This is a genomic window from Streptomyces sp. NPDC093591 (genome assembly GCF_044764885.1).
In the GTDB taxonomy this organism is placed as follows: Bacteria; Actinomycetota; Actinomycetes; order Streptomycetales; family Streptomycetaceae; genus Streptomyces.
The window spans coordinates 457,074-572,416 of sequence record NZ_JBIWIY010000002.1 but is presented as its reverse complement, the minus strand read 5'-3'; the positions used below and the strand labels follow the sequence as shown (position 1 = coordinate 572,416).

The 115,343-nt window shown below is 68.7% G+C and carries 86 protein-coding genes and 2 pseudogenes (2 of these 88 cut by a window edge); 29 read left to right on the top strand and 59 right to left on the bottom strand.

Translation table 11 applies throughout. The annotated features are described in order from the left end of the window. The 5 genes and pseudogenes from ACIREI_RS05875 to ACIREI_RS05855 all read left to right on the top strand — a co-directional run. Positions 1-3,109: the 3' portion of a sacsin N-terminal ATP-binding-like domain-containing protein gene (locus ACIREI_RS05875; protein WP_403327746.1), read on the top strand. Its footprint begins 2,192 nt before the window's first position; 3,109 of the gene's 5,301 nt are visible here — the last part of the coding sequence; its start codon lies beyond the left edge, outside the window; it ends in the stop codon at positions 3,107-3,109. 34 nt (positions 3,110-3,143) lie between these two features. Next, positions 3,144-3,443: pseudogene (locus ACIREI_RS05870) on the top strand (transposase); the annotation flags it as partial. After that, positions 3,437-3,541: pseudogene (locus ACIREI_RS05865) on the top strand (transposase); the annotation flags it as partial. The pseudogenes ACIREI_RS05870 and ACIREI_RS05865, both read left to right, overlap by 7 nt. 462 nt (positions 3,542-4,003) lie before the next feature. After that, on the top strand, positions 4,004-4,942 hold the full coding sequence (locus ACIREI_RS05860; RefSeq protein ID WP_403327744.1) for a serine protein kinase RIO: 939 nt from the start codon (positions 4,004-4,006) through the stop codon (positions 4,940-4,942). 372 nt (positions 4,943-5,314) lie between these two features. Further along, complete coding sequence (locus ACIREI_RS05855; protein WP_403327742.1) at positions 5,315-6,595, top strand: hypothetical protein; 1,281 nt, start codon at positions 5,315-5,317, stop codon at positions 6,593-6,595. Positions 6,596-6,605: 10 nt separating this feature from the next. Here ACIREI_RS05855 and ACIREI_RS05850 read toward each other — a convergent pair whose 3' ends face one another. From ACIREI_RS05850 to ACIREI_RS05835, 4 genes are all read right to left on the bottom strand, one after another. After that, a complete protein-coding gene (locus ACIREI_RS05850; RefSeq protein ID WP_403327741.1) occupies positions 6,606-7,691 on the bottom strand; it encodes an IS630 family transposase in 1,086 nt (361 codons plus the stop codon). A 284-nt stretch (positions 7,692-7,975) separates the two neighbouring features. Further along, positions 7,976-8,152, bottom strand: a complete 177-nt coding sequence (locus ACIREI_RS05845) for a hypothetical protein (protein WP_403327739.1) — start codon at positions 8,150-8,152, stop codon at positions 7,976-7,978. Positions 8,153-8,400: 248 nt separating this feature from the next. Next, positions 8,401-8,625, bottom strand: coding sequence for a hypothetical protein (locus ACIREI_RS05840; protein ID WP_403327737.1), 225 nt, complete (start codon positions 8,623-8,625; stop codon positions 8,401-8,403). A 36-nt stretch (positions 8,626-8,661) separates the two neighbouring features. Then, a complete protein-coding gene (locus ACIREI_RS05835) occupies positions 8,662-8,934 on the bottom strand; it encodes a DUF317 domain-containing protein (protein WP_403327735.1) in 273 nt (90 codons plus the stop codon). Between the two features lie 348 nt (positions 8,935-9,282). Between ACIREI_RS05835 and ACIREI_RS05830 the strand changes: the two genes are divergently transcribed. Both ACIREI_RS05830 and ACIREI_RS05825 read left to right on the top strand, forming a co-directional pair. Then, positions 9,283-9,417, top strand: a complete 135-nt coding sequence (locus tag ACIREI_RS05830) for a hypothetical protein (protein WP_403327734.1) — start codon at positions 9,283-9,285, stop codon at positions 9,415-9,417. A gap of 309 nt (positions 9,418-9,726) precedes the next feature. Beyond that, entirely contained in the window at positions 9,727-10,275 is a 549-nt protein-coding gene (locus tag ACIREI_RS05825; RefSeq protein WP_403327732.1) for a hypothetical protein, read from the top strand. A 21-nt stretch (positions 10,276-10,296) separates the two neighbouring features. Here ACIREI_RS05825 and ACIREI_RS05820 read toward each other — a convergent pair whose 3' ends face one another. The 23 genes from ACIREI_RS05820 to ACIREI_RS05710 all read right to left on the bottom strand — a co-directional run bounded on the left by ACIREI_RS05820 (position 10,297) and on the right by ACIREI_RS05710 (position 30,795). Continuing rightward, positions 10,297-11,151: a DUF317 domain-containing protein gene (locus tag ACIREI_RS05820; protein ID WP_403327730.1), complete on the bottom strand. Its 855-nt coding sequence runs from the start codon at positions 11,149-11,151 to the stop codon at positions 10,297-10,299. Between the two features lie 98 nt (positions 11,152-11,249). Next, positions 11,250-12,044, bottom strand: coding sequence for a winged helix-turn-helix transcriptional regulator (locus ACIREI_RS05815; protein WP_403327728.1), 795 nt, complete (start codon positions 12,042-12,044; stop codon positions 11,250-11,252). Positions 12,045-12,074: 30 nt separating this feature from the next. Continuing rightward, positions 12,075-12,560, bottom strand: coding sequence for a type II toxin-antitoxin system RelE/ParE family toxin (locus tag ACIREI_RS05810; protein WP_403327726.1), 486 nt, complete (start codon positions 12,558-12,560; stop codon positions 12,075-12,077). Next, positions 12,557-13,363, bottom strand: a complete 807-nt coding sequence (locus ACIREI_RS05805; RefSeq protein WP_403327724.1) for a hypothetical protein — start codon at positions 13,361-13,363, stop codon at positions 12,557-12,559. Before ACIREI_RS05805 ends, ACIREI_RS05810 begins: the two co-directional genes overlap by 4 nt. A gap of 1 nt (position 13,364) precedes the next feature. Continuing rightward, positions 13,365-13,964 carry a DUF4913 domain-containing protein gene (locus tag ACIREI_RS05800; protein WP_403327722.1) on the bottom strand — a complete coding sequence of 200 codons (600 nt, stop codon included), beginning with the start codon at positions 13,962-13,964 and terminating at the stop codon, positions 13,365-13,367. A 95-nt stretch (positions 13,965-14,059) separates the two neighbouring features. Continuing rightward, a complete protein-coding gene (locus ACIREI_RS05795) occupies positions 14,060-14,983 on the bottom strand; it encodes a DNA cytosine methyltransferase (protein ID WP_403328057.1) in 924 nt (307 codons plus the stop codon). After that, on the bottom strand, positions 14,976-15,266 hold the full coding sequence (locus ACIREI_RS05790; RefSeq protein ID WP_403327720.1) for a DNA cytosine methyltransferase: 291 nt from the start codon (positions 15,264-15,266) through the stop codon (positions 14,976-14,978). Before ACIREI_RS05790 ends, ACIREI_RS05795 begins: the two co-directional genes overlap by 8 nt. Continuing rightward, entirely contained in the window at positions 15,256-15,858 is a 603-nt protein-coding gene (locus ACIREI_RS05785) for a hypothetical protein (protein WP_403327718.1), read from the bottom strand. The genes ACIREI_RS05790 and ACIREI_RS05785 overlap by 11 nt, the downstream gene beginning before the upstream one ends. Beyond that, positions 15,855-17,039, bottom strand: coding sequence for a DnaB-like helicase N-terminal domain-containing protein (locus tag ACIREI_RS05780; protein WP_403327716.1), 1,185 nt, complete (start codon positions 17,037-17,039; stop codon positions 15,855-15,857). Before ACIREI_RS05780 ends, ACIREI_RS05785 begins: the two co-directional genes overlap by 4 nt. Continuing rightward, a complete protein-coding gene (locus ACIREI_RS05775) occupies positions 17,036-17,272 on the bottom strand; it encodes a hypothetical protein (protein WP_403327714.1) in 237 nt (78 codons plus the stop codon). Before ACIREI_RS05775 ends, ACIREI_RS05780 begins: the two co-directional genes overlap by 4 nt. Before the next feature lie 102 nt (positions 17,273-17,374). Then, the gene (locus ACIREI_RS05770) at positions 17,375-19,168 is read right to left on the bottom strand and encodes a type IV secretory system conjugative DNA transfer family protein (RefSeq protein WP_403327712.1); all 1,794 of its coding nucleotides are present in this window, start codon (positions 19,166-19,168) and stop codon (positions 17,375-17,377) included. A gap of 127 nt (positions 19,169-19,295) precedes the next feature. Next, the gene (locus ACIREI_RS05765; protein ID WP_403327710.1) at positions 19,296-20,126 is read right to left on the bottom strand and encodes a hypothetical protein; all 831 of its coding nucleotides are present in this window, start codon (positions 20,124-20,126) and stop codon (positions 19,296-19,298) included. Further along, positions 20,020-20,517: a hypothetical protein gene (locus tag ACIREI_RS05760; protein ID WP_403327708.1), complete on the bottom strand. Its 498-nt coding sequence runs from the start codon at positions 20,515-20,517 to the stop codon at positions 20,020-20,022. Before ACIREI_RS05760 ends, ACIREI_RS05765 begins: the two co-directional genes overlap by 107 nt. A 32-nt stretch (positions 20,518-20,549) precedes the next feature. Further along, complete coding sequence (locus ACIREI_RS05755; RefSeq protein WP_403327706.1) at positions 20,550-21,320, bottom strand: hypothetical protein; 771 nt, start codon at positions 21,318-21,320, stop codon at positions 20,550-20,552. A 29-nt stretch (positions 21,321-21,349) separates the two neighbouring features. After that, a complete protein-coding gene (locus ACIREI_RS05750; protein WP_403327704.1) occupies positions 21,350-22,069 on the bottom strand; it encodes a hypothetical protein in 720 nt (239 codons plus the stop codon). An 85-nt stretch (positions 22,070-22,154) separates the two neighbouring features. Further along, positions 22,155-23,222 (bottom strand): hypothetical protein, encoded by a 1,068-nt coding sequence (locus ACIREI_RS05745; protein ID WP_403327703.1) that lies wholly within the window; start codon positions 23,220-23,222, stop codon positions 22,155-22,157. Between the two features lie 330 nt (positions 23,223-23,552). Continuing rightward, positions 23,553-25,067 carry an ATP-binding protein gene (locus ACIREI_RS05740; protein ID WP_403327701.1) on the bottom strand — a complete coding sequence of 505 codons (1,515 nt, stop codon included), beginning with the start codon at positions 25,065-25,067 and terminating at the stop codon, positions 23,553-23,555. Positions 25,068-25,087: 20 nt separating this feature from the next. Then, positions 25,088-25,543: a DUF6238 family protein gene (locus ACIREI_RS05735; protein ID WP_403327699.1), complete on the bottom strand. Its 456-nt coding sequence runs from the start codon at positions 25,541-25,543 to the stop codon at positions 25,088-25,090. A gap of 47 nt (positions 25,544-25,590) precedes the next feature. Beyond that, positions 25,591-27,060, bottom strand: a complete 1,470-nt coding sequence (locus ACIREI_RS05730) for an SCO6880 family protein (protein ID WP_403327697.1) — start codon at positions 27,058-27,060, stop codon at positions 25,591-25,593. A gap of 102 nt (positions 27,061-27,162) precedes the next feature. Then, positions 27,163-28,545, bottom strand: coding sequence for an ATP-binding protein (locus ACIREI_RS05725; RefSeq protein WP_403327695.1), 1,383 nt, complete (start codon positions 28,543-28,545; stop codon positions 27,163-27,165). Positions 28,546-28,575: 30 nt separating this feature from the next. Further along, entirely contained in the window at positions 28,576-29,262 is a 687-nt protein-coding gene (locus ACIREI_RS05720) for a hypothetical protein (RefSeq protein WP_403327693.1), read from the bottom strand. Beyond that, on the bottom strand, positions 29,262-29,561 hold the full coding sequence (locus ACIREI_RS05715; RefSeq protein ID WP_048581604.1) for a DUF6112 family protein: 300 nt from the start codon (positions 29,559-29,561) through the stop codon (positions 29,262-29,264). The genes ACIREI_RS05720 and ACIREI_RS05715 overlap by 1 nt, the downstream gene beginning before the upstream one ends. Before the next feature lie 94 nt (positions 29,562-29,655). Continuing rightward, positions 29,656-30,795, bottom strand: a complete 1,140-nt coding sequence (locus ACIREI_RS05710; RefSeq protein WP_403327691.1) for a C40 family peptidase — start codon at positions 30,793-30,795, stop codon at positions 29,656-29,658. A gap of 631 nt (positions 30,796-31,426) precedes the next feature. On the opposite strand from ACIREI_RS05710, the gene ACIREI_RS05705 reads away from it, so the two are divergent. Next, the gene (locus ACIREI_RS05705; protein ID WP_403327689.1) at positions 31,427-32,191 is read left to right on the top strand and encodes a DNA-methyltransferase; all 765 of its coding nucleotides are present in this window, start codon (positions 31,427-31,429) and stop codon (positions 32,189-32,191) included. 438 nt (positions 32,192-32,629) lie between these two features. Here ACIREI_RS05705 and ACIREI_RS05700 read toward each other — a convergent pair whose 3' ends face one another. Both ACIREI_RS05700 and ACIREI_RS05695 read right to left on the bottom strand, forming a co-directional pair. Then, positions 32,630-36,022 (bottom strand): UvrD-helicase domain-containing protein, encoded by a 3,393-nt coding sequence (locus tag ACIREI_RS05700; RefSeq protein WP_403327687.1) that lies wholly within the window; start codon positions 36,020-36,022, stop codon positions 32,630-32,632. 9 nt (positions 36,023-36,031) lie between these two features. Beyond that, positions 36,032-39,157, bottom strand: a complete 3,126-nt coding sequence (locus ACIREI_RS05695; protein WP_403327685.1) for a PD-(D/E)XK nuclease family protein — start codon at positions 39,155-39,157, stop codon at positions 36,032-36,034. 447 nt (positions 39,158-39,604) lie between these two features. On the opposite strand from ACIREI_RS05695, the gene ACIREI_RS05690 reads away from it, so the two are divergent. After that, positions 39,605-44,689 (top strand): DUF3320 domain-containing protein, encoded by a 5,085-nt coding sequence (locus ACIREI_RS05690; protein ID WP_403327683.1) that lies wholly within the window; start codon positions 39,605-39,607, stop codon positions 44,687-44,689. A 483-nt stretch (positions 44,690-45,172) separates the two neighbouring features. On the opposite strand, the gene ACIREI_RS05685 is transcribed toward ACIREI_RS05690, so the two are convergent. Then, positions 45,173-45,418, bottom strand: coding sequence for a hypothetical protein (locus tag ACIREI_RS05685; RefSeq protein ID WP_403327681.1), 246 nt, complete (start codon positions 45,416-45,418; stop codon positions 45,173-45,175). Between the two features lie 529 nt (positions 45,419-45,947). On the opposite strand from ACIREI_RS05685, the gene ACIREI_RS05680 reads away from it, so the two are divergent. After that, positions 45,948-47,186: an IS256 family transposase gene (locus ACIREI_RS05680; protein ID WP_403327679.1), complete on the top strand. Its 1,239-nt coding sequence runs from the start codon at positions 45,948-45,950 to the stop codon at positions 47,184-47,186. Positions 47,187-48,288: 1,102 nt separating this feature from the next. Here the strand turns inward: ACIREI_RS05680 and ACIREI_RS05675 are convergent. After that, entirely contained in the window at positions 48,289-51,159 is a 2,871-nt protein-coding gene (locus tag ACIREI_RS05675) for a hypothetical protein (protein ID WP_403327677.1), read from the bottom strand. Between the two features lie 225 nt (positions 51,160-51,384). Further along, entirely contained in the window at positions 51,385-52,329 is a 945-nt protein-coding gene (locus ACIREI_RS05670; protein WP_403327675.1) for a DUF5655 domain-containing protein, read from the bottom strand. A 341-nt stretch (positions 52,330-52,670) separates the two neighbouring features. On the opposite strand from ACIREI_RS05670, the gene ACIREI_RS05665 reads away from it, so the two are divergent. The 5 genes from ACIREI_RS05665 (at position 52,671) to ACIREI_RS05645 (ending at position 71,443) form a co-directional block, all read left to right on the top strand. Then, positions 52,671-53,837: a protein kinase gene (locus ACIREI_RS05665; protein WP_403327673.1), complete on the top strand. Its 1,167-nt coding sequence runs from the start codon at positions 52,671-52,673 to the stop codon at positions 53,835-53,837. Between the two features lie 95 nt (positions 53,838-53,932). Further along, positions 53,933-57,109: a DEAD/DEAH box helicase gene (locus ACIREI_RS05660; protein WP_403327671.1), complete on the top strand. Its 3,177-nt coding sequence runs from the start codon at positions 53,933-53,935 to the stop codon at positions 57,107-57,109. Further along, the gene (locus ACIREI_RS05655) at positions 57,106-62,409 is read left to right on the top strand and encodes a hypothetical protein (RefSeq protein ID WP_403327669.1); all 5,304 of its coding nucleotides are present in this window, start codon (positions 57,106-57,108) and stop codon (positions 62,407-62,409) included. Before ACIREI_RS05660 ends, ACIREI_RS05655 begins: the two co-directional genes overlap by 4 nt. Continuing rightward, a complete protein-coding gene (locus ACIREI_RS05650; RefSeq protein ID WP_403327667.1) occupies positions 62,406-69,137 on the top strand; it encodes a DEAD/DEAH box helicase in 6,732 nt (2,243 codons plus the stop codon). The genes ACIREI_RS05655 and ACIREI_RS05650 overlap by 4 nt, the downstream gene beginning before the upstream one ends. Next, positions 69,134-71,443 carry a UvrD-helicase domain-containing protein gene (locus ACIREI_RS05645; protein ID WP_403327665.1) on the top strand — a complete coding sequence of 770 codons (2,310 nt, stop codon included), beginning with the start codon at positions 69,134-69,136 and terminating at the stop codon, positions 71,441-71,443. Before ACIREI_RS05650 ends, ACIREI_RS05645 begins: the two co-directional genes overlap by 4 nt. Positions 71,444-71,644: 201 nt before the next feature. Here the strand turns inward: ACIREI_RS05645 and ACIREI_RS05640 are convergent, their stop codons facing one another. The 5 genes from ACIREI_RS05640 to ACIREI_RS05620 are packed head-to-tail and all read right to left on the bottom strand — an operon-like array spanning position 71,645 to position 75,426. Next, a complete protein-coding gene (locus ACIREI_RS05640) occupies positions 71,645-72,613 on the bottom strand; it encodes an S-4TM family putative pore-forming effector (RefSeq protein WP_403327663.1) in 969 nt (322 codons plus the stop codon). Next, the gene (locus ACIREI_RS05635; RefSeq protein ID WP_403327661.1) at positions 72,610-73,476 is read right to left on the bottom strand and encodes a CBASS oligonucleotide cyclase; all 867 of its coding nucleotides are present in this window, start codon (positions 73,474-73,476) and stop codon (positions 72,610-72,612) included. The genes ACIREI_RS05640 and ACIREI_RS05635 overlap by 4 nt, the downstream gene beginning before the upstream one ends. A gap of 24 nt (positions 73,477-73,500) precedes the next feature. After that, positions 73,501-74,004: a hypothetical protein gene (locus ACIREI_RS05630; protein WP_403327659.1), complete on the bottom strand. Its 504-nt coding sequence runs from the start codon at positions 74,002-74,004 to the stop codon at positions 73,501-73,503. Next, a complete protein-coding gene (locus ACIREI_RS05625; RefSeq protein WP_403327657.1) occupies positions 74,001-74,447 on the bottom strand; it encodes a hypothetical protein in 447 nt (148 codons plus the stop codon). The genes ACIREI_RS05630 and ACIREI_RS05625 overlap by 4 nt, the downstream gene beginning before the upstream one ends. 19 nt (positions 74,448-74,466) lie before the next feature. Continuing rightward, complete coding sequence (locus ACIREI_RS05620; RefSeq protein ID WP_403327655.1) at positions 74,467-75,426, bottom strand: AAA family ATPase; 960 nt, start codon at positions 75,424-75,426, stop codon at positions 74,467-74,469. A gap of 191 nt (positions 75,427-75,617) precedes the next feature. Here ACIREI_RS05620 and ACIREI_RS05615 point away from each other — a divergent pair, with 191 nt between their 5' ends. Further along, positions 75,618-76,733 (top strand): helix-turn-helix domain-containing protein, encoded by a 1,116-nt coding sequence (locus tag ACIREI_RS05615; protein WP_403327654.1) that lies wholly within the window; start codon positions 75,618-75,620, stop codon positions 76,731-76,733. Between the two features lie 180 nt (positions 76,734-76,913). On the opposite strand, the gene ACIREI_RS05610 is transcribed toward ACIREI_RS05615, so the two are convergent. Both ACIREI_RS05610 and ACIREI_RS05605 read right to left on the bottom strand, forming a co-directional pair. Then, positions 76,914-77,195, bottom strand: a complete 282-nt coding sequence (locus ACIREI_RS05610; RefSeq protein ID WP_403327652.1) for a hypothetical protein — start codon at positions 77,193-77,195, stop codon at positions 76,914-76,916. A gap of 99 nt (positions 77,196-77,294) precedes the next feature. Next, a complete protein-coding gene (locus ACIREI_RS05605) occupies positions 77,295-78,368 on the bottom strand; it encodes a hypothetical protein (RefSeq protein WP_403327650.1) in 1,074 nt (357 codons plus the stop codon). Positions 78,369-78,519: 151 nt separating this feature from the next. On the opposite strand from ACIREI_RS05605, the gene ACIREI_RS05600 reads away from it, so the two are divergent. The 3 genes from ACIREI_RS05600 to ACIREI_RS05590 all read left to right on the top strand — a co-directional run bounded on the left by ACIREI_RS05600 (position 78,520) and on the right by ACIREI_RS05590 (position 82,743). Then, positions 78,520-78,900, top strand: a complete 381-nt coding sequence (locus ACIREI_RS05600; protein WP_403327648.1) for a helix-turn-helix domain-containing protein — start codon at positions 78,520-78,522, stop codon at positions 78,898-78,900. Positions 78,901-79,323: 423 nt separating this feature from the next. Then, entirely contained in the window at positions 79,324-80,289 is a 966-nt protein-coding gene (locus tag ACIREI_RS05595; protein WP_403327646.1) for a tyrosine-type recombinase/integrase, read from the top strand. Positions 80,290-80,853: 564 nt separating this feature from the next. Then, a complete protein-coding gene (locus ACIREI_RS05590; protein ID WP_403328054.1) occupies positions 80,854-82,743 on the top strand; it encodes a DNA/RNA helicase domain-containing protein in 1,890 nt (629 codons plus the stop codon). 378 nt (positions 82,744-83,121) lie between these two features. Here ACIREI_RS05590 and ACIREI_RS05585 read toward each other — a convergent pair whose 3' ends face one another. Both ACIREI_RS05585 and ACIREI_RS05580 read right to left on the bottom strand, forming a co-directional pair. Continuing rightward, the gene (locus ACIREI_RS05585; RefSeq protein WP_403327645.1) at positions 83,122-83,790 is read right to left on the bottom strand and encodes a response regulator; all 669 of its coding nucleotides are present in this window, start codon (positions 83,788-83,790) and stop codon (positions 83,122-83,124) included. A gap of 15 nt (positions 83,791-83,805) precedes the next feature. Next, the gene (locus tag ACIREI_RS05580) at positions 83,806-85,551 is read right to left on the bottom strand and encodes a sensor histidine kinase (protein WP_403327643.1); all 1,746 of its coding nucleotides are present in this window, start codon (positions 85,549-85,551) and stop codon (positions 83,806-83,808) included. A 135-nt stretch (positions 85,552-85,686) separates the two neighbouring features. Here ACIREI_RS05580 and ACIREI_RS05575 point away from each other — a divergent pair, with 135 nt between their 5' ends. Beyond that, on the top strand, positions 85,687-86,640 hold the full coding sequence (locus tag ACIREI_RS05575) for an ATP-binding cassette domain-containing protein (RefSeq protein WP_403327641.1): 954 nt from the start codon (positions 85,687-85,689) through the stop codon (positions 86,638-86,640). Positions 86,641-86,646: 6 nt separating this feature from the next. Next, positions 86,647-87,444, top strand: coding sequence for an ABC transporter permease (locus tag ACIREI_RS05570; RefSeq protein WP_403327639.1), 798 nt, complete (start codon positions 86,647-86,649; stop codon positions 87,442-87,444). Positions 87,445-87,531: 87 nt separating this feature from the next. Here the strand turns inward: ACIREI_RS05570 and ACIREI_RS05565 are convergent, their stop codons facing one another. From ACIREI_RS05565 to ACIREI_RS05500, 14 genes are all read right to left on the bottom strand, one after another. Next, positions 87,532-88,287 carry a hypothetical protein gene (locus tag ACIREI_RS05565; RefSeq protein ID WP_403327637.1) on the bottom strand — a complete coding sequence of 252 codons (756 nt, stop codon included), beginning with the start codon at positions 88,285-88,287 and terminating at the stop codon, positions 87,532-87,534. Between the two features lie 24 nt (positions 88,288-88,311). Then, entirely contained in the window at positions 88,312-88,827 is a 516-nt protein-coding gene (locus ACIREI_RS05560) for a hypothetical protein (RefSeq protein ID WP_403327635.1), read from the bottom strand. Beyond that, positions 88,800-90,083, bottom strand: a complete 1,284-nt coding sequence (locus ACIREI_RS05555; protein WP_403327633.1) for an MCE family protein — start codon at positions 90,081-90,083, stop codon at positions 88,800-88,802. The genes ACIREI_RS05560 and ACIREI_RS05555 overlap by 28 nt, the downstream gene beginning before the upstream one ends. Next, entirely contained in the window at positions 90,080-91,369 is a 1,290-nt protein-coding gene (locus ACIREI_RS05550; RefSeq protein ID WP_403327631.1) for an MCE family protein, read from the bottom strand. The genes ACIREI_RS05555 and ACIREI_RS05550 overlap by 4 nt, the downstream gene beginning before the upstream one ends. Then, positions 91,366-92,502: an MCE family protein gene (locus ACIREI_RS05545; protein WP_403327629.1), complete on the bottom strand. Its 1,137-nt coding sequence runs from the start codon at positions 92,500-92,502 to the stop codon at positions 91,366-91,368. Before ACIREI_RS05545 ends, ACIREI_RS05550 begins: the two co-directional genes overlap by 4 nt. Next, the gene (locus ACIREI_RS05540) at positions 92,499-93,590 is read right to left on the bottom strand and encodes an MCE family protein (RefSeq protein ID WP_403327627.1); all 1,092 of its coding nucleotides are present in this window, start codon (positions 93,588-93,590) and stop codon (positions 92,499-92,501) included. The genes ACIREI_RS05545 and ACIREI_RS05540 overlap by 4 nt, the downstream gene beginning before the upstream one ends. Further along, a complete protein-coding gene (locus ACIREI_RS05535; RefSeq protein ID WP_403327625.1) occupies positions 93,587-94,648 on the bottom strand; it encodes an MCE family protein in 1,062 nt (353 codons plus the stop codon). The genes ACIREI_RS05540 and ACIREI_RS05535 overlap by 4 nt, the downstream gene beginning before the upstream one ends. Continuing rightward, positions 94,645-95,895, bottom strand: a complete 1,251-nt coding sequence (locus tag ACIREI_RS05530; RefSeq protein ID WP_403327623.1) for an MCE family protein — start codon at positions 95,893-95,895, stop codon at positions 94,645-94,647. Before ACIREI_RS05530 ends, ACIREI_RS05535 begins: the two co-directional genes overlap by 4 nt. An 8-nt stretch (positions 95,896-95,903) precedes the next feature. After that, positions 95,904-96,728, bottom strand: coding sequence for an MlaE family ABC transporter permease (locus ACIREI_RS05525; RefSeq protein ID WP_403327621.1), 825 nt, complete (start codon positions 96,726-96,728; stop codon positions 95,904-95,906). Positions 96,729-96,731: 3 nt separating this feature from the next. Continuing rightward, on the bottom strand, positions 96,732-97,502 hold the full coding sequence (locus ACIREI_RS05520; protein WP_302001183.1) for an ABC transporter permease: 771 nt from the start codon (positions 97,500-97,502) through the stop codon (positions 96,732-96,734). Further along, a complete protein-coding gene (locus tag ACIREI_RS05515; protein ID WP_403327619.1) occupies positions 97,499-98,449 on the bottom strand; it encodes an ABC transporter ATP-binding protein in 951 nt (316 codons plus the stop codon). The genes ACIREI_RS05520 and ACIREI_RS05515 overlap by 4 nt, the downstream gene beginning before the upstream one ends. 442 nt (positions 98,450-98,891) lie before the next feature. After that, the gene (locus ACIREI_RS05510; protein WP_403327617.1) at positions 98,892-99,947 is read right to left on the bottom strand and encodes a sigma-70 family RNA polymerase sigma factor; all 1,056 of its coding nucleotides are present in this window, start codon (positions 99,945-99,947) and stop codon (positions 98,892-98,894) included. A 54-nt stretch (positions 99,948-100,001) separates the two neighbouring features. Next, positions 100,002-101,024 (bottom strand): lytic transglycosylase domain-containing protein, encoded by a 1,023-nt coding sequence (locus tag ACIREI_RS05505; protein WP_403328053.1) that lies wholly within the window; start codon positions 101,022-101,024, stop codon positions 100,002-100,004. Between the two features lie 142 nt (positions 101,025-101,166). Then, positions 101,167-102,153, bottom strand: a complete 987-nt coding sequence (locus ACIREI_RS05500) for a hypothetical protein (RefSeq protein WP_403327615.1) — start codon at positions 102,151-102,153, stop codon at positions 101,167-101,169. 303 nt (positions 102,154-102,456) lie between these two features. Between ACIREI_RS05500 and ACIREI_RS05495 the strand changes: the two genes are divergently transcribed. The 4 genes from ACIREI_RS05495 (at position 102,457) to ACIREI_RS05480 (ending at position 108,358) form a co-directional block, all read left to right on the top strand. Next, a complete protein-coding gene (locus ACIREI_RS05495; protein ID WP_403327613.1) occupies positions 102,457-103,977 on the top strand; it encodes an esterase/lipase family protein in 1,521 nt (506 codons plus the stop codon). A gap of 59 nt (positions 103,978-104,036) precedes the next feature. Beyond that, positions 104,037-104,744: a response regulator transcription factor gene (locus ACIREI_RS05490; protein WP_403327611.1), complete on the top strand. Its 708-nt coding sequence runs from the start codon at positions 104,037-104,039 to the stop codon at positions 104,742-104,744. Between the two features lie 135 nt (positions 104,745-104,879). Next, complete coding sequence (locus tag ACIREI_RS05485) at positions 104,880-106,670, top strand: flavin-containing monooxygenase (protein ID WP_403327609.1); 1,791 nt, start codon at positions 104,880-104,882, stop codon at positions 106,668-106,670. Between the two features lie 8 nt (positions 106,671-106,678). Beyond that, positions 106,679-108,358 carry a hypothetical protein gene (locus ACIREI_RS05480; protein ID WP_403327607.1) on the top strand — a complete coding sequence of 560 codons (1,680 nt, stop codon included), beginning with the start codon at positions 106,679-106,681 and terminating at the stop codon, positions 108,356-108,358. Here ACIREI_RS05480 and ACIREI_RS05475 read toward each other — a convergent pair. Next, complete coding sequence (locus tag ACIREI_RS05475) at positions 108,355-108,729, bottom strand: MazG-like family protein (protein WP_403327605.1); 375 nt, start codon at positions 108,727-108,729, stop codon at positions 108,355-108,357. The two genes, ACIREI_RS05480 and ACIREI_RS05475, sit on opposite strands and share 4 nt — an antisense overlap. A gap of 218 nt (positions 108,730-108,947) precedes the next feature. Beyond that, complete coding sequence (locus ACIREI_RS05470) at positions 108,948-109,514, bottom strand: DoxX family membrane protein (RefSeq protein ID WP_403327603.1); 567 nt, start codon at positions 109,512-109,514, stop codon at positions 108,948-108,950. Positions 109,515-109,647: 133 nt separating this feature from the next. On the opposite strand from ACIREI_RS05470, the gene ACIREI_RS05465 reads away from it, so the two are divergent. Then, entirely contained in the window at positions 109,648-109,974 is a 327-nt protein-coding gene (locus tag ACIREI_RS05465) for a nuclear transport factor 2 family protein (RefSeq protein ID WP_403327601.1), read from the top strand. A gap of 66 nt (positions 109,975-110,040) precedes the next feature. Continuing rightward, positions 110,041-111,027 (top strand): aldo/keto reductase, encoded by a 987-nt coding sequence (locus ACIREI_RS05460; protein ID WP_403327599.1) that lies wholly within the window; start codon positions 110,041-110,043, stop codon positions 111,025-111,027. Between the two features lie 264 nt (positions 111,028-111,291). On the opposite strand, the gene ACIREI_RS05455 is transcribed toward ACIREI_RS05460, so the two are convergent. Continuing rightward, positions 111,292-112,068: an SDR family oxidoreductase gene (locus ACIREI_RS05455; protein ID WP_403327597.1), complete on the bottom strand. Its 777-nt coding sequence runs from the start codon at positions 112,066-112,068 to the stop codon at positions 111,292-111,294. 134 nt (positions 112,069-112,202) lie between these two features. Here ACIREI_RS05455 and ACIREI_RS05450 point away from each other — a divergent pair, with 134 nt between their 5' ends. Next, positions 112,203-113,843: an alkaline phosphatase D family protein gene (locus tag ACIREI_RS05450; protein WP_403327595.1), complete on the top strand. Its 1,641-nt coding sequence runs from the start codon at positions 112,203-112,205 to the stop codon at positions 113,841-113,843. On the opposite strand, the gene ACIREI_RS05445 is transcribed toward ACIREI_RS05450, so the two are convergent. After that, positions 113,830-114,873, bottom strand: a complete 1,044-nt coding sequence (locus ACIREI_RS05445; RefSeq protein ID WP_403327593.1) for a Gfo/Idh/MocA family protein — start codon at positions 114,871-114,873, stop codon at positions 113,830-113,832. The two genes, ACIREI_RS05450 and ACIREI_RS05445, sit on opposite strands and share 14 nt — an antisense overlap. Positions 114,874-114,961: 88 nt before the next feature. On the opposite strand from ACIREI_RS05445, the gene ACIREI_RS05440 reads away from it, so the two are divergent. Then, positions 114,962-115,343, top strand: the 5' end (the start) of a protein-coding gene (locus ACIREI_RS05440; RefSeq protein WP_403327592.1) for a multidrug effflux MFS transporter. It continues 950 nt past the right edge of the window; the window shows 382 of its 1,332 coding nt (coding positions 1-382); the start codon lies at positions 114,962-114,964; the stop codon falls past the right edge of the window.

Here is a 115,343-nt window from a genome sequence, read left to right as displayed (position 1 = left end):
GCACTGGATCAGCGGCCCCGACGACTGGCCCGCTCCGGTGCGGGACCGGGAGGTGTACCTCGAATTCCTCACGGCCGTCGGCGTGGTCGACGGACTGCGGCTGTCCGTTGTCGGCGACCGCCTGGGAGCCCAGCAGGGAAACGATCTGGCACCCCGTGGCCTGGCCCTGCGGTTCGGCCTCGGCGACGACGTGGGGCCTGTGTGGACGGCGGACGTACGGTCCCGGTGGACCAAGTTCGCCCACCCGTGGACGCCCTACGCGTTCCAGCGGCCACTGGCCCATCTCCCGGGAGCGACCGAGGTGGCGGGCCTCGGCCCCACCGCACGGCGGGAGTTTGCCGAACTGCTCATCCTGGGGTTCCGCACCTGGGGCGACGAGGTGTTCGACGTCACCGTTTACCGGCCCGAGCACCCGCACAAGAGGGACGAGCACTCGTGGCCCACACCGTTCGCGTCCTTCCTGCGGCGTACGCCCTGGCTTCCGGTGGAGGACGCCGAGTCGGACGGGCCGGTCTTCGTCACGCCCGGCGAGGCGTGGTTCAGCACTGACGGGGAACTGCCCGGGTTCGTCCCCGCGTTGCCGCTGCAGTCCCGGCGGCTTCTCACCGACAAGGCCGCGGCCGCGAGGCTCCGCCGGTGCGGGCTGCGGAGCTGGGAGGACCCTCGGCACGCCGGAGCGGCCGTCAAGCACCTCGGCGAGATCCTCCACCGGGGAGACGTGCCGACGCACCTCAGCGTCTCCTTCAAGAAGCACTACGGGCGGGCGTGGTCGCACCTCGCGCAGAACACCCGCTGGCCGTGGCTCACCGGCGAGGAGGTACGGCTCGTGGTCAGTCGCAGCAACGCCCTCGGCACCTTCGTACCGACGGCCGAGGACATGCCCGTGCACGTCTGCGACGAGCAGGCGCCGCTGAAGGAGGCACTCGTCGAACTGGCGGGCCATCCCGTCCTGGTCGCCGGACCGGAGAGCGGGGACGCCATCGTGGAGATGGCCGACGCGCACGGCATCCGCACCCTGCGCACGTCGGCGACCGATGTGCAGATCCGCCACCGCGACGGCGAACCGATCACCCCCACCGGACACGCCGACACGCTCATCGACGGCAGGGAATGGCTCGTCACGGTGGTGGCCCTGGCCGTGGAACTGAAGTCCGGGGCGTTCCTACGCCGCAGCGAGCGCGGTGTGCGGGCCCTGCTGGAGCGGCTGCGCACCGTGCGTGTCGTCCGGGCCGACGAGGTGGAGGTCGTCATCTCGGGCGTGCTCACCGAACCACCGCCCACCACCCGCGCTCTGCCGCTGCAGGACGCCGAACATCCCATGGTCGTCGTCTGGCGCACCGAAGAGGGCTGGGATGAACTGCAGGCGTGCACGTCCGCGCTCGCCCAACTGCTGGGCAGGCCGGGGCTGCAGGACGCGCTGGAGCTGGTCCTGGTCAAGCTGGAACGGCAGCTCGACACCCATGATCCGGAAAGGATCGACGACCGCACCCTGGCGATGGCACTGGACACGACCGAGGCCAAGGTCGCCGAGATCAGACGCAATCTCATGGGAGACGTGCACGACACGGTACGACTGCTGCGCCCGGCCCTGTGCTGTCTCCTCGGCTCCGCATGGGACGAGGAGAGCGCGCGGGCGCTCAACCGCGCGGCAGGCGAGGACGAACTCGTCCAGATCGTCGGTCGGTACACCGTCTCGCTGCCCATGCCCGCCGCCGAACTCGTCGCCCTCGCCCGCTCCTGCACCACACCGGCCGAACTCCGTGATGAACTGGGCCTGGACTTCCAGCGGTTCAACGAGGCGCTCACCACGCTCGGCCCCGGCTATACCCCCTACTCCCACCCCGATCTCCACGAGCAGGCCTTCGGCGACTTCGTACGCCGCCACGCCGGCACCCTGGTGGACCGGCTGCGGGAACGGTACGTGGCGGCGGCCCGCGACGGCGCGGACCTCTCCGCGTACGCCGGAGCCCGTCGACTCCACGACCTGCTGCCGGACCCCGACTGGCTGCCCCGGTTCGTCACCCCGCCCGAGGACGAGATGCGGGCCAGGGCACAGGCCTGGCTGCGCTCGCACGGCGCCGACGACGATCTCGGCCGAACCACCGATCTCCCGCCCGTCGACCAGCTCCGCGAACTCAACACCGCCGCACTGGACCCCCTGGTTCCGGCGCTGGCCCGGCTGGTGTCCGCCTGGTGCCGCCGGCACGGAGCACCCGTACCGACCGGCTGGCAGGGCGCGCCCCTGCTGGAGGCGCGGACCTTCCTCGACGGCTCCGGGCTAAGCGACCTCATCGAGCTGAGCGAGGGACAACTGCTCGACGTGGTGCGGCGCGGTGTGGGCTGGCCGACCGGCATGCCACTCACCGCCGACGCGGGGCTCCTCGGCCTCACCCCCGCCGACCTGGCGCCCCGGACCGGACCGGCGCAGGGCACCGCCGGATCACGCGGGGCAGGCCCGGCCACGATCATGATCGGCGAGAAGGAGGTCGCCGTGGGACGCGACCACTTCTCCGCCATCGCGGACCTGGCCTCCAGGACCGTCGACGAGGCCTTCCTGGCTCAGTCCGGCAAGGTACGCCTGGACATGGTCGCGCCGGTGCCCCAGCCCAGGCGGGGCGGGAGTTCCGGCACGTCGCGGGTGGTCGTGGCCCGTCTGCACCAGGTGAGTGAGGACCAGCGGTCGGCCATCGGTCTGGTCGGGGAGGTCGCGGCACGGGCCTGGCTCCAGCGCCATTACCCCGAGGTGCGCTGGCGGTCGGGGTACGCCGCGGTCATCAACGGCGACCGGGAGGCATCGGATAGCCTGGGGTACGACTTCGAAGTCGCCTGGCGTGACACCACACGGCTTTACGAGGTGAAGGCGCTGAGCGAACCCGTCGGCGAGCGCGTGGAGTTCGAGCTCGGACCGTCCGAGGTGGATGCCGCGCGCACCCACGCGCGTGGCGGTCGGTACCGGATCCTGCTGATCACCGCCGCCCTGGACCCGGAGCACCGTCAGGTGTTCGAACTACCCAACCCGTTCTCGGCAGCCGGTCGCGAGCGGTTCCGGATCGTGGGCAAGGGGCTGCGCTATCAGTGCTCGCCGCTGCGGAACAGCCGACGGCCGTGAGCTGAAGCGCACGATGTCCCGAGTGCCGGGGAGCGGCCGGTCTCGCGGCGGGGTGACCTCCAAGATTCACCTGGCCGCCGACCGGCGCTGTCGGCCGATGGCGATCGTCCTGACCGCCGGGCAGGCCGCCGACAGCCCTCAGTTCATCCCGGTACGGAACAACGTGCGGGTCCGTCTGCCGGTCGGCCATCCCCGCACCCGGCCCACCGCCGTGGCGGGGCGACAAGGCCTACCGCTCCGGCGCCAACCGCGCCCACCCGCGCAAAAACGCCGCATCAAGGCGGTCATCACGGAGAAGAAGGACCAGGCCGCCAACCGCAACAAGACGACTGCTATCTGCGCGGGTTGATGCTGGATGGGCGACGCAAGTCGATCCAGGCGATGGCTGCTTGGCTCCCGGATGGCAACGAGCAGAACCTGCAGCAGGAAGTCGAGGTCAAAGCGCGACAGGTCCTGGGTAGCGCGCACACCGAGGACGGTCCGGCCGTGCAGCCGTTCGGTGCGGAAGGAGTAGCCGTCCCAGACGTCTTAGTGCAGCACGTCGATGCCGCCGTTGCCGCCCTGCGGGAAGTACGGGTCTCCCACCCCCCTCGCACCGGGCGTCGGGGCCCGCTCGGTCACCGCGGCTCCGGCGGCAACGACCAGGCCAGCGTCAGCCCAAGCAGGGGCGGGACGAGCCCGGTACGGAGGATCACTCCGGAAACCTACGGCACCGCAGGGCCCCTCGACGCGGGCCCACTTTATTCGGTTGCCGCTCCCCGCGTCCGCCCCTCACCATGGGCGAGACACCGGGAGCTGCCCGGTGCTCCACGAGAGGAGGCACGACCGTGACTACGACTGTCCTCGGCCTGCCCGCAGACCGACTCCCTCTCGCCTCATGGAGCACCTCCAGCGATGTCTCACGACGATCACTCGCAGCACTCTCAGCACCCGGCAGTTCCTGACGACTTCATCACCGACCCCTGTCGCCACGTCCCGCCGCCGGACGGCCTGAGCGACATCGACGACCGGTTCGTCTTCGACTTCCATTCCTACGACGACCTCGAGGACGGCCAGCGCTGGTCGACCTGGCTCAGCGTCGAACCCCTCTGCCGAGGCCCCGAGCCGCTACCGGACTGGGTGGTGACCTCGCAGGGCGCGATCGACACCGAGCTCGGCGTCCTGAAGACAGGCAAAGAGGCCGACGTCCACCTCGTCGAGCGCGCCGACCCGCATGACCCCGCCGCCGGCGTGGTCATGGCAGCGAAGCGGTACCGCTCTCCCGAGCACCGGACCTTCCACCGCGCCGCGTCCTACACCGAGGGCCGCTCGATGAAGCGCTCACGTGACGAGCGGGCCATCAAGCGGAAGAGCACCTTCGGCCGACAGGTCGCGGCCGGCGAGTGGGCGGCCTCCGAGTGGGGTGCACTGGTGCGGCTCTGGAACCTCGGGCTGCCGGTTCCCTACCCGGTCCAGATCGACGGCACCGAGATCCTGATGGAGTGGATCACCGCCGTCGACGAGGACGGCGCCGTCGCGACCGCGCCCCGGCTCGCCCAGACCCGACCCTCACCCGAACTGCTGGCGGCCTACTTCGAGCAACTCACCGATGCGCTCGCGACGATGGTGCAGAGCGGCCTCGTACACGCCGACCTCTCGGCGTACAACATCCTGGCGGCGGGCGAGCGGCTGGTCATCATCGACCTGCCACAAATCGTCGACCTGGTCGGCAACCTCAACGGGATGACCTTCCTCCAGCGCGACTGCGCCAACATCTGCGGCTGGTTCCGCTCGCGGGGCCTCGAGGTCGACGAGCACACGCTGTTCGCGGAGCTGATGGCGCACGCCTTCTGAACCGGGCGGGCTAGTGCTTTTGACCGATTAGGTTCACCGGCTTGGTCAGGCTGCGGCAGCCGAGAGGGCGTCCACCCCAACGGATGCCCTTCTCGCTCACGCCACGTTGCGTTGCAGGGGTCACCATTTCGCGCCCCTCCAGTGGCCGCCCGTCAGGGGATAGGCGAACCCGCCTGGCCGGTGTTTGCACAGGTCAGCGGGTGCCCCTCCGAAAGCTCAAGAGATTTCGGGAATTCGGGCAGGGAGAGAGCAGCAGCCACAAGGGTGTGGCGGGGCGTGAGGTGGTGATGCTGATTCGTTTGCCCGAAATATGTCGGGGCCCAGCCCTACAATCGGCCGGGGCGTCGAGTTCGGTCGAGGGGGCTACACGAAGTGTCGCTGAGCGATGAGTCCGAAGAGATCGTCGTCCGTGTAGCGGAGGATCGAGCCGTCGTGATCGGTGCCCCCTCCGAGATGAAGCGTTCACGTTGGGGGCGCTGGGTTGCCGACCTCACCTCCGGCGAATGGGCAGCTCTCGTGCGGACACTGGACCCTGCCGTCCGGTCCTTCATTGAGTCTCAGCGTCTGACCGCCCGTCTGGTCGAACTCGACCAGACCTCTCGCGAGGTGATGAGGGTCGGCAAGGTGATCACCGAGGGAGGGGGCTGGATCCAGAGCGCTATCCGTAACGACCGAGGCCGAGTGACGCGTCTGATGCGTATCCGTCCCGCCACGGGTGTCGCCGCCATGTCAGGTGGGGCGGCCATCTTGGGTGCCATCGCGGCTCAAGCTCAAACGGCCGAGATGACCCGGGATATCAAGGCCATTCGGCAGGGGCTGGACGAGATCCGCGAGCACCTGCAGACCGACCAGACCGGTGCTGTCGAGAATGCCGTCGAGCAGGTCGAGGATCTGGTCGCGCGGCTACGTGCTCACGGCGAGCGCGGCGTCGAGGCGAGCGACTTCTCGGTCGCAAGGAACAGCCTGGGTGATGCGAGGCACAAGTGCCTTCACCATCTCCAGGATGTGGTCTCGAGGCTGGAGAACGCCGAGCAGAGGTCCCCACGCAAGGCGGAGAAGAGCCTGAGTGAGGAGGCGGTGGAAGAGGCGATGCTGTACCTCGACCTGATGGCGAAGTGCTACGCGGCCACGGTCCAGTTCGGACTCGCCGAGATCGCCTTCGAGTATCACAAGAAGAAGCCTGACGTGGCCAGGACCCTGGCCGAGCGCATCACTCAGTCCACCGCGGAGCTCCGTACTGAGATCGAAGACGTCCATGGCCGGCTCGGCCGGCTTGACGAGAGCATCCGTGCCCAGTTCCGGCCCGCGTCGAAGAACATGAACGTGCCGTCGTCGGTGGCAGACGCAGTGATCGCGACAACCGCGTCTGCCACCGCGAAAGAGCTGGCAGGAAAGTCCGTGACCCTGGGTCGACTTCGTGGAACGTCGATCTCGCTCCCCGCGACTGCTGTCGCCGTTGGTGCCGGCGCACTGCTCCTCGCCATTGGAGGCGTCCACGCTGTGGCTCAGCCCCGTGCGATGAGGAAGCTGGACGAACGCCTGGGACAGCTCGCGGAAGCCAGCGGCAGAAGCTCCCAAACCCTCCACCAGGCGGCACCGAGCCTTGAAATGCTCCGAACCCTGACCGAAGAGCTTGCCGGACCCGACAAGTGAGTTCACCGGACTAGTGACCTGGTCCGGAGATGCGTGAGCAGTAACGGCAGATGCGGTCGATGATCTGGTCGGCGGTCTTGGTCCACTTGAACGGCCTGGCATTGCTGTTCCAGATCTTGATCCAGTCCTCGAGCGCGGTCTTCAGTTCGTCCAGGGAGCAGAACACACCGCGCTCCAGGCAACGCCGTTCCAGCTCGGCGAACCACCGTTCGACCTGGTTGATCCACGACGAGTAGGTCGGGGTGAAGTGCAGGTGGAAGCGGGGATGATCCACCAGCCACCGATGAACGACCGGCGCCTTATGAGCCGAGAGGTTGTCGCAGATCACGTGGACCGCCAGCCGGGGGTCGGTCTGGCGGTCGATCTCGTCGAGGAAATCCCGGAAGTCGACCGCGCGGTGCTGCGCGGACAGCTTGCCGATCACCTTCCCGGTGGCCGTGTTCAGCGCGGCGAACAGATCCACGGTGCCGTGCCGGACATAGTCGAAGCTGCGCCGCTCCGGCGTGCCCGGGACCATCGGCAGCACCGGCGCGGTCCGCTGAAGGGCCTGGATCTGCGGCTTTTCATCCACCGCGAACACCGCCGCGTTCGCCGGCGGGGCCAGATACAGCCCCACCACGTCCCGGATCTTGTCGATCAGCAGCGGATCCGGGGAGATCTTGAAATCCTCTGTCCGCCACGGCTGCAGGCCGAACGCCCGCCAGATGCGGTGCACACTGGTCGGCGAGATCCCCACCCGCTTGGCCAGCTCCCGTTTCGACCAGTGCGTGGCTCCTTCGGGAACCTCTTCCAGGGTGCGCACCACCACCTCCTCCACCTGGGCGTCGGTGATGGTCCGCGGCACCCCGGGACGCGGCTCATCGGCCAGGCCGTCCAGCCGGTCCCGCAGGAACCTCGCCCGCCACATGTTCACCGTGGAGCGGGCCACCCCCAACTTCCGTGCCACAGCACTGTTCGACTGCCCCGTGGCGCACTCAAGGACGATCCGCGCCCGCTTGGCCAAACCCTGAGCGGTCTTACGGCGGTTCGCCCATCCCTCCAGCGTCCTCCGCTCGCCCTCAGAGAGCACGAGCGGGTCTAACCGCGGTCCAGGCACACACCACCATCAGACCGCAGAACTCAAGACCGGGACACTAGGAACCTTCGGCCTGCTGCCAGAGGCGGAAGCCCCGGGCCTGTTCCGCGCGTCTGCGGAACTCCGCGGCCCGCCTCATGCGGTTCGTGACGCGGCCCTTGGAATTTCCGCACGCACTACAGGCAGTGCTAGCCCACTCAGGGGCAAGAAGCACTCGGTCGTCCGAGACAGGACTGCGATGTCCCAATGCCACTAGGGCTGCCCCATCTTGGGGCAGCCCTCGGAAGTTCGCGGCGGGCGGATGGTCAACCGGTCGCCAGGTGGTTGGCGAGGTGGAGAGCGTCGGTGGCGATGGACAGCGCGGTGTGAAGCCCAATGACCTCGTGAAGGGTGGGGCGTACGACGGCGGTCCAGTCGCCGTGGAGGTCCGGCCAGCTGGCGAGGAGGACCTCTGCCGAGGCCAGACGGAGGTGAGCGGTCACATCCATTCCGTCTCCGAGGCTGGGCCCCCAGCTGAGCAGGATGGAGCCGGGATGGAGACGCTCGGGCTCCACGTCGGTTATCCACACTGTGTGGATCGGCTGGGTGGGATGAGGAGGCACGCAGCGCAGGAGTGCGCCGCGCACCGACGGTGGCATGGGGTGATGGACCAGATCACTGAGAAGGAGATGTTGCGAGGAGTCGGAGGAGTTGATCGGCGAAGCAGCGGGACGTGTCCGCGGGGGGCAGGTCATACGTCGGCCCAGTCCAACTGGTTGCGGACGGCCGGCGGCAGTACGCCCTCCTGGCCGTTTTCAGCGATGTAGACGGCTCCACTCGATCCGGTGATCTCCACGATGCGGCCGATGCGGTGGGCGTAGGGCCAGTCGGGATTGATGGCGAGGCACACGGGCAGGTCGGGGTCGAAGGTCTGGAGCTGATGAACCAGTTGGCCAACGGTGATCGCGTAGGGCAAAACAGCCTCCTGAGCGATGAGAGTGCGGAGCGGGTGTCACACGCAGGTGCAGTAACGGGTGGGGAGGGCGATCAGAGCAGCGAGGAATCCGGCGACGGCCTGTGCCGGGGTATCCGGTCCGAAGGTCTGGCGCCAGGCCCTGGTGCCGTCGTTATCCGTGACGTGGATGTGCCACAGCTCACCGCGTGCTGCCTCCCGGCTTTCGGGGAGGAAGCCCACGTACACGCGTCGGTCGGGGCCGGAGCAGTGGATGTTGCAGTCCAGGTCGGTGACGACGTCCCATCCCTGGTCCTTGAGAAGGTCGGTCACGGGTCGGGCGCAGTGGCATTCGAGGAGCCACTCACGCTCGCCGAGGGTGGGCGGAGGAGGTTCTGCGAGAGGCCGGAGCGTGGTTGTGGCGGTGAGCGTCACGAACAGAGAACCCTTCGTTGACCTGCGGTTTTTCCGGGCTCCCGTACGTTGACATGGTCTTGGGCGGTGTCTCCAGTCGTTGCCCGCGGTGTGCGTCTGCCGTGGGCGAACTGGGCGCGGATGCGACGGGTGATGTCCGACTAGGGCGGAATGAATCGGCCATTCCGGCAGCTGTTGCTGGGGCGGCCGTTCGCAAAGCCAGGGCGGCGACTAGGGAGGGCTGGTTTGGGCAGCGAGGAAGCTCACATGCGTGACGAGGTGGCCGACGATATCGAGGCGGCGGCGTTGGGCCGATCCCGGATGGCTGATGGGCGGCGGGTCGTGCTCAGCCTCGAGGAGTTGGTGCGGCTGGTGGACGCCGAGGCTGACGGATCGGTGTGAGGGAGTGGGCACGCGTAGCCTCTCAAGGAAGGGGCCGACGTCAGGGTGAGCTGCGGCCGCTATGGACTGAAGCCTTATCGACTCCTCAATGCGCGTTCCCACCGCCTCATCCGTGGTGCCGCGGCATGCTGCACAGTTATGGAACAGGTGGTCACGATGGCAGCGGCGGTTCTTGCAGCCGCAACAAGCGTGTACACAGCGGTCCTTCAACGGCGCTCCCTTCGTGAGAGTGTCGCCGCGCAGTCCGAGGCCGCACGACGCGAGAGAGCTCGCGAGATACGGCATGCGGCCTACGAGACATTCCTTCACGTGGTGGACGAGGTGGATGATGCGGCGGAGCACCTCTACGAGGAGGACGACGGGCAGGCCTTTCGCTCCGCAGTCCTCAAACTCAAGAAGGTGTCGGCGAGCATTGAGTTGGCTGGCCCTCCGGAAATGGTCCGCTATGCCGACGAGGTGAATGAGTCCTGCGGTGGCACATACGGAATGAGTGTTGCTGAGGCTCCTCAGCAACGGGCTTGGCGACGCCTTCGCGAACTCCGCAACAGTGAGACCCACTTGGTGAACGGCTCGTCAGGCCAGGCGACAACTGCTGAGGCCGCTCTCGTCGCCCTCATCCAGGCAGCCGAAGGTGACGACGACACCGTCACGCTCAACGCACGAACCAATGCAGCCGCCGCCCTCAACGAGTTGGATGGGTTGACCTTCGAGGACAAGGAGGAGTTGCTTCTCGATGCGATGAATCCCGACCGCCGGGACCTGACCCAAGACCGGGAACAACTGCGTGCTCGGCTTGCAACAGCCCGGTCCCGCTTCTACGAAGCCGCACGACCTTACCTCGGCACTCACGACGGCTGACGTCACACCGGAAGGAGTGCGTTAGCGCTGCCGTCGGGACCCGGTGCGTGCGGGGAGTGGATTGGGTGTGGCCGGGCGTGGTGGTACGGACATCGCCAGGCTGTTCGCGCTGCGGGCGAGTGCCGCTGCGGCCGGCGGGCCGAGCCCGGCCGTCTCCACGTGGGTCACTGAGACGAGTGAGCGGTGACGGTCGGGGATGTGGTCCAGGGCGCGCCGCACCGGGGTGGGGTCCGTGAACGCGGCAGTGGAAGCCGCAATGAGGTGCTGCGGGGTGTACCGGCTGAAGAAGGTCCGCCAGCTCGGCGCGTACACGCGGTCGGTGCCGGCGGACATCCGCCACGTCGACTTCTCGGGCGTGAGCAACTCGTCGTACTCGTGGAGCCAGCCGACGCGCATCTGATAGGCGGCGTGGCCGTCGGGGGAGACCGTGCGGAACGGCCGGGAGCCCTGCACCGGCTCCCACCCGTGCTGCGCGGTCAGGGAGGCGGGGCTGATGCCCGTGTGGTGCTGGCCGCCGCTGAGGTAGTCGGCGAAGTTGTTGTGCAGGCCGTCGACGAGGGTCTTGGTGAACGCGGCCACGATCTCGTGGGGCGTGTTCCGGTCGAACGTGGTGATCCAGTCGGGGACGCCGAGCGGGTCCTCGGCGTAGGAGATGGTCCACCCGCCGTAGAAGCTCTCTACGGCGTTGGCGACGCGTACGCGCTGGCACGGACTGGTGTAGTAGGTGTCGGTGCCGAAGGCGATGGCCTTGGTCCAACCGTGGGCGAGGTCAAGGGCGTTGAAGATACTGCGGCTGTCGCCAGGGCCGGCGAGGTAGCCGGGGCTGACCAGGACATCCGAAATCGGGTCGAGGGCGAGGGGATCCGGGCTGGGCATGAGACGGCCTCCGGGCGGCGGGGCACGGGCGGCTGAGCGGCTCGTGTTGGAGCATGAGGGGGTGGTCGCGCGGCGAAGTCTGGGGGCGGGCACTCGGGTCACCTGGTTCGGGACGGGTGGGAGAGTGCGGTGACGTACGCCGGGACGTGCGGCTCGGGGGCGGAGACGTGCGAGAACAGCTCGGAAGCAGCCGCAGGACTGCGGCGCACGGCGGCGCTCGCCCGTACGGCCTGCTGAGCTGTCGCACCGTGCTGGTCCGGGCGAGCCGCTGCTGGGAGTGCCTTGCGGGCGAACTCGGCGAGTTCGGCGTACACGGGGGTGAGTCCGCGGGCCGCGGACGTCAGGGTGTACTCGGAGCCTCGGCCGGAGAAGGGGCTCGTGCGGGTGAGGAGCCGGTCGTTCTGCAGCTGCGTGATGCGGTAGTGGAACGAGCCGGTGGCGAGTGCGGCCTCGTTTCGCAGCGCGCCGTTGGGAAGGGGGCCGTACTGCGCGAGGGCATGGAGGAGGGGGATCGCGCCTTTCCCACGCAGTCGGCCGAGTGCGTCTTCTACGCGCTCCGCCTCCGCGAGCGACGCCACGTCGTCAGCGAGGTGGGTACGGTGCCAGGCCGAGATCGCACGGTGGACGGACCGCGCATCGCGGCCGAGCGGTGTGAGGTCGTACACCCCGAACTGAGGCCGGTCCAGGAGACCGCTCGTCTGCATGCGGCGCACGATCTGGGCCATGGCATGGACACCTATCCACGGAAGCGCGGAGTTGATGTCGGCAAGGCGCATGGGGCCGTGGTGCTGGATGGTCTGCAGGGTCCAGGTGGTCCAACGGGGCGAGAGGCGGGCGACGGCCTGGTCCACGAGTTCGGTGTGACGGGTGGGTGAGGGAGAGAGGCTGGGCACGTGAGGTCTCCAAAGGGTGGTTGAGCGCCGTCAGCGGGACCGCGTGGCTCGTTCCGACGTGGTGCGGTTCGTGGCAGTGGTCCTCGCCGCAGGCTGCTGGGTACCGGTGACTGGTCGCACGCTGCGGTGGCGAGGAGAGCGGGCCGTAGCGGCTTGGGCACGTCGGTCGTGCGGGTTCGCAGCGGTGGCCGCCCGCTCGCGCTCCAGCCGAAAGGCCGCGGCGCGGTAAGCGGCATGGTCCTGGCGCTCACCGACCGCGAGCAGGTAGATCTCCCGTTTGTGCTGGGAAGAGGCGGGAGCATCCCGGTACTGGATGACCAGGCGCCAGCGGGTTTCCGGGTCGACGTAGACCTTGTGACAGCCGGCCAGTTCGCGCTGGAGGGCGGCGCCGCGTTCGTTGCCGTGGACCAGGTGCTGCAGTTCCAGCAGGGCCAGGTCGCGGATCTTCTCCGGGACGGCGCGCAGATCGGCCAGTGCCTCGGGATGGGCGGCGAAGGCGTACCGCGCCCGGCTCATCGCGTGCTCCTGCGGGAGCGCGTCGCAGCAGGTTCCGCTGATCGTGGTGGGGAGACGGGTGCGGGAGCCACGGCGAGGCCGTTGCCGCCGATCGTGGAGCGAACGCGGGCGGCTGCGGCCCGGCGGCCGAAGGCGCCCGGTGAGGCAGGTGCCAGGGGGAGCGGCGAGTCCCGCTCCACGACCCACGTGTCCGCTTCCTCGGCGCTGGGGAAGACACCCTCCCGCACGGTGTAGGTGTGCATGTCTTTGGTCGTCTCTTCGAGGAAGAGCCGATACGGCGCGTCCGCCGAGTCGGGGTGGCTGTCGTAGACGAGGGTGCGGACCTCGACGCCGACGTCGAAGGAGGACGGGTTGTCGGTGTAGTGGTCGAGGACCTCGTACCGGTTGCCGGGGTTGGTCCGGAGCAGGTCCTCAAGGCGGGCCGTGACCGCGTCGGCCGGGCGGGGCCCGTGGTGGGGGGATCCCTCGGCGGCTTCCTGCGGGCAGCCCCGGCCGATCAGCCAGCGCTGCGCCAGCGGAACGACCGGGTGGCGCTCGGACGCGAAGTCGAAGGTGCGCTGCTCGATGTCGCGGGTGATGTGCAGCGTGATGTACTCCGCCGTCCCGGGCATGTCCCAGATCGCGGACCGGTCGTACAGCAGCAGGTAGCTGTCCCGGCCGTCGGCGCTGTGGTGCTCGGCGAAAGGAACGAACAGATCGTCTGAGAGCGTGACGGAGAAGAAGTCGTCCTCGATCTGCGCGGTGGCGGCCTGGAAGCCGTCGAGCCGGTAGTCCGGCGCAGGGGGTTCGTACGCGTGGGCCATCTCAGACTCCGGCGGGCTCGGGCGAGGCCAGCAGCCGGTGGTGGGGGCGGGCCGCACTGGTGGTGCAGGCGCCGAACGGGCCGTCCGCGGTGCGTAGTTGGAGCAGGGCCGGGTCGAGGTGGTCGCGGTGCCAGGTGGAGGGACCGGTGAGGCCGGCCTGGACGTCGGTGAGTTGCTGCCAGGCGAGCCAGAGGGCGTGCAGCCGGGCCACGGCCTCGGGGTGCTCCTGCCACTGCCGGCACCACGGGCGGCCGGTGGTGATCTCCCGTCCGTAGACCGGCAGGAGCAGGTTGTGCACCCAGTTGGTCAGCGCGGCCAGCTCTTCGGCGTATGCCTTGGTGCCGAGCGCCAGGATGAAGACGGAGGCCGGGCCGTCGTTGGTATTGCCTTCGGCTGGTGCGGAGGCCGACGCCGGGCTTTCAGGGTGAACGGGATCGGCCGGTTCGCTGTCGTCCTCGGACGGCTGGTCGTCGGTGAGCCGGGCGAGAGTCTCGCCCTGCTTGCGGCTCTCGGCGACGAGCCGGGTGACCGTGGCGACGAGGTCGTCCAGGTCGTGGTCCGGTATGCGCACCGGCTCGCTCTCGTGGGCGGATTCGGACATGGCTACCCCTGGTGCAAGTTCTGGTGGGTGGGATGTCGAGGTTCCGGAGAAACGGGGGTTTGGCCCGGCCGGGAAACGGGTGTAGAAGGCGCAGGTCAGCGCGGCGCGCGATGGCGGCATCCGGTCCTCGGTGGGGCCAGGTTCTGCACGGCGCGGGCGGCCTGCTGGGGAACAACTCCGTTGCCCAGAGCGGTCAGTTGGGCGGGGCGCCCCAGTCCGGGTGTGTCGGTCACCCAGCCGGGAGGAAGACCTTGCATCCACTCCACGAACCGCGCACTGAGGCGACCGGCGTCGTCGGTTGGCCGCGGTGCGGGACGGGTGGCGTGTTCCCAGCGGGTGATCGCGGCGGCGTACGGCCCCCAGATCTCGGCCCGTCCTGCTGGTGCGCCGGATCCCCGAACAGCGGCGTTGCGTGCGTGCGCGGGGTCCTGCTGGCAGCGCCCTTCCGCTGCCCTGTCGTTCGTGTGGGCGTGGCATCCGGGGTGGGACGCAGGCGTGCTGCCGCCGAGGGCAAGGTCAAGTCGCCGTTGCCGTGGCGCTGGTTGGGTGAGCCCTTGGTGCCGTCGGAGGCCTTCGGGGTGGGCAGGAGCCACTCGATCTCGTCCGCCAAGTTCGGGCCGTGGCCGCCCTGCTTGCGTTTCGCCGGGTGCTGGCTGCCCCCGTTGGCCCCGAGGTTGCTGGTCGGGGTCTTGAGCAGCGGTGATCCGTCCGGATGGCCAGGCGGCGAGGAAGATCCGCTCTCGGCGGTGCGGGGCTCCGACGTCGGAGGCACGAAGCACACACCAGCGCGCATCGAACCGGATGTCGGCCAGGGAGCCGAGTACGGCACCGAGTGCGCGCACAGCAGGCTGGCCTGCGGTGTCTCCCAGACACCACGGGCAGAGTTCCACGTTGCCAGGGGAACCGGCGGGCGAGGTGAGGAGCCCTCGGACATTCTCGATCACCACCAGGCAGGGGTTGAGGGCTTCGATGGCACGGACGACGTGGTGCCACAGGCCGGACCGGGTGCCATCAGCCAGTCCGGCGCGGCGGCCGGCGACGGAGACGTCTTTGGCAGGGGAAGCCGGCCGTCATGACACACACCTCCGGGACATTGGCCCAGTTCACGGCCGTGATGTCGCCGAGATTGGGCACGGTGGGCCAGTGGCGGGCCAGGATCCGGGCGGCACCTGGATCGATCTCGGCGTGCCAGGCGAGCGAGCCTCCGAGGGCGGCCTGGACACCGAGGTCCAGGCCGCCGTAGCCGGAGCACAGGCTCCCGATCAACGGTGGCGTCCCCACCGAGGTCAGGTCAGCGGCCATGGCGGGGTGCCGGAGTGTAGGCGAGACGGACGGGACCAGGGGCCGGCGCCTCCGTGGGCAGGCGGTAGATCGAGTTCGTCGGCCGTGCCGAACGACTCAGCGCTGCAAGCACGCGCGGTGGCGTGCCGTCCAGCCGGTCTGCCGCGCCCCGCAAGGTGTCGCTCACCTCTTGGAGATCGTCGCGTACGAGCTCCATCCGCTCCTGGACGACATGGAACGCCGCCGCACGCGCGTCGCGCAGATCCGCCGACTCGGGGGCCTCGGCGAAGCGGCGCAGGAAACCGAACTGGGCATACGCCTCGGTGTAGTTCTCCATCGCGCGTCCCGCGGGCACCGCCGCCGAGGTGTACGCGTCGATGACCGGTCCGAAGTCGAGCCCGGGGTCGTCGTCGACGGCCCGGAACAGGACCTCGTCCGACAGGTCCTTGACCAGCCCTGTCAGCGTGGTCAGTTGTCGGGATGCGGTGACGAGATCGAGGAGATCGCTCGCGGCTTGGGGGATGGTGATCTGAACGCGCAGCTGGTCGAACTCCCGGGCAACGGCGTACAGCTCGTCCTTCTCCAGGCCGGCGCGGCCAATGTGGTCTGTCATGACTGGCTCCGGCGGGTGGCACGGTCGGGAGTAGGGGCATGCGGGGCCGCGGTGGCCGTCGGAGCCGAGGCGGCGGTGGCGCGGGGGCGGCTACGGGAACGGGCCGCGTCGACGCGGGCCTCAGGCGGTGCAACGGCTGGCACACTGCCCGGGCGCGGTGGTGCGGGCTCGGTGCCGGACGCGACCTGTAGGCGACGCCGGACCTCGTCGAGCGGGCCCAGGGCGTGCAGGGCGTACCCGATCAGCCGTCCCGGGGCCAGGGACTCGTCGTCGGCCAGCGCGCGCACCTGACGGGCGGAGGCCGCGGCCGTGCGGACGAGTGAGGCCTGGACGACCTGCTCGCCGAAATACTCGGCCACCCCGGAGAGGGACAGCGGATCGCAGATCCGCAGAACGCGTTCGGCGTCGAGCGTCCCGTCGGACAGAGCCCCCCGGCGCTGCGTTTCCCACAGCACGGTCAGCTGATCGATGGGCTCGCCGCGGTGATGCAGTGCGCCCAGAGCGCGGTAGATCTGCTGATGGCCGATGTCCGCGAAGTCGCCGGGATGCAACCAGCCGACAACGTCGAGCAACTGCTCGGGCCGGGCGCTGATACAGCCGAGAAGAAGCTCCTCGTCGGCGAGAACCTGTTCGTCGACGGGCTGCGCCTGCGGGGAGGGTGACGTGTTCGGCGACGGGGGCTGCACCGGCCGTGGCTCGGTGCCCCACCGGTGGGCGAGATCGGCGAGCACGTCGGCCAACACCTGGGCGTGGTGGACCGTCTCCTCGACTCCACCGCGGACGGCGTCGGCACGCGCGGCCTGGTGGAGTCGGATGGCGTGCTGGGTGACGCTGCGATGGATGGCGCCATCCAGGACCATCCGCCCGTAGACGGGGGCATGGGTGGCGCGCGGGCATGCGGAGATCAAGGAATGGGCGTATGACGCGGTGAGCCCACGCGTCCAGGTGCCGGCCTCCTGCACGGTGTCCGTCACCCAGGAGAGCGGGATCGGGTCTCCGCTCTTCCCCGTTGTGGCCGGGTGGCCGTCGGCGCGGAGCTTGACCATCGCGGCGTAGAGGGCGGCGTGCGCCGGACGGTAGAAGTGTTCGGGCCGCAGCCAGGGCGAGAGATGGTCGAGCTGGCCGGGGTCGAGGAAGACCGAGCCGAGGACGGCCTGCTCGGCTTGGATGAGCGGCGTCACCGCTGGTCCTCACCTACGGCCGTGCGCTCGGTGCGCAGGTTCGCGACGGCGCCGTCGGCGGCGGCCATGTCGGCGGCGAAGCGGTCCAGTTCGCCGGTGAAGACCGGGTCCGAGGCGGGCACGGTGCCCGTCGGCGTGACCAGCCACCAGTGGCCGCCGTGGCGTACGGCGGGAGTACCGGCAAGCCGCGCGGACGGGCGGATGGACGTCCAGGTTGGTACGGGGTGGGACACAGGAGACACCTCAAGAAGAACAAGGGGAGGCGAGCCGCGGCTCAGGGACGCGATGGGCCGTACGTCCGCGTCTCGTGCGCGCGTCGTGCCGGGCCGGGGCGGTCATGCCGCCGGGCCGAAGTCGTCGCGGTGCAACTGCTTGGCCAGCGCGCGCTCGGTGATGGCCGCGGTCGCCTGGGCGGAGGCGGCGCCGAGTCGGTCGGCCTCCGGTTCGCGGTACCAGGGCTTGAGGTCCAGAAGGGCGGGGCGGACCCCGGTGGCCAGCAGAAGCGCGGAACCCTTGGGCAGGGCTCGGATCGCGTCGGCCGGCAGCACGCGCTCCTGGCGCATCGACACCGACGTGGACTTACCCGACTCGCTGGTGGACACGGAGACGGTGCGTACTTCGTGGTCGCCGACGAGGCGGGAGAGTTTGTCCGCGAAGTCGGCGTCGTCGATGCCGGAGCCGACCAGCTTGATCGTCGCGGCGGACCACAGGGCGTCCATGCCGGCCTCGCCCCAGACCCGTACGCCCTGGCGGTAGGACTGCAGGATCGTGATCGGGATGACGCCCCGGGACCCGAGGTGGGAGTAGAGGTCCGGGAGGTCCGCGATCTTGCAGACGTTGGCGGCCTCGTCGAGGATCGCGAGCAGCGGGGCATCGAGGCGCCCGCCGTCGCGTTCGGCCTGGATGACGGCCGCGCGCATCACCGCGTCGGCGGCTGCGGCGATGATCGCCGAGGCGGAGCCGCCGCCGTCCTTCGACAGCAGGAACAAGGTGTCCTTGCTGGTCGCGAACGCCTCCGGCTTGAACTCCCGTACCTTCTCCAGGGCGCTGGGAGGGGTGACCCAGGCGGCGATGCCCGGGTCGAGGAGGCAGCTGGCGTACTGCCGGGCGGTCTCGAAGATGCCGTCGCGGGTCTCGACGGCTCCGGCCACGGTGCCCTGGAGCTGGGCGGCGACAGCGTCGAGGCCGGCGTCCTGCAGGAGGTCGATGGGGGTGCGGTCGGCAGGGGAGGCGAGCCAGGCCAGCACGTCGGTGATCGGCCGGTGGTCGCGGGCTGCGGCGAGGAACAGCGCGGTGAGGGTGTTGGCGGCGGCGGTGGACCAGAAGTCGCCCGCGCTGGACTCGTCCACCGAGGCGGTCACGAAGTGCCCGGCCAGCCGCCGGGCTCCGGCGAGATCGTGGGCGTCGGCGAGGATGTCCCACCACATGGTCTGCGGGGCGTGGGCGATCTGCTGCGGGTCCAGCGTCCACACCGTGCCCATGCGGGAGCGCTCGTCGAGGGTCGCCGTGAAGGCATCGCGGGCCGCCTTGTTCGAGGTCAGCAGCACCGGGCCGGGGGCGCGCAGAATCGCGGGGATCGCCAGACCCGAGGTCTTCCCGGAGCGGGGCGCCATGATCGCGAGGAGCACGTCCTCCCAGGAGGAGCGGACCTCGGTGCCGCCCGGCTTCAGCGTGCCGAGCAAAACGCCGCGGTCGTCCGGGGCGACGGCCTTGGGCTTGGTGCCCTTCAGGCTGGGCCGCAGGTCGATGGCCTTCGCGGCGATCTTCTTGGGGAGCAGGTCGGCCAGGTCCCGCTGATCGGCCAGCCCGTTCGGGTCCCGGCGAAAGCGCAGCCATAGTCGGGTGCCGAGGACGGCTGCCCCGGCGAGTGTGGCGGCGGGCAGCAGGTAGCAGCCGGTGAGGACGGCGGGCCGTGCGAGATGCGGCCAGACGCGTTCGGGGTGCAGGAGCGCGTCGGTCGGCTGGAAAGCGGCCCACGGGTCCGAGCCGCCCACGGCGTTGGCGAGATTGCCGAACAGCCAGGCCAGCGAGCCTCCCGCCATGCCGAGACCGGCGATGCCGATCAGGAGGTAAAGGAGGAAGTCGGTGCCGGTGGTGGTCGAGGGCGTGCTGGTTCGCGGAGATGGCAAGGCGGGATCCAGAGGGGTGCGGACCTACGGGTGGCGGCGGGGCGGCGAATGGCTCTGGTGATCACGAGCGGGCTCCAGGCGGTTGTCGCGGTGAGCAGGGGAGTTGGACGGAGCGGTGGGGGAGCGGTCAGCGAGCCCGGCCCGGCCGGGGCGTGTCGGGCGGCGTGACGGAGGGCTCCTCGGACGCCGCGGGCGTGGCTCCGGTGCGCGGGCGCGGGGCCGTCGCGTAGTAGCTGGCGACGCCTTCCTGCCAGCTCCGCTTCGGGGGCGGTTCGAGCCTCTGCATCTCGTGGCCGGCATCGCGCACGTCCTCGGCGAGAGAGGTGAGCGTGGCAGCGGCGTCCTCGCAGCGGTGGGACAGAGCCCAGCCGTCATCGGTGTCGGCGACGTTGGCCTGCACGGCCGCGGCCTCGAAGAACTGACCGAGGCGGACGAGGATGCCGTCGTCCGGGTCCACGACGTGCTCGATGAGGTCGGCTGCTCCCGCGTATGTCTCGGTTCCGTTCAGCTGGTCGGTCAGGGACAGGATCTGCTGCCCGTAGACGCGCGTGCCGAGGGGATCGGTGGGCGTGGTGATCCGGGTGACGTCCAGGCCGGGATCGAGTTCGACCTCGTAGCCGACCGCAGCGAGCATCCGGGCGGCATAGCTGGCCATCTGGTTCTCGCGCTCCTCGCCCATGTCCCAGGGCAGGCGGTACCAGAAGGACAGCGGGGTGGTCTCGATGACGAACCCGGCACGCTTGAGAAGGGTGACGGCCAGCTCGTCCCCGCCCTCGGCGATGACGTTGCCGGTCGGCTCGCGGGTGATGACGACATCGGGCGTGGTGGACAGGGAGGCCTCCGCAGGCAGGTCAGAAGTGCGGGTTCTCGGTGGGCCGGTCGCCCCCGGTTGCGGCTGCCAGCAGCTCGGGCAGGTCGGCGGGGTCGGTATCGCGCTGGTCCAGCCACCACCCGGCACGGGTCAGGGGCCGCGCGGCGTCCTCGATGGCGGCCCACTCCGCCTCGCTGGTGGTGCCTTCGAGCACCAGGGCCGTGTACGCGGCGGACATGAGCTGGTGGCGGCAGCGCGTGCCCCAGGCGATGGCCCGGTCGGTGCCCTCCAGCGGAGGCATCCGGTACCGCGTTGACCATTCCTCCGCCTCGGCCTGCTCGGCGGCTCGCTTCTTCGCCAGCCACTCGGCCTTGGACTCGGTGTCCTCACCTTGGGTGGCGCGCCAGCAGTCGGTGCAGTCGCGCTCGGCGAGCCAGCGGGCGTAACCGGCACGCCGGTCAGCTGGACGGTCGGAGAGATCGACCTGAGTGGTGTCTCCACAGGCGTGGTTGATGGTCCAGATCTTCTTGACGGCCATGAGCCGGACTCCTTGTGCGATTGAGAGGAAGGTCAGCGCGTACGACGAGGGTTGGACGGGGGAGCTGGCGAACGGGCTGTTTCGTCCTGGGAAGTGGACTGGGCGGCCGGGCGGTTCGGGGAGGATGCGAGAGCGGCGCGGGCGCGGGCGGTGTGCGTGACGGACGGGATCTCGTGCCGGGGGAGCAGCGGTACGTCGGCCAGGGGCGGGGCGTTGTCCGGCGTCACGTCCGGCATGACCGCCAGGTCGAGCTGGGCGGTGACGAGCTGGTCGCCGAGGAAAGCGACGTGGTGGGCGATGGTGCGCAGGTGCTGGCCCAGCTCGCGGCCGTTGGCGGTGTCGAGCCGATCGCACCAGGCGGCGGCCGTGTCGATGAACTCCTCCAAGTCGCCTACGACGCCGTGGTGTTCGTCGAGGATCTGTTCAAGGACGTCGGCGACATCGGCCGAGCGGCGCAGCTCGTGCAGTTCTCCGGTCAGGGCGGTCAGTGACTGTCCGGGCAGTGCCTGGCGTCCGGGCACCCCGTCCGGCGCGGGGATCGGGGGCGGCAGCATGATGCCTGGGTCGGCGGCGACCGAGAGGCCGACGTCCTGGAACTCGCGGCTAGCGCGGGCCACGGCCCGCACCGCCGTGTTGTGCGGGGTGTCGCCGGGCAGGAAGTAGAGATCGAGGGCGTTGTTGTACCGGAAGTGGTGCTTGCCCAGCACTTCGTCGAGGAACGGGCGGTCGTCTGCCACAGCAGCGGCCACACCGAGGTCCGGGTGGACACCGAAGGCGACGTCGGGCTCGAGGTGCAGTTTCATGCTGAAGACTTCCTTTCGGTGTGGATGACCTAGCGGGCGCGGACCGGCTGCCGAGCGGCCGGGTCCGGGCGGTAGGTGACTGTGACGTCGGGCCGCTGCGGTACCGAAGTGCTGGCGCGAGCCGGGGAGATGGCGGTGGCGGCTTGGGCTCGGCGCTGCCAGGTCGCGGGAGTCGGATCGGGACGTCCGTTGCCGCGGATGTAGGAGAACGCGTCGAACGCGAGGGCCGTGCTGTCCAGTCGCGTCTCGACGTACCGCAGATCGCCTTCGCCGTGCAGCAACACGCCCTCACCTGTGCGCATGTCGGTTCCGACCGCGCGCAGCGTGCCCTCGGGATCGCGAACCTGGTCGTGTACGACGATCCGGGCGGCCCGGATGTCGGCAGCGAGCGCGTGCGAAGCGGTGAAGGCCGCCGCCTCCTCGCCGCCCAGGGCCTCCTGCACGGGGCTGTCCCACAGCCCGTCGAAGAGGCCTCGGCCAGGGGTGGGCCGGGTGGCGGGCTTGAGGTCGTACGCGGCGTCTGAGGTGACGCTGTACTGCGCGGCGCGCAGCGACTGGACGGCTTGCTGCCCGCGCCGCGTCAGGTCGCGGTTCGGCTCGGTCAGGGCGTACAGGCGGCTGCCGGGCAGCCGCTCGAAACCGACCCGCCGCAGCATGTGATCGGCGACGTGGTTGTCATGTGACATCGCGGCCACGACGCCGTACTGAGCGTGGTGGGCGACGGTGATATGCGGGCGTGTTTCCGCCACGAGAGGTGCACCTCGCAGAGGTCGGGGCCGTGCGGAGGACGAGGATGTGGGCCGAAGCCGGATTTGGCGGGGCCGGGAATCTGCGCTAGCGCGATCGACGCACGCGGTCCTGCGTGAGGAGGCCGGGCGGCGCCGCAGGGGCGGACACCGCTGTCGTCGCGACGCTCCGGCGGATCGCGTGCGGGGACCGGGCGCGGGCGGCCTGGACCTGCGTGGACTGCTGTGACCTGTGCGGACGGCCGTGCAGGGCCCGCTCGGCTCGTGCCATCTCGACGAGTGCGCCGCCGTTCTCCATCCAGGTCAGGGAGTAGTGCCAGCCCTCGGCATTGCGCTCGACGACGGCGTTTGTGAACACGGCCTCGGCGCGAGGGTGATCCGGCAGCAGCGCACCGGTGACGGCTTCGAAGTCGGCCTGAACGCGTGCGCCGCCCTCCAGGGCCTCGCGCAGCACCCGAAGCCGGTACGGCCACCGCCCATCCGCACGATCCTCCGGATCCAGGAACGGGAGCATCGCCTCGGCGTGGGCGACCAAGGCAGGGCCGTGGTCGAGGAAGGGAGCGAACAGAGCCCACATCTCCGCATCCCGTTGTTGCTGGCGCAGGTCGTAGCGCTCGTCGAGGGGCCAGTGGTCGGCGTCGCACAGGCTGTCGGAGACCGCGTCCCACTCGGCAAGCACCCGCTCGCCGGCATTTACCGCCAGGGCGACGTGTTGAACGCGTGCTTCACGTACGGCCTGCTCGTAGCGGGGAAGTAGCCGGTTGGCCACCGCCGCCGCCGCGCGCACCGGGTCCGCGTCGACGACGATGCCGTTGGGAGCGTTCACCCGGTCCGTGACATCGCTGCCGCTCGGCTGCAAGGCGGCGATCAGAAACTCACGTTTGCGCCGCGGGCGGTCGACGACGACCAACTCGCAACCGGTGTCGCTGGTGAGCACGGCGTCCCGGGACAGCACGAACTGATCGAAGGCCCAGTGCACATGCCCGAGGTCCCAGACCCGCTGCGCGAGTGGGAACTGATCGGCGTACGCGGTGTGCTCATGGGCGACGACGGTCCATGAGCCGGGCAGTCGAGCGGCGAGTCCCTGGGCAAACGCCGCAAGGTCCGCACGGTCGTTGGGCTTGCGGGCTGCGGAGGCGACCTGGCGCTCTGACACCGACGCGGCGAAACGAGATACGGGGAGGTTGCCACCGTGCGTGGTCGGTGCCCGGTCAGCCATTACGGAGGCCTGTTTCGTTGGGCGGTGGAGCCTGGCGGCCATCGAGCCGCCGGGATTCGTCAAGGGCCGCGAACGGGCCTGTGGCCAGGGGTATATGGCTGCGAGAGGCGTTGGCCGCGCTGGCGCGGAGGTAGTGCTGGACGAGCCGATGCGCCAAGCGGCGGATCGTGTTCTGCTGAGGCATGAAGGCGGACTTCCTAAGGACGCTCGGGGCGGGAACACTTGGGGGCCGGGACGTGGCACCGGCCCCTCGAACGGTGGGATTGATCAAGGACGAGTGATCGCGGCCATCCGGGCGTCCGTGTCAAACAGCTCGCGCTCCCGCGGATGCAAGAGATGTTGAGTAATGAACGATCGGCCTGCCACCTTCCACAGACCACGCCCCTTGGTGAGAGCGGAGACGGCCTGGGTCTCGACCCCGGTCAGCCCCAACAGCGAAGCGGCAGACGCGAGTTGGTCGGCTTCTTGGCGGTAGATGATCCGGGTGGAGCAGTCGGTGAGCAGGCCCTCGGCCAGGGCCCGGCCCCGGGAGCCGGCATCACCTGCGGCCAGCAGGTCGCTGAGGCGGTGGATGACCATCAGGTTGGCGATGCCCAGGCCGCGGGAGAGCTTCCACTGGCTCTGCATCCGCTCCAGCAGCGCGACGTGCCGCATGACGCGCCAGGCCTCGTCGTAGATCACCCAGCGCCGTCCTCCGGCGGGGTCGGCGAGGGCGGACTCCATCCAGGCGGAGGCGCAGGTCATCGCCAGGACGAGCGCGGTGTCATCGCCCGCGCCGCCGAGGCGCGACAGGTCGATGGACAGCATCGGCGCACTGGGGTCGAACGTCACGGTGCTCGGCGCGTCGAACATCCCGGCCAGATCGCCGTGCACGAGTCGGCGCAGAGCGTGGGCCAGGTCCTCGGCGGCATGGCCGAGACGGCCGGACAACTCGCCGAGCGCGGCATCGAGCCGCTCGGGGGAGCCGAGGACATAGGCGACCTCGCCCAGCAGCGGCGTGGTGCCGTTGGCCTCGGCGTGGGCGACGACCTGGTCGAGCGCCACATCAAGGGCGGTGTGCTCCATGGGATGCAGTTCGCGCCCCAGGACCGTCTTCGCGAGCGAGCCGAGCAGCAGTAGCCGTCGCTTGCGGACCTCGCCCCTCCAGTCCTCCTCGCTGACGCCGTATGGCCGGGCGGGTGCGTCCAGGGGGTTCAGGCGCCCGGGCAGACCGGGGCCGAGCGCGATGGTCTGCCCGCCCAGCTCCTGGGCGACGACGGTCCACTCGCCCTTCGGGTCGCAGGGTACGTAGATCCGGTATCCGAAGGCCACGGCGCGCACCGCGAGGGACTTGGCCAGGGCGGACTTGCCCATGCCGATGATCCCGGCCAGCAGGATGTTCGGATTGGTGAAGCCGTCGAGGCGCCCGTAGAGGGCGAATGGGTCGTAGGTGAAGGCCGCCTCCGCGTGGACGTCACGGCCGATGTAGATCCCCTGCGCACCCAGGCCGCCCTCCGCGAGGAAGGGATAGGCCCCGGACGCGGTGGCCGTCGTCATCCGGTGGGCGGGGAGCTTGAGACGGCCGCCTCGGGCGGAGGCCGGGCCGGGACGGCCAGCGGCCGGGTAGGTGGCCCGCAGTTCGGGGTCGTGACCGGGCGCGGTCGGGCGGGCTGCGGGGCGCGCGGCGTGCCGGGCCTGATCCCGGGCGGCGGCGAACTGATGGCGGGCGGCGCGCGCCGTGCGGCGGTCGCTCTTGCGCGGGACGAACAGCGGGCTGGCACTGGCACGGGTACGAGTGGCCATGGGGGTGGTGCTCCTGGCGGTCAGTGGCGGGTGAGGCCGGTGAAGGGGTCGCGCAGATCAGCTGGGGTGTGGTCACGGCGGACGCGGGTGGCGGTGGCCAGGTGGCGCTGGCACACGGTGAGTTCGGGCGCTCCCTCGGGCAGCCGGGCCCGGCACGCCTCCCGGGTGGGGAGGCGGCCGGAGCCGGGGTGAGGGGCTGCGTGGAAGGCGGCGTGGAGGTGCTCGGCTGCCTGCCACAGCCGGATCCGGCAAGCCCGGAGGTGGTCGCCCTCGGCCCTGGCCACCGGTGAGGTGCGGGCGGTGTGGGCGTCGAGCAGCCCGTACAGCGCGACGATGTGGGCGTGCAGGGAGTCGAGTTCGGCACGGCCGGCGGCGACCGGAGCGACCGGCATGTTGATCGCTTGGTGGAAGTCGAGCGCGGCGGTGGCGAATGGGACGAAGTCCGGAGCCAGTTCGGGGAGGGGCTCGGTCGGCATGGGGGTGCCCTTCGGTAGAGCGCGAGATGGTGGTGCGGTTGCGTGCGCTACGGGCGGGCGAGGGGCAGGGCGGCGTTGGTGAAGGCCTCGGCCTGCTGCCAGGTCAGGAGGCGCAGGTCGACGAGGGCGGCGACGGCGGCCGTCTCGATCGCGGCGCAGGCGGCGTTGAGCTGCTCGTCGGTGTCGGCGCTCACGGTGAGCAGGCCGGTGAGGGCGACGTCGGCGTGACCGGCGATCAGCTGGCGCTCGCGCTGCTTGATGTCGGCGTACTCGACCGAGTCCTCCTCGGAATCGACCTGCCCCTTGCGCTGCCGCTCGGCGGCGTCCGCGATCACGGTGGCCTTGCGACGCTGTACGTCCTTGAGCGCGGAGTCCAGTCCCTTGGGCTCGTACGTTAGCGAGAGGGTGCGGCGCACCCCGGAGGTGAACAGGAGCTGGTGCAGGAAGCCGGGTGAGGTCTCGATGCGGGGCCAGTTCTCGATCCAGAACGTGGCGTGGTGGGCCGAGTCGGTCTTGATCCGGTCGGCCTTCTCGACCAGGACGACGGGGCCTGCGGCAGCGGGCTCGGCCTGCGGGCGGCCCGAGGCCGACCACTGGTCCAAGGCGGCCGACGCCTTCGGCTCGTACGCGGTACGGATCACGGCTGCGATCTTGGCTGCGTCCAGCCAGCCGCTGGGCGTCAGACCGGCAGTGCGGGCGGCCTGGTCGAAGGTGGCGGTGAGCTGGGCCAGGACGGCGAAGCCACCGGTGAGCCCGCCTCCGGCCTGGTTGATCAGACGGCGGGCCGCCTTGAGATCGAGGGCGAGCGCGACGTACGCCTCGTGCGGGGCCGCGGCGGGGCCGGCGGCGGCCAGCAGGTCGCTGTAGATGGGGCCGGCGAGGTGGGTCGCCTCATTGCCGTGCTCGTGCCAGTAGCGGTTGAGCGCGTCGCCGGAATCAGGCACCGTGCGCTCCAGGACCTGGACCCGGGCGATGTGCCCGGTGCGCGCCAGAGCCGCCAGCGTCCGCCCCCAGCCTGCGACGTTGCTGGCCTGGGTGGCCGGATCGAGCAGCGCGAACGCACGCGAGGAGACCTTCACCACCGCGGTGAGCGTGCCGTGGTGCGGATCGTGCACCGCGCCGAAACGGCCTTGCGGGGCGGTGACCACCCGCAAGGACGCCGCCGTGCCCGGGAGATGCAGCAGGCCCTCGCGACGCGGCCGAGTGGACGGCCGGGCGAGCCAGACCAACTGGCCCCGGAAGCGGCGCAGCGCGTACCGAGCGGCGATGGGTGCCCAGTCGGCGAGGGACCGTCCGCGATGGCGGACGAACACCGCTGCCAGAATTCCCGCCCACAGCGGTATGAGCTTGAGCGCCCCAGGGACGCCGGAGGTGAGCAACACCGCGAGCAGCAGCAGGCCGGTGACGGTGACGACGATCAGCTGAGGGGCAGACAGGCCGAGCAGTACGCCGCGCCGCGAGCGATGCGGGAACTTCACGGTGGCCGGGCCGTCAGGCTGAGAGGTGTCGGAAAGCATGGCGAAGCCGTCCTTGGAACGTGGAGAGCAAGAAAGAAGAGAGGGGAGACGGGGCGGGCGGCGCCGGAGGCGACCGTTGCCGCCCGCCCCGTCAGGCGAGGGCTACGAGCCTGATCCAGCCGGCGGCTCGGGATAGACCCACCGCTGCGGCGTGGCACCGCCCTGCGCAGACGGCCCGCCCACCGGCCCGGGACGCTGTGGTGCCGGCGGATCCAGGTGCGTGACCCGCGGCTGGGCCACCGCCGCGCCCTGGGGCGTCGGCCCGGAGGAGACCGGTGCCGCGTCGGCCGCCGTGCCCTGGCCGGGACGCTGGATCAGCGGCTGCCCGCGGTCACCGTCGGTGGGAGGCCGGCGGATCAGTGCCCGGCCCTTGTCGCCGGTGGCGTTCGGGTCCTCGCCGAAGCGGAAGTGGGTCTGCTTCGGCTTGTCGCCGTCGGCGGATCCGCCGGTCGGGTCGATGCCGGAGGCGACACCGCCCCAGCCCTGGCCCGGAACCTTCGACGGGCCCTGCGGAGCACGCATGCCGGTGCCGGCCTGCATCGCGAGCTGGCCCGCGGTCTTCGCCGCACCGGCGGCCACCGCCACCCCCGCGACGCCCGTACGGTGCAGGTCGTCATGGCCGGAGCCGTCGGCCGCCCAGTGCACGAACTTGTACGTCGCGTACGGGCACAGCATCACCAGAACCATGACGACGACGCCCGCCAGAACGTCCGACAGCGCGCTGATCCCGTCCGAGGCGTCACTCTTGCCCATGGCCGAGACGCCCAGCAGGAACACGATCGTCATCAGCAACTTCGAGACGATCAGAGTCGCGGTGGCCTCGATCCAGCCGCGACGCCAGCGCCGGGCCACTTCCCAGCCGCCCCCGGCCCCGGCGAACACGGCGAGCGTGACCAGGACCAGGATGCCGACCTTCCGGGCGACCATCACCGCCCAGTACAGGAAGGCACCCACCGCGCTGCCGAGCGCGGCGATGGCTGGGAGAGTCCAGCCCAGGGCGTACATGGGCCCCAGGTTGTTGACCGCGATGATGCGGCGAACGGCGTCGTCGATGGAGGTGTTGGCCGCCTTGAACAGGCCGGCGCTGAGGGCGTCGACGACGGTGATCGCCACGGTGGTACAGGCGATGGCGGCGAACGCGAACAGGACACCGGCCACCGTGCCGCTGACCGCTTGGGCCAGGGCACGTTCGTCCCGGCGCCAGGCGGCGCGGGCGAGCTGCAGGCAGAACGTGCCGACGGTCAGAATGAGGCCGATCGGCAGCAGCAACTCGTAGTTGCTCCTGAACCACTCGGCATTCAGGTCGATGGCCGTCGTCCTGTCGACGGCCTTCGACGCCAGCTCGGCGGCGGCCTGGGCCATCTCGCCCATCGACTTGGCGATCCAGGCGCCGATGCCATCGGTGACGGCCTCGCCCGTCGATCCGACGACACCGCCGATGGTGTTGCACATCGTCTGCATCAGAGGCAGGTCACAAGCCCCCATGAGGGCACCTCCTTTCGGGAGCGGCGGCGATCACGGCGCGACGCTCGGCAGCACGCCGACGAGGGCGCAGTCGTGGTGGGGACGGCACTGGACGGCGAGCGTCGTGGAGCGCGACTCGGCTCCGGCGCCCGAGCCCTTCCAGGCGATGGCCTGCTTGCCGGTGACCGTGACGGCGTAGACGTACGCCTCGGTGATCGCGCCGGGGTCCTGGGCCAGGGCGGTCTTGAACGCCTGTGGGTAGTGGCCCTCGCCGATCGTGGCGCTGGCGTGCTGGCGGTTGTCGTGCATCCGCGCCCACAGCACCGGGCTGGGGATCTGGTTGGTGACGGACGCCCAGTCGGCGTACTTCTTCTCGTCGGTCATCCACTGCTTGAGCCCGGCCACATGCTCGGCCCGGGAGAAGGAGCGGGTGTCGTACGACCACAAGGCCTTGGTCGCCGCCTTGGCGAACACGATCGGATCACTCGTCTTCGGCGGTGACGCCACGGCCTTCGGCTTGCCGGACGTGGCCTCCGGCGAGGCCGACTCCGCGGCGGGCGTCCCCGCCGGAGCGGGGGCTGTGGTGGCTGCGGGCTCCGGGCGCGTCAGGTACGCGAGCAGTCCGGAGACCGCCAGCAGTACGGCGAGCACGATGCCGCCGAGAGTGATGCGGCGCAGGACCGAGGAGGGCGCCCCGTGGGCGCGCTCCTGAGCGGCGCGGGAACGTTTCTTCGGCATCAGTGAACCTGCGTCCCCATCGCCGAGAAGAACGCGACGATGCCGTTGGCCGCACCGAGCAGCAGCGCGCAGCCGGCCGCCACGACGGTGCCCTTCTTGCCGTTGGCCTCCGCCTGGTGGCCGCCGCTGTGGTGGCCCCAGGCCCAGACGAGGGCGGAGATGGCCAGGGCGCCGACGACCGCGATGATGCTGTAGAGGTTGATCGAGGAGACGACGTTCTTCAGCACGCTGAGGCCGGGAAGCCCGCCCTCCTTCGGTGTGATGCCGGGGTTGTACGCCAGGTAGTGGGCGTGCTGCATGAGCTTCAAGTGGAACTCCAGTGCGATTTCGGGCGCGCGAGGGCCCGGACAGGCGAAGCGGGCGAAGGGGAGGGAAGAGAGAGGAAGAGGCCGGTCAGACGACTCGGCGGGCGGCGACGATGTCGCCACGCCAGCTGGCGAGAGTCGAGATCTTGACCACGTCACCGGTCTTCGGCGCCTGCAGGACCAGGCCCTGACCGATGAACATGCCGACGTGTTCCGGCGCTGCGGCCGTGCCGCGGGTGAAGAGGAGAACGCCCGGCTTGAGGGCGTCGACGCTGACCGCCTTGCCCTCCTTGACCTGCGTGTACGTGGTCCGGGAGAGCGAGACCCCGCCGGCCTTGTACGACGCCTGCATCAGGGACGAGCAGTCACAGCGGCCCATCGGATCCTGGCCGTGCGGGGCGGTACACGAGCCACCCCACTGGTACGGCGTGCCGAGCTGGCCAAGCCCCCAGCGGATCGCCGTACGAACCGACTTGGGTGCGTCCGAGGGGATCTTGTAGCCGGCAGGCACGGACCCTGCGGGGATCGAGCCGAACTCGGTTCCGTCCGAATCCGTTCCGCAGGTGGCAGCGGCCGGGGCGTCCGCCTGCTCGGATGTGCCGTCGGTGTCGCTGTCACTTCCGGAACTGTCCTTCTGTGAGAGCGACTTGGCGATGGCCTTCTGCAGGGCCGTGGCCAGTGGCTCCCACTTGGCGTACGCCTCGGGATAGCCGCTCTTCTGGACGGCCTGCGCGGCTTGGGTGACGGTCATCGACTGCCAGCCCGAGACCTTGACCAGTGCCTCGTAGAACTTCGTCGAGGCGTGCACCGGATCGCGAATCTCTGTAGCCGTACCCCAGCCCTGACTGGGACGTTGCTGGAAGAGACCGAGGGAGTCCCGATCGCCGTAGTCGAGGTTCCGCAGCCCCGACTCCTGCAGAGCGGTGGCCAAGGCGACGATCTGCCCTCGCGTCGGCACCTTCAACGCGACGCCAGTCGCCTGGATCGCCTCGGCGTTCGGTATCTGCCCCTCGGGATCATCCAACCCCGAAACGGACACGGACCCTTTACCGTCGCCCTTGAGGATGGACTTCACCTGCTTCGCGACTGCCGCGCTGTCCACAGCCTGTGTACCGTCCACGGGACAGGACTGGGCGCTGTTGGAACAAGCGAGGGCGACAGCAACCGGGGCTATCAACAAGGTCGGGCTGAGTGCCACGGCGCCGGCTATGGCAATGACCTTCTTCACGGGCGCGGTCCGCGCGTCGAACGGTGGGACGGAGAACTTGGTCCCGGGGAGGGCCGCGCCTGGGCATGCTGCATTAGCAGCTCCTTACTCGTAGACAGCGCGGCACAGGCGTTCTCGTCGAAAGGCCACCAGCACCGCGCCGGTTATGAATTCGCAATCCCTGGGGGGAAGCAGAGGCCCCGGGCCGGGAGCTGCTAACTCCCGGCCCCTGGACCCCCTACTGGGAAGCGGCAGCCAGCCGCGCTCGTAATCTCACCCGCCACATAGGAAGTCCTCTTCGCCGTTCAGGAAGCCGGTCGGTGGGGTGCCGAGAACGCGGTTCCCTTGGATGGAACAGCACGCATCAGCACAGCTCAGCAGGGGTGAAACCGGGTCCCCTCCTGCGAACACGGCGAGACTGTAGGGATGAAATGCGGCCGCACCAAACGGCCCGTGCCTCGGTCGGTTTCGGGTTCCTGAGCGGAGGGCTGACTCATTGGGTGCGGCCGGAATTCGGGGTTAACCTCCGGCGCATAGCTCGCGCTCATAGCTGCTTCTGCAGTTGCGCGGCGCACCCTATGACGACGTGCGTAGCCCTCCGTGAGCGGAGAAATGCGCGCATGCCCGCCTCCCCGAAAGAGAGAACCGCGCAATGCCGTACACCCTGTACCGAGGCGACGCGCTGACCGCCCTCGCCGGAATCCCCGACAACAGCGTGGACGCCGTGATCACCGACCCGCCCTACAACAGCGGCGGCCGAACGAGCAGCGAACGGACGGGCCGTTCCGCGCGCGCGAAGTACACGTCGGCCGACGCCGAGCACGACCTGGCCAACTTCCCCGGAGAGAACCGAGACCAGCGCTCGTACGGCTTCTGGCTGACCCTCCTGCTGACCGAGTCCTATCGCGCGACGGTCGAGTCCGGCAGCGCGCTCGTCTTCACGGACTGGCGGCAGTTGCCGACGACGACGGACGCGCTCCAGGCCGCCGGGTGGACTTGGCGCGGGATCGCGTCATGGCACAAGCCTGTCTCCCGGCCGCAGAAGGGGCGGCTCAAGCAGTCATGCGAATACATCGTGTGGGGAACCAAGGGGCCCGTCGACGCCAACCGCAACCCTGTCTACCTGCCCGGTCTCTACACGGCGAGCCAGCCCCGGAAGGGTCGGGTACACATCACCCAGAAGCCCGTGGAAGTGATGCAGGAGCTGGTCAAGATCTGCCCGCCGGGCGGAACGGTGCTGGACCCCTTCACCGGCTCCGGGACGACCGGCGTTGCCGCCCTGAGGGAGGGTCGCCAGTTCATTGGCGTCGAGCTCTCCGAGCACTACGCCGACATCGCCGAACAGCGACTGTTGCAGGCGATGCAACAGACTCGCACTCGTGAGGACTTCGTTCTTGCAGGTCCCGGCGGTGAATGACAGAGCGTCAGGGCAATCCCCCAGGTGCTGTGCCTCGGGGGTTGCCCTGAGGATGCGTTGACCTCAACAATGTTGCATTCCATGCAACGGAGGTTGAGGTGTCGGACTCGGGTGACTTAGCTGGTTCCGCCTGCCTGGAGCTGGTCGAGGGCGTGGCCTTACTGGATCCGGCGTTGGCGGTGTTCGACGCGATGCTGTCGGGGTGGGCCCTCAGCAGCGAGCCCGGTTCCGGCAGGAGACCCAGACGATCGCTCCGCGGATCGCGCTGGTAGGTCGGTTCGCCGTGTTCTCGGGCCAGTACCCGCGGGAGTGGCAGCCTGCCGAGGCTGAGGCGTTCATCAGCAACCTGCGCTCTGCGGCGGGTCGGCCGGTCGCAGTGTCGACCGCCCGTGGCTACGAGGTGGTGCTCATCGCAGCACAAACACCCGCTGTCCAGGATCAGGGGGGCACTTCACAACCGGCTTCCACCATCGTGCGGATCTGCCGCACGGCCTCATCGAGATCTTCCACTTGGCGTTCGACTGCGCCGTCAATGGACAGGAAGACGAGGACGCATCGAGCCACGTGCTCACCGGTGGCGGCCTGGATGGCCGCCGCGTAGGCAGCCATCTGTGGACGGTAGAAGGCTACTCGTCGGCCGAGCGCATGCGGGGGTACGGTGTCGGTCTTGTAGTCGACGACGACAAGGCCGTCGTCGTCGCGATACATCAGGTCGACGATGCCTTCGAGTACTCGGTCGCCGATGGCCGTGCCGACGTATGTCTCGCGCCAGTGCGGACGAGAGGCGGCGCGCTGGACCACGTTCGACTGCAGCGCCGTCCGCGCCAGCTGCGACACAATGTCCGCATGCTCTTCCACGCCTTCGGCGAGAACTTGCTCTGCGACGGCGTCGTCCAGTCCCTCGCCGGTGCGCAGATTCATCGTTTGGAGCACCGCGTGGACCGCGCGGCCGATGGCGGTGCCATACCGACCCTTGCACCACGGTGGCAGTTCCAGGTCGCGAGCCTCCTTGACCAGCCCGGGAGCGGCTGAAACACCGAGTCGGTCGGTCGTAGCGGGGTGCGGTACCGAAGTTCCTAGTGATCCTTCAAATTGAGAGGCGCTTACGACAGCCGGACGAGCTGCTCGCTCGCGGACGCTGGATATGGCCTCATGCCACTGGTCGAAGGGCGGCGGGAGAGCAACCCGGCGGGGGAGACTAACGAGATCTACGCCGGCGGTGTCCGGTGGCGCGGTCAAGAGCGTCTGCTCAGGTGCGTCGGCGCATGCGTCGGCAAGGAGCTCCGCGTGGGTGAGCTTGCGATCTCCGCGTGAAGGCTTCGATGCCGGTGCTTTGCGGTGCAGTGACACGATGAGGTGGTCGCGTGCACGAGTACAGGCAACATAGAGCAGACGAAGCTGTTCGTGATGGTCCATCTGCTCGTCGACCGGCTTGGCAGCGTCGAACTCACTGGTTTGCAGGGCTTCGCGCAGCTTGAGCTCACAGCCGCCGCCGTGCGGCCAGAGCACCTCGACGCCGCTACGCTTGCCGCCGCGTTGGCTGCACATCCCCGACAGGATCACAACCGGGAACTCCAGGCCCTTCGCAGCGTGGACCGTCATGATGCGTATCGCGTCGGTGTCGGTTTCCGGCAGCAGAGCCTCAGTGACACGTACGGTCTCGGAGCCTTGCCGCTCCGCCCATGCAAGGTAATTGCGCAATGCTCCATGTTCGGCCTCGGACCATGCGCGGGCGTGGTCGATGACGAAGCGCAGGCGTCGCCAAATGTCGCGGGCCCGGGGGGTGTCGGCGGCGAGTTCCAACATCCGCCGCTCCTCGACGAGTCGCCCGAGTATCTCGCTGGGTGTGCGCCACGTCCGGTCGTTATGGAGACGCTGCAGGTACGCCACGGCCTCTCGGACCGGGTGGGTCGCGGGGATGGTGTCTGGTGGCGGAGCGAGGATGTTCCAACGGCCACCGGCGCGGTGCCACGTCCATAGATCATCGTCGCCGCAGCCGAACAGTGGCGAGCCGAGGGCGGTGACCAGCGCGAGAGCGTCGCTTGGATCGTCGGCGGCCCGAGCTGCCATGAGGAGATCGCGGACCTCGGGGGTGCTGTAGACGAGCGAGCTGGCCTCCGCGTGGTAGGGGATGCCGGCGGCGTCGAGTGCATCCTCGAGGTCGGGGAGTGACGTGCGTGCAGGTATGAACACAGCGATGTCGTGCAGCTTTACGTCGCGCCACGGCTCCTTGGTCTCGCCGTCGTGTTGTTGGTGCTCGTCGAGCACCTGCCACCGCTCGGCGATCACGGTCCGGACAGCCGAGACGACATCGGCAGCCTCGCGAGTGCGTAGCTCATCAGCGGAGAGTTTGCCCTCGTGCGGGTGCATTCCGAGGATGAGGACGGGCGGGCCGGCTGGAGCCGCGCGGCGGTGTGCGTGGAGCGGGTGGTATTCGGGTTGCGAACCGTTCTGGGGGGTGATGAGTCGGCTGAAGACGTGGTTGATCCAGTCGAGCACCGTAGTGCTGGTGCGGAAGTTCGTCTCGAGGATGATGTGGTCGCCGATCCGCTGCTGGGCATCGAGGTACGTGTTGATGTCGGCGCGGCGGAATCGGTAGATCGACTGCTTGGGGTCTCCGACGGCGAACAGGCTGCCGTCGGGCACGTCGATATCGGCCCAGTCGGTCGCTGCGGCCTCGGCGCCCCCGGCGATGCGGACGGCCAGCTCGATCTGTATGGGATCCGTGTCTTGGAGCTCGTCCAGGAGCAGCCGCCGGTAGCGGTGCTGCAGGGCTGCCCGAACGGCAGCGCCGTGCTCATGACTGCGCAGTAGGTCGCGGGCCAGGACGAGCAAATCGTGGAACTGCAGCCGCCCCTCTTCACGGCGGGCCTGCGCCGCCTGCAGTGTCGCCTGGGCGATGCGGACGGCGAGTCTGCGCAGGGAGAGGTCGAGCACACGGCTGCGTAGTTCGTCCGCAAGTTTGGCGAGGTCGCGGCACTCGCTCTTCAGCCGGTTGAGGCCGTATTCCGTCCAGTTGGTCCCTTGGCCGTGGCCCCACTTCAACTTCGATGCCTCGCCGAGTGCTGCCAGGCGTGCCGGGTCGTCCCGGGCGTTCGCCAAGCGGTCGGCCCAGGTCGCGAGCTCATCCAGGTGAGGAAGGAACTTGTCGGTGTCTTTCTTGCAATGGTCGCGTAGGGCGGCCAGGCGCCGGGCCTCTGTTACCAGCGCGGTGGCATTCACCGGAGGCAGGGCCTCCACGGGGCTGGCGAGCACACACGGCTCAAGGAGGTCCCAGTTGGTGGTGAAGTCCCGTGCCATGGACCGCAGGTCCTCAAGTTGCATCCCGGCGGCCATCGTAAAAAGGAGCGCGGGGGAGATGTCGCCGTCGTCGAGGAGTTCGGTGCGCAGCGCCATCCACCAGTTGTCGAAGGCGACTCCGGAGGCCACCTCATCGAGGACTTCGATCACCGGAGGGAGACCGGCTTCGATGGAATGCTCGTCGAGGATGCGCCGCGCGAACGAGTGCAGGGTGCCGATCGCGGCCGAGTCCAGATCCTCGATGGCCCGCTCCGCGCGTATGGCTCGTTCGGAGTGGGGCGGGGTTGTGGCGAGTTCTTCCTCGAAGGTGACGCGGAGCCGGTCGCGTAGCTCGGCGGCGGCCTTATCGGTGAAGGTGACGGCGGCGACATGGCGAAGTGGGACGGCCGATTCGGGGTTCAGCACAATGGCCGCCACCCGTTCGACCAGCAAGCGGGTCTTCCCCGAACCGGCACCGGCCTCGACGAACAGGGTCCGATCCAGCTGCTCACGGATCCGCTGCCGGGCCTGGGCGTCATACAGCTCGGGCATCGCGTGTCCTCATTGTTTGGCCGCCTCAGGCTCCACGAGCGCGAGGTAGGCGGCCAGCCGCGGGTCGTGGCGCTTGCGCTGCCAGCGATCGCGGAGCTCTTTCACCCCGAGACCGTCGGGGTCGCAGTACTGGCACTCGGTGAAGCCGCTGACGCTGCCGCCGGTCGGCGGCCGGTGTGGGAACAACCCGTTGGCGATGCCATCAGTTATGACCGCGAGTGCCTCGGAATATCGGCGGTGGACCTCCGGGGTCAGCGGGACGGCCCTCCGCTGGCCGCGCTCCTTGCGCAGGAACCAGTATTCGGCGGACACCGCTCCCTGCGGCATGCCCATCGCCGACCGGGCAGCGTAGGCGTAGACCGGCAGTTGCAGCTTTGTGCCGTCGCTGGTGGGGTTCGCCTCGCAAAGGTCCTTGAATTTTTCAGGGCTTCCGGTCTTGTAGTCGACCACCACGACCTCATCCCCGACGCGGTCGATGCGGTCGGCGCTCCCCCGGAAGCAGATCACCCGGCCGTCGGGCAGAGTGACCCCGACCGGAGCGACGCCGCGCATTCCAAAGATCAACTCGGAGCGCGCCTGCTGTCGCCCGGTCTCTCGGCGCAGGCGATCGTCGTCGTCAAGTAGCCGGTCGAGATCGTCGAGGATGCGGGCCTGTTCCTGCTGCCACAGCAGGTGGTGGCCGGTGACGCCGCGCGCCTTGGACTCGGTGGCTACCTCGAGAGCGATGTGGCGTAGCTCCGCGTGCTGCTGGGCGGTCCACGGCGTCGCGCCTCCGGGGGCGGCGCCCGCGTGTGCCTGCTGGGTGAAGAACCGATCAAGCGCGGTGTGGACGAGATTTCCGATCTCGCGAGGACTGATCTGAATGAGCTCCTCAGGAGACTCGATCGGCTCGATTCCCAGCAACTGCTCAAGGAAGTACGCGTGCGGACAGACGGCCCACGCCTCGAGCGCCGTGGGTGAGACGACGACGCCGACAGCGCTGGGATCCGGTACGCCATGGCCCGAGAGGTCACCATCGAATCGAGTAAGCGAGCTGCTCGTCCGGGTGCGCAACATGGCCAGCGCGCGCCTAACCACTTTGTCTCGAGGCAGGGCGTCATCCACGGTGCCGCCTGAGGTGTGGTGGGCGAGGGCCGCGCGGGTGCGCCACTCCTGCTCGGTGGCCAGTTCGTCTGTGAGCGCGAGGCTAGCCGCGTACGACGGCGACGCCACAAGCCACGGCCCCTTTACCGACTCCCATTGAGTGGCCTGGAGCTTGTTATCGCCCGACAGCCTGCGCAGCGACGGCAGCAACCACCGGGAGGGTAGATGGGGACTGCTGTGCAGCAGGTCCCCGCGCGGGAAGGACACGGCGCACTGGGGCGCGGCAGCGAATGCGGCCAGCAGGTGGCGATGCTGCCGGTCCAGGCGGTCACGCAACGGTGGAAGCTGCCCGTCTGTGAGGGCACGTATGCGCTCGGGCAGGAGTGCATCCTCTCCAAGCGGCCCCGGTACCAGGTCCTCGGCCATTCCCACAACAAAGACTGCATCGGACTCCAGACCGATGGCGTAGGACAGCGGAGCGACCAGCACGCCCTTGCCGAACCGACCGCGCCGCGGCAGGTCGTCGCCGAGCTCGAGCTCAATGGCCTGGCGCAGAGCAGTCAGGTCCGCAGTGATCTCGAGCGTCTCCAAGTTGGCAAGGCCGTCCAGGATCTGCTGGATCTTCTGCGCCGCGTGAGTCTCATCCTCGGGCAGCCACCGTTCAGCCTCGACGTCGCCCGCGAGCGCGCGGAAGACACCACCGCCCCACGCGGCCAGCTCGGACCAGGAACGCAAGCCCGCGCCTTGGTCGAGGCGGGCCCGCAGACTCGAGACGAAGGCGCGTAGCGCCTCGGCCGCCTTGGCATTGTGTTCGTATCGGGCGATGAGGCCTTCATGCGGTGCCTCGGATGCCCTCTCAGCCTCGGCGGCGGTGTGCTCCTGTTCGGCGTAAGCCTCGAGATGACGGTCCCACTCTGCACCGGCGACGACGCCGGCATCCCGGGAGATGCGGTCCCATCGGGCAGCAGGCACTCGGCTGCCGTCGGTGTCACGGACCGGCGCCGAGGCGAGGACCGCTAGGACTTCGTCGCGCCGCCAATCATGATCAGGCAACGCCAGTGCGTCGATCAGCATGCGCGCCAGGGTCCGCTCGATCGTCGGCCGTACGCCGGCCCCGTGACTCACGATCTCCGCTGCGGCTAGGTGCTCGGCCAGCAGTCGTGCATACGGATCGGCCCGTCCGTAAAGCACCGTAATGCGGTGGGCCGGGACGTACCGCAGCTCCGTAGTCAACATCCGGACCACACATCGGACCTCGTCGTCAGCATCGGAGGCGTGGAGAATCCGCGATGCCGTAGGAGACCCGCCCTGGGGGACGTCGCTGAGGACGACGTGCAAGCGCTGTAGTGACCGCATGACGCCCTGGTCAGCGCGTTCGTCACCGGTCGCAGCGGCGACTACCTGCAGGAGTCCGGAAGCGGCGAACGCCTCCAGTAGCGCAGCCGTCCCGAGGGGGAGGTCCTGCGGCAGGAACAGGACAGTCGCGCCGATCTCTCGAGCTCGCTCGGGCTGGGCGCGCAGCGCGTTGGCAGCTCCGCGCCGCAGGTCAGCGACGTCGTACCAGTGCGTACTGAGCAGCGTGGCCACCCGCCGGTGCAGGCGAACAAGATCAGCGACAATCGGCTCGCCGCTGCGGGCGATCAGATCCAGCCCAGTCTCGTCAACCTCACGCAGCTCCCGATGCACCTCGACGAGCGTCCGGATCGTTGCCGGGTGCTTCGCCACATGAGCGAACAAGCCCGCCTCTTCCTCCAGCGCGTGCCGCCATGCGCCCGCCAGCACCGGTCCTGTCGCGGGGCACCGTCCGCTGCCGGCCAGCGTTGGTGCGCCGAGTCGCTCGGCGAGTCGATCGACCGTGAGCATGGAGAGGCCCGCCACACCAGGAAGATTGCCTACTCCGCGTGCGAGCGCACGTCGTGCAACGAGCCCGGACAGCTCTGTGGGCACAAGGATGGTGACCGGCGCCAGAGGATCTCCCCGCTTCACCTCGGCGACAACCGTGCGCAAAGCGTCAAAGGCTGGTGCGCCATAGCGCGTCCAGAGTACCGACACGTCGCGCTCTCCCTAGGCTCGTCAACGACGGCTACTTAGAAGAGAAATATTCGAAATCACCATGTAACGAGCGTATCGCTAAAAAGGCCTCACAACAGGCCTTGTCGACTACGAGGGGGTGTCGATTTGACGACCCTGCCGGCGATTGATCCTGAGCGGGCATGCGACCGTCGACCTGGTTGAAGCGGTAGGGGCGGTCCCCGTCACCGTTTCTGGGCGAGTCCGTGGCCTGGCGAGTGCAGCGTGCGTGGCGCTGTGGCCTGGATACCCGGGGCAGCGAGCACCGTCATGGCAGGGCGTGCGCGGCGAGGTGCAGCGGAGGGCCAAGAGGACGGGCGCAAGATTCAAGGTCTCTGGTCTGCGGCGTGACAGGCGCCTACTCTGGCTGCACAGGTGAGGTAGACACACCCACCCGTGCCTTGTGGAGCATCAGCGGAGGCACCTGCCGTGGACCAGCAGGAGATCAGCAACGGCCCGCGCGGCCTCGGGGGCACTCGCGGATTGCAGCGGCTGCAGGCGGTGCTTGCCGAATGGCGCTCCTCGCTGATCGACCTCGGTGGCCGCAACCGGCTACTTCATTTCAGGCATACCAAGACCGCCACCTTGGAGATCACCGCTCCGAATGCCGAGACACTGCTCGCAGGACTCGGGCGGGGCTGGGAATTCGCTCCGGTGACGGAAGCGGACACGAGGGCCGTCGAGAGTGACGGAGGCGATCTCGGCAAGGCATCCGGGCTTCAGGGGATCATTACGCAGAAGTCCACTCAGGCCGGCCTAGATGCGGCACTGCGCGCCCTTTACCGGACCTCAACTCAGGCATACAACGACTTCGGCCTGTGGGTGCTCTGGCTCGGTGTCGGCATCCTCAGGTGGAGGGAAAGCCAAGCTGCACAAGAGATCAGCGAGGCCCCGCTGGCTCTGATCCCGGCCGCGCTCGAACGTACCCCCTATGGTGGCTTTCGCCTGCTCCCAGCAGAGGGCCAAGACCCTGTCCACAACCCAGCTCTTGCCGTGAAGTTGGACCAGCTAGGCGTTGACTGGAAGCTCGTCTCCACGGTCGATCCCGCCGACCAGGCCGCCGTGCGAAGGGCCGCCCGAGCCGCCGTCGCCCCTCTCGAGGGTTGGGAGGTTGTCGACCGCACCGTGCTGTCGCCGTTCGCCTCCCACAAGGAGGCCATGTACCGCGACCTCCTCGACAACGAGGAGCAGATCCTCTCCAGTACTCTGATCAAGGCCGTCGGCCTAGGGGCCGACGCCGCCCTCCCGGGTGACGGCCTGTGGTTCGAGCCGTACGACGAACAGCGCATCGACGAACTCCAGGTGCCCGAGACCACCCCCCTCGTGCTGGACGCCGATGCCTCCCAGCGCAAGGCGGTCGCCGCCGCTCTCGAGGGCCGGTCCTTTGTCATGGATGGACCACCCGGGACTGGCAAGAGCCAGACCATCACCAACATGATCGCGGCCCTGATGCAGGCCGGCCGCAGCGTCCTCTTCGTCAGCGAGAAGGCCGCAGCGCTCGACGTCGTGCGCAACCGGCTGCGTGAGGTCGGACTGGACTCCTTCGTCCTGGCTCTTCACAGCCACGACACCAGCAGGAAAGCGGTGGCTGCCGAACTCGGCAGATCCCTCGCCTATCGTGCCCAGGCGCCGGTGACGGCCCGGCAGGACCCGCAGCAGGCCCGCCGCCTGCGGGAGGAACTGTCCGCCTACGCTGCCGCGATGAACGAGCCCCGTGCATCACTCGGCCTCTCATTGCACCGGGTCCTTGGCAGGATTTCGCTGCTCGACGACGAGCTCGCCCCTGCCGATTTGCCCACCCTTGTCGGGCCACCAGTCGACTCGAAGTGGGCGGACGGGTTCGACGCCGAAGCTCTCGACGAACTGTGTGAGGCAGCCAAGCAAGTGGCCCGTGCCTGGCGCCCAGTCCTCGAAGAAGAGCGATTCCCCTGGCACGGGCTGCGCAAGACGGATGGCATAGCCGATCCCCGAAGGCTGGCCGATGCCGCCATCGCGGCCCTCGACGACCTGTGCCGCACCGCCACCAGGCATTCGGCACTCACAGTCGCCGACGGCGTGGACATGAACACGTTCAAAGGCATCCGGCGGGCCGTACGGAAGCTGGACTGTCTCGAACTCGATGACGAAGAAGTAGCGGCGTACAGTTCAGCGTCGTCCGTATACGCCGATGTGCCCGAGCTACTACACCGTGTGGCCGATGGACACGGGCTGGCCGAGCCGCGAGACGTTGCTGAGGCTGTCGATACCTGTTTGCTGGCCGACCTAGCGCAGGCGGTGCACCGTCCCCCGGTGGACTGGCTGGACCCGGCAGTCCTGCGTCAGGCCCATGCGGCCGCCGAGGAACTCCAGGCAGCGGTCACTGAGCTCCGCGACGCAAGGACTGCTGCCGAGGACATCTTCGACCCCCGAGTGCTCGATCACGAAGACCTCGCAGAACTGGAGCGCCGGTTCCGCGAGGAGCACCGTGGCATGCTCGGACGCCTCTCCGGCCGCTACCGCGCCGACCGCACCGCAGCGACCGCACTCACCAGACGTGGTGCATGGAACAAGGCCTACGCCGAGCGCCTACCTCAAGCCCTGGCTTGGCAGTCCGCGCATCAGTCCTTGGCACGTGTCATGGCAGATCACGCGTCGCTACTGGAGCCTTACGCGCGAGGTGAGGAAACCGACTTTGTTGTGCTGCACGCTGCGCTCGCCACCGCCGATCGGATCGCAGATCTGGCTCCCCATGCCGTTGCCGACCCGGTTCGGCGCGAGCGCTTGGCGTACTGCCTCGCAGGCGGGGCTGCTCCTGACACGGTGCTGCGTGCGGATGCTGCCCAACTGCGCGCAGCACTGATCTGCTGGCGCAGCGACCTGGCCACTCGCCTAGACGACTGGCAGCGCACCTCGGGGGACCTCCTCTCGCTCTTCCAAGCCAGCCGCAGGGCCAGCCTTGGCGCCGAACTGAGCGGTGAGGGACACAAGGACAGTCTCGACCGCGCACGGCGCACCCTCAAGCGGCTGTGCGACGACAGCGCTGGCCCCGATGAGTGGTACGCCCACCAGGCCGGACTCGCCGTGCTGCGGCGCCATCGCACCGACGCCATGGTGACCCGGTTCGCCGAACACGGTTTGGACGCGAAGCTGTTTCCCTCGGCTGTGGAGCGCGCCGTGCTTCGGGCCTGGGCCGACGCCCAGATTGCTGCTGATGGCCGTCTACGTATGACTGTCAGGGCCGAGGACCGCGATGCGCTCGTCGATCGGTTCCGCGAGGCCGACAGGCGCCTGGTCGAGTCGGCCCGTTGGGCTGTGCTTGAGGCTTGCGATGAGCGCCGTCCGGTCGGTGCTGCGGGGCAGGCCGCCATCATCCGTAGGGAAGCGGAGAAGAAGAGCCGCCACATGCCGGTGCGTGAACTGCTCTCCCGTACACGGGACGTGGTTCACAAGGTCAAGCCGTGCTTCATGATGAGCCCGCTTGCCGTCAGCTCCCACCTACCGCCCGATTTCCGCTTCGACGTCGTCATCTTCGACGAGGCTTCACAGGTACGGCCGGGAGACGCAGTCAGCTGCCTCTACCGAGCGGATTCCCTGATCGTCGCTGGTGACGCCAAGCAATTGCCCCCCACCGAGTTCTTCGCTGCCGGCAGTGGGGACGACGAGGAAGAGGAGTGGACCGAGGAGGCACTGGACTCGTTTCCCTCGCTGTTGGAGATGTGCAAGGGCAGCGGCATTATCCGGAGTCTCCCGCTGCGCTGGCATTACCGCAGCCACCATGAGGACCTCATCGCCTTCAGCAACCACCGTTTCTATGAGGGCGGACTGATCACATTTCCCGGGGCCAGCGAGCATGGCGAGGACATCGGCGTCGCTTTCTTCAAGGCCGACGGGGTGTACGACAGAGGCGGTCGCCGTGACAACCGAGGCGAGGCGGAGTTCATCGCTCGCCGGGTGTTGCACCACTTCGACAATCGTCCGGGAATGAGCCTGGGCGTCGTCGCCCTGTCCAAGGTCCAAGCGGACACAATCGATGAGGCAGTCCAACAGGCTCGACTGGCCCGTCCCGACATGGATGCCCATTTCACTGAGGACCGTCTCGACGGCTTCTTCGTCAAGAACCTCGAAGCGGTGCAGGGCGACGAGCGCGACGTGATGATCCTGTCCGTCGGGTACGGCCCGGATTCACATGGCAGGCTGACCTCGCATTTTGGTCCTGTTAACAAGCTGGACGGCTGGCGACGCCTCAATGTCGCCGTCACCCGGGCTCGCACCCGGATGGAGGTTGTCGCCTCCTTCCGCGGCGGAGAGCTGCGGGACAGCGACAATGAGGGAGCCCAGGCGCTCAAGCGCTATCTCGAATACGCCGAACGCGGTCCTGCGGCGCTATCGGTGGAGGCTCCCGTATCCGCTGCTGAGCCCGAAAGCCCCTTCGAGGAGTCGGTGCTGCGGGTTCTGCAGGGTTGGGGCTACGACATACAACCTCAGGTTGGCGTTTCCGGATACCGGGTCGACTTCGGCGTCCGTCATCCCAGGGCCGTCGGCACCTATGCCCTCGGCATCGAGTGTGACGGAGCGATGTACCACTCTTCACGGGCCGCCCGAGACCGTGACCGGCTGCGTCAGCAGGTGCTGGAAGACCTGGGATGGACCCTGTACCGGATCTGGGGAACCGACTGGTACCGCAACCGGCTACAGGCCGAGCGCAGGCTCAAGGAAGCCGTCGAACGCGCAGTCGCCGCCGACCCGTTCCCCATGCGCAGCCCGGCTCCGGCAGAGGAGTCACCCGCCACGCGTAGCCGCGCCGAGGCCGCGGACTTGCGTGCGGACGATGAGGCGGGTCGTATGGAAGAAGTACGCACAACCAAGGCGCGGGAGCGCCTCGAGGCTCTGCACTCGGCGTCACGGGCTGACGGCCGACAGCACGTGACCTTCACCCCTGTTGAGTCCAGATCTGACCGGGACTGGAGTACGTACTACCAGATGGCTGACGTCCGCCACTTGGCTGACCTCGGAGTCGAACTGCACACTGCTGAGGCCCGCCCCGCACTACAGCGAGCAGTCATTGCCGTGGTCCAGGTGGAAGGCCCGGTACACGTGGACCTGGTGCTGCAGAGAGTGCGCGAGGCATGGGGGGTGGGCCGGGCGGGCACCCGGATCAAGACTAATTTCGACCTCGCTGTGGCCACCCTGACGTCCGCGGGCAGAATTCACCGCAGTGGCGATGGAGCTTTCCTGGACGTCACCGGACGCTCCGAGCTGCAGCCGCGGATGCCCGCTCCCGGCGCACCGTCCCGCAAGGTCGGTCACGTACCCGTCGTTGAGCGCTGCATCGCCATCGCCGAACTGGCAGCGGAGTCCCCCGGCATGACGGAAGATGAGCTGATCGTGCACGCCGCCCGCTTCTTCGGCTGGGGCCGGGTGGGTGAGGACATTCGACGCGCGCTGGTCAGAGACATTGCTGGACTTGCAGCGCAGGGGATTCTCACCGGTGTCCCTACCAGCATCCTCGCCGTCCGAAGCAGCTCGATCGGCTGAGCTGCGCGCTGCAGCGAAGAAGGAGCTCACCCGGCGGGTGGCCCGCTCCCGCTGATCCGTCTGCCCAGCCACAACGACCGCACCACGAAGCCATGCGATGTCGGCGATGGGCAGTCCTCGCCGATCGGGTGCCTGGACCCGACGCCGTGCAGTTGCTTCGCCCAGATCTGCCCGTCGATGGAATAGTCCACATCCCGAAAACCTCATTGCGCCAGTTGAAGCTCGTCTGCGCAATGCACTCACCCAGGACGACTTCGAACTCGCCGGCCCTGAGGAGTGAGAGCCGGACTCCCCAACGATCAGGGGCCCGAACGCCAGGGGCGGCTGCACCACGGGAAACCGCGGCGTAGCCGCCGCCCTTCAGCGATTGGTGGACCAGCCCGGCTTGCCAGCCGAGGGCGCACTCCCACGCGATCGTGCCCACAACAGCTTGGGAGACCAGGCAGGCCGAAGTGACAGGAGTTCGGAGGTGAGCGCAGTAGCTCAGTTCAGTTCCGGTCGGTTCTTGTTCTCGATCGCCTCACGAACGGCCATCGCGAGGTGCGCGGCTCCCTCGACAAGGCCGGTGATGAGGACTGGCCTGCCGTGTGTGAGCTTCAGCTGAAGACTCACGTTCCCGCCAAACACGCGGCCGAGCGCGGTGTCCTTGCTGTGGTCGGTGAGGTTCGTGACGTCTTCCCACCTCACGACACGGCGCTTGCCCCGGTAGGTGTTGACCAGACCGTCCACGTAAAGCTCGAACGCCTCACCGGGGCGTGTCAGGGACAGCCAGCCCAGTCTGCCCCCCCCACGAGTACGGCCCCGAGGCCGCAGCCGAGTACGACGCTCGGCACGAAATCGTCGCCGCTGTTCGAGTTCGGGTACGTGACTATCGCAGACGCCACGCCAAGCAGGAGGCCGACAAGACCCAGCAGGAGCAGCACCAACGAATTGCGACGGCGACGTCGATTGTTGATCTCATGGCGCATCAACCAATGCGCTCAGCTCGTCTCCCATACGAGGAAGCTATCGGCCACCGTTCGGGACCGCTCCCGCCAGGGGCCCTCGGAGTCGCTTTCGCTTGTGTGCCCTCGAATTTGTGGGGCATCGCATAATTCGATGGTGTCCCTTGTCGTAGTGTAGCCGATCAAGGTGTGGGAGTGCGCGGGCGTTAGCCCGGGGCGTGCTCCCGATGACGGTCTGCGCTCCCTGCGCATAGGGCAGGCCACCGTGTAACTCTCCCTGGTGAACGGCCAGTTCAACGTCAGGGAGGTACCCGATGGCCTTGTCCCAGTCTGACTTACAGCGCCTGCTGGAGTCACTACGCTCGACGGACGGGATCGAGCTGATACGCCGCGTGGCCGAGCACATGCTGCAAGAGCTGATCGAGGCCGAGGCGACCGCACTCATCGGTGCCGAGTGGAACGAGCACACCGCCTCACGGACGGCCTTGCGTAACGGGCATCGCGACAAGACCCTCACCACGATGGCCGGCGATCTGGATCTGGAGATCCCCAAGGTCCGCACCGGCAGCTTCTTCCCCAGCCTGCTGGAGCGCCGACGCCGGATCGATCAGGCCCTCTATGCCGTCATCATGGAGGCATACGTGCACGGCGTCTCCACTCGCAGCGTCGATGACCTGGTCAAGGCGCTGGGCGGGGACACCGGCATCTCCAAGTCCGAGGTCTCGCGGATCTGCCAGGCCCTGGATGAGCCGCTGACCGCCTTCCGCACCCGCTCGCTGGATCACGTCCGCTTCCCCTACGTCTACCTGGACGCGACCTACTGCAAGGCACGGGTGAACCACCAGATCGTCTCCCAGGCCGTGGTCATCGCGACCGGCATCACCGAGGACGGCAACCGCGAAGTCCTTGGGCTGATGGTCGGCGACAGCGAGAGCGAGACGTTCTGGAAGGAGTTCCTGCGCTCCCTGCGCGAACGGGGCCTGAGCGGGGTCCGTCTGGTCATCACCGACCAGCACTCCGGCCTGGTCGCCGCGGTCCGCAAGGTGATGCTCGGCGCCGCCTGGCAGCGGTGCAGGGTTCACTTCCTGCGCAACGTCTTCAACGTCATCGACAAGGAGTCCGGCGAGATGGTCGCCGCGACGATCCGCACCATTTTCACCCAGCCCACCGCCGACCTCGTGCGCACCCAGCTGGACACCGTCGCCGACATGCTCGGCCAGCAGTTCCCCAAGGTCAGGGCCATGCTGTTGGAGGCGAAGGAGGACCTGACCGCGTTCGCGGACTTCCCACCACGGCACTGGAAGAAGATCCAGTCCACGAACCCGCTGGAGCGGATCAACCGGGAGATCAAGCGTCGCATCGACGTCGTCCAGGTCTTCCCCAACCCACCCGCCCTGGAACGGCTGGTGACCGCCGTGCTCTTCGAGATGCACGACGAGTGGATCGCCTTCCCCCGCCGCTACCTCCCCGAGGCCAGTATGGACGCGCTCTACTCCGAACTTCCCGAAAGCGCCCCCGCACTACCCAACGCCTCTAACACACCCGCCAGTTGATCCCCTACACCACGACAAGGGACGCCATCCGTAATTCCCCAGCCGGAACTTCACCGACTGGGCCAGGGACATCGCGGCGTCGACGCCGTCGCCGTCATACGGACGCCTGAGTTGCTCCTCGGTCCCCACGATCGCCAGAGTCCCTGGGCCGTTGGGGGGTCATTGAGCGTCGCTACGACTTGAACGTGGTCCTGTCCCCTGGAAGGCGACCGTGGACGGTCGTACGAGCCCGGTGCGTGCGTGCAGGGCAAGGAAGACGCCAGCAAGGAGTCGCGGCGCATCGCCCCAGGCTCGCTCTGGCCGGCTTGTCAGTGCCGTCGCCTACCGTCATGGGTATGACTTCTCCTTCCCGTACGTCTTCGACCCGGTGGCTGCTGGAGGTCACCTGCCAAGCCGCCCACTGTGACAACCCCGCCTGGGAACAGCAGCGGCAACTCCTGTGCTCCGTCGCGTTCTTCGACAAACCGCGGGAGGTGTGGGTGGTGCGAATCGGCGCTGTCGACGTCAAGGCGCTCGGTGCGCTACAGACGCTGTACGAGGCCGCTCGACGATTCGGCACGCACGTACAGATCGAGGCGAATGTCGCCCCGGACAACTGGCAGGGTCCGGTGTTCGACGATGACAGCCCGGTTGGCGTCAGCCCGCACCGATCAAGGACGAGGACTGGGGCAGCTTCCCTCTGCATGAGGACACGCCCTGTGCGCTAGGAACCGGCCTCAAGGGCCACGTAGGGCCACTTCAAGCCACCTTCAGGGCATATCTCCACCGAGACTGGGGTCGGCAGAGGCCCTTCGCCGGTCCCGGAAGACGTCGCTGTGGCCAGTTCTCTTGCGTTGCGAGGAATACGACGTCTTGGGATAAGCACCCTCTGCCAGCAGAAGCTCGGCTTCGGGAAGACATGATCGAGGCTCCGGGATCGGGGTCGCTGGTGTTGGCAGAGCATCGAGCCGCACCTGGCACTTGTGCGGCGGGTGGTGGCGCTTGCCAGCCTGTACCCGTCCTGCACTCGTGGCAGTGGACGTCGGCGGAGGCTCAGGTATTCATCAGTGATCTCTGCTGACGGTCGTGCTCGGCCCGTACGCCGTGAACGCGAGTGACCGGTCTATCGTCTCAGTGCCTTGCGGATCAGGTCTCGGAGCGCGCGGGCGCTGGTGATGACGTGGTTGTCGTCATCGGTGCCCATCGCGATGAACTCATCAAGATCAGGCCAGTCGACAACTCGATCCAATAGCCGAAGAGATCCCGCATCGCCCTCAGCGAAAGTCTCGGTGCAGCTGACGCAGACATTTCTGATCAGATCGACGATGGCGTGCCGGAAGAGTCGAGGAGCCGCCGGATCTTCCTGCCAATACTTGACTTCGTCGAGAGGCTCATCCCACTTTGCCTGCCCGGCCAGTGCTTCGATGAGGCGGCGGCGGGTTTCCACTTCGAGTGGCCCGGCTATCCCCTGGTCTAGCAGTCCTCGGCAGTGCAATTCCGCTTCGGTATAGCGGCGGTCCCGCAAACATTCCTCCGCCTGCTCCAACGCTTCGTAATTCGCTGCGTACGAAGTTGGCTCGATGCGTGACTTCAGATCAGCGAAGGCATCGGCGAGCAGTGCAAGCCTTGTCGACACCTCCCCCGAGAGATTCGATCCCTGGATCAGCAGATGCGAATCGATGGCCAATTTCATGGCCGCCTTCGGGTAGTCGATCACCCAGGACCGCGCCTGATGGAGCACGAACTCCAAATGGCCTACGGCGTCCTCCAGCGTGGTCCTCAGAGTCGGCCGTCGGTCACTGTCGAGCTCTTGGATCTGGATGGGCATCGCCGCCAGAGAAAATCGTGTCTGTACGACGAGCGCGTCATTGTGCGAGCCTGATTTCTCCAGGTAGTCGAGCTCCCGCAGATAAAGCTCCTCAGCTCGTACGACGTCTCCTTGCATGTAGTAGGGGGTGGCAAGATTTCCGCAGATCAAGGCCGCTCGCTCACTAGGCAGGCCGATGCGGTCGATGTGTGAGAGGAGCATCTCGGCGTGCGACTGCATGACCCGCACTCGCTCCAACTCGCCGAGCTGCGTGGGCCCGGTTAGCCAGCGTTCCACATGCCCGGCCAGCTGATCGATCGCTGCTGAGCGCGCCGGGTGCCTCGCGAGGCGTTCACGCATCAGCTCCTGGCTGACCGTATTGATGGACACAGACCGGTTGGCCCCAGGCAGTGTCTCCCCGTATGTGGGTGGCAGGGGCAGATCATTCTTGATGAGTGAGAAGCGAGAGAGTTCGCGCAGTGCTTCACCGATGTTGACCATCTCCGGCGGAATGAGTACGCCGCCGCGATGCTCGTTATCGAAGTCCTCAACTTTGCTGATCGCCGCGGCCAACAGGAGGTGCGCGGGTATCTGGTGGGAGGCCAGGTATGCAGCTGCGTAGAACATCTGCAGGGCAACAGCGGCGACGTCGAGGACTGTGCCTGGCTGGATCCGTCCCTCGATTTTCTCGATGCACATGTTGTGGGCTGCTGCGAGAGTGTGGGGGTAGCCGGGAGGAACCATGTCCTCGTCGGCGTAGGACCGGAGCTTCAGGGCATTGAGGTAGTGATCGACTTGGTCGAGTCCCAGCCCGCAGGTGTAGAGATAACTGGCTCCGAGCTCCAAGGCCAAGGGCCCGTCACCCAGCTCGCTCGCCAGGCGGTCCAGCGCACCCTGCCAGAGGGATTCCTCGGGTTCGCTGAGGTGAAGACGCCGGGTCAGGAGCTGGACAGATTCCTTGCGGTCCATAGTGGAGACCTCCACCACGTCGCCAGTGCCCATGTGCGTGGCCGCGTTCAGCGTGGTGATGATGACATCGCCCCGGCCCGCCTTGGGCACCCAGGGCTCGGCCTGTCGGATTACGGCCACGTTGTCGAAGATCAGCAACCAACGGCCCGGGAGCCGGCCGAGGGCTCGCTGCACCGCTTGCTGCGTCTCCTCGGGCCGGGCTTCTCGGCCTGCGGCGGTGTTCGGGTCCAAGACATCCAGTACCCGCTGGAACGACGCAAGGGTCGAGGACGACGTCTCGCAGTCGATCCAGCCGATGAAATCGTAGGTGTCGGCCCGCTCGGCGATGTAGAGGGCAGCGGCACTGGACTTGCCGATTCCAGATGGTCCGACGAGGGTGGCTCGGCGGTTCAGGTGCGTCCCCGTGGTGGGGAAGGCAGCGAGCAGCGCATCGATGAGCTTGGGCCGACGTACATCGGGGATGGCCGGGATCTGTCCTGAAATGGTGCCCCAGTTGCGCGCACCGATCGACTGCGCCAACGTTTCCGCGTCGACGAGTACCAGCCTGCGCAGGTCGGCTGTGGAGAAGGCGGCCCGCTCGCCAGTGACATCGGCAGCGCGGTCCAGTACCTCGGAGATGAGGTATCCCGTGAGCAGCCCGGCGGACTGGTCACCCAGACCTTGATGCGCACGATTCCGGACGCTGCGCAGGGAATTGCGTAGCTCTTCACGGATCTCATCGTCGTCGCGAGCGTCGAATTCGAGGCGGCAGTGGGTCAGTCGGGAAAGGCTGTCGCTGTTCAGCCTCTTCAGCTGGTCCCGGCGTTGAGGTGCATCGTGGAAGAGTTCCATCAAAGTGTCCCGCAGGACGTGCGGCGCGATGTCGCCGGACAAGACTTCTGCAAGCCGGTCGCCCTTGACCCCCGGGCGGGCATTCGTCAGCAAGTAGTAACTGCTCGCTCTTTGACTGCCGTTGAGCATGTCCAAGAGGATGCCCAACGCCACCGCGCCGCTCATGGAGCCACCTGCGACGCGGCTCTTGACCTGGACCGCCGTGCGCACGGTTCCGTCCATGTCCACTACGTCGAAGTCGACCTTGTCCACCGCTCCGTTGCCGGGCGGTGGGCCTTCCACTCGAACGCAGGCGACCTCCGGCTTGTCGATCACCGAAACCAGCTGCTCGAGGGTGCGGAGGTACTGGTAGTGGAACCCTCGCGCCGCTCCACGTCCCCCGTCCATGGCTGTGCACCCCTTCCAGACCAGCCCGCTGGGGTGACCTCCCAGCGACGGCGCGATGATCAGCAGTCAAGACTATGAGGTGAGGGTCGCATGCGTCCTCAACAGCGCGGCGGATATTCAGTCAACGATGGAGTGCATGAACATCATCACGGTCCAAACGTGGCTGTACCGCTGCGCGGTTGGTGCGTCGAGAAAACCGATGCACCAGCCGCCCTTCCTGTTGCGTCAGGCCGCCTCGAACGCTCGCCGGATCAGCGGTCCCGCCTTTTCCAGGTCGGCTGGCGAGGCGATACGGACCTCCAGGTCGCCGGTCCCGAGGTGGCCGATACCGCGCATGTCGCGCGAGAAGCCTTCCTCGAGCTCGACCGTGTCCGGGTCGATCTTTAGGTAGATCAGGATCGTCCCCTGCTTCGGGCGGAAGATGACGGAGGCGACGTTCACCATCCGACGGTAGGCGATGTAGTGCCGAAGCTGAGCCACCTCGACCTCGCCCCAGGCGGTTAGGGCCTCGTCCAGCTCGGCGTACAGGTCCTGCAAGCAGCCAGGAATCGTGCCGGCGGTAGCGGTCGCCTGAGCGGACGTCTTCCCGTCTTTGCTGGCGGCACCAGCCGTGACCTCCCGCTCGCGGCTCTGGCGCCGGTCCGAGACCGGTCTCGTAGATCCAGGCGTGGACTCGATCAGTAGCAGGCTCAGCAGCCCACCTTCGAAGACGCGGTAGCGCACGAGGTCGATGCGCTCGCGCAGACGGTGTACCGCGACTCGGTCGTGGTGCGAGAAACCAGCAGCGATGCAGACCATCCGAGGGCTCCGCCAGTCGATCGACTCGGCGGCCTCGGAGCCCAGTTTCTCTTTGACCAGTGCCTCGAACTCGTGACGCGCGGAGTCCAACCACGACAGGTAGGAGACAGCCTGCGACAGGACACCGCTGTCGGCGCCCTTCTTGTATTCGATCAGCGCAGGTGTGCCGTTCTCGTCCAGACCGAGCGAGTCGATCCGGCCCCGGTGCCACGGTCCCGTCGGGTATTCCGACGCCAGGAAGCGGATGCCGAGCATCGACTCCATCCCCGCCTCGATCCGACGCTGGAGCTCCACCTCCAGCCTCACCGCCGAGCCCCGTAGCTCGACGTCCCGGCCATCGGCATCCAGCCGGAACAGCTTCAGGTCGGTCACCAGCGTCCCCCTCCGCGCGATCTCTACAGGAGAAGCAATGGAAACCGGGCCCGTGGCTATTCCGATCGGTCTCTGAGCATGCTTCGTCCCCCCGGACCTGATCCCAGGACAGAGACGCGCAGGTCTGTTGGCCGTGCTGCGGAGTACGGACTGACCGGGGACATTCCTTGAGAGCTGGTCCCAGTCCGATGTGATCACTTCCTCCTATGCGATGCCGATCAGTAGGCTGTAGCGGTGATTCGTCGGTGTCCATGCCCCTCGTGCCTTGCTTCTTCTACGGCGCAGCGGGGGCATGCGCCGAGCGAGGGTGTGCTTTCGCTGCGGGAGTCAGGGGGTGTGCAGTGAGCAGCGCGTCTCTGCCGTCGCGTATCGGTCCGTACCTCGTCGAGCGGAGGCTCGGCGCGGGCGGGATGGGGGAGGTATACCTCGCCTACTCAGTCGCGGGTGAACCGGTCGCCGTAAAGGTGATCCGGCCCGACCGCACGGATCCGCACACGCGCGCCCGGTTCGAACGCGAGGCGACGATCGCGCGCACGATCTCCGGAACGGGTCGTGTGGCCCGTTTCATCGACGCGGACCCGTTCGCCGAGCAGCCCTGGCTGGCCATGGACTATGTCCCCGGCCGCCCGCTCTCCGACGTCGTGAAGGATCAGGGTCCCCTGACCGCGCCGCTCGTGGCGAGCCTCGGCGCGCTGCTGGCCGAGGGGCTTGCCGCCGTGCACGCGGCGGGTCTGGTGCACCGCGACCTGAAGGCGCAGAACGTCATCCTCGGCGACTTCGGCCCCGTGATCATCGACTTCGGCCTCGGTGCCTTCGTCGGGGCGTCCAACGGGTCGCTGACGCAGGCCGGCTCGGTCATCGGCACGGTGCGCTGCATGCCGCCCGAGCAGGCCCTGGGTGAGCTGGACGTTACGCAGGCCGCCGACGTGTACGGGCTGGGGACCGTACTTCTGTACGCGGCGACTGGGCACTACCCGTACGACGGTGCCCGGTGGGAGGCTGTCGCCGCACAGGTGGTCAACCCCGAGGTCGGCCCCGATCTGTCCGGGCTGCCCGATGAACTGGCCCCCGTCGTGACGGCCATGCTGGCGCATAAGGCGGACGACCGACCCTCCCTTGAGGAGGTGACCCGGCAGTGTGCCGATCTCATGCATGTGCTGGGTACGAGTCCGGCCCGGGCCCGGCGCGCGCTGATTCAGACGACGACGGCGAAGGATCATCCCACGATGGTGCTGCCCCAGCCTGACGCGCCGATGCTGGACCGGCTCGACTCGCTGGAGAGGCTGCTGCGCGAGGAGTCGGAGTCCCCGGCGGAGAACGTTCCTGTCCCGCCGCCCGGAGATGAATCCGGTACGGACACGGCATCCGCCCAGGAGCCCACCACTGGGAAAGGGAGCCCGGCCGAGCCCGCACCGCGAAGGGGCCGTCCCCCCGCATCCCGCCGGGTCGCCGAGGAACTGCGCGAGCGCTACGCGGCGCGGCCGGCGCTCGCGTGGTCGAAGCGCTGAACCGGCGGTCTCCGCCCGCTCCACCGGTTGGCCACCTCAGGTCCCGCACGAGCACACTGCACATCACGACCCCACCGTTTCCAGAGGAGCACCACGTGACCACGGCGATGCAGCCCGAGGTTCCTGCGGCGCGCGACGCCGACGCGGCGGAGTCGGCGTACCCGGCCGGTGCGAGGCCGGTCTTTGCCCCCGGCGCCCAGGTACGCATCCGGGACGAGCAGTGGCTCGTGAAGTCCGTCGCGGAGTCCCGTGACGGGCTCATGGTCGAGGTCAGCGGGGTGTCGCCGTTCGTCCGTGGCACCGACGCGGTCTTCTACTCCGGCCTGGACCAGATCGACGTACTCGATCCGCGCAAGACCAAGCTTGTGCCCGATGACACCTCCAGGCACGCCAAGGCCCGCCTCTACCTGGAGGCGGTGATCCGCAAGACCGCGCTGCCGCAGACCGAGCACGGCATCGCGCTCGCCGACTCCTTCCTCATGGACCGGCAGGAGCACCAGCTGCGCCCCGCCGAGCTGGCGCTGTCCATGCGCAACCCGCAGCCGCGGCTGCTGATCGCCGACGTGGTCGGTCTGGGCAAGACGCTGGAGATCGGCATCACGCTCGCGGAGCTGATCCGGCGGGGGCGCGGCGAGCGCATCCTGGTGGTCACGCCCGCCCATGTGCTGGAGCAGTTCCAGCGCGAGTTGTGGACCCGCTTCTCCCTGCCACTGGTGCGCCTGGACTCCACTGGCATCCAGCGCATCCAGCAGGAGATCCCGGCGGGCCGGAACCCGTTCGCCCACTTCAAGCGGGTCATCGTCTCCGTCGACACCCTCAAGTCGGCGACATACGCCCACCACCTGGAGAACATCACCTGGGATGCAGTCGTCATCGACGAGTCGCACAACCTCGTGAACAAGGGCACCCGCAACAACCGCCTCGCCCGCCGCCTCGCCGAGCAGACCGACGCGCTGATCCTGGCTTCCGCCACCCCGCACAACGGCGACGCCGAATCCTTCGCCGAGCTGATCGGGATGCTCGACCCGGCGGCGATCGCCGACCCCAAGAACTACAAGGTCGCCGACCTCGACCACCTCTACATCAGGCGCACCAAGTCCGACCGCGAGGTGCGCGACGGTCTCAAGAACAAGCCCTGGGCCGAACGTGGTGAGTCCTTGCCGGTGCCTGCTCCGGCGACGCCGAAGGAGATCGCCATCCTGGAGAAGCTCGCGAGCGAGTGGACCCCGGGCGACCCGAACCGTTCGTCGGTCTGCGCCGATCCGCTTGTCGGCTACAACTTCTTGAAGGCGTTCCTCTCCTCGCACGTCGCCCTGCGCAAATCCCTCGCTCGACGCCGTGACTACCTGGACAATCCGAAGAGCCGTACGGCGAACGGCAGGTCCAAGGCCATCGCGGACACCCCCGAGCGCCGCGCCGCTCTCGCCACAGAGAGCAAGGCCCTGGCGGAGCTGGAGGCACTGGTCGCGGACTTCACCGACCAGGACTCCGCCAAGCTCGACGCGCTCGTGCGCATTCTGAAGGACGACCTCGGCGTCAGCCCTGGCTCAGAGCGCCGTGTCGTGATCTTCTCCGAGCGGGTCGACACCCTGAACTGGCTGGCCCAGGAGGTCCCGGCCCGCCTGGGCTTCAAGAAGAAGAACCAGGCCAAGCCCGACACGACTCGCCCCTGGAAGGCGTACGACGGCGCCGTCGAGGTCATGCACGGCGACACCACCAACGATCAGCAGCAGCAGGAGATCGTCGACCGCTTCGGCCGGCTCGAGGAACCGGTGCGGCTGCTCTTCACCGGAGACATCGCCTCCGAGGGCGTCAACCTGCACCACCAGTGCCACGATCTCATCCACTACGACCTGCCCTGGTCCCTCATCCGCATCGAGCAGCGCAACGGACGCATCGACCGCTACGGGCAGGCGGTGAGCCCCGAGTTCCGTGCGCTCATCCTCACCGCCGACGTGCCCTGGCGGCGCGACGAGGAGGGTGGCGAGATGCTCACGCTCGACGACCGGCTCGTCGGCTCCCGCCTGCTGCGGCGCGAGGCCCAGGCGCACGAGATCGAGACCGGTGAGGGAAGTGCCGAGGCCGTCACCGGCCTCTACAACGATAAGAAGGAAGAGGACCGTCTCACCCGCGACCTCATCAAGGGCGGCACTGTCGAGCGCTCCATCAAGCAGTCCCAGCAGGAGTCCGGTGGTGTCCTCGCCGGACTCCTCGCCGGCGCCAACGCCCGACTCGCCGACCCGACGGCCGCTCCGGCCACCGTCGGTACGGCTCCGGTGCCGGAGGCGGACGTCCCGCATGTGTTCGCCGATACCAAGGCGTACTTCCAGGCCGCGGTGGACCTCATCTACCCGCAGGCCGAGCGCGAGGCCCTTGACTGGAAGCCCGAGACGGCAGGGGGCCGCATCGAGTTCACTCCGCCCGACGACCTGCAGTACCGCTTCCGGGAGCTGCCGAAGTCGTACTTGGAGCAGGAGAAGATCCTCACCACCCCCAAGTACGAGGGCACACTGCGCATCACCTTCGACAAGACGTACGCCGCCGACCGCCTGGAAGCAGCCCGCAACGCCAAGCAGGGCAAGACCGACCAGCCCACCTCCCAGTGGCCGAACGTCTCCTACGTCTCCGACATCCACCCCGTGCTCGACTGGGTGACGGACAAGGTCCTGGCCAAGCTCCGCTACGACGAGGCGTTCGTCCTCGCGTACCGGCCTGACGTCGACAAGGCCAAACGAATCGACGCCGCCCTGCCCGCCGCCCTCACCGGCCCGGTCTACCTCCTCCAGGGCGTCTACTCCAACGCGGCAGGCAAGCCGACGATCGTGGAGTGGATGGCCGTCACCGGCCTCGCCGAAGCCGCTCCTCGTGTATGGCGCATGGACTCGGCGTTCCTCGCCGCCTGCGGTGTGGGCCCGGACATGCCCGGCCGCGGTCGGCCCGTCGATCCCGACCTCCTCCAGGCCCTGGTCCCCGCGGCCGTCGACGCGGCCGAGACCCACCTGCGCGAGCGCCGCGCCGACTACGACAACCAGGTCGACTCCTACCTGGCCCCGTACGAGGACCGGGTGCAGGTCTGGGAGCAGGGCGCGCTGATCGCCGTAGGCAACCAGGAGCGCCGCCGCAAGGAGGTGTACGACACCGCCGCCCGACGCCGCGACCTCGTACGACGTCTGCGGACCGACGGCGACCCGATGCTGCGAGTCCTCGCCGTCCTCGAACCCCTCCACACCACCACCGTGTCCGCCGCGCAGGCCGAGGAGTCCGCACGATGAGCTACACGTACGACTCCTTCGCCAACCGCGGCGAATACCTCTCCGCTCACTACTTCAGCGAAGAGCTGGAGAACACCCTCAAGAAGAGCAAGGCGGGCGACGAAGGCCTGTTCACCCTCTGGACCAACCGCGAGACCGACCCGCACGACCCGCGGCCCACCCCCCGCGAACTCCTCCCTCGGCTCCGCGGTGAGTACCAGGCCACCATGCGCCCCTTCCTGGCCTCCCGCGCCGGGCAGGAGGAACTCGGCAGCACCTACGACGACCCGACGGGCGAGTGGGCCGAGCGCCTTACCACCTGGCACACCGCCGTCCTCAAGGCTCTTGGTTACGGTGGTGACCGGCCCAAGCCGATTACCGTGCACAACGCGGGCAAGGACTACGAGGTCCAGGTTGCCTGGCACGGAGACGGCATCGTCGTCCTCGACTGTGGCTGGACCGCCAAGCTCGACCACGCCCTCGACCCCGAGAAGGCCGGACGGCTCCTCCACCCCCTCAAGACCGCCGACGGCCTCCTCGAAACCGGCGAGAAGTTCGCGGGCTGGCTCTTCCAGAGCGAGCTGCACGAGCCCGGCGGCGACAAACCCCGCTTCGTACTGCTGCTCGCTGGCGGCGTGCTCGTCCTTGCCGACCGGGGTGCCTGGGCCGAAGGCCGCTACATCGCCGCCAGCCTGGACGCGGCCCTCGCCCGCAACGACACGGCGAAGGCTGGCGAACTCGCCCTCCTCGCCGCCCTCTTCTCCCACGACATGCTCGCGCCCCGCCCGGACGGCAAGGGCCGACGCATCGACGACCTGCTCAAGGCGTCCCGCGACAACGCCGTCGGAGTCAACTCCGAGTTGCGCAAGGGTCTCCAACGCTCTGTCGAAATCATCGCGAACGAGGTGCTCGCCCGTCTGCGCAAGGCGGAGGTCGAGCCGCGGGAGATCGAGGACCTCAAGAAGGGCCCCTTCGCCAAACAGCTCACCCGCGAATCCCTGCGCTACCTCTACCGCATCCTCTTCCTCCTGTACGCGGAAGCCCGCCCTGAGCTGGGCATCCTGCCAGCCGAAGACTCCACGTACGAGGCCGGCTACTCGATCGCCCGCCTGCGCGAGCTGGTGGCGCGAGAGCGAAAGCTGGTCGACGAGGAGAGCCGCAAGGGCTTCCACCTGTACGCCTCCCTCGACGTCCTCTTCAACAAGGTCAACTACGGCCACCGCCCGCACGGCACCGAACCGGACGACCACAAGCCCGCGGACGAGCGCAGCGAGCGGCGCGGTCTGCGCTTCGAGGCGCTGCGCAGCGAGCTGTTCGACCCGAAGGCGATCACCCTCATCGGCAGCAGCGTCCTCGACCCCCGCTGGGACGAGGATGGGGACGAAGAGCCGCGGTGGCTGGACCTGCGGCTACGCAACGAGGCCCTGCACCAGGTGCTGCGTCTGCTCACCATGAAGGAGGCCGGTCAGAAGGGCCGCCAGGGCGGTTTCATCTCGTACCGCAACCTCGGCATCAACCAGCTCGGCGCCGTCTACGAGGGCCTGATGTCCTACACCGGCATCATCGCCGAGGAGGAGCTGGCCGAAGTCGCCAAGCCCGGCGCGAAGAAGGGCGACAAGCAGTACGGGGACCCGGAGAAGGGCTCCTGGCTCATCCCCGCGGACCGGCTGAAGGACTACCCCGAGAACACGCAAGTCGTGTACTCCGCCCAAGACGCCGAGCAGTACGGTCTGCGCGGCCCGAAGAAGTACGCCCCGGGCAGGTTCGTCTACCGCTTGGCCGGCCGCGACCGCGAGACCTCCGCCTCGTACTACACTCCCGAGTCCCTCACCAAGGTCACCGTCGAACTGGCGCTCAAGCACCGCCTCGACCAGGAGAAGGACGCGGACGGCAACACGATCCGGACGCGGGCGAGCGAGCTGCTGCGCTACACGATCTGCGAACCGGCTCTGGGCTCCGGCGCGTTCCTGAACGAGGCGATCAACCAGGTCGCCGAGGAGTACCTCAAGCGCCGCCAGGAGGAGCTGGGCGTCAGCCTGGACACGTCGAAGACGCTGGACGTCAAGCAGAAGGTGAAAGCGTACATCGCCCTCCACAATGCATACGGGATCGACCTGAACGCGACGGGTGTGGAGCTCGCCGAGGTGTCGCTCTGGCTCAACACCATGCACCCGGGCATGCGTGCGCCGTGGTTCGGCCTGCACCTTCGACGGGGTAACTCCCTTATTGGAGCCCGTCGTTGGGTGTATGAGGCGGACCGCATCAAGAAGGAGCGGACGATCGGCGCCCAGACGCCGACCAAGCTGCCGTTCCGAGCGCCGGAGGACGGTGCGGAGCAGCCCCTGCCGGACGGTGCTGTGCATCAGTTCCTTCTGCCCACGCCCGGGTGGGGTGCGGTCGCGGGGGCGACCGGCGATGCGAAGAAGCTGGTCGAGCAGCTCGTCGGGCCGCAGTTGGAGAAGCTGAAGGCGTGGAAGAAGAGCGTCCAGAGCAAGCCCAAGACGACGGGCGGCAAGAGCAGCCAGCTCGCTCGGTTGCAGGCGGCGGCCCGTCGGGTCGAGTTCCTGTGGCAGCTCGTCGCCAAGCGTATGGAACTGAGCGAGTGGGAAATCGCCCGCACCATCGATGTGTGGGGGGCCGACCGCGAGGAGGATGCCGAGGAGTACGCCTTCCTCCGCGCCGACAAACAGAACGCCGACCAGAGCCTGCCGCTGACCAAGGAGCAGGTCTTCAAGGATCTCTTCGAGGCGGAGGGCTCCCCGTACTGGCGGCTCAAGCAGGTCATGGACGCGTGGTGCGCGTTGTGGTTCTGGCCGCTGGAGAAGGTGGGGCTGCTGGACGGGTCGGATCCGGAGTACGACACGGCTCCTGTGGTGACGGCGCAGGCGGGTGTTGACCTGGATACGTTGCTGTCGTCGGTGACCGGGCAGGCTGTCGAGGTCGAACGGTCTGTGCCTGAGCCGACGCCCGCGCCTCAGTTCGTTGAGAACGGGCTGCTTTTCGCCATGGACGGTGACCAGATGTCCTTGGGCGAGGGCGGGGACGACGAGCTTGTGGAGAAGAAGGAGGTCAAGAAGGCGCGTAGTTCCTCCGCTCCCAAGAAGGCCGGCGGCTCGGCGCGTCGCCGGGACGTCATCCCGCTTGCAAGCCTGGACGACTGGGTCGCCTTCCTAGAGTCCATGGTGGGCACGGGACCGATCCCGGAGAACACCCTTGCCACGACCGTCGATTCCCTCAAGGAGCTGAAGGCTCTCGAAAATCTGATCCAGGCCGAGATGGGCATGGACGATGCCCGCAAGGCGGTGGAGACGCGGTACCCGTGGATGCGGGTCGTCCGTGATATCGCCGAGGAACAGGGCTTCTTGCACTGGGAGTTGGACTTCGCTGGTGTATTCGCTGGTGACGCGGGAGGCTTCGACCTTCAGGTGGGTAACCCGCCGTGGGTAGAGATTACGTGGAACTCGAATGCTAGCTATGCCGAGTTCGAGCCTGCTCTTTCCCTCGACGTAGGCTTGACTCAAGCGCAGACGGAAATGATCCATGACACGATCGTGAAGATCCCCAGCCAACGTGCTGAGATCATGAAGGACGCCTGTGACGACAGCGCCCTGGCTAGTTTCTATGCGAACTCTAGTGTTTATCCAATCCTTGGCGGAACTCGACCTTATCTTCACACGCGTTTTATGGCGCAATGCTGGAACCATGCTACGAGCTCCGGGACGATAGGATTGGTACACCCAGACGGGCACCTTAAGGGCGATGCGACGCGAAACATTCGTGCCGAGGCGTATCGGAGACTTCGCGTGCATGGGGCGTATGTAAACGTCTCAAACTGGGCTTTTGCTCAGCCCGTCGGGCACAAGAAGGAGTTTGCCGCCAACATCTACGGCGCTCGCCAGGACATCAACTTTCAGCATCTCAGTTTCTTGTATCGTGCGGATGTCCTCACCGAGTCCCTCCGTCACGATGGCAGCGGTCCCGAGCCGGGAATCAAGTTCGACGGGCACTTCGATACGCGCCCCCACAAGTCGCGCGTTGTCCACGTGACTCCTGACACTCTTGCCCTATGGCATGAACAGCAGGGTAGCGAACTTGAGATCGAGCAAGCAGAGATTATGTATCCGCTGACCACAAGTGAGCAGCGGGCTGCGAAGATTATGAGTTCCTATCCGGTTCGCCTTCGCGGTAACGAAATCAGCCTGAGTCAGGGCTACAACGAGACAACCGACTTTAAATCCGGCCTTATCAAGGAGTCGCATTCACGGCCTGCCACTTGGGACGAGGCTATTCTGCACGGTCCTCACCTCGGGCCTGGTACACCCTTCTTCAAGCAAGACCCTGAGCTGACTTCGAATGGTAAGCGGATTGATCTGACTGAAATCTCCGCCAGTTTCATCCCGGCAACACAAATGGCGCGAGCCTGCGACCGGGACACCTTCGAGTCGAAGGCCTCAGCATGGAAACTCTGGCAAGGTATTCCGCATGCGCGACACTACCGCTTGGCGTTTCGCCGTCGAAATGATGGTAAAACTGAACGCGTATTGAATGCCGCACTGATTCCGCCAGGTGCCAATCATGTGGACGGCGTCCATACACTTGCTTTCGATACGGAACGGCGACTACTCCCGGTCTCCGGGTTCTGGGCGTCCTTGCCACTCGACTACATGTTGCGGGCCTTTGGTATCACAGATTTGCGTGAGCCCGGAGCACTTCGTCTCCCTGCGCCAAGTCTCGACCACCCATTGGTGAATGCACTGAGCCTCCGATCGGCCCGCCTCAACTGCCTATCGGACGCCTATGCTGAGCTATGGGAAGATCAGTTCCAGTTCTCTTGGCTTTCTGAGAACTGGGCCATCCCGTGGCCGCACGTGCGCCCGCTCAACGCCGTCCATCCTCGCTGGTCGGCCGCAGCCCCTCTCCGTACTGAAGCAGAGCGACGCGCAGCACTAGTTGAAATTGATGCACTGGTAGCTGTTTGGATCGGCCTGTCTGCAGACGCGCTGACGGCGGCTTATCTAGCCCGCCTGACGGTGCTGGCAGAACGAGAGGAACGGCTGTACTTCGACCGTCATGGCCGCCAACTGGCAGCTGACCACCTTGCATTCGGTACTGGACAGGCCCCTCAGCACTGGAAGGCACTCGAACTGCATCTCGACGCCCCGGAAACCGCCCCCGTCCCCGACGGCTACACCGCCCCCTTCTACAAGGCCGACCGCGAGCGCGAAATGCGTGAAGCTCACGCCTACTTCAAGAAGCGCCTCGACGAGGCCGTGGCCAAGGGTCTGTGGGACCCGGAGAAGATGGAGGTCCCGACCTCGTGAGGCCGACCCTAGAAGCACAGGGACTTAAGGAGAGCCTCCTCCAGTACCTGTCCACGACGTATGGCCTCGCGGACGAGGGCGCCCGCAAGGCCCTGCACGCCTTCCTCGGGGACGAGACGACGGGCATGTTCCGCGGCCCGTACCTCCGCCTGTGTACGCCCTTCACCCCGGCCGAGGACGGCTGGCAACAGCACCTGAACTGGGTACGTATTGACGGCTGGACGCCGTACGCCCACCAGGCCCGCGCCTTCGCCCGGCTCACTTCGAAGGACGGCCACACACCTCAGCCCACCCTCGTCACCACGGGCACGGGTTCCGGCAAGACGGAGTCGTTTCTCTACCCCGTACTTGACCACTGCGCCCGTGAGCGTGCGGCCGGGAACAACGGGGTCAAGGCGGTCTTCCTCTACCCGATGAACGCCCTGGCCACCGACCAGGCGGCCCGTATAAACCAACTGCTCCTCGACTACGACGAGTTGAGCGGCGTACGCGCCGGCCTGTACATCGGGGACAAGGCGGCGACGCACTACGACCGGGTCTACACGCGCCGACAGGACATGCAGCTGTCCCCGCCGGACATCCTGATCACCAACTACAAGATGCTCGACCTGCTCCTGCAGCGTGCCGCAGACGCGCCGCTGTGGGACGGCAGCGACATCCGTTACGTCGTGGTCGACGAGTTCCACACGTACGACGGCGCGCAGGGTACCGACGTGGCCATGCTGTTGCGCCGCCTCGCCAGCGCCGTCGGTGCCAACCAGCCTGGCAAGCCGCTCGGCACGATCACTCCCGTCGCCACCTCCGCGACCCTCGCCTCAGGCACCGACGAAGACGGAGTGCGCCAACTTCTCTCCGTGGCCACCAACGTCTTCGGCGCCGAGTTCACCGAGGACGCGATCGTCGGCGAGGACCGGCTGACGGTCGACGAGTTCATGCTCGACGAGTCGATCCCGGACGCGAAGTTCCTCCCCGGCCAGGCCGCTCCCCCTGAGACCCTGACCGCATTGCGGGACCCGGCATCCGGCCCTGAAGCGCTCGCGGACCTCGCCGAGGCCGTCACAGGGAGCCGTACGACCGAGTCGGTCGCCCTCGGGGCCGCGCTCAAGCGCAACCGGCTCACGTATGCGGTTCTGAACGCCTTCGACGGCACGGTGCGCACCTACGACGAGGTGCTCGATGTGATGCGTCGCAGCGGTGCGAAGAGCTGGGACGAGGCGATCACGACACGGCCGCAAATCGCCGCGCTGGCGCTTGCCCGATTCGTCGCCCTGCTGTCCGTGGCGCGGGACCCGGAGGCGCCGGCTGCGCTCAGCCGTCCCCTCGTCCAGGTGGAGGTACACCAGTGGGCGCGGTCCGTCACGCGGATGCTGCGTGGCGTGCTGCCTTGGCCGAAGGCCGAGTTCGCGTGGGACACGGCCGGGGTGCAGAGCCAGCTGCGTACGACGCCGGACACGACCACCTCACGCGACACCAAGACCTTCCTGCCCGCGGTGTACTGCCGCGAGTGCGGGCGTTCCGGTTGGTCGGTACTCGCTCCCGAGTCCGACCTGGAGGAGCTGAACTTCGAGGCCCACAAGATCCGTCGAGCCACCGTCACGGCCGACAAGGCCAAGGTGCGCACCCTGGTGGCGGCCACCGACAGCGAGGCGCGGGAAGGCAACGGCCGTACCGCCATGGATCGGGCGGCGCAGAAGTCGCTGACCACCGGCGGGGCAGGCGTGCTCATGGTGCTCGACGGGCTCTCTCGTCGCCTGCGGCTCCCCGATCCTCAGGGCGACTACGACGACGAGGGTAACCCGCAGCCCGCCGGCCCCGATTCGGCCTTCGTCCTCGTCCAGCTTGGCGACACCGCGGAACGCGCGGCCAAGGACGACTGGTGCCCGGCCTGCGGAACGCATAACGCGATCCGCTTCCTCGGTACGGGAGCCGCCGCGCTCGCGGCCGCGTCCGTCACCCAGCTGTTCACCGGCGGGGAGATGGACAAGAAGCAGCGTGAGACCAAGACGCTGATGTTCAACGACTCGGTGCAGGATGCCGCGCACCGGGCCGGTTTCGTCGCCTCACGCTCGTACACCTTCTCCCTGCGGGCGCTGTTCACCAAACATCTGAGCGAGCAGCGGCCCAGTGCCCTTAACGACCTCGTCGCCGATGTCGTCGCGGCCACCACCGACCGTGAGACGCTCGCCGCCGTCGTCCCGCCGGACCTGCACGACGACTCGGGTGTGGCGCGTCTGCTGTCGGGCAAGGGACGAGGTGGGGACAAGAAGACATGGGACCTGATCGGCGAGCGGTTCGCGTTCGAGGCCGTCATGGAGTTCGGGCACCGGTCCCGCAACGGCCGTACCCTCGAACTGACCCGTACCGCCGCCGCCGGGGTTGACCTCCCCGACGAGCGGGCGGCTGTGGCGCTCGTACGGGACGCACATGAAGAGGCCGCCCAGCGAGGGCTGGCGCTCACCGAGCACGACGACGCCCGCTATCTGGCGTTCCTGCGCGGCCTGTTGGAGCGGCTGCGTACGCGGGGAGCGGTCGGGCACCGGTGGCTGGAGAAGTTTCTCGACGAAGCAGGCACCAGCCGCTATTTCATCTGGGGCGGCCGTCCGCGCGGCATGAAGGCCTTCCCCAAGGGGGTCTCCGCGCCGACGTTCCTCCTCGCGCGGCCCAAGCAGAGCAGCGAGTTCGATTTCGCCGCCGGGCGTCTGTCCTGGTACCAGACCTGGGCACAGCGCTGCTTCGACATGACCCGCGAGCAGGCCGACGAGTTCTGGGTGCGGCTGCTGCCCCGGCTCACCGACGCCGGACTGCTCGCGGCGCGGACCCCACAGGACACGTCGGTCCGGATCTATGGCCTGCAACCGGGTGCCATTCGCTTGCAGTTGCTGTCCGACGCCCAGGTCAACGTGTCGTATGTGCGCTGCCCTAGGTGCTTCTGGGAGCAGACAGTCCATCCCTCGCTGCTGGCGCAGTATCACGGGCAGCCCTGTCAGGCGTATCGCTGCGCGAAGGGGCGGCTGGTCGCGGGTGACCGGTGGCTGGACACCGTCGACCGGCACGACCGGGACCGTGACTACCGCGACGACTACTACCGCAGCCTGTACCGGCGGGCCGGCACCTACCAGGTCATCACCGCCGAGCACACCGGTCTGCTCTCCCGCGGCAAGCGCGAACGCGTCGAGGACGCCTTCCGCAACGGCCAGGGGTTCAACGACCCCAACGTGCTGTCCTGCACGCCCACGCTGGAGATGGGCATCGACATCGGCGATCTATCCGCTGTCGTCCTCGGTGCCCTGCCGCGTCGGCCGGCCAACTACGCACAGCAGGCGGGCCGGGCCGGGCGCCGTACGGGCAACGCTTTTCTACTGACGATCCCCGACCGTTCCCGCCGTGACCTCTACTTCCTGGACCGGCCAAGGGACATGATCGACGGGCGCATCGTGCCGCCCGGCTCGTATCTGTCGGCGATCGAGATCCTGCGCCGTCAGTACACCGCTCACCTTCTCGATCTCGCGGCCCGTGGCCGACTGCTGCGCGAGGACGGCAGGCCGCTGGCCGCGCTGTCGCGCCGGGTCGACGAGCTGTTCGGCCCCTCCGGCTATCTTGCCGACTTCACCGAGGCCGCCCTTGCCAACGGCGAGGAACTCGTCGAGGGCTTCCTCGCGCTGTTCCCGACCGGTGTGAGTGAGACTGCCAAGGAGGAGCTGAAGAAGTACGCGGTACGGGGCATCCGCAGCGCGATCGAGAAGGCCGAGCGGGAGTGGGAGCGCGAGAACCAGAAGCTGCGCACCCGTATCCGTACGATTCGCTCGGCGATCGACGAACTCAAGGAAGGCGACGACGAACAGGCGCGTACAAAGGCGGAGTTGGAGGCCGAGCTGGGCGCCATCTCCAAGCAGGGCGCCGCGCGTCAGCGTCAGCCCGCTCAGACCGTGCTGTGCGACCTCGGCCTGCTGCCCAACTACGCCCTCATTGACGCCACGACCACCCTCGATGCCACCGTCTTCTGGCCCGAGGGCACCACGCCCGAGGGCCGGGTGCGCTACAAGTCGAAGTCGTTCTCCTACGGGCGTCCGCGCGGCTTCGCCCTGTCCGAACTCGCCCCCGGCAACACCTTCTACGCCGAGGGCTACAAGCACCGGATCACCGGCATCGACATCGTCACCGGCCGGGACCAGGACTGGCGCCACTGGCGTTTCTGCCCCTCGTGCGGCTACGTCCGCACCGAGGACGCCGAGAACGACATGACGCCGTGCCCGCGCTGCGGGGAGACGGGCATCGCCGACTCCGGCTGCCTGTGGCAGGTCGTCCAGCCCAGCGTCGTCACAGCCCGGGACAAGCGCGAGGACGCCAGGATCGGCGACGAGAGCGACGACCGCGACCGCCGCTTCTACACCGTCGTCGACATGGTCGACATCCACCCCGACCACTTCGCCAAGGGCAAGTCCTGGCGGCACACCAAAGAGATCTTCGGCGTCGACTACACCCGCCGTGCGGTCATCCGCCGCGTCAACACTGGACCGCTAAGCATCGGCGCTCAGGACAACGACCAGCTCGCCGGGCGGCCCGTGCGGATCGCGCCGTTCCATGTGTGCACTGCCTGCGGAGCGGCGAGTGCCGACGGACGGCCGGTCTTCGACGACGACCGCGACGCCGTTGACAACTCCGCCAACCGTCAGCGCGAACTCAAACACCACACACCCTGGTGCCCGCTGCGGCGCGGCAAGAAGGGCGTACCCCAGGAACCCGTCCTGCTCGCCCATGAGCTGGAGACCGAAGCCCTGCGCATCCTCCTGCCCGCCGCGACCGTCCTCGTCGAGGAGAAGGTCCATTCCTTCCAGGCCGCCCTGCGTCTGGGTGTGGACGACGCCTTCGGCGGGGACCCGCAGCACCTCGCCACCACCCTCGCCACCATGCCGGACCGCGACACCGCGGAGAAGCGGCACTTCCTGGTCCTGTACGACCGTCTCCCGCACGGCACTGGCTACCTCGACCGGCTTACCGCCCCCGCGAACTTCCGGCAGGTGCTCGAAGGCGCGCGCCGACTCCTCGTGGAGTGCCCCTGCAACGGGGAGGGCGGACCGGCCTGCCACCGCTGCCTGTACCGCTACACCGACGAGCAGCACATTGAGCGTGTCTCCCGCCAGGCTGCCCTGGAGATCCTCGACGAGCTCCTCGGCACCGACACTGACGCCTGGGACACCAAGCCGGTCGGCAACACCGACCAGATCGGTCTCGACGGACAGGTTGAGTCCGACCTTGAGGCACGCTTCCTTAAGGCCCTGCGCGGGTGGGCCGGACAGCGCCCCGACGCCGTCCTGGAGGAGAGCGGCGACAACAGCGCCTATCTGCGTCTGGACGAGGTCGGCACCGTGCATGGCTGGCGTCTGACCGCCCAGCGCAACGAGGGTTACACCCGTACTGACTTCACCTTCGAACGCATCGACGCCCCCAAGGTCTCCAAGCAGAAGATCACTGTCTATCTCGACGGGCACCGTTTCCACGCCACCCGCCGTCACAACCGGCTCGCCGGCGATGCCGACAAGCGCAACTGGCTCCGGGCCGAGGGGCGCGCAGTCTTCCAGCTCACCTGGGACGACCTCGACGCCTTCGAGCGGCAGACAAACACGGCGGAGTCGTCGGCGGAGCGTGCGCCGGCCGAGCCGGTGTGGCCGCCCTACCCGCGCAGTGCCCAGGACGTGGCCAAGCAGCTCTACGCCGAGCGTGGTGGCAACGACCTCGCCGCCACCGCCTTCACCGACCCGATGAGCATGCTCCTCGCCTACCTCCGCAGTCCCGACGACGTGGCCTGGGGCAAGCGGGCGGCGGCCGTGGTCGGCGGACTTTTCGGGACCGAAAAGGAGATCCTTGTCGGCAACGGCGCCCCCGACCAGACCCGCCAGACGCTCGACCACCTCCTCGGCGCTTGGGGCCGCACAGATGGAATCGACCCGGCGCCCGTCCAGGGCACGGGCACGCTCAACCTGTTCCAGACCTGCGACCAGTCCGGGCTACCCATCGCCTTCCTCGTCGACGGAGCCACCGGCCACTGGACCGCTCTGGCCTGCCTCGACGACAACGAACCCGACCAGCTCGGCACACCCGAACACAAGGCGCGCTGGCGCTCCTGGCTCCAGTGGTCCAACATCCTGCAGTTCCTCGCCCACGACGGCGGCGACGGCATCCAGCTGACCACCGCCACCGCGGGCCGCTTCGACACCGCAATCCTCAAGACCTTCGGCGGCATCGGCGAACTCGAATCCCTCGTCGTGCAGCACGGCGCCGGCGCACCCACCCTGCAGCCCGTGCCCTCGGAGGCGTCCCCCTTGGAGACGTCCAACGAAACGCCCCTCGAAGCGGCGGTACGGGATCTGCTGTGGGATCAGGAGATCCTCGAATACCTCGACGAGGACGAACCCGACGCCCCCCTCACCCGCCTCGCCCACGCCTTGGCCGACGGCGGCAAGAAGGCCCCCGCCTACGGCTATGAGCTCGGCGAACGCGGCTGGCTCGCCGACCTCGCCTGGGACCACGACGACCAGCGGATCGCCGTCATGGCCGAGCCGCACGACCAGGAGGACGACGAGAGCGACAAGACCTGGCGTGCCTACCGCGACGCCGGGTTCACCATCCGCTCGGCCGACGACTGGCTCGCCGATCTCGACGCCCTCCTCAACGCTCTCCCCGACGCTGCCGTCCGCCCCGACTCCGAAGAACAGAGTGCCGCCCGATGACCGCACGCCTGAGCCTCTACCAGAAGGCCGAAAACGAGCTCTACAAGATGGACTCGTCGGTCAAGACGAAGTTCTACGACTTCTGTCACCAGTTCCGCCTCGACCCCGACCACCCCAGCCTCGATCTCAAGCCGCTCAAGGGCGACGGCCGGATCTTCCGTGCCAAGATCGACCGGTCGTACCGGGCTCTTCTCGCCCGGGCCGGGGTCGGCGCCGACGGAGTGCAGCAGTGGCTGATCGTCGCGGTGCGCCACCGCAAAGACGTATACGAAGAGCTCAGCGTCGCCATCAACCGGATCACCGGTGAGATTGAGTTCGTCGACCTCGGTGTGGTCGGCCAGAGTGTGCTCCAGCGCGCGGGACTCCAGCTCACTCCGGCCCCGGACGAGCAGGCTGTACCAGCCGAGCCCACGCCCGCACCCGTCGTAACGCAGCAACCGGCCGCCCTCGCCGAACCGCTCCTCACGGGTTGCACCCCCGAGGACCTGCATCGCCTTGGCGTCGCCGACGCCCTCATCGACCTCGCCCTCACCGTCACCACCGAAGAGGAACTCGACCAACTCATCGCCGGCGCCCCGCGCCTGACAGCCGAGGTCCTCACCGGACTCGGGTCCGGCATGTCCGTCGACGAGGTCGAACGCGAGATCACCCAGCCCGCCTCCACCGAACTCGAACCGGGCTTCGAGAACGACATGGCGACGGCCCTCACCCGTACCGCGGTCACCACGGTCGACGACGACATTCGCAACGTCCTGGCCGAGGGCGACTTCCGCGCCTGGAAGGTCTATCTTCACCCCACCCAGCGCAAGATCGTCGAACGTAACTACGGCGGCCCCGCCCGGGTCAGCGGCGGTCCCGGCACTGGCAAGACCATCGTCGCCCTGCACCGCGTCGCCCGCCTCGCAACCGCCCTGCCGCCCGGCCACGGCAAGCCGATCCTGCTGACCACGTACACCAAGAACCTCACCGCCGACCTGCGCTCCCGGCTTACCTCGCTCGTGGACCCGGCGCTGCTGGGCCGAATCGACATCAAGCACATCGACCAGCTCGCCCAGAGCGTCCTCAACGAGAACACCGCGCCCGGCGCGCAGCGTAGCCTGATTACCGACGACCGTGCCCTGGATGTACTGCGCGAAGTCCTCTTCGAACACGATGAGGAGCGCTGGGACGCAGAGTTCCTCTTCGACGAATGGGAACAGATCGTCCTCGGCCAGTCCCTGGCCACTCGGCAGGACTACTTCAAGGCCCGCCGCGCCGGCATGGGCCGCGCCCTCAACCGCCCCGAACGTGCGGCTGTCTGGAAGCTGCTCGACCAGTTCACCCTGCGCCTGAACGGCCTGGGCCGTGAGACCTGGGCCCAGGCCGCCGAACGCGCGGCTCGCTACGAGATGGAACGCGCCCGCAAGATCGAGGTCCGCGCTGAACGCAAGGAGGACATCGGCGGCGGAGACCTGACCCACCTCGACGACAACAGCTCCGGGATGCGCTATCTGCGTCACCGCTACCGGCACATCGTCGTCGACGAGGCCCAGGACCTCAGCCCCGCCCACTGGAAGATGCTGCGCGCCATGGTCGCGCTCGGCCCGGACGACCTGTTCATCGCGAGTGACACCCACCAGCGCATCTACGACCGGCAGGTCACGCTCTCCACCGTCGGCATCAACATCCGAGGCCGCTCCTCAAAACTGACGCTCAGCTACCGCACCACCCAGGAGATCCTCGACCAGGCCGCCAAGGTCGTCCGCGGAGCCACCTACGACGACCTCAACGACGGCACCGACACCCTCGACGGCTACCACTCCCTGCTGCACGGCCCAGCCCCCGAGTACGTCGCCTGCGCCGACTGGACCGACGAGATCGCTCAGCTCGCCGAGGCGCTCAAGCAGTGGCGCGCGGACATCACCCAGCCCGCAGAGGACGGCACTGTGCGCGACCCGAGCGGCACCATGGCGGTCTGCGTCGCTGACGGTGATATGGCCGGCCGGGTCGCCGCCGACCTGGAGACGAAGCACGGCATCACCACAGCGACCCTCACCAAGGACGGCCCGCAGGGCGGCGGTGAGGTCCACATCGGAACGATGCATCGCTTCAAGGGGCTTGAATACCAGAAGCTCGCGGTCATTGGCGCGAGCGACGGCATCCTGCCGCGCACGGCTGTCGTCGAGAAGTACGAGACGACCGACCCCAAGCGGTACGAACGCGAACTCAAGAAGAGCCGCAACCAGCTGTTCGTCGCCACTACCCGAGCCCGCGATACGTTGCGCATCTCGTGGCACGGCAAACCTAGCCCGTTTCTACCCTTGTAGGCCGGGACGACTCTAAGCCGCTGCGGCCACCGGCCGTGGGTGCCGTGGGCGGGGTCCCGGGTCGTCACGACTGCCCGGGTTCGTGGTCGGTCCGGCGGGGGGCTGCACCCGCAGCAGCTTCGCGAGAGTTGCAGGCGAGGCGGTTCGACATTTAGTTGAGGCAGTTCGCTGGGCGGGCTTGGGTGTATCCTGCCCGGCGAACTATGCAGGTGGCGGTGTGTTTTGGGCGAGGCGGACGCGGTGGCCTTCTGCGGTGTCCCCGAAGTCGCGTTCGTCGTCGTCGCGGAAGCGGTTGTAGAACCACTCGGGTACTCGGGTGGTGTCCAGGCGGGTGCGGAGTACGCCGTCCTGCACGTCCCGTGCAACGTTTCGAAGGCGGTGCCATTCGTCGTCGGGGATGGGGCCGGGGCGTCCGTTGTGTAGCTCGGTGTTGACGACCTTGGTGAGTCGGTCGCGTTCGTCGGCCACCTTGCGTTGGCCGGACCAGATCTCGTAAGCGATCTGGTAGACCGCCAGGGACGGGACGAAGAAGCTAAGGAGCGTGTCGCCCAGAGTGGCGTCCGCGACCACCAAACCGGCGACGAAGCCGATGGCGGCCCACAGCATCGCGGTAGCGGCGATGAGGTGGCTGTAGCGGCGGCGGAGGCGGGCGTCCCAGGCAAGGTTCTGTTCCTGGGCAATGAACACGTCGTAGGGGTGGTGGACGTCGCTGGTGGGGTCGTACCAGCCGTCAGTGATGCGCTTGTCCTTCGGGCCACCTCGGGGGAGCTTGCGCGCGAGACGGCGGACGTCGGGTTCGGGAATGGGATCGCCTGCAACGGTGGCGCGCCACGGCAAGTGGAACAGGGCGACGTCGAACATCTCCTGGAGCAGGGCGCCTTGGCGGGCGGTGTTCCCGGCGAGGCCCTTGAGTGCGAACGCGGAGACGACGAACCAGAAGAACCCGACGATCGAGACGGCTGTTCGGCCGTGGCCGATCAGCGTGATCAGGACACCGGCGGCGGCGAGCAGTACGGCGGCGGTGACGCGCACGGCTTCGAGGAACTGGCCGCGTTGGTGGCTTGCCGACGCGGCGCGCTGGAGGAGCAACATGTCGTCGTCGAGCTGCCGCTCGTGGATGGCCCGGGATGGGATCCCGTGGACGCCGCCGGGGTCGGTGAAGAGGTTCATGGCCTGGTCATCCTGTTCCCGAACAGCTTCTTCCATTCGTCGTAGGCGGCGCGCTCCTGGCCCTCGTCCTCCAGATCGACCGCCCGCTCTGCGATGGCGCGGGCCTGGGTGAGTGCGTTGGTCGCGGAGAGTTTCTGAGCCGCGCTCATGACGGCGTTGACGTCACCGCCCAGGCCGGCGGGATCAGGCCACCCGTCGCCGATGCGTTCGGCGGCGGTGGCCAGGAACAGCACGATCTCGTCCTGGTAGCGCCCAATGGGCGGCTTCACCAGTGACTGGGCCATGACCTCCAGCAGGAAGGAGGGCGATACGGGCTCGCCGAGTTCGCGGTTGATGCCCTTGACCATCTTGACGAAGGGTACGTACTTGCCGTCGCAGTCGGCGTTCTTGGCGATGCTCAGCTCGTGGTGACGCTTGGGGTTCGTCGCGATCCAGCCGCCTGCCGAGGGATCGGGAATGTAGTAGCCACCGTCGGCTCGCTTGAAGGCGGGGACTACGTCGATCGACATGACCTCGTCGTCGGGGCCATAGGGGATGACGACGGCCGTGCCGTCGCGGGCGGCGGCGCTCCACTTCTCACGGAGCAGCGTCTCCAACGCGTTGATCACTTGGATGGGCGCCTGATCGCGGAAGCCGGCCTGGGAGCCGTCGGCGTCGAGGACCACGAAGATGTCGATGTCCTTCAGCTTCTTCGTCTTGGTGTCGCGCCGGTAGCTGCCGGTGAGGAAGTCGTCGGCGAGGTCCCAGTGCGACCGGACGAAATCGCGGATGGCCTCGTGCCGTGTCTTCGCCAAGTCCTGCTCGGTCTGGGTGATCTCCAAGTTGCGCTTGAGCTTGGTGAAGGCGTCGTCGATGTAGCCCATAGCGGTGTGTCCCTGCTCGTGGTCTCAGATGTGGTAGTACCGCATGCCGGTCGAGGCGTGCGGGGCGGAGCCGAGGGTGCCGAAGGTGATGCCGCGCAGGCCGTCGGTGCTCGCCCGCTGGCCGGGGCCCCAACCCGGTTGCGGGGTGCGCGGCCCGTTGAAGGTGCAGAACAGCCGGTAGTTGGTGCCCGCAGGCACCCGGTCGAACTTGGCCCGGAACCGGGCGGCTCGGGCACGAGAGGCGGTGAACTCGGCGTTGCCTTCGCCGGAGGTGCTGTAGGACACCGGGAACTCGATCACCGGTGCCACGGCGCCCGAGGGCTGGTGGCACTCGAGGACGACCGTGGCGAGGGAGCCCTCCTCGATCCACGCCTTGATCGCGTTCTCGTTCTGCACCCAGTCGCTATGCAGCCGGTCCATGTTGATCCCCAGGTCGGCGAGGATGTCGGTGATGGTGCCGAGGATGACGTCGGTCAGGTGCGTGGCGGTGTGGGTCCGGGTGTAGCTGTAGGTATAGGTGGAGGTCATCGCTCGGTCACCGCCCGTCGCAGAGCCTCACGGTTGATCAGCGGACCGGAGTTGGCAGCCTTCGCCTCCGGAGCAGGCGGGACAGCGTCGGACAACCGGACGTGACCGTCGGCGGCTGCCTTCACCTGCTCCTGGAGCGGGGCCGGGGACGGCAGGTGGATCGTGAAATCGCTGGCGCCCGCCGCGCCGGGGACGGGGTTGAGGTTCTCCTCCAACGTCAGCGCCGCCGTGCCGGACACCGTCGTGATCTCGCAGTGCACCTTGCCGGCCACCAGGGTGATCGGGTGCTGCTGCAAATGCCCTGCTGCGATCAGCATCCGCCCGACCGCCTCGGCGGCCGACATCGCCTGCACCGCCTCGTCGCGGGACAGCGCGGAGGACTGCGCCACGGTGTCCGCCACGAGGTCCGAGATCACCGCCCAGGTTCCGCTGGCGCTGCGCACGGGAGAGGCCGCCACCTGCCTAGTACGCCGCACGGGACACCTCCGGCTCGCTCGTCTCCGCGACGGCGTTGCACACCGCGGCGGCCAGGTCGTCCTCGGTGAGGCTGCCGGGGTCCAGCACCGTGTCCAGCCGCTGAGCCAGGGCTTCGAAGACCACCTTGCGCGTACGGCGGCCATCCAGCCCGTGAGCCGCCTCGGCGATGCGCTCCATCGCCGCGGAGCGCGCCAACTCACCCAAGGCGGGGTACTTGTCGGCCAACATCAAGAGCGTGGAGGCCAGGATCCTCCCCAGCGCCTCCGGCCCGGGAAGCGGGACGAGGATGGCGGCGTCGGAGCGGGAGAGGAACGCCTCGTCCAGGGCGGTGGTGAAGTTGCTCGTCGCGACGAAGAACAGGTGCGGGTGCTCAGCGGCGTTGAGATCCAAGGCAGTGAGAACCGCGTCGGTCGCACGGTGGACATCGGCCGGGTTGGCGGCCAGCGACGCCGCTGAGCGGGCGACCGCCATCGACTCCACCTCGTCAAGGATGACCACGGTCGGCACGCCATCCGACGCGAGACCCGGCACGTACTCGCCGAGCAGCTCACTGACCCGCTGCTGCGACTGCCCGTGCTCGGCGCTCATCAGCCCGTGCGGATTGATCTCGATCCGCCGGACCGCGCCTCCGCCGACGTAGCGGGCGACCTGCGCCGGCAGACCCCGCGCCAGGGTGGTCTTGCCGGTGCCGGGAGGACCGTACAGCGTGCACAAACCGTGCAACGCCGTCACCGCAAACGGCAGCTCAGGCCGCACAAGCAGCGACAACACCGTCTGGTTGCGCAACCGATCCTTGATCTCCTCCGGCACCACGATGGCGTCCCACAACGCGGCCTCCGCCGAGTCAACGGTGATCACCTCGTCTGACAGCACGCATTCCTGAACCCGCATCCCCTCAACTCCATCCCCCCACGCACGGTGGGTAACCTCAGATCTGAACATCATCTTCCGAGTTTTAGGTAGAGTACACGACATGACAGAGATGCAACTCGACACACTTCACTCAGGCGTGTTCCGCTAGAGCCGGGCGATTTGACCGCCCGGTAACCAAGGTGTGCCTAAGATGCGGGCGGAGCATTCAAGATCGAGATTCGTCCGCTGATCGGTGGACGTCGACTGGCGCGGAGACGAGCGACGTGAACGACCCGCAACTGGACCCCGGCGACATCGCGGCCCTGTTCGATCGCGCCAGGCTGCGAATGGCGCGCGAACTCCGTGGACTCACCCAGGTGCAGCTGGCCCGGGAAGTCGGCTCCGTCACCGCAGCTTCGATCAGCCAGTTCGAGAACGGACACACCAAGCCCGCCACGTCGACGCTTCGCCGGCTTGCGGTCGCTCTGCGGGTACCGCCGTCGTTCTTCGCCGCGCCAGCCCGCCCCCCTGCTCAGGATCAGGTCAGCGGGTTCTTCCGTAGCCTTCGATCCACCTCCCCCCGAGATCGCCAACAAGCGCTCGCCTACGTGCACCTCGCGCGGGAACTCGCACTTGAGCTCGAAAAATACGTCGCGTTGCCCGACCTCAATCTCCCGCGCGTCCCAATCGACGAAGGACAGCCTCTTCAGTCCACCGATATCGAACAAGCGGCTGCCCAGGTCCGTGACCACTGGAACGTCCCACGCGGGCCAGTTCAAGATGTCGTGCGACTGCTGGAAATGAACGGAATTGTTGTTGTCCGCTTCCGTGTCAGCATCGAAAAAGTTGATGCATTCTGCGTCGACTTTCCCGACAGGCCCGTTGTCGCTCTCGGGGCCGACAAGGGCCTGCGTGACCGTTCCCGCTTCGATGCAGCCCACGAATTGGGCCATCTGGTCTTGCATGGCGTCACTGGAAAAATTGGCGACAGGGTCACTGAGAGCCAAGCCCACGAGTTCGCCGCTGCGTTCCTAATGCCAGCCGACGACATCAGAGCCGAACTTCCGGAGCGGCTCGACTGGCCCGCATTTCTCCGCTTGAAGGCAAAATGGCACGTTTCGCTAGCCGCCCTTTTGGTCAGGGCAAAAACGCTCGGCGTCATGAGCGAACACACCTACGCTCAAGGATGGAAAGCGTTGTCCGTCCGAGGGTGGAGAAAGGTGGAGCCAGGTCCCCTGGGGAATCCAGAGGCTCCCGTACTCCTGCAGCGCGCACTAGAACTCATGGAAACAACGGGTATCTCCTTCGCTGATTTCATCAATCGTTCCGGCCTTCCGGAAGCCGACGTTCGAACCCTGCTCAGTCGGGATATCGGCGAACGACCCCGCGTGGAGTTCTGAGCTACCTCACCCGGCCACTCAGCACCTGAGGTCATCGAGACCGAAGTGGTGATCGTCCCAACGCCGACGTAGTTCGACGAGCCCGACTCGGTCGGTGTTACGACCTCGCGTTCGCTTTATCGGATATGTGCGCGGTCGGGACACGGTCGGGCGGACCGCGTCGGCGCGCAGGTCTCGAACCTAGAGGGCGCGGTCCAGGGCCAGTTCCATGATTCTGTCGGACACCTGCATCGGGCCCAGCCGAAGCCGCTCCAGCTCCGACACGCGCTGGTTCTCGGGCACTGCGAGTAGCCGGACCATCTCGGTGCGCAGGTCGTACGGTACCTCCTCGTCCAGTGTGGCGTGCAGCCGGTCGTTATTCTTCTGGCGGACCGCGGACGCCATGCGGACCAACGTCGTGCGGTTGCTCACCGGCCACACCACCGCCCGGTCGAACAACGCGCGGGCCCTTCCAATGGCCACCACACCCGCGCCGCCAGGAACTCGCGCAGCTCCTCCTCACCCTCGGCGAAGTCCCGGTAGCCGTATTCGTCTCGGATATCCCACGCATGTGCTGACTCGTTAGCGGCGCCGAAGTTCGGTTGGCTCATACATGAGCTGATATACGTTGAGGGCCGAGTGTTTCATTCGGTAGATGGTGATGTTCGAAAGAAAATCTGTCTTTACTGCGGCACTCCGCCGTTGCTGCCCGTCCTCACCGGCGCTGATGATCCAGTCCTCGATGTGCTGTGGCAGCGTGAACGTGAGGCGATAGGAATCCGCATCACCATTCCTGGGAGTGAGGACCCACTCTGAGCCACCATGATCGGCTGTGCGTCTGATGCGGACTGAGTGCGCTGGATTCCGGGAGGCGTAGTCGAGGAATCCCTTTCGGTTGGTGGTGTGCAGGGGAAGAATGAATGGTGCTGCAGGAAAACCGATCAGCAGCTCCGCCTCGCCGTGGCTGTTGAGGCTCTGGACGAAGTCGTTCAGGGCGTCCTGTACGGCCTGATCGGCGGGAGCCGACAGTCCTTCATCGATCAGTGCAAACGAATCTCCAGGCAGTTCCCTCGGTGTCTCCAGGCCCAGCCTCACCATGGTGCGCACCCAGTTCACGATCCGGTTGGGGACATTTTGCCCCGGCGATGTGGAGCAGAGTGTGGAGGCGAGAGTTTGAATGTGGTCCCGCAGCCATGTGAACGAGTCCCCCGATAGGTCGATCAGGGAGATCTGGTGTGCAAGGGCGAACTGCTGGGCGCTCTTGCTGAATCCACTGGTCGAGAAGAGGGCATAGGAGTAGTGGTACCGGCGTCGAGGTCGGCTGCCACCCGCATACGTGAAGTTCTGGTTCACATCGCTGATGACACCGTGCGCATTGCGGACGACGTCCAGTCCGCAGGTGCGGTTCTTGTCATAGAACTTCGCCTCCAGGAACAGGCGGATAGGCAATGAGAACGCCGGAGTGAAAGGGAACTCGCCGAGGGCATCGACCTGATGTTCTGTTCCCCGCCCGACGACATGGAGCGTGTTCCGTCTCTGGACGAGTTCGGATCCGTCCTTGTCTCCCTGGGTCAGGAGGCTGTAGCCGCTGTTGCGGAGCAGCCATGCCAGAGCCTCTTCGAGTAGATAACCCCTCAGTGCCTGTGCGGTGGCCATGGCAATCCCCCTTTGTCGTCCCCGGGCGCTTCTGGGCAGGTTACGGCACGGCTTGGATAACTAGCCGTGGACTCGCGTGAGTTGACCTGCAACCGGGCCTGGCCTCGCACTATCACGACGGGACAGCCGCACCAAACCGCTGAATCCCCGGATGCTGATCCTGCTCGCCGACGGTGATCCGCCCGGCTTCGCTGGCGGTGGGTGGGAGAACGAACGACCGCTGCTCAGGCAGCGCTTACCTCGGAGACACGCGATGCGTAACCAGTCCCAGTCTGCGGTTGAGGCTGCGTTCCTGAACGTTCAGAACGCTGCAAAGTACATGGGCATCTCGGTGAACACCCTCTACGTCTGGCGCCATCGCCGGCAAGGGCCGCCCAGCTTTCGGATGGGGCCCGGCGGGAGGGTCATGTACCGCCGGGACCTGCTCGATGCATGGCTCAGTGAACAGCAGCAGGCGGACTCGCGGTCGAACCCGGCCCTCAACCCGCTGAACAAGGCCCCGCGGCAGCGTGAGCGCCGTCGGGCTGCCTGACCTGGGAAAACGGTTCTGAGGAGTTCAGCAGCACTCGGAATTTCATGCGCATGGAGATCGTCTGTGTGTCTGATCGCGACGCAGATCGCGCCGAGAGAAGCAAGGCGAGGCCGAGGGTAAGACGAGTATGGCGGGTTACATCGAGGACCGGTGGCTCAAGAAGCGGCCGAACAAGGAGACGGGCAAGCGCGAACGCACCGCGCTTTGGGGCAAGTGCACGCGCTACCGCGTCAAGGGGATACCGGGCGTCCGCGACCGGTCCTTCGACACTGTCGCGGACGCCAGGCATGGCTGGCCGAGGCACAGACCGACACGCGTCGAGGAGATTTCGTCGACGCGCGAGACGGTGCGATCAGCCTTCGCGAGTACGTCGAGAAGCACTGGTGGCCGTCGCAGGTTCATCCGGCTCAGACGCTGGAAAGCATGAGGCACCGGATCTGGGGACAGGTGCTCCCGCAGCTCGGAGACCTGGCGCTCAGGGACATCGGCGTCGCGGAGCTGCGCAAGTGGTCGGCCGACGTACAGAGGGCCGTGGCGTCGAGCACAGCCTACGTGGCGTGGGTGTACCTCAAGGCGATCATGCAGGCCGCGGTCGAGGACAAGCGGTTGTACCGCAACCCATGCAAGGGCAACAGCTCGATCAAGCCACCGAAGAAGCCGGAGCGCAAGGCTCGCGCCTGGGAGCAGGACCGTGTCGTCGCCGTACGGGAGGCGCTGGCCGCCCGGTACCGGATCACGGTCGACCTCGGGGTCGGGTGCGGACTCCGCCAGGGGGAGGTGTTCGGGTTCAGCCCAGACGATGTCCACGACGGCTTCGTGCACGTGGAGCGGCAGATCCTCATGTACAAGTCGCAGCTGTACTTCGGTCCGCCCAAGGGCGGCAAGGAACGCGACGCGCCTCTGCCCCAGGCGATCGCGAAGCGGATCCTCACGCATCAGGAGCATTTCGAACCCATCGAAGTGACCCTGCCGTGGCTGGATCCCGAGGAGCCCGACGTCGCACGCGAGGACCGGCGCAAGGTGACGGTCCGGCTGCTCGTCTACACGGGGCGGCGCGGCCCGATCAACCGCACGACTTGGAACACCAAGGCATGGAAGCCCGCGCTCGCCGAAGTGGGAGTCATCCCGCCGCTGCCCGAGCGGCAGCCAGGCGAGAAGCCGTCGCGTGTCTGGGAGCCGAGCCGCGAGCACGGCTTCCACGTCTTGCGCCACACGTACGCTTCAGTGATGCTCGAAGCCGGTGAGTCGATCGTCTCGCTCGCGAAGTGGCTGGGGCACTCCGACCCGGCGTTCACGCTCCGGACGTACACCCACTTCATGCCGCAGGCCGGCGCGCGAGGCCTGTCCGCCATCGAGGCCTGGCTCACGGACTCGGCCGAAAGTCCCTGAGAAGTCCCAGAAGGCTGAACCAGCCGCCGGATGCCCGCAAACATGCAGGTCAGAGCGTGATCGCTCCCTGAGCGGGACAGAACCCGGCGTATAGCCCGACTCGTCTGCCGCTCTTTATTTCCGCAGGCCAGAGGCCTTGGTGTTTCGATGACCAAACGCCCAGGAGGTCATTGACTGCGACAAGGCCAGTAGTCGACTTCGTGGACCGCGCCAACTCATTCGGCGGCACCTCCCTACCCTTCCGCTTCGAGGTACACGCGCTGATCAACAGCGGCGATGCTGTCGGCCGGAACGGGCTCCGCCAGGGACTCTGAGGACCGGAGGGAGGCCCCGTCTACTCAGGACAGTGCCTTCCGTAGTTCTACGAAGAACCTGACGCCCCGGAACGGTGAGTATCGCCACGGCTCCTGCCGCCACTGTGACCACCGGTACGACTGTCAGTACCTCCAGGTACCCTCAAACACATCGTCAACGCGGCCCGACGGGCTTCCGCTCCACCTCGGTGGAGTCTCGAAGGACATGCCCCCACCCGCACGAGTCTTTCGTGCTGCCTGGGGGAAGTCCTTGCTGTTCCGCGCGTCCGCGAAAACGGTCGCCGTCATGGCACTCGACGGTTCGCTGTTCCTGCACCTCACCGACAAGTTCGTCCACATGCACGGCTACCGGCCCGGCACCTCGGAGGTGCGTTCCTGGGAGCGCAGCATCCCCGCCCTGGCCGCCGCACTCAACGACGCCGGTCTGGGCGACGTGGAGGTCATGCTGGAGTACTCGCTTCCGCTGAACAGTAAGCGTGCGGACGTCGTGCTCGCGGGAGTGCATCCCGTCACGGGCGAACCGTCGTACGTCGTGGTGGAGCTGAAGCAGTGGAGTCAGGCGCTTCCTCACGAGGACGACCCCACCCTGTGCCATGTCGACGCGTATGCCCAGCCGGTCCTCAACCCCATCGAGCAGGTGCGCCGCTACTGCGCATACCTCGTCAATTTCAATGGGGCGGTGGCTGAACACGGGCAACGGGTGGCCGGAGTGGCGTATCTGCACAACGCCACCGAGTTCGGCGTGACCGGACTGCGCGAGATCGAGCGTGACGGCCACGGACTGCTCTTCACCGAGGAACGCCGCGGCGCCTTCCTCGACCACCTTCGTACGAGGCTGAGCGCCAAGCATCCGGGGGCCCAGGCCGCGGACGAACTCCGCGCGGGCGCCACGGTGCCGTCGAAGCAGCTCATGTCCGTGGCTGCTGAGGAAGTGCGTGAACGCACACAGTTCGTCCTCCTCGACGAGCAGCAGGTCGCGTACCGCCTGGTGCTCAACGCGGTGGAGAAGGCGAAGCACGCCGATCGCAAGGAGGTCGTCATCGTCACGGGCGGCCCCGGCACCGGCAAGAGCGTGATCGCTCTCCAACTGCTCGGCGAGCTCTACCGGCGTGGGGTTCCGGCACTGCACGCCACCGGCTCGCAGTCGTTCACGAAGACGATGAGGAAGATCGCCGGAGCCCGCAAGCGGGAAGTCCAGGACCTGTTCAAGTACTTCAACAGCTTCATGACGGCCGAGAAGAACAGCCTGGGTGCGTTGATCTGCGACGAGGCACACCGCATCCGGGAGACCTCGGCCAACCGGTACACGCGTGCCGAGAACCGTACCGGCAGGGCACAGATCGACGAACTCATCGACGTCGCCTACGTGCCTGTCTTCTTCCTCGACGAGCACCAGGTCGTCCGTCCCGGCGAGATGGGTACCGTGGCCGAGATCAAGGCGGCAGCGGCGAAGCGGGGCATCCCCTGCCAAGTCGTCCCGCTGGACAGCCAGTTCCGCTGTGGTGGCAGTGACGCATACCTGCGCTGGGTGGTCCGCCTCCTCGGTCTGGAGCCGGGCGGGCCGGTCGTCTGGGAACCCGACGGCCGCATGCAGTTGCTGGTCGCCGACAGCCCGCAGGAGATGGAGGCCTTCCTCGAAGAGCGTCGGACTCATGGCTACGGCGCACGTATGTCCGCGGGCTACTGCTGGCGCTGGTCTCCGGAACCCAAGCCCGGCGCCCCGCTCCCGCCCGATGTCGTCATCGGCGACTGGGCTCGCCCCTGGAACTTGCGTGGCGACCGCTCCGTCTCCGGCGCGCCCCCGGCCGCTCTGTGGGCCACCGACCCGGCGGGTTTCGGGCAGGTCGGCTGCGTCTACACCGCCCAGGGCTTCGAGTACGACTGGTCCGGCGTGATCATCGGCCCCGATCTGCTCTGGCGCGGTGACCGCTGGATCACGGACCGCACGGCCTCGAAGGACCCGGTCTTCAAGAAGTCCACTCCAGACACCGACGTGGACCGCCTGATCCGTAACACATACAAGGTGCTGCTGACCCGGGGCATGGTCGGCACGGTCGTGTACTCCACTGATCCTGAGACGCGAGAGAAACTGCGTGAGTTGGCGAGCGGAGGGCTGAAGCGGAAGCCCGCGCAGGTCTGACCGCAGGGGGATGCCGCCGGAACAGATCAAGACGGCCTATGGATCGGAGCAGCCGGGTACTCCATCAGCTCTGCCTCCTTCGAGATGTCTGCAAAGGACGGGAGGGGGCAGGCGAGCGACGGTCTCGCGCGTCAGCGGCAGCTCGTCGAAGATTCGGCGCACGGCTTCGAGGTTGATGGGCTGCTCGTAGTCGTCCTCGGCGAACGACTGGAACGTTTCGGGAGTGGGGTTCATCGGCAGACTGGGCATCCAGCCTGATCCGTCGGAAGCGGCGTAACCGCTGAGGAATTCGATGCGACCAGGGCGCCATCTCGCGTGACCTGTCTCAGGACACAGGCAGAACGTGACCTGGGACGTCTTCGTCCATGAAGGCAGGGCCTAGTCGCCGAGACCGACATCCTTCACCAGCCCCGCCTCATAGGCGATGATCGCCGCCTGCACCCGATTGCGCACCTCCAACTGCTGGAAGATCGCGCTCACATACGTCTTGATCGTGCCCTCGACCAGGTGCAGCCGCTGGGCGATCTCCGCGTTCGACAGGCCGGCGCCCAGCATTCCCAGGACCTCCTGCTCACGCTTGGTCAGCAGGGTCGTGCGCTCGACCGAGATCTCCGCGCGGGGCGACGGGGTCCTGCGTAGTTCGGTCATCAGCCGGCGTGCCACCAGCGGGGAGAGGCAGGAGCCCCCGGCCGCCACGGCACGTACCCCGGAGATCAGGTCCCGCGGGTCGGACGCTTTGAGCAGGAACCCGGCTACTCCCTGGTCCAGGGCACGCTCGATGTACTTGTCCTCGCCGAAGGTGGTGAGGATGACCACGCCGGTGTCGGGGTTGGTGGTCCGCAGTTCGCCCGCGGCGGTCAGGCCGTCCAGCTCCGGCATCCGGATGTCGAGCAACGCCACATCGGGGCGGTGTTTGCGGGCCAGTTCGACCGCCTCACGCCCGTCGGACGCCTCGGCGACCACCTCGATGTCCGGCTCGGTGGTGAGGATGGCGCGAACCCCGGCCCTGACTATGGCCTCGTCGTCGGCGAGCAATACGCGAATCATCCGGTCCTTCCCTGGTCAGAGCGTGTCCTTGGCCACCAGGACATCATCCTGGAAGCACAGCCGGTACATCGTGTCGGTGAAGTGGAGAGGGCTCGCCCCGGCTCGGTAGTACTCGCACGTGGCACCCTGCGGAACAAGTGGCTCCGTGACGACCGGTGGCGGCTTCCTGATCCGCCGTGACGGGAGCGCCGACTCCAGCTCCGCGCGCGTCTCACCGACCCGTATGCGCGCGTAGTCCTCGGGGGAGATGGACGTGGTCGCCGAGGTGAAGACGTAAAGGCTCACGAGGAGCGCCACGATGGCCGCGCCGAGCAGTGCCGGGATCAGCGCGGCCCGCCGGGCGTCGCGCCGCAGCCGGGCCCTGGTCCGCAGCAGCGCGGCCCTCGACGCGCTCCACCTCGGCGCGAGAGGTGCGGGAGACATGGGAGATATGGGAGACGTGGGAGACGCGGGAGACGCGGAGACGGTTCGGCCGGGCACCGCTTCCGTGTCGCCCGTACCGGAGAGTTCGCCGTCGGCCACGTCGGACCGCGGGCGGCTGGTGTCGAGGTCGGGCTCCGCGGCCGCCCGCGACGGCGCCGACGCGGTGTGCGGCAGCCGTGCGTACACCTCGAAGCCGCCCGCCCGCGGGCCCGTGCGCAGGGTGCCGCCCGCGAGGCGGACGCGCTCGTCCAGGCCGATCAGTCCGGATCCGCTGCCCGTCGCGGGAGCACTCTCGCCGTGCTCCGGCCGCGCGTTGACGACCGACACGACGGTCTCGCGCCTGCCGTGGGTCACCCGCACCGTGATCGCGGCACCCGGCGCGTGCTTGGCCGCGTTCGTCAGGGACTCCTGCACCACGCGGTACGCCGCGAGGTCGGACAGCAGAGGCGGCCCCTCCGCACTCGGGGGTGTGCCCTCCTCATGGAAGTCCACCGGCGGGGCCGACTGCTCGAAGCGGCGCACGAGTTGGGCGATCGATTCGTGGGTGGGGGTCAGCGACGGCGTGGGGTCCTCCCGCAGCAGCCCGATCACCTCGTGCAGACGCTCCGTGGCCATGGTGCACCGCTCCCGCAACTGGCCCACGGAATCACGATGTTGCTCGGAGAGGCCGGGGGCCAGTTCGAGACCGCCGGCGAGCAGGGCCATCACGCTCAGTTCGTGCCCCAGGGAGTCGTGGATGTCCTGCGCGATCCTGGCGCGCTCCTTGAGCCTGGCCTGCTCGGCGATGTAGCGCTGTTTCCACTCCAGTTGCTCGGCGTGCTCCCAGCCGGCGTGCGCCAGCGCGGTGCGCTGACTCCACCAGTTGCCCGCCCACCAGGGCAGGAGGCCGGCGGCGAACTCGGTCATCAGCAGGCTCAGCCAGTCCTTGGTGTCGGCCAGGGCACTGACCATGAGGAGTCCGGCCACCGCGACACAGAGGAACACCAGGTGCGCGGGCCAGAGCCGGGTCAGTCTGCGGCCCGCCAGGAAGCTCAGCACCGCGGCCGCGATCGCCGGCCACAGGCTCGCGCCGAACCAGGGGTAGAAGAGCGCGAGGAGCGCGGCGAGCAGCAGCGACAGCAGCGGCGCCGTGCGCCGCACCACGACCGCGGCCGTGATGGTCCCACAGGCGGCCGCCCAACTGGCCGTCGTCGCCGCGAGCCCTTCCGTGTCGAAGGCGGAGGGCGCGAGGAGCACGAGGAGCAGCACCAGATCGCCGCGCCTGGCGAAGGGCCGCTCGGAGCCAAGGGCCCGTAGTAGTGGGCCGGTTCGTCGGCGCACGGCCTGCCATCGCTGCATTCCAGCACGCTACAAGAGCCACTACGGCCTCCGGACCTGTCGAAAGTCGAGTGTGGTCGTTGCCGTTCGCCAGATGTTCCGGACCGGTCGGCTCCCTAGCGTTGTGGACGTGACTTGGGAAGGAGCCACCAGACGATGATCACTTTGGACCGACTGACCAAGCGGTACGGCGACAAGACGGCCGTCTCGGACCTCTCGTTCGAGATCAATCCGGGGAAGGTCACGGGCTTCCTCGGCCCGAACGGCGCGGGCAAGTCGACCACCATGCGGATGATCGTCGGTCTTGACGCGCCGACGTCGGGACGGGCACTGGTGGGAGGCAAGCGGTACGAGGAACTACGGCACCCCCTGCGCGAGGTGGGCGCGCTGCTCGACGCCCGCGCCGGCCACCCCGGCCGGTCGGCCCACCACCACCTGCTCGGCCTGGCCCGCAGCAACGGAATCCCAGCCTCCAGGGTCGGCGAGGTCCTGGAGACCGTCGGCCTCACCGAGGTGGCGAAGAAGCGCATCGGCTCCTTCTCCCTCGGCATGGGCCAGCGGCTCGGCATCGCCGGGGCGCTCCTCGGCGATCCCAAGGTGCTGCTCTTCGACGAGCCGGTCAACGGCCTCGACCCGGACGGAGTGCGCTGGGTGCGGGAGTTGATGCGGTCCCTGGCGGCGGAGGGCCGGACGGTCTTCGTCTCCAGCCACCTGATGAGCGAGATGCAGGAGACCGCCGACCACCTGCTGGTCATCGGCCGCGGAAAGATCATCGCCGACGCCCCCATCGAGGAGGTCATCGCGGGCAGCTCGCTCACCGCCGTCCGGGTCCGGACTCCGCAGCCCGACGTGCTCAGGCGGGAACTGCTGCAGTTCGGGATGAGGGTGGAACAGGACGCGACCTTGGAGCCCGAGGAACTCCTCGTCGTCGGCGGCACCCTGGAGGAGATCGGCGACCTGGCCTTCGACCATCGTGTCCCCATCCATGAGCTGAGCATGCGCAAGGCCAGCTTGGAACAGGCGTACATGGAACTCACCGCCGCCAGCGTGGAGTACGGCTCGCCCACGCTCTCCCAGGTCACCCATGCTCCTGATCACCAGAAGGCGTAACTGGAAATGACGACAACAACAACCGCCCCCAAGCTCGTAGGCCCCGTCAAAGGCGGCGGATTCAAGGGCGCCGTGGCGTTCGAGTGGACGAAGTTCCGGAGTGTCCGGGCCACCTGGTGGAACCTCGCCGTCGGCCTGCTGCTCACCGTGGGCTTCGCCGCGATGGTCGGCGCGTCGGCCGACGCCAGCGCGACGAAGGGCGTCGACGTCACCATGCCCGCGCCGCACCACGCGTCGCAGGCCTTTCTGATCTCCCAGTTGACCGTGGTGGTGCTCGCCACCCTCGCGCTCACCAGCGAGTACTCCAGCGGTTCCATCCGCACCACGCTGCAGAGCGTCCCCGTCCGCGGTCGGATGCTCCGGTCCAAGACGCTGGTCGTCATGGCGGTCGTGGTCGCCGCGGGCTTCGTCTTCAGCGTGCTGGGGACTCTGGTCGCCGCGCCCCTGATGGGGGACCACGGCGACTACACCGGCGGCCAGTTGCTGGGCACCGCGCTCGGCGCCGGCGTGTACCTCTCCCTCCTCGCGGTCATGGCCATCGGCCTCGGCACCGTCCTGCGCAGCGCCGCCGGCACCATCACGACCCTCATCATGGTGCTGCTCGCGCTGCCCCAGCTGATGGGCGTCGTCGGCGCCAAGTGGCTGGAGACCGCGTCCGACTACATGCCGAGCGTCGCCGGCACCGTACTGCTGACCCAGGACAGCGACCCCTACGGCGGTGGAACCGCGTTGCTGGTCCTGCTGCTGTGGGCGCTCGCCGCGTACCTGGCCGGCTCCGCCGTCCTGCGCCGACGCGACGCCTGAGCGGTTCGGCAGCGTCCCGCAGGGGCGTGACAGCGGCCCCCGCCCGCCGGTGCGCGCCAGTTCTGCTCGTACCTGGCGCGGCCCACGTCAGAGAGCGTCGACCGCGCTCACCTTCCACCCGTCCGCCGTGCGCGTCATCGTCATCCGCACCCGGTTCAGATCCAACCGGGGCCCCGACACCTGCGTGCTCTCGGTGACCTGATTGACGAAGAGCAGCACCACGACCTTGTCCGCGGAGGCCGAGACGACGGAGGCCGCCGCCGGGGCTCCATCGGTCGCGGGGGCGGCGACCGTCGCCTTCACCACGCCCCGGTACTTCTCGGCCGTCGGGCCGACCACCGTCTTGGTGGTCTTCCCGTACTCCTCGCGGAAGGCACCGGTCAGATGGGCGCGGGCCTTCGCGAAGTCCTTGTCCAGGTGGCGGTAGTCGTACGACAGGACGACCGGCGCCGCCTTCCGGGCGGCCGCGAGCGCCTCGGCCCGGGCGCTCTCCGACTGCCGCGCGTCCCCGTACTGCCGGCCCAGTACGGCGACCGCGATCAGCCCGGCCACGAGGAGGACGCCGAGCACCACGGTGAGCAGCCGACGCCTACGGGGCCGGCCCCCGTCCTCCGGTGCCGCGTCCCGCTCCGCGTCCTCCTCGAACGACTCCGGCGACGGCTCGGGCGGGTCCTGCCAGCCGTCCTTCGGGGCCTCGACGAGTAGCGTGCGTCCGGCGACAGCGGTCTCCGGGGCCGGCTCCCGGTGGCCGCGCTCCGCCCGCTTGGCCGCCGCGCGGGCCGCCGCGGTCATGGCGCGCCGGGTGGGGGAGACGGGGGCGCGGCCCGTCGTCGTCTTCGTCATGGTCGTACTCCTCACTCGTGCCGGTCAGCCGACGAACTCGACGTCGGACGTCAGCCAGCGGCCGTCCCGGTGCACCAGGTCCAGCTGGAGCCGGTAGGTGCGCGCCTCGCCCCGGGGGGCCGCCGTGTTGGTCACCTTGCTGTCGGCGACCACCAGGACGCGGGCCGCTTTCTCGTCGGAGCGGACGATGCCGGCCTCCAGGACCTGGCCCTCGGAGACGGACTTGTTCGCCGCCACCAGCTGCGTCAGCTGCTCCGTCTGCGCCGCGAACTGCTTCTTGAAGTCGCCGGTCGCGCCTGCCAGGACGTTCGCGCTGTCGCGGTCGTAGTGCCGGTAGTCGAGCGAAGTGAAGTTCAGCGCCGACTGGCGGGCCGCGGACAGGATGTCCTGGCGGCGCTGGTCCGCCTCGCGTTGTTCGAACAAGCCCAGGGTCAGCCAGATCGTCAGTGCTGTGGTGAGGACCGTCGCCACGATCAGTCCCACCGCCATCGCCCTGGAGCCGATCACGCTCCTCATGCCATCGGGCCAACGAGCAGCCATTGCCACGACTCCTTTCCGAACACGGCCCGCTGGCCGCCCGTCGAGCCGATCTCGACGTTCCTTCCGTCCGGGCCGGTGGTGGTGCCGGTCTCCGGGTCGTACGGGGTGACGTATGCCGCCTGGTTCGCGCCGCTGCCGGAGGCCGACGCGCCGGGGGCGTTCTGGGCGCCCCGCACCGAGGACTCGCTGCCCCGCGGCAACGTGCAGCGAGCCCCCGTGTTCGCCTCGCGCGTGCTCGTGTCCGCCGGGTCGCGGCGCGCCGTGCCGTAGCCCTGGGTGCAGGACGGCGGGTCGTCGGCGTTCAGCACCATGCCGAAGTGCGTGGTGCCGTCGCCCGGGACGACCGTGTAGCTGCCCGCCACCATCACCGGGAAGGTGACCAACGCCTGCTCCACGCCGGGCAGCCGGGCCAGCGTCACCTGGCCGCCGCTGATCAGGTTGGCCAGCAGCACCGACAGCTCCGGGTCGAGCGACCTCAGCAGCGAGTTCACCTCCTGCGCCGCCGGCCTCGCGTTGCCGATCAGCTTGCGCAGGTCACCGTCGCTCTTCTTCAACTGGGCCGAAAGCAACGCCAGATCACGCGCGAACGACTTGATCGACGACCCCTGGTCCGCCTGTGTCTTCAGGACCGTCTTCGAGTCCTCGATCAGTGCGATCGTCTCGGGCAGCGCGTCCGACGCCGACTCGACCAGCTCGTTGCCCGAGTCCACCAGGCGGCTCAGGTTCGGGCCGGTGCCGGCGAACGCCTCGCCCAACTCGTCCACGGTGACCCGCAGATCCTCCTTGCCGACCGAGTTCACCAGCCGGTCCAGGCTGAGGACCAGTTCCGTCGTCGGCAGCGGTACGCGGGTGTTGCGGCGCGCGATGCTGCTGCCGTCGAGCAGGTACGGGCCGTCGGACGTGCGGGGTTGCAGGTCGACGTACTGCTCGCCCACCGCCGAGCGGTTCGCGACCACGGCAAGGGTGTCCGCCGGGATGCGCGGCGCCCCGTCCTTGATGTCCAGGGTGACCGACACGCCGCCGGACCCGGAGCCCGTCAGGTGCAGCGCGCCCACCTTCCCCACCGGCACCCCGCGATACGTCACCTCGGCGCCGGGGAAGACGCCCCCGGAGTCGGTGAAGTCGGCGCGCACGGTGTAGCCGCGGTCCAGGATTTCGTCGACCAGGCCGGTGTATTCCGCCCCTACGTACGACACGCCTACGGCGGTGATGGTGGCGAAGGCCAGCAGTTGGACCTTGACCGTACGGGTGATCACGGCTGGACCCCCTTCAGCATCAGCTCGGCGAGTTCGAGGTTGATCCCCTCGGGCCAGTCGCCCCCGGCCGCATAGGCGGCCGTGCACACCGGCGGGCAGAGCAGGTCACCGCCGCCTCCGGACGGGGCCGAGGGCGACGACGGCGCGCTCGGGCCGTTCGGGAGCGCTGTGGGCGTCGGCACGCCCGGCAGTTCCGGCAGATCCGGTACGTCCGGCAGGTCGGGGGTCTCGGGAAGCTCGGGCCCCTGGGTCTCCCCGTCGCCGCCGCGGCCGTCGCCCGGCTCGTCCGTCAAGTTGCCGTAGATCCCGGCCAGGTCGAGGTCCGCGGTGATGTGGAGGTTGACGTAGTCGCCCTTGATGGCGTCCACCGCGTTGCGCGGGAAGGGGTAAGTCGTCAGCAGTTCAAGGGAGTTGGGCAGGTCGTCACCCGCCTTGTTGAGCTGCTGCAGGATCGGGCGGAGCTGCTTGAGGTTGGCGACCGTGTCGTCGTGCGAGGCGTTGATCACCTTGGTGCCGGTCTGGCCCAGTTTCGACAGGGCCGTGAGCATCCTCGTCAGGTCGCGCCGCTGGTCGGCCAGGACCTTGAGCGCCGGGGGCATCTCCTCCACCGCGTCGGCGATGGTCTCCTTCTCCTTGCCGAGGCGTTTGGCGAGGCGGTCCACGGCCTTCAGGGCCCGGACGATGTCCTGCTTCTGCTTGTCCAGGCCACCCAGGAACGTGTCCAGCTCCTTCAGCAGCGACTTGACCCGGTTCTCCCGTCCCTCCAGCGCCTTGTTCAGCTCCACGGTGATCGTCTTGAGCTGGGCCACACCGCCGCCGTTGAGCAGGGCGGACAGGGCCGACAGCACCTCCTCGATCTCCGGGTTGCGGCCGCTGCGGGACAGGGGAATCACGTCTCCTTCGGCGAGACGGCCCACCGGCGCCGTGCCCGTCGGCTTCGACAGCGCCACGTACTTCTCGCCGAGCATGCTGGTCTGCCGTAGCTCGGCGATCGCGTTCGCCGGCAGCTTCACCGAGTCGGCGACCCGCAGGTGCACGCGCGCGTGCCAGCCGTCCAGCTCGACCTTCTCGACCGCGCCGACCGTCACGTTGTTGACCTTCACCGCCGACTGCGGCACGAGGTCCAGTACGTCACGGAACTCGACGGTGACGTGGTAGGCGTTCCCGTCCGATGCCGCGCCGCCCGGCAGCTGGACGTCGTACCAGCCGTTGAACTCACAGCCGGACAGCACCATGCAGCCGACGGCGGCCCATGCGGCCGCGCCGCGCTTGCGCAGCATGCTCATGCGCTCGCCCCCAGGATTCCGCCGAGCGTCCGGTCGACCGTGCCCGTGACCGCCGCGCCGCCGCCATGCGGCACCTCCGGCAGGGAGTCGAACAACTTCCTCAGCTCGCCGCAGTCCGGGTTCTCGCCGCCCTCGTCACCCGTCGTCCTCAGCAGGGAGCACAGCAGCGACGCCGGATCCTGCGCCTGGTCGGCGTTGTTGCGGGTGTCGAGGGTGCCGGCCGCCGGGTTGTAGGCGTTGTTCAGGTTCGACATGCCGGCCGGGGCCACCTCCAACAGCTCCTCCAGCGCGGCCCGTTGGGTCACCAGCACCTTGGTCACCTTGCTGAGACCCTCCACGTTCGAGGTCAGCGACTTCTTGTTGTTCTTCACGAAGGCCGACACATCACCCAGCGCCGTCCCGAGGTTCTTCAGCGCCGCCGCCAAGTCCTCGCGCTCGCCCGCCAGTTGACCGGCCACCTTCGCAAGGCTGGTGTTGAACGACCGCACGCTCTTGTCGTCGGCCGCCAGCGCCGCCGTGAAGACCTGGAGGTTGCGGATCGTGCCGAACAGGTCCGTGCGGCCGTCGGACAGGGTGGTGACCGCCGCCGCGAGGTCCTCGACCGACTGGTTGAGGTTCTTGCCCTGGCCGTCCAGGTTGTCCGCGCTCACTCCGAGCAGCCGGGACAGGGAGCCGTCCTTGTTGGCGCCGTCCGGGCCGAGCGCCTCGGCCGTGGTGTGCAGGCTGTCGAAGACACGGTCGAGTTCGACCGGTACGGCCGTACGTGACTCGGGGATCTCGTCCCCGCTCCGCAGCACCGGTCCGCTGCCCCGGTACACCGGCAGCAGCTGGACGTAACGGTCGCTGACCACCGAGGAGTTGATGATGGCGGCCTGTGCGTCCGCCGGGACCTTGCGGCCGGCGTCGTACTCCAGCTCCACCCGCACCCGGCCGCCCTCCGGCGTGATCTCCTTGACCTCGCCGATCCGGACGCCCAGCACGCGCACGTCCGAGCCCGGGTAGATGCCGACCGTGCGCGGGAAGTACGCCGTGACGCGGACCGGCTCGGGGCGGGGCCACAGTACGTAGGTGAGCGCGGCGACCAGGACCAGCGCGGTCAGCAGGGCCGCGCGCTTCTTCCAACGGCTGCTCACTGTGCACCTCCCGTCCGCGTCCGCGGCACGACCGGAGCCGCGACCAGGTTCTGGACGTAGGAGTCGAACCAGCGGCCGTTGCCGAGGGTGTTGGTGAACAGCCGCGTATAAGGGGCGAGGAGCTTGATGCTCCGGTCCAGGCTGGATTGGTTCCGTTCGAGCATCGTCACCACGCGGTTCAGGCCCTTGAGTGCGGGCCCGATCTCCTTGTCGTTGTCCTGGACGAGGCCGGAGAGCTGGATGCCGAGGGCGGCGGAGCTCTTCAGCAGCTTGTGGATCGCCTCGCGTCGCTTGCTGATCTCCCGGAACAGCTTGTCGCCGTCCTTGACCAGGGTGGTGAAGTCCGACGATCGGTCGGCCAGTACGCCCGTGACGCCGTTGGCGTGATCGAGCAGCTCGCGCAGCGCCTTGTCGCGGGACGCGACCGTCCGGGAGATCTGCGACAGGCCCTTGATGGACGCCCGTACCTCTTCCGGCGAGTCCTCGAAGGTGGTGGAGATCGTGTCCAGGGCCTTCGCCACACGGTCGGTGTCGACCTCCTCGGTCGTGGTGGTGAGGTCGCTGAAGGCCTGGACGACGTCGTACGCCGGGACAGTGCGCCGGAGCGGGATCTCGCTGCCGGGCGCCAACTGGCCGCCGCCCTTGGGGTGCAGGGCCAGGTACTTCGCGCCGAGGACCGTCTTGACCCGGATCGACGCGCCGGTTCCGGTGCCGAAGCCCGGCTCGCCCTTGATCTTGAAGGTGACCTTGACGTGGTCGCCGTCCAGGTCGACGTCCTCCACCTTGCCGACCTTGACCCCGGCGATCCGCACCTCGTCACCGGGCTTGAGACCACCCGCCTCCGCGAACGCCGCGCTGTACGTCTCGCCGTCGCCGATCACCGGCAGGCGGTCGGCGTTGAACGCGGCCACCGTCAGCAGGGCGAGGACGGTGAGGCCGACGGCGCCGATGACGACGGGGTTGCGCTCACGGAAGGGGGAGAGGTGCGGGCGGCGGAACCGGAAGCGGGGGAGCCGTGGCAGCCGCAGGATCCTCGGCGGCTCGACCCGCACCTTGAACAGCGGCGCCGGGCGTGTCTTACGGCTCATGCCCCGCACCTCGCCCTCGCCACATGCAGATCGGGCGTGAGCACCTGCTGGGGCCCTGTCTTCGTCTTCGGCAGCACGATCCGGCCGTCGAAGTCGCAGAGGTAGAAGTTGAACCACGAGCCGTAGGACGCCGTCCCCGTCAGCTCGTTGAGCTTGTTCGGCAGCCGCTTCAGCACGCCCTCCACCGTCTTCTCGTTGTCGTTCAGCGTTCCGGTGAGCTCGGTCAGCTCGGCGATGTCGTCCTTCAACGGCGGCCGCGCGTCCTTCAGCAGACCTGAGGTGGCCTCCGTCAGGTCGCCGATGCTCACCAGCGACTGCCCGATGGGCTTGCGGTCGGCGGACAGCCCCGAGATGACCCGGCGCAGCTGCTTGAGCAGACCGGAGAACCGGGCGCCGCGTTTGTCCAGCGTCCCCAGCACGGTGTTGAGGTTGTCGATCACTGAGCCGATCAGCTGGTCGCGGCCGGCCAGCGTCGAGGTGAGCGACGCCGTGTGCACGAGCAGGCTGTTGACGGTGCCGCCCTCGCCCTGGAGCGTCTTGATGATCTCGGTGGCGAGCTGGTTGACGTCCTTCGGGCTGAGCGCGGCGAACAGCGGCTTGAAGCCGTTCAGCAGCGCGTTGAGGTCAAGAGCGGGCTGCGTGCGGGACAGCGGGATCGTCGCGCCGGGCCGCAGCAGCCGGGTGCCGTCGCCCGTGCCCTCGGTCAGCGCGACATACCGCTGGCCGACCAGGTTGCGGTACCGGATGACAGCGCCCGTGCTGGTGAGCAGCGGCCGGTCCCGGCTGACCGTGAAGGTGACCTCGGCCAGCGTCCGGTCCTTGATCCGGATGCCCTCGACCTCGCCGACCCGCACCCCGGCCACCCGGATGTCGTCGCCTTCCTCCAGGCCCGTGACGTCGCTGAAGACCGCGTGGTAGGTGTCCTTCGGGCTGAAGGAGATGTTCACGATCGTGGCCGCGAGCAGGGCCGTAGCCAGGACCGTCACCAGCGCGAAGAGGCTGAACTTGATCAGCGGGGCGGCGGTCTGCCGGGCGCCCTTGGCTTTCGTACGACTCATGCCACACTCACCGCCGTCCCGCGCGCCAGCGGCCCGAACAGCAGGGTCGCGACCGGCGGCACCTCGTCGGCGGGCACGCCCAGGGCCGGCGCCACGAGCGAGCCGACCGCCCGCTGCTCGGCCAGGGTGGCGGACACGCCGACCGGGCCGCCCGAGGACGAACTCGGCTTCTTGGAACCGTCGTTCAGGTGGACGCCCGGCGCCGGCACCTGAGGATGCGGCAGACCGTGGCAGTTCGGCCCCGACCGCTCGCCGTAACGCGGCTCCTCACCCGGCTCGTACGCCCCTTGCGGCCGTACGACCTCCAGCGTGATGTGCATCTTGCCGCCCCGGAACGCCTCCTCCGAGGCCTTCTCCTGCCGGACCAGACCGGCCAGCAGACACGGGTACTCGGGGGAGTAGCGGGCGAACAGCTCCAGCGTCGGCCGGGAGACCTGGCCGAGGGTGATGAGCCGGTCGCCGTTCTTGTCGAGGAAGTCCTCGGCCGTCCCGGCGACGGTCGCCGTGGTCTTCAGGGCGGCCGCCAGCCGGTCCTTCTGCTCGACGATCGTGCGGCTGGTGGTGACGGTGTTGCGCAGGATCTCCATCAGGTCGGGTGCCGCGTCGCCGTAGATCTCGGCGACCTCGGCGAAGCGCGCGATGTTCTCGGTGAGGGTGGGCAGATGGGGGTTGAGGCGGCGCAGGTAGTCCTCCAGGCGTGTGAGGTTGTCGCCGATCCGGTCGCCGCGGCCCTCCAGGGCGGTGGCGAAGGCGGAGAGGGTGGCGTTGAGCTTGCCGGGCTGGACCGTCCGGAGCAGGGGCATCAGGTCGTTCAGCAGCTGCTGCACCTCGATGCCGACGCGGGTGCGGTCCTGGGTGATGACGTCACCGGCGCGGATCGGGCGGGCGGACGAGGAGCCGGGGCCGGCGGGCGGCACCAGGTCGACGTACTTCTCGCCGAACAGCGTCTTGGGCAGCAGCCGCGCGTGCACGTCGGACGGGATGTGGGCGACGTGCTCCGGCTTCAGCGCGATGTCCAGCGTCGCCTTCGTCCCGTCGGCGTGCACCTCGCGCACCTCGCCGACCAGCAGTCCGCGCAGCTTGACGTCGGCCCGCGGATCGAGCTGGTTGCCGAGGCTGTCGGCCTCCAGGGTGATCCGCACGACCGGCGTGAACACCTGCCGGTAGACGGCCACCGACAACGACAGCAGCAGTGCGAGTACGGCCAGGAACACCACCCCGTACAACCGCAGCCTCAGAACCCTCATACGGCGGCTCACCCCGCGATCCTTACGGTCGTGCTGGCGCCCCAGATCGCGAGCGACAGGAAGAAGTCGAGGACGTTGATCGCCACGATCGAGGTCCGCACCGCACGGCCCACCGCCACGCCGACGCCCGCCGGGCCGCCGCTCGCGTAGTAGCCGTAGAAGCAGTGCACGAGGATGATCAGGACGGCGAAGACGAGCACCTTGCCGAAGGACCACAGCACGTCGACCGGTGGCAGGTACTGCTGGAAGTAGTGGTCGTAGGTGCCGGCGGACTGGCCGTAGTAGCCGGTGGTGATGGTGCGGGCGGCCAGGTACGAGGACAGCAGGCCGATCACGTACAGCGGGATCACCGCCACGAACCCGGCGATCATCCTCGTCGTCACCAGGAACGGCAGCGAGGGCACGCCCATGACTTCGAGGGCGTCGGTCTCCTCGCTGATCCGCATCGCGCCGAGCTGGGCCGTGAACCCGGCGCCGACGGTCGCGGAGAGCGCGAGTCCCGCCACCAGCGGGGCGATCTCGCGGGTGTTGAAGTACGCCGAGAGGAACGCCACGAAGTTGGACGTGCCGAGCTGGTTGAGGGCCGCGTAGCCCTGGAGGCCGACCTCGGTGCCGGTGAAGAAGGACAGGAAGGCGATCACGCCGACCGTGCCGCCCACGACGGCGAGCGCGCCGCGGCCGAAGCTCACCTCGGCGAGCAGCCGCAGGATCTCCTTCTTGTAGCGGCGCAGGGTGCGGCCGGTCCAGGCCAGCGAGCGGCCGTAGAAGGAGAGTTGGGTGCCCAGTGCCTCCAGGGACTTCAGCGGGCGGTCAATGAGTCGTTGAGGTCTCATCGGCTAACCCCTCTGGGGGACGACCTGGAAGTACACCGCGGTCATCACGAAGTTGGTCACGAACAGCAACATGAAGGTGATCACCACCGACTGGTTCACCGCGTCGCCCACACCCTTCGGGCCGCCCTTCGCGGTGAGCCCCTTGTACGAGGCGACGATCCCGGAGATCGCGCCGAACACGAGTGCCTTGACCTCGGCCGCCCACAGGTCGGACAGCTGGGCGAGCGTGGTGAAGGAGGCGAGGTAGGCGCCCGGAGTGCCGTTCTGCAGGACGACGTTGAAGAAATAGCCGCCCGCCACGCCGACCACCGACACCAGGCCGTTGAGCAGCACCGCCACCACCATCGACGCCAGCACGCGCGGCACGACCAGGCGATGGATCGGATCGATGCCGAGCACCTGCATCGCGTCGATCTCGTCCCGGATCTTCCGCGCCCCGAGGTCCGCGCAGATCGCCGTGCCGCCGGCGCCCGCGATGAGCAGCGCGGTGACGATCGGCGAGGCCTCACGCAGTACGGCGAGCACGGAGGCGGCGCCCGAGAAGGACTGGGCGCCGAGCTGCCGGGTCAGGCTGCCGATCTGGAGCGCGATGACCGCGCCGAAGGGGATGGACACGAGCGCCGTCGGCAGGATGGTGACGCTCGCGACGAACCACGCCTGCTGGATGAACTCCCTGGCCTGGAACGGCCGTCGGGGAATCGTCCGGACGACGTCCAGCGCCATCGCGAACAGGTTCCCCGACTGCCGCAGGGCTCCGGTGGGCGACAGTCTCATACGTCCGCCACCACCTTCCGGTGCCTGAGCTCCGCCTCCCGCCGGGCGATCGCCTCCCAGCGGGGCGGTCGGGTGATGCCCGGCCCCGGCAGCAGGCGGGGAGTCAGAGCCTGGCTGCCGGGAGACTGTGGGTCCTTGCCGTCGTCGCCGAGAGCGGCGAGCTCCTGCTCGACCTGGGCGGCGTCCTTCTCCTCCGCCATCCCGATCGGTCCCTGCATCCGGCCGTTCAGGAACTGCCGTACGACCGGTTCGTCGCTGGTCAGCAGCTCCTCGCGGGGCCCGAACATCACCAGCTCGCGGCGGAACAGCAGCCCGATGTTGTCCGGGACCTGGCGGGCGGAGGCGATGTCGTGCGTGACGATCAGGAAGGTCGCGTCGATCTGGGCGTTGAGGTCGACGATGAGCTGGTTGAGGTAGGCGACGCGGACCGGGTCGAGGCCGGAGTCCGGTTCGTCGAAGAGGATGATCTCCGGGTCGAGGACGAGCGCCCGGGCCAGCCCGGCCCGCTTGCGCATCCCCCCGGAGATCTCGCCGGGGAGCTTCTCCTCGGCGCCGATCAGCCCGACCATGTCCATCTTCTCCAGCACGATGCGCCGGATGTCGCTCTCGGACTTACGGGTGTGCTCGCGCAGCGGGAAGGCGATGTTGTCGTACAGGTTCATCGAGCCGAACAGCGCGCCGTCCTGGAACAGCACCCCGAAGAGCTTGCGTACCTCGTACAGGTCGTGCTCGCGGAGCTTGGTGATGTCCCGGCCCTGGATCGTGATCGACCCGCGCTCCGGCTTCAGCAGTCCGACGAGCGTCTTGAGGAACACCGACTTGCCCGTGCCCGAGGGGCCGAGCATGACCGAGACCTCCCCGGCGGGCAGCGTCAGCGAGACGTCCTGCCAGATGACCTGGTGACCGAAGGACTTGGTCAGCCCTTCCACACAGATCTCGACACCCATCCGGTTCACCCTTCAGCCGTGGAGCAGCTCCGACATCTGCTCTACGGGGAGGGGGCCGGCGTCCGTCGTTTCCGTGGCGGATTTTTTTCGGCCGGGTTTCGGGGTGGGGGATTTGGGACGGCTTACGGTCGTGTGTCCGCGGCTACGGCAGTGAGCTCGCTGTCGGAGTGGGGAGCGGGGAGGACGACGGTGCGGGGGAGGAGATGCCCGGAATCGCCGCCACGGACGCTGTGTCTGCTGTGTCTGCTATGTCCGCGCGTCCGTAGCATCCGTAGCGTCCGTCGTGTCCCTCGTGTCCGTCGTATCCGTCGTATCCGTCGGAACGACGGAGGGGCCTGCGGGACCTTTTCGGCGCGGAGAGTATCGGCAGCCGTCGCCGAGGTGGCTTTCGAGCGGGTTACCGGGCGGGGTCTGGGGAGGGGTTACGGTCGCCTGGTCGGGGCTATGGCGGTGCGTCAGCCGTCGGCACGTTGAGCGAGTCGGACGGTACGGCGGCGGAGGCGTCGGGGAGCGTCGGGAGGGCCGCGTCCGTCGGAACGGCGGAGGGGGTGCCCGGCAGGTCGGGGACGGCGGGCAGCTCCGGAACGTCCGGCACCTCGGGGACCTGCGGGACCTCCGGCGCGGAGAGCACCGGCAGCGGGGACACCGACACCTCCGGGACCTGCGGCACTGACGGCACGGACAGCGGCAGGAACGATTCCCCCGACGGCGACCCGGTCGCCTTCCGCTCGGCCCCCGTGGCCGTGGGACGGTTCCCCTCAGCCGTACGGCCGCCATCGCCGCTGTCCGGCCGCAGCGTCTCCGCGTCCGGCGAGGCGACGGCGGGCCGAGGGGCCGTACCGTCTCCACGGTCGCTCCCGTCGAGGGCGTACGGCAGCACGAGCCCGGCCATCGCCAAGGTCGCCGCCGTCGAGGCCACCGCCATGGCCGGGGCCTTGCCGGCCGGCCTCGGCCGCCCCCACCCGATCAGGAACAACGCGCACCCGAGCGTGGCCGCCAGCGACTGCCGCAGCGTCCGCCGCGCCCGGGCCAGCAGCGACTCGACGGTCCGGTAGCTGAGCCCCATCTTCACGGCGACCTGCCCGACGTCGAGGTCCTCCGACTTCAGCCGCAGCGCCTCGGCCTGCCGTGCGGGCAGCTCACCACTGCGCACGGCCAGCCACTTCGCCTCGGCCCGGTCGCACACCGCCTCCTCGACGGGCACGGGGCCGGGGGTGATGAGCGTCGGGCTGGTGTGCACCACGGCCTCACGGTTGACCTGCCGGTAGCGGTCGACGCACAGCCGCATCGTCACCGTCGTCAGCCATGCGGCGAGCCGCTCGTCGTCCAGGTCGGGGCGTTCGGCGGCGCGCAGCATCGCCTCGTGCACCGCGTCCTCGGCGTCCTCCGCACTCATCGACCTGCGCCGGGCCACCTTGAGCAACTGCTCGCGGTGGCCCCACATGCGCTGCCAACGCTCGTCGGCCGCGTCCATCTCCGCAGGCATGTCCGTCGCCATGAGGGCCCCTTCGCGCTCACTCACCGGACTCGTACCGTCCGGCGGGGCGCGACATTACCGCCGAGTATCGCCGGTTGTGGAGGGGGCGGCGGTCATCGAGTCCGCGCTGTTACTGGTCAGTGGGCCGTCGCCGGCCGACAGATCGTCGTCGGGGAGGCCGATGTCCGGGACGGGGAGGGGAAGTTGCGGCGCCTGCGTCTCGTCGGGGTCGGCGGCCGGGCGGGAGGGGGTGGGAGTCGGCGAGGCGGGGGCCGGCGATGTGGGGGACGGGGTGGCGGTCGGGCGCCGGGGGGTGGGTGCCGGTGAGGAATCGTCGTCCGGCTTCCCGGGGGACCGTGACGGCTCGGGGCGGGCCGGGGCGCCGGTGGAGCCGTCCGGCACCACCAGGTGCCCGTCCAGGAAGTACGCGTACCAGGCCCTGACCGTGCGCAGATACGCCGTCGAGTGGTTGTAGCCGAGGATCGCCCGGTCCAGCTCGGCGGGGACGGACAGGTCCCGTCCGCCCGCGCACAGGTAGCGGCCGGCGGCGAGCGCCGCGTCGAAGACGTTGTTCGGGTCGGCGTGCCCGTCGCCGTTGCCGTCCGCTCCCCACCGGGCCCAGGTCGACGGGATGAACTGCATCGGCCCGACCGCCCGGTCGTACGCCGTGTCCCCGTCGTGCGCCCCGCCGTCGGTGTCCCGGATCAGCGCGAACGCCACGCCGTCCAGCCGCGGGCCGAGGATCGGCGCCACGGTCGTACCGTCCGACGTCACCCGGCCGCCCCGCGCCTGCCCCGACTCCACCTGCCCGATCGCCGCCAGCAACTGCCACCGCAGGCGACAGCCGGGTGCCTCGCGCGAGAGCCGCTCCTCGGCTCGCCGGTAGGCGGCGAACACGCTCGCGGGCAGCGCGGCGGCCGTCCGCGCGGCCGCCTCGTCGCGGGCGGACCTTCCGGTCCGCAGCGGCGGCAGCTCCGTGCGGTACGGGGTGTCGCCGGAGACGCTCGGCCCGTGCTCGGCGGGTGGCTGCCTCGGTACCGGCGCCGAGGCCCGCGCCGGGATCGCCCCCGGTGCCTGTGAGGCGGTCAGCGCCACCATCGCCGCCAGTGCGGCCGCCGTACCTCTGGCGGCTCTGACTCCGTGCCCTGCCACGGTCTGTTCCCCTCCCTGCAGACGGCTGTCTGTCGTCTGCTCTACGCACCGGGAAGGGCGATCCGTCGCGGGTTTTCCGGACGTGCCGCTAGGGCGGTCTGCGTACGCCGCTCAGCGCCTCCTCCGCCCGCTGGTCGACGATGTGAGTGACCAGGTGCTGGGCCGCCCCGAAGACGACCGACCAGCCGAGGATCTGCGCGGAGCTGTCGAGGTCGCTCAGGCCCGGTACGAAGGCCCCTTTGATGAGCAGGATTCCGGCGACGGCGGACAGCGCGCCCACGGGGAACTTCAGCACGGCCGTGGCGAGCGGCAGGCGGAACTTGTACTGCGTGGCCTGGTTCACATGGAGGTGGTGCACCGCCGCGACCACCGTCAGGGCCGCTCCGATGAGCCCCGCGAACTCCACGGTCAGGACGTCCAGGCTGTTGGAGAACCTGCCGGTGACGACATCGGTGGGGGCGGGAGCCTCGGCCGCCGGAGGCAGGCCCTCGGGGGGCACCTCCTTCTCGCCGGTGGGGCAGACGACCCGGTTCCCGGGCGGCTGGGGGCGGAAGCACAGATCCAGGGACTCCTTGTCCCAGTAGCCCCACAACGCCAGCGCTACCAGGCCCAGCGTCGCCGCCCCCGTGACGATCCAGAGGAGGTCGGCCAGCACGCGCACCCGCCGGTACTTGCCGCCGAGGGCAGCGTGGGCGAAGCCGAGGGCCCGGACCAGGGCGCTCCGCTCCTGGTCGGTGAGTGGCTCGTCGCCGGCTTCCGTCTTCTCGGCGATCTCCTCGACCGCCTGCCGCTGGGGACTGTCCTCCGGCAGGTGCCGGCGCACGATGCCCAGGACTTCGGGGGTTCGCGCACGGACCTCGTCGTCGGAGGCGAGGGAGAGCAGATCGGCCTCGGCGGCGCGGATGTTCGACCAGGCGCGTTCGAGGGTGCCGGATCTGGGCCGGAACCGCGAGGCGTTCAGGCAGGCTTCCTCGGCTTGCTGGAGATGCCCTTTCACCCCGTCGAGCACGGCCTGCCGTCGCCCGTCGGCGTCGTCCACGGCACGGCGTTCCTCTTTCGCGAGCTGAGTCCTCATCCGTGCGATCGCCGTCAGCGGAAGCTCGCGCCAGGCCCCGAGATTGCCCCGGCCGCCGGAGCGATGAGGCGGGCGCGCCATGGAGAACCGCCGGGCCTTCCCCGTGTCCCACATCCCGTCCGCCCTCCCTGACCTCCCTCGTGCACTTCCAGTACGGCACGACCGCTCCCCGCCGACCAGGCAAGTTGCTCCCCACGGGTGACAGCGCCGACCCGAGACCGCAGGCCCCCGGCCCATCACCGTTCGGCCTACCACCGGAGGCCGGACTCCCGCGCTTGCCCTACTCAGGAGGAATGGACCGCCGTGCTCTGGAGGCAAGACGTGGACGACACCCGCAAACTGCCCCTCGTCTACGTCCGTGGCTTCGCCGGCGGGACCCGAGGGATCGACAAGGCCGTGGACGACCCCTTCTACGGCTTCAACGAGGGCTCCGTGCACGTCCGCGTGGGCGCGGACAACCAGCCGCGCTTCCACCAGTTCGAGAGCCCGCTGCTGCGCCTGCTGCGGGAGGAGGGCTACGAACTGCTCGTGAAGGGGGACCAGGAGGTCTATCTCGCCGACCACGCGGAGGTCCCCGCCCGGACCATCTGGATCCACCGCTTCTACGACCGCTCGGCGACCACCTGGGGCGGCAGCCCGCAGGAGTACCGGCTGGAGCACGCCGCCGCCGACCTGCTGGACCTCGTCGACCGGCTGCGCGAGAAGACCGGCGCGCCCGCCGTGATCCTCGTGGCCCACTCCATGGGCGGACTGATCTGCCGCTGCCTGCTGCAGAAGATCCTGCCGGACCGGGGCCGCGCCGCCACCGACTGCGTCGCCAAGCTCTTCACCTACGGCACCCCGCACGGCGGCATCACCTTCGACGTCGGCGGCGGATGGGTGGAGCGGATCCGGGACACGCTCGGCATCCAGGGCGCCGACATCTTCGGCCCCCGGCGGATGTACGAATACCTCACCCCGCGGGCCGACCTGGACCCCGACGGCCCGCCCGCCGACTGGGACGCCCGCGTGATGCCCACGGGGCCGGGGACGCTTCCCGTCGAGCGGGTCTTCTGCCTGGTGGGGACCAACCCGGCGGACTACGACGTCGCCCTCGGGCTGTCCTCCGCCGCCGTCGGGCCGCACAGCGACGGGCTCGTGCAGATCGAGCGGGCGTATGTGCCCGGCGCGCAACGGGCCTTCGTGCACCGCAGCCACAGCGGGCGCTACGGCATGGTCAACTCCGAGGAGGGCTACCAGAACCTGCGGCGGTTCCTGTTCGGCGACACCCGGATCGAGGCGTCGCTGGTCGACTACCGGCTGTCCGGCGACGAGGACGTCGTATGGCAGGCCGAGGCCTGGCTGTCGGTGCGCGGGCTGCCCGTGGTGATGCACGAGCGGCTCGCCGCCCACTGGTGCCCGATCCAGCTCGACACGGCCCAGGACGGGCAGGAGGCGTCGGTGCCGCTGGCGACGACCTTCCTCAACAGCGGGCTGCGCAGGTCGGCGGACGAGCCGATGCGGTTCATCCTCCACCTGCGGCTCCTCTCCCTGCGGGAGCGGCACGGCATCCTCCGGTTCGGCGACCACGTGGAGCAGTCCGCCGACTTCGCCGACAGCCTCGTCATCGACGTCGGCACACCGGAGGCCGGCCCCGGTATCTGGGCCGCCTGGAACTCGGACATCGAGGGCGCCATCCGCGACCACCGCACCGCCGGAGAGCCGCGGATCGACGAGGACCCCACCCCCGGCCGCTGGGTCGCGCACATCGAACTGCCCACCACCGCCGCACCACTCGTCGGCCGTGACGCGCGGATCCGGCTCGTGGCCACGCCCTGGACCTGACGCGGCGAGGGGGCGTCCGCGCCTCCTCGCCGCAGGCAACCCGCAGGTAAAGTGGCCGTATGCCGAAGCCGCCGTCGACCGACGCGGTACCGGATGTCCTGCTCGTCGCCGGTGATCCCCGTACCTCCGAGCCGCTGTCGGCGATGCTGGAGCTCGCCGGTTACCGGACCGTCGCGGTGGACCGCGCCACCGAGGCCACCGTCCGGCTCACCGAGCGCCGGTTCGATCTGGTCATCCTCGATGTCACCCTGCCGGACACCGAGTCGCTCAGGCACAGTCGCCGTCTCCTCGCCCCCGACCGCCCGGCCGTCCTGCTGGTCACGGGGAGCGGGGAGTTCCTGGGCAGTCTCCCCGGCGGCGGCCCCGGCGCCGACGGCCAAGGGGGCGGCGCGGCATCGGGCCGAGTCGCCGAAGTCCTCGCCCGCGCACGGCAGTTGGTGCGGCACGCGGAGCCCGCCGGATGGGACGGCGCACTGCGCTACGGCGACCTCCTGCTGGACCACGCCACCCGCCGGGCACGGCGCGGTGAGCGCACCATCGAGCTCACGCCCGCCGAGTACCGCCTGCTGCGCTGCCTGCTGGTGAACGCCGAACGCGTGCTGTCCAAGGAGCAGATCGGGCGGCACGTCTGGGACGACCCGCCCACCGACGGCGCGATCGAGCGGCTCGTCTCACGGCTGCGCCGCAAGGTGAACGGCGAACAGGCGGCGCTGATCCACACCCGGCGGGGCTTCGGCTACTGGCTGGGCCGGGCGACACGGCCGTAAATATGGCCTGGGTCACACAGGCCGCATGTCCGGGATATGTCTGGGAGCTGTCAGCCCGGTTCGCTTGACTGGGCCCCCGACTTCCCCTGTCCCGGCCCTCCCCCGGCCGGCCCCACGACCGAGGAGAGCACGCCCATGGACCTGGACTTCGACCCCGAAGCCCTGCGCGCCAAGTACCGCGCCGAGCGCGACCGCCGGATCCGCCCCGACGGCGGCGCCCAGTACCGGCACCTCGCCGCCGCGTCCGGCGTCGACGACCAAGACCCGTACGCCGACCGGGAGTTCACGAGAGAGCCGCTGTACGACCGGGTCGAGGCCGTGGTCGTGGGCGGCGGCTTCGGCGGGCTGCTCGCCGGGGCGCGGCTGCGGCAGGCCGGTGTCCAGGAGATCCGGGTCATCGAGCAGGGTGGGGACTTCGGCGGCACCTGGTACTGGAACCGGTACCCGGGCATCCACTGCGACATCGAGTCCTACATCTACCTGCCGCTGCTCGAAGAGCTCGGCTACGTCCCGGAGTGGAAGTACGCGCCGGGCGAGGAGATCCGGCAGCACGCCCGGGCCATCGCCCGGCACTTCGGCCTCTACGACCACGCCTGTTTCCAGACCGGGGTCACCGAACTCCGCTGGGACGAGGGCGAGTCGGAGTGGATCGTCCGCACCGACCGCGGCGACGAGACGCGGGCCCGGTACGTCGTCGTCTCCAGCGGCACCCTCAGCCAGGCCAAACTCCCCGGCATCCCCGGCATCGAGACCTTCCGCGGGCACACCTTCCACACCAGCCGCTGGGACTACGCCTACACCGGCGGCGACGCGACCGGCGGCCTGACCGGCCTCGCCGACAAGCGCGTCGCCCTCATCGGCACCGGCGCCACCGCCATCCAGGTCCTGCCGCACCTCGGGGAGGACGCGGCGCGGGTGTACGTCTTCCAGCGCACCCCGTCCTCCGTCGACGTACGCGGCAACCGGCCCACCGACCCCGAGTGGGCGAAGTCGCTGAAGCCGGGGTGGCAGCGGCAGCGCATGGAGAACTTCCTCAAGGTGGTCACCGGCGTCCGGGTGGACGAGGACCTGGTCAACGACGCCTGGACGTCCAGCGCCCGGCTCCAGGAGAAACTCATCCCGACCAACGCCTACGCGGACGTCCCGGCCGAGGAGCGCGAACTCGCCTACGAGATCGCCGACTTCCAGAAGATGAACGAGCTGCGCACCCGTGTCGAGACGATCGTCGAGGACCCGGCGACCGCCGAGAAGCTCAAGCCCTGGTACCGCTACATGTGCAAGCGGCCCACGTTCAGCGACAGCTACCTGCAGACCTTCAACCGGCCCCACGTCACCCTCGTCGACACCGCCGACACCCACGGCGTCGAGCGGATCACCGAGAACGCCGTCGTGGTGGGCGGTGTGGAGTACGAGGTCGACTGCATCATCTTCGCGACCGGCTTCGACGTCGGCAGGTCGGGCGTACTGTCCGGGAAGCTCCCGGTGTACGGGCGGGGCGGCGCCGGGCTGCTGGAGACCTGGATGACCAAGGGCCTCAAGACGCTGCACGGGTTCACCACCCGCGGCTTCCCCAACCTCTTCCTGCTCGGCTCCATGCAGAACGCCGCCGCCGTCAACTTCGTCCACATCCTCGACGAACAGGCCACGCACGTCGCCGAGGTCGTCGCCGAGGCGCGGGGGCGGCGGGCGCGGTACGTCGAGCCGACCGCCGAGGCCCAGGACGCCTGGGTGGCGACGATCCGTCAGAAGGCGGCCGACCTCTACAGGTTCCAGGCCGAGTGCACCCCCGGCTACTACAACAACGAGGGCAGCCCGAGGGAGCGCAGCGAGTCGTACGGCGACGGGCCGGTCGCCTTCCACGAGCTGCTGCGGCGCTGGCGGTCCGAAGGCGGCATGCGCGAGGTGCTGGTGGAGAGCGAGGGGTGAACGCTGCCATGGAACCGAGAGAACCGAGAGAACCGCGCGAATCGAGCGAGCCGAGCAGGTACGACGCGACGGGCTATCGCCGTGTCTCCAGCGCCCGTTGGGCGTTCGAGCGGCTCAACCCGCCCAGTCGGCTGTGGGGTTCCAACGGCGTCGCGTTCGGTCCCGACGGGCGGCTCTACGTCGCCCAGTTCCTCGCCGGGCAGATCAGCGCCGTCGACCCGGCGACCGGGGACGTCGAGGTGGTCGTACCGATGGACAGCCCCGTGCAGTCGCCGGACGACCTCGCCTTCGGGGCGGACGGCTCGATGTACATCGCCGACCTGGTGCCGGGGCGGGTGTGGCGCCGCAGCCCGGAGGGGACGTACACGCTCGTCTCGGGCGACGTCGACAACCCCAACGGCATCACCTGCATCGGCGACCGGCTGTTCGTGAACGAGATGAAGCCCGACGGCCGCCTGCTGGAGCTCTTCCCCGACGGGCGCGGGAGCCGTGACCCCGTGGTCCTCACCACCGGCCTCGCCCTCGGCAACGCGATGCAGCGCGGCCCGGACGGCCACCTCTACTACCCGCACATGATGAGCGGCGAGAACCCCATGCTCACCGGCCAGGTCTGGCGGATCCCGCCGGACGGGGGCACGCCCGAGGTGGTCGCGGACGACGTCCATCAGCCGGTCGCCGTGCGGTTCGACCAGGGCGGGGTGCTGCATGTGCTGTCCCGGGGCCCGGAGGGCATCGTCACCCGTATCGACCTGCACGGCAGCGGCTCGCGGACCCTGGTCACCAGCGGCGTCGTAGGGCTCGACAACGCGGCCTTCGACGCCGAGAACCGCATGTTCGTCTCCAGCTACTCCAGCGGCGGCGTCACCGAGATGCACCCCGACGGCCGCACCCGCGAGATCGTGCCGCGCGGCCTCGACGGACCCTACGGCGTGACCATCGACCTGGGCGGCAGGGTGTACGCCGCCGACCACTACCGCGTCGCACGCCCCGAACCCTCACCGGAGGGCGGCGTCACCACGCACTCCTTGCTGCACTTCGCGCACGGCATCATGTCCGACGGCGAACTCCTGCACCTCACCTCGCAGTTCGGGCAGGTCCAGACGTACGACCCGGAGACCGGGACCGCGCGGGTACGGGCCGGTGGACTGCGGCGGCCGCTCGGCATCACGGTCGCGCCGGACGGCTCGCTGGTCGTCGCCGAGTCGGACGCGGGGCGCGTCGTGGCCGTCGACGAGGCAGATGCTGTCACCGTGCTCGCGGACGGGCTGGACCGGCCCGTGGACGTGGCCTTCGACGCCGAGGGCCGCTGCTACGTCAGCGACGAGCGGCTCGGCGCGGTGCTGCGGATCGAGGCGGACGGGCCGCCGACGGTCGTCGTGGACGGGCTCGACGCGCCGCAGGGGCTCGCGGTCCTGGGCGACGACCTGTTCACGGTGGAGACCGGCCGGCGCCGGCTGCGGGCGGTGTCCCTGACGACGGGGGAGCGCCGCGTCGACGCCGAGGACCTGCCCGTCGGACCGCCGCCCGGGGTCGTACCGCGTACGGAGCCCGCCCTCTTCGCGAACGGCATGCCGGGCATGGCCCGCCGGTTCGCGGGACTGTCGGCCGGACCGGACGGTTCGCTGCTGCTGTCGGCGAACGGGGAGGGGACGGTGCTCAGGCTCGAGCCCCGCTACGACAGGACCTAGGACGCGGAACCCAGCGAGCGCTCCTTCACCCGGGCCAGATGCCGGGTGAAGACCTCGCGGGTGTCGGGGGTCAGGGTGCGCAAGGCCACCAACGCGGTGATCGCCACGTCGCAGAGCTCGCCCTGCACGTCCTCCCACGTGTGGGTGACGCCCTTGCGCGGGTTCTGACCGGTCGCCCCGATCACCGCCTCGGCGACCTCGCCGACCTCCTCCGACAGCTTCAGCATGCGCAGCAGCATGCCCTCCTTGCCGCCGTCCGGCCGGTCGGTGTCGAGCCAGGTCCACAGGTCGTCGATGGACGCCCAAAGGTCGGCGGTGGCACCGGCGGCGGTTTCGGCGAAGGCGTCGGAGGGGGCGGCCTGATCAGTCATGCGGGCAGCTTGGCACAGCGGCATCCACCTCGATGGGCCGGGAAAGTCTGTTGCGCGGGACAGCCCGCCGACCTCGCCGTGCCGGCCGACCGGGACGAACTGATCGCGTACGGGCCCCTGCTGTCCGACGACGGCGCCGCCTGGCTGGGTACGGCCGCACTGCTGCCGACATCGAGGTCCATGACTGGGAGTTCGGCGGTCGGCGGTGAGGAACCCGCCTACTCCCCGAACAGCGCCTCCTGTTCGTCGAAGAGTCCCGCCCCCTCCTCCTTCTCCGCCCTGTCCAGCCTCTTGTTCCGCACCCCCACCACCAGCGCCGTCACCGCGGCCGTCGCCGCCAGTGCCGTAGGAACCATCCAGCCGCGGTCGAGGACATGGCCGAGGGCGTGGTCGAGGGAGAGCCGGCCGGGGCCCGCGATGGCGAGGCCGGTCGCGGCCAGGGCGAGGGTGGCCGCGTACTCGTAGCCGCCCTCCTGGTTGAAGAAGCCGTTGGGGGCGTGCACCGCGGACGCCCCCGCCATCGCACCGGCCGCCGCCGCCCCCGCCCCGGGCGTCGCGAGCCCCAGCGCCAGCAGAGTGCCGCCGCCGGTCTCCGCGAGGCCCGCCGCCGTCGCGCTCGCCTTGCCCGGCCGGTAGCCGACCGACTCCATGAACTGGCCGGTCCCCTCGATGCCGTGCCCGCCGAACCAGCCGAACAGCTTCTGCGTACCGTGCGCGGCCAGCACTCCGCCGGCGCCCAGCCGGAGCAACAGCAGGCCCAGATCACGTCGGTCGTAAGCACTCACAGTGACTCCCGGAGCAGACAGCAGGAACAGGACCCCTCCCGCGTATCCACCGTCGCACCGACGACACCCGGTCGGCCTGCCCGGGCCGCCGTTCGGGTGGCGGGCCGACGGGGCCGGTGTGAGGCTGACCGTCATGACGATTCAGACGTCCAAACTCAGCGACCCCGCCGTCCGCGCCTTCGTCACCGCCGTCAACGCCCACGACCGCGAGGGCTTCCTGAGCATCCTCGCGCCCGGCGCGACCATGGCGGACGACGGCACCGACCGCGACCTCGCCGACTGGATCGACCGGGAGATCTTCTCCTCCAACGGCCACATGGAGGTCGACAACGAGTCCAACCACGGCCGCGACCTCCTCACCCACTACCGCAACGACACCTGGGGCGAGATGCGCACGCGGTGGCACTTCGAGGTCGAGGACGACGGCAGGATCTCCCGTTTCGAGACCGGGCAGGCGTAATCGCCTTCAAGGAGTCCACCCGAGGGCTTGCCTTCGTGCGCACTCCAACCCCTAGCGTCCCCCGTCATGGAGACCATGAGGACTTTGGGACGGACCGGCATCGAGGTGAGCGCTCTCGGCTTCGGCTGCTGGGCCATCGGCGGTGAGTGGCAGGCCGCGGACGGACAGCCCCTCGGCTGGGGCAAGGTGGACGACGACGAGTCGGTACGGGCGATCCGGCGCGCCCTCGACCTCGGCGTCACCTTCTTCGACACCGCGGACACCTACGGCGCCGGCCACAGCGAACGCGTCCTCGGCCGCGCCCTCGGCAAGCACCGCGCCGAGGTCGTCGTCGCCACCAAGTGGGGCAACGTCTTCGACGAGGAGAGCCGCACCCTGACCGGCGCCGACGACAGCGTGGGGTACGCCCGCCGGGCGCTGACCGCTTCGCTCAAGCGCCTGGACACCGACTACGTCGACCTCTACCAGCTGCACCTGTCCGACGCCGACCCGGAGCGCGCCGCCGAACTCCGCGACACCTGCGAGGAGTTCGTGCGCGAGGGGCTCGTCCGCGCCTACGCCTGGAGCACCGACGACCCGTCCCGCGCCGCCGTCTTCGCGCGAGGGGAGCACTGTGCGGCCGTACAGCACATGGCCAATGTGCTGCAGGACGCGCCGGAGATGTTCGCCCTGTGCGCGGAACTGGAGCTGGCCAGCATCAACCGCAGCCCGCTGGCGATGGGCCTGCTGACCGGCAAGCGCAGGACCGGGCAGGCCCTGGAGGCCGGGGACATCCGCAGCCGGCCGCCGCAGTGGCTGCGGGGCTTCGTGGACGGCTCCGGCGCCGACCCGGAGTGGGTCGGGCGCGTCGACGCGCTGAAAGAAATCCTCACCAGCGACGGGCGTACGCTCGGCCAGGGCGCCCTGGCCTGGCTGTGGGCCCGCAGCCCGCACACCGTGCCGATCCCGGGCTTCCGTTCCGTCGCCCAGGCCGAGCAGAACGCGGGCGCGATGGCGAAGGGACCGCTCACCGCGGAGCAGGTGGCCGAGGTCGACCGGATCCTCGGTCGCTGAGCACCCTCACCGTGAGGACTGTGCGGCAGCCGTTCCACGCACCGGTGCGTACCTCGCGGTCCCACGCGAGGTCCACCCCCACCCGGTGATCGTGGAACGGCTGCCGCCTCCCCCCTCGGAGTGGCCTGCGGAAGCCGCGTGCTCCAAATGTGAAGCTCTGGTGCAGGACGGGTTGAGCATATGCCGCCGACCGGCCCTGATGTATCGGAACTTCGGACTCCGCTTGTGCAAGTTGTGGAGGCCGCGGGGAGTCGGGAGGACTTCTCAGCCCCGCCCCACGTACGGCATCGCCGTCGCCAGCACCGTCGCGAACTGCACGTTCGCCTCCAACGGCAGCTCCGCCATGTGCCGCACGGTCCGTGCCACGTCGGCCACGTCCATCACCGGCTCGGGCACCATCGACCCGTCGGCCTGCAGGGCGCCCGTCTGCATGCGGGCGGTCATGTCGGTCGCCGCGTTGCCGATGTCGATCTGGCCGACGGCGATGCCGTACGGCCGCCCGTCCAGCGACAGTGACTTCGTCAGGCCGGTCAGCGCGTGCTTGGTCGCCGTGTAGGCCACCGAGTGCGGACGGGGCGTGTGCGCCGAGATGGACCCGTTGTTGATGATCCGGCCGCCCTGCGGGTCCTGCTCCTTCATCTGCCGGTACGCCGCCTGCGCGCACAGGAACGCCCCGTTGAGGTTGGTGTCCACCACATGCCGCCAGGCGTCGTACGGCAGCTCCTCGACCGGTACTCCGCCCGGCCCGAACGTCCCCGCGTTGTTGAACAGCAGGTCCACCCGCCCGAACCGCTCCACGGTGGCGGCGAACAGCGCGGCCACGTCCTCCTGCCGTGACACGTCCGTCCGTACGGCGAGAGAGGCGCCGCCGGGTGCCAGCCGCGCCGTCTCCTCCAGTGTCTCGACGCGCCGCCCCGCGAGCGCCACCGCCCAGCCCGCGCGCAGCAGTTCCACCGCGACCGCGCGGCCGATGCCGGAGCCCGCCCCGGTCACCACGGCGATCCTCGTGTCCGTCCTCGTCTCCGTTTGCCTGTCGTTCATGGGGTCGCAGCGTACGGGAGGGTCCGCCATTCGGAACTCATCCGTCCGCCATCCGGGTGTTGTGTACGCGCCAAGCGAGTGTCGTCCCCGGCCACTCCAATGCCTCATGCATCCATCAGGCAGGGGAGGACCGGATGACCATCACCAGACACGCGCCCCAGCACGCCCCCGACCTGCGCGCGGCCGCCCGCCACATCGGCCGCCGCAGCTTCCTGACCGTCACCGCCGCGGCCGCCGCGCTCGCCTTCGCGGTGAACCTGCCGGCCGCGGGCGCGGCGAGCGCCGCCGAGCTCGACGCCCGCCGGATCGACGACGACCCCTTCACCCTCGGCGTCGCCTCCGGCGACCCGCGGCCCGGCTCCGTCCTGCTGTGGACCCGCCTGGCCCCCGCCCCGTTCGAGCCCGACGGCGGAATGCCCGCCGAACGGGTCACCGTCCACTGGGAGCTGGCGCACGACGAGAAGTTCAGCCGGATCGCCCGACGCGGCACCGCCTTCGCGCACCCCGAGTTCCACCACACGGTCCACGTCGAGGTCGGCCGACTGGAAGCGGGCCGCGTGTACTACTACCGCTTCCGCACCGGCACCTGGATCAGCGAGACGGGCCGCACCCGCACCGCGCCCGAGACGGCCGGCACGGCGAGCTCGCTGACCCTCGCGGCCGTCTCCTGCCAGGCGTACGCCGACGGCTACTTCACGCCGTACCGCCATCTCGCGCAGGACGACGTGGACGTCGTCTTCCACCTCGGCGACTACCTGTACGAGTACGCGGTCAACTCCGTCGGCGGCTACCGCAACTACACCGACCGCACGCTCCCCGCGCTCTTCAACCGCGAGACGGTGACCCTGGAGGACTACCGCCTGCGTTACGCCCTGTTCAAGTCCGACCCCGACCTCAGGGCCGCGCACGCCGCACACCCCTTCGTCGTCACCTGGGACGACCACGAGACCGAGAACAACTACGCCGACGACACCCCCGAGAACAGCGTCCCGCCGGAGGAGTTCCTGCTGCGCCGGGCCGCCGCCTACCGCGCGTACTGGGAGAACCAGCCCCTGCGCAGCCCCCAGCAGCCCACCGGCTCCGACATGCGGCTCTACCGGCGCCTGCACTGGGGCCGGCTCGCCCAGTTCGACGTACTGGACACCCGGCAGTACCGCTCCAACCAGGCGTACGGCGACGGCGCCCAGATCCCCGGCCCCGACGCCGACGACCCGGCGCGCACGATGACCGGGGCGACGCAGGAGCGGTGGCTGCTCGACGGGTGGCACGCGTCGAAGGCGCTGTGGAACGTCGTACCGCAGCAGGTCACCTTCTCCCAGCGCAAGTTCGACCTCACCGCGCCCTCACGGGTCTCGATGGACGCGTGGGACGGCTACCGCGCCTCCCGGCGCCGCGTGCTGGACGGGGCGAAGGCCGCCGGCATCGAGAACCTGATGGTCCTCACCGGGGACGTGCACGTCGGGTACGGCTTCGACATCAAGGACGACTTCGACGACCCCGACTCCGCCACGCTCGGCACGGAGATCGTGGCCACGTCGGTCGCCAGCGGCCGGGACGGCGTCGACAAGCCCGCCAACTGGGACACGTACATGCAGGCCAACCCGCACATGAAGTTCTACAACGGGCGGCGCGGCTATGTGACCGTCGCGCTGGGGGAGGAACAGGCGCGGGCCGACTTCAAGACGGTGCCGTACGTGACCACGCCCGGGGCGCCGGTCACGACGGCCGCGTCCTTCGTCACGGAGGCCGGGGAGCCGGGGCTCACGCCGGTGTGAGCGCGGCCGTTTCGCCCGTGACGTCCCCCTCGGGGACCTCGCCCGGGTAGCGGACGCCGATGCGGTCCCGGACCGCGTCGAGCGTCCGCATCACCGCGAGCGTGCCGTCGAGCGGGACCAGCGGCGACTCGGTCTCGCCGGCCCGCAGGGCCCGCATCACCTCGGCGGCCTCGTGCCGCAGGCTGCCCCGGGGCCCGTCGGCCGGGTCGGCCGAGAACTCCTCGGGGTCACGGCCGTCGCGGTGCAGGACGAAACGGTCCGGGAAGAAGAAGCCGTTCGGAACGTCGATCCGGCCGCCCGAGCCGGTGACCGACGCGGAGGTCGCCGTACCGCCGACGATGGAACAGTGCACCGAGGCGAGGGCGCCGCTGTCCCAGGAGAGCAGGGCGCCCGTCTGCAGATCGACGCCCTCCGCCGACAGCATCGCGCGCGCCGCCACGTCCGACGGCTCCCCGAGCAGCAGCTGGGCGAAGGAGACCGGGTACACGCCGAGGTCCAGCAGCGCGCCCCCGCCCTGTGCCGGGTCCCGCAGCCGATGCGAGGGCGGGAAGGGGCCGGCCAGCCCGAAGTCGGCCTGGACATGGCGAACTTCACCGATCGCACCGTCGTCCACCAGCGCCTTGAGCCGCCGGACGAGCGGATTGCAGTACATCCACATGGCTTCCATCAGGAAGCTGCCGCGCGCCTTCGCCAGGGCGACCAGTTCCTCGGCCTCCCGCGCGTTCAGCGTGAACGCCTTCTCGCACAGCACGTTGTGCCCGGCCTCCAGGCACAGCCCGGCGGCCGCCCGGTGTGCCGAGTGCGGGGTGGCGACGTACACGACATCGATGTCGCCGTCCTGGGCGAGCGCGTTCCACTCGCCGTACGCCCGCGGTATCCCGAACCGCTCGGCGAACGCGTCAGCCGAGGCCTGGGTCCGCGAGGCCACCGCCACGACCTCCGCGTCCGGTATATCGATCAGATCCGCCGTGAACGCGGCGGCGATCCCGCCGGTCGCCAGGATCCCCCACCGCACACCCTGCTCGGCCATCGCGGCCCCGCCCCTCGCTCATGTGACCCTCGGCACTCCGTACGAGCTGAGAGCATAGAGGGCGGATCACTCGGTGAGGGAGGGGCGCATGGGCGACCGTGGGGGGCGGGCACAGGACGTGCCGCAGTCGGCCATACCGAACACGGGGAACACAGGGAAGACAGGGAAGACAGGGCAGCAGCCCACCGCTACCCGCTCCCTCCGCCGCACCGGCCTCCTCGTCACCCTCGTCCTCGGCGGCCTGACCGCCACGCCCCCGCTGGCGATGGACATGTACCTCCCCGCCCTCCCGGAGGTCACCCGCTCCCTGCACGCGCCCGCCGCGACCGTCCAGCTCACGCTCACCGCCTGCCTGGCCGGTATGGCGCTCGGGCAGCTGGTGGTCGGCCCGATGAGCGACCGATGGGGCCGCAGGCGCCCGCTGCTCGCGGGCCTGGCGGTGTACGTCGTCGCCACCGCACTCTGCGCGC

What these genes read in the sequence shown, in the direction of transcription:
- ACIREI_RS05860 (WP_403327744.1), top strand. Translation starts at nt 4,004, where the DNA reads ATGTCTCACGACGATCACTCGCAGCACTCTCAGCACCCGGCAGTTCCT.
- ACIREI_RS05830 (WP_403327734.1), top strand. Translation starts at nt 9,283, where the DNA reads ATGCGTGACGAGGTGGCCGACGATATCGAGGCGGCGGCGTTGGGCCGA.
- ACIREI_RS05820 (WP_403327730.1), bottom strand. Translation starts at nt 11,151, where the DNA reads ATGCCCAGCCCGGATCCCCTCGCCCTCGACCCGATTTCGGATGTCCTG.
- ACIREI_RS05810 (WP_403327726.1), bottom strand. Translation starts at nt 12,560, where the DNA reads ATGAGCCGGGCGCGGTACGCCTTCGCCGCCCATCCCGAGGCACTGGCC.
- ACIREI_RS05805 (WP_403327724.1), bottom strand. Translation starts at nt 13,363, where the DNA reads ATGGCCCACGCGTACGAACCCCCTGCGCCGGACTACCGGCTCGACGGC.
- ACIREI_RS05800 (WP_403327722.1), bottom strand. Translation starts at nt 13,964, where the DNA reads ATGTCCGAATCCGCCCACGAGAGCGAGCCGGTGCGCATACCGGACCAC.
- ACIREI_RS05790 (WP_403327720.1), bottom strand. Translation starts at nt 15,266, where the DNA reads ATGGCCGCTGACCTGACCTCGGTGGGGACGCCACCGTTGATCGGGAGC.
- ACIREI_RS05785 (WP_403327718.1), bottom strand. Translation starts at nt 15,858, where the DNA reads ATGACAGACCACATTGGCCGCGCCGGCCTGGAGAAGGACGAGCTGTAC.
- ACIREI_RS05760 (WP_403327708.1), bottom strand. Translation starts at nt 20,517, where the DNA reads ATGGCCGTCAAGAAGATCTGGACCATCAACCACGCCTGTGGAGACACC.
- ACIREI_RS05755 (WP_403327706.1), bottom strand. Translation starts at nt 21,320, where the DNA reads ATGAAACTGCACCTCGAGCCCGACGTCGCCTTCGGTGTCCACCCGGAC.
- ACIREI_RS05740 (WP_403327701.1), bottom strand. Translation starts at nt 25,067, where the DNA reads ATGGCCACTCGTACCCGTGCCAGTGCCAGCCCGCTGTTCGTCCCGCGC.
- ACIREI_RS05735 (WP_403327699.1), bottom strand. Translation starts at nt 25,543, where the DNA reads ATGCCGACCGAGCCCCTCCCCGAACTGGCTCCGGACTTCGTCCCATTC.
- ACIREI_RS05730 (WP_403327697.1), bottom strand. Translation starts at nt 27,060, where the DNA reads ATGCTTTCCGACACCTCTCAGCCTGACGGCCCGGCCACCGTGAAGTTC.
- ACIREI_RS05725 (WP_403327695.1), bottom strand. Translation starts at nt 28,545, where the DNA reads ATGGGGGCTTGTGACCTGCCTCTGATGCAGACGATGTGCAACACCATC.
- ACIREI_RS05720 (WP_403327693.1), bottom strand. Translation starts at nt 29,262, where the DNA reads ATGCCGAAGAAACGTTCCCGCGCCGCTCAGGAGCGCGCCCACGGGGCG.
- ACIREI_RS05715 (WP_048581604.1), bottom strand. Translation starts at nt 29,561, where the DNA reads ATGCAGCACGCCCACTACCTGGCGTACAACCCCGGCATCACACCGAAG.
- ACIREI_RS05705 (WP_403327689.1), top strand. Translation starts at nt 31,427, where the DNA reads ATGCCGTACACCCTGTACCGAGGCGACGCGCTGACCGCCCTCGCCGGA.
- ACIREI_RS05700 (WP_403327687.1), bottom strand. Translation starts at nt 36,022, where the DNA reads ATGCCCGAGCTGTATGACGCCCAGGCCCGGCAGCGGATCCGTGAGCAG.
- ACIREI_RS05680 (WP_403327679.1), top strand. Translation starts at nt 45,948, where the DNA reads ATGGCCTTGTCCCAGTCTGACTTACAGCGCCTGCTGGAGTCACTACGC.
- ACIREI_RS05675 (WP_403327677.1), bottom strand. Translation starts at nt 51,159, where the DNA reads ATGGACGGGGGACGTGGAGCGGCGCGAGGGTTCCACTACCAGTACCTC.
- ACIREI_RS05655 (WP_403327669.1), top strand. Translation starts at nt 57,106, where the DNA reads ATGAGCTACACGTACGACTCCTTCGCCAACCGCGGCGAATACCTCTCC.
- ACIREI_RS05645 (WP_403327665.1), top strand. Translation starts at nt 69,134, where the DNA reads ATGACCGCACGCCTGAGCCTCTACCAGAAGGCCGAAAACGAGCTCTAC.
- ACIREI_RS05640 (WP_403327663.1), bottom strand. Translation starts at nt 72,613, where the DNA reads ATGAACCTCTTCACCGACCCCGGCGGCGTCCACGGGATCCCATCCCGG.
- ACIREI_RS05635 (WP_403327661.1), bottom strand. Translation starts at nt 73,476, where the DNA reads ATGGGCTACATCGACGACGCCTTCACCAAGCTCAAGCGCAACTTGGAG.
- ACIREI_RS05630 (WP_403327659.1), bottom strand. Translation starts at nt 74,004, where the DNA reads ATGACCTCCACCTATACCTACAGCTACACCCGGACCCACACCGCCACG.
- ACIREI_RS05620 (WP_403327655.1), bottom strand. Translation starts at nt 75,426, where the DNA reads ATGATGTTCAGATCTGAGGTTACCCACCGTGCGTGGGGGGATGGAGTT.
- ACIREI_RS05605 (WP_403327650.1), bottom strand. Translation starts at nt 78,368, where the DNA reads ATGGCCACCGCACAGGCACTGAGGGGTTATCTACTCGAAGAGGCTCTG.
- ACIREI_RS05600 (WP_403327648.1), top strand. Translation starts at nt 78,520, where the DNA reads ATGCTGATCCTGCTCGCCGACGGTGATCCGCCCGGCTTCGCTGGCGGT.
- ACIREI_RS05595 (WP_403327646.1), top strand. Translation starts at nt 79,324, where the DNA reads ATGAGGCACCGGATCTGGGGACAGGTGCTCCCGCAGCTCGGAGACCTG.
- ACIREI_RS05585 (WP_403327645.1), bottom strand. Translation starts at nt 83,790, where the DNA reads ATGATTCGCGTATTGCTCGCCGACGACGAGGCCATAGTCAGGGCCGGG.
- ACIREI_RS05580 (WP_403327643.1), bottom strand. Translation starts at nt 85,551, where the DNA reads ATGCAGCGATGGCAGGCCGTGCGCCGACGAACCGGCCCACTACTACGG.
- ACIREI_RS05575 (WP_403327641.1), top strand. Translation starts at nt 85,687, where the DNA reads ATGATCACTTTGGACCGACTGACCAAGCGGTACGGCGACAAGACGGCC.
- ACIREI_RS05570 (WP_403327639.1), top strand. Translation starts at nt 86,647, where the DNA reads ATGACGACAACAACAACCGCCCCCAAGCTCGTAGGCCCCGTCAAAGGC.
- ACIREI_RS05565 (WP_403327637.1), bottom strand. Translation starts at nt 88,287, where the DNA reads ATGACGAAGACGACGACGGGCCGCGCCCCCGTCTCCCCCACCCGGCGC.
- ACIREI_RS05560 (WP_403327635.1), bottom strand. Translation starts at nt 88,827, where the DNA reads ATGGCTGCTCGTTGGCCCGATGGCATGAGGAGCGTGATCGGCTCCAGG.
- ACIREI_RS05550 (WP_403327631.1), bottom strand. Translation starts at nt 91,369, where the DNA reads ATGAGCATGCTGCGCAAGCGCGGCGCGGCCGCATGGGCCGCCGTCGGC.
- ACIREI_RS05540 (WP_403327627.1), bottom strand. Translation starts at nt 93,590, where the DNA reads ATGAGCCGTAAGACACGCCCGGCGCCGCTGTTCAAGGTGCGGGTCGAG.
- ACIREI_RS05535 (WP_403327625.1), bottom strand. Translation starts at nt 94,648, where the DNA reads ATGAGTCGTACGAAAGCCAAGGGCGCCCGGCAGACCGCCGCCCCGCTG.
- ACIREI_RS05530 (WP_403327623.1), bottom strand. Translation starts at nt 95,895, where the DNA reads ATGAGGGTTCTGAGGCTGCGGTTGTACGGGGTGGTGTTCCTGGCCGTA.
- ACIREI_RS05525 (WP_403327621.1), bottom strand. Translation starts at nt 96,728, where the DNA reads ATGAGACCTCAACGACTCATTGACCGCCCGCTGAAGTCCCTGGAGGCA.
- ACIREI_RS05520 (WP_302001183.1), bottom strand. Translation starts at nt 97,502, where the DNA reads ATGAGACTGTCGCCCACCGGAGCCCTGCGGCAGTCGGGGAACCTGTTC.
- ACIREI_RS05515 (WP_403327619.1), bottom strand. Translation starts at nt 98,449, where the DNA reads ATGGGTGTCGAGATCTGTGTGGAAGGGCTGACCAAGTCCTTCGGTCAC.
- ACIREI_RS05510 (WP_403327617.1), bottom strand. Translation starts at nt 99,947, where the DNA reads ATGGCGACGGACATGCCTGCGGAGATGGACGCGGCCGACGAGCGTTGG.
- ACIREI_RS05505 (WP_403328053.1), bottom strand. Translation starts at nt 101,024, where the DNA reads ATGGTGGCGCTGACCGCCTCACAGGCACCGGGGGCGATCCCGGCGCGG.
- ACIREI_RS05500 (WP_403327615.1), bottom strand. Translation starts at nt 102,153, where the DNA reads ATGAGGACTCAGCTCGCGAAAGAGGAACGCCGTGCCGTGGACGACGCC.
- ACIREI_RS05490 (WP_403327611.1), top strand. Translation starts at nt 104,037, where the DNA reads ATGCCGAAGCCGCCGTCGACCGACGCGGTACCGGATGTCCTGCTCGTC.
- ACIREI_RS05485 (WP_403327609.1), top strand. Translation starts at nt 104,880, where the DNA reads ATGGACCTGGACTTCGACCCCGAAGCCCTGCGCGCCAAGTACCGCGCC.
- ACIREI_RS05480 (WP_403327607.1), top strand. Translation starts at nt 106,679, where the DNA reads ATGGAACCGAGAGAACCGAGAGAACCGCGCGAATCGAGCGAGCCGAGC.
- ACIREI_RS05475 (WP_403327605.1), bottom strand. Translation starts at nt 108,729, where the DNA reads ATGACTGATCAGGCCGCCCCCTCCGACGCCTTCGCCGAAACCGCCGCC.
- ACIREI_RS05465 (WP_403327601.1), top strand. Translation starts at nt 109,648, where the DNA reads ATGACGATTCAGACGTCCAAACTCAGCGACCCCGCCGTCCGCGCCTTC.
- ACIREI_RS05460 (WP_403327599.1), top strand. Translation starts at nt 110,041, where the DNA reads ATGGAGACCATGAGGACTTTGGGACGGACCGGCATCGAGGTGAGCGCT.
- ACIREI_RS05455 (WP_403327597.1), bottom strand. Translation starts at nt 112,068, where the DNA reads ATGAACGACAGGCAAACGGAGACGAGGACGGACACGAGGATCGCCGTG.
- ACIREI_RS05450 (WP_403327595.1), top strand. Translation starts at nt 112,203, where the DNA reads ATGACCATCACCAGACACGCGCCCCAGCACGCCCCCGACCTGCGCGCG.
- ACIREI_RS05445 (WP_403327593.1), bottom strand. Translation starts at nt 114,873, where the DNA reads ATGGCCGAGCAGGGTGTGCGGTGGGGGATCCTGGCGACCGGCGGGATC.